Annotated in this window: 99 protein-coding genes, 7 tRNA genes, 2 pseudogenes and 1 riboswitch (2 of these 109 cut by a window edge); of the genes and pseudogenes, 49 read left to right on the top strand and 59 right to left on the bottom strand. The window is 67.7% G+C overall.

Annotated elements, in window-relative coordinates; all coding sequences use genetic code 11:
* A protein-coding gene (locus ACIA12_RS06035; RefSeq protein ID WP_396365681.1) for a hypothetical protein crosses the window boundary here: on the bottom strand, nt 1-1,727 show its 5' portion. 610 nt of this gene lie to the left of the window's left edge; only the first 1,727 of its 2,337 coding nucleotides appear in the window; it begins with the start codon at nt 1,725-1,727; its stop codon lies off the left edge, out of view.
* A gap of 1,186 nt (nt 1,728-2,913) precedes the next feature.
* Nucleotides 2,914-4,236 (bottom strand): acyl-CoA dehydrogenase family protein, encoded by a 1,323-nt coding sequence (locus tag ACIA12_RS06030; RefSeq protein WP_396365680.1) that lies wholly within the window; start codon nt 4,234-4,236, stop codon nt 2,914-2,916.
* 111 nt (nt 4,237-4,347) lie between these two features.
* On the opposite strand from ACIA12_RS06030, the gene ACIA12_RS06025 reads away from it, so the two are divergent.
* The 4 genes from ACIA12_RS06025 to ACIA12_RS06010 are packed head-to-tail and all read left to right on the top strand — an operon-like array spanning nt 4,348 to nt 8,707.
* Complete coding sequence (locus tag ACIA12_RS06025; protein WP_396365679.1) at nt 4,348-5,217, top strand: TetR/AcrR family transcriptional regulator; 870 nt, start codon at nt 4,348-4,350, stop codon at nt 5,215-5,217.
* Nucleotides 5,214-6,491 (top strand): acetyl-CoA C-acetyltransferase, encoded by a 1,278-nt coding sequence (locus ACIA12_RS06020; RefSeq protein ID WP_396365678.1) that lies wholly within the window; start codon nt 5,214-5,216, stop codon nt 6,489-6,491. The genes ACIA12_RS06025 and ACIA12_RS06020 overlap by 4 nt, the downstream gene beginning before the upstream one ends.
* 13 nt (nt 6,492-6,504) lie before the next feature.
* Nucleotides 6,505-7,848, top strand: coding sequence for a 3-oxoacyl-ACP reductase (locus ACIA12_RS06015; RefSeq protein ID WP_396365677.1), 1,344 nt, complete (start codon nt 6,505-6,507; stop codon nt 7,846-7,848).
* A 1-nt stretch (nt 7,849) separates the two neighbouring features.
* Nucleotides 7,850-8,707 (top strand): MaoC family dehydratase, encoded by an 858-nt coding sequence (locus tag ACIA12_RS06010; RefSeq protein ID WP_396365676.1) that lies wholly within the window; start codon nt 7,850-7,852, stop codon nt 8,705-8,707.
* Here the strand turns inward: ACIA12_RS06010 and thrS (ACIA12_RS06005) are convergent.
* Together thrS (ACIA12_RS06005) and ACIA12_RS06000 are read right to left on the bottom strand one after the other, a co-directional pair.
* Nucleotides 8,673-9,944, bottom strand: coding sequence for a threonine--tRNA ligase (thrS, locus tag ACIA12_RS06005; RefSeq protein ID WP_396365675.1), 1,272 nt, complete (start codon nt 9,942-9,944; stop codon nt 8,673-8,675). The genes ACIA12_RS06010 and thrS (ACIA12_RS06005) overlap by 35 nt on opposite strands.
* Nucleotides 9,945-10,110: 166 nt before the next feature.
* Nucleotides 10,111-10,959: an acyl-CoA thioesterase gene (locus tag ACIA12_RS06000; RefSeq protein ID WP_396365674.1), complete on the bottom strand. Its 849-nt coding sequence runs from the start codon at nt 10,957-10,959 to the stop codon at nt 10,111-10,113.
* Between the two features lie 155 nt (nt 10,960-11,114).
* Between ACIA12_RS06000 and ACIA12_RS05995 the strand changes: the two genes are divergently transcribed.
* The gene (locus tag ACIA12_RS05995) at nt 11,115-11,564 is read left to right on the top strand and encodes a DoxX family protein (protein WP_396365673.1); all 450 of its coding nucleotides are present in this window, start codon (nt 11,115-11,117) and stop codon (nt 11,562-11,564) included.
* Between the two features lie 41 nt (nt 11,565-11,605).
* On the opposite strand, the gene ACIA12_RS05990 is transcribed toward ACIA12_RS05995, so the two are convergent.
* Entirely contained in the window at nt 11,606-12,520 is a 915-nt protein-coding gene (locus ACIA12_RS05990) for a proteasome assembly chaperone family protein (protein ID WP_396365672.1), read from the bottom strand.
* A gap of 215 nt (nt 12,521-12,735) precedes the next feature.
* Between ACIA12_RS05990 and ACIA12_RS05985 the strand changes: the two genes are divergently transcribed.
* From ACIA12_RS05985 to ACIA12_RS05970, 4 genes are all read left to right on the top strand, one after another.
* Nucleotides 12,736-13,821, top strand: coding sequence for a hydroxyacid dehydrogenase (locus ACIA12_RS05985; protein WP_396365671.1), 1,086 nt, complete (start codon nt 12,736-12,738; stop codon nt 13,819-13,821).
* Nucleotides 13,818-15,728: a DUF2264 domain-containing protein gene (locus tag ACIA12_RS05980; protein WP_396365670.1), complete on the top strand. Its 1,911-nt coding sequence runs from the start codon at nt 13,818-13,820 to the stop codon at nt 15,726-15,728. Before ACIA12_RS05985 ends, ACIA12_RS05980 begins: the two co-directional genes overlap by 4 nt.
* Nucleotides 15,729-15,746: 18 nt before the next feature.
* On the top strand, nt 15,747-16,169 hold the full coding sequence (locus ACIA12_RS05975) for a hypothetical protein (protein WP_396365669.1): 423 nt from the start codon (nt 15,747-15,749) through the stop codon (nt 16,167-16,169).
* Between the two features lie 63 nt (nt 16,170-16,232).
* On the top strand, nt 16,233-16,760 hold the full coding sequence (locus ACIA12_RS05970; protein ID WP_396365668.1) for a ferritin: 528 nt from the start codon (nt 16,233-16,235) through the stop codon (nt 16,758-16,760).
* 88 nt (nt 16,761-16,848) lie between these two features.
* On the opposite strand, the gene ACIA12_RS05965 is transcribed toward ACIA12_RS05970, so the two are convergent.
* Together ACIA12_RS05965 and ACIA12_RS05960 are read right to left on the bottom strand one after the other, a co-directional pair.
* Nucleotides 16,849-18,744 carry a DUF2207 domain-containing protein gene (locus tag ACIA12_RS05965; protein WP_396365667.1) on the bottom strand — a complete coding sequence of 632 codons (1,896 nt, stop codon included), beginning with the start codon at nt 18,742-18,744 and terminating at the stop codon, nt 16,849-16,851.
* A gap of 130 nt (nt 18,745-18,874) precedes the next feature.
* On the bottom strand, nt 18,875-20,125 hold the full coding sequence (locus ACIA12_RS05960) for a tyrosine-type recombinase/integrase (protein WP_396365666.1): 1,251 nt from the start codon (nt 20,123-20,125) through the stop codon (nt 18,875-18,877).
* 149 nt (nt 20,126-20,274) lie between these two features.
* Between ACIA12_RS05960 and ACIA12_RS05955 the strand changes: the two genes are divergently transcribed.
* Both ACIA12_RS05955 and ACIA12_RS05950 read left to right on the top strand, forming a co-directional pair.
* Entirely contained in the window at nt 20,275-21,351 is a 1,077-nt protein-coding gene (locus ACIA12_RS05955) for a hypothetical protein (RefSeq protein ID WP_396365665.1), read from the top strand.
* A gap of 490 nt (nt 21,352-21,841) precedes the next feature.
* On the top strand, nt 21,842-23,983 hold the full coding sequence (locus tag ACIA12_RS05950) for an elongation factor G-like protein EF-G2 (RefSeq protein WP_396365664.1): 2,142 nt from the start codon (nt 21,842-21,844) through the stop codon (nt 23,981-23,983).
* On the opposite strand, the gene ACIA12_RS05945 is transcribed toward ACIA12_RS05950, so the two are convergent.
* The 3 genes from ACIA12_RS05945 to ACIA12_RS05935 are packed head-to-tail and all read right to left on the bottom strand — an operon-like array spanning nt 23,976 to nt 26,538.
* On the bottom strand, nt 23,976-25,220 hold the full coding sequence (locus ACIA12_RS05945; RefSeq protein WP_396365663.1) for an AAA family ATPase: 1,245 nt from the start codon (nt 25,218-25,220) through the stop codon (nt 23,976-23,978). The genes ACIA12_RS05950 and ACIA12_RS05945 overlap by 8 nt on opposite strands.
* A complete protein-coding gene (locus ACIA12_RS05940) occupies nt 25,217-26,092 on the bottom strand; it encodes a tetratricopeptide repeat protein (protein WP_396365662.1) in 876 nt (291 codons plus the stop codon). The genes ACIA12_RS05945 and ACIA12_RS05940 overlap by 4 nt, the downstream gene beginning before the upstream one ends.
* Nucleotides 26,089-26,538, bottom strand: coding sequence for a hypothetical protein (locus ACIA12_RS05935; RefSeq protein WP_396365661.1), 450 nt, complete (start codon nt 26,536-26,538; stop codon nt 26,089-26,091). Before ACIA12_RS05935 ends, ACIA12_RS05940 begins: the two co-directional genes overlap by 4 nt.
* A 48-nt stretch (nt 26,539-26,586) precedes the next feature.
* On the opposite strand from ACIA12_RS05935, the gene ACIA12_RS05930 reads away from it, so the two are divergent.
* Nucleotides 26,587-26,991 (top strand): HIT family protein, encoded by a 405-nt coding sequence (locus tag ACIA12_RS05930; protein WP_396365660.1) that lies wholly within the window; start codon nt 26,587-26,589, stop codon nt 26,989-26,991.
* On the opposite strand, the gene ACIA12_RS05925 is transcribed toward ACIA12_RS05930, so the two are convergent.
* From ACIA12_RS05925 to pgsA, 3 genes are read right to left on the bottom strand one after another with little or no spacing between them, the layout of a single operon-like run.
* On the bottom strand, nt 26,988-28,085 hold the full coding sequence (locus ACIA12_RS05925; protein ID WP_396365659.1) for a glycosyltransferase family 4 protein: 1,098 nt from the start codon (nt 28,083-28,085) through the stop codon (nt 26,988-26,990). The two genes, ACIA12_RS05930 and ACIA12_RS05925, sit on opposite strands and share 4 nt — an antisense overlap.
* 1 nt (nt 28,086) lies before the next feature.
* Nucleotides 28,087-28,953 carry a phosphatidylinositol mannoside acyltransferase gene (locus ACIA12_RS05920; RefSeq protein ID WP_396365658.1) on the bottom strand — a complete coding sequence of 289 codons (867 nt, stop codon included), beginning with the start codon at nt 28,951-28,953 and terminating at the stop codon, nt 28,087-28,089.
* Between the two features lie 3 nt (nt 28,954-28,956).
* Nucleotides 28,957-29,973 (bottom strand): phosphatidylinositol phosphate synthase, encoded by a 1,017-nt coding sequence (pgsA, locus tag ACIA12_RS05915; RefSeq protein ID WP_396365657.1) that lies wholly within the window; start codon nt 29,971-29,973, stop codon nt 28,957-28,959.
* Between the two features lie 234 nt (nt 29,974-30,207).
* Here pgsA and ACIA12_RS05910 point away from each other — a divergent pair, with 234 nt between their 5' ends.
* Nucleotides 30,208-31,248: a hypothetical protein gene (locus tag ACIA12_RS05910; RefSeq protein ID WP_396365656.1), complete on the top strand. Its 1,041-nt coding sequence runs from the start codon at nt 30,208-30,210 to the stop codon at nt 31,246-31,248.
* Nucleotides 31,249-31,256: 8 nt separating this feature from the next.
* On the opposite strand, the gene ACIA12_RS05905 is transcribed toward ACIA12_RS05910, so the two are convergent.
* Nucleotides 31,257-31,835 (bottom strand): HIT family protein, encoded by a 579-nt coding sequence (locus ACIA12_RS05905; protein WP_396365655.1) that lies wholly within the window; start codon nt 31,833-31,835, stop codon nt 31,257-31,259.
* A complete protein-coding gene (thrS, locus tag ACIA12_RS05900; RefSeq protein WP_396365654.1) occupies nt 31,832-33,856 on the bottom strand; it encodes a threonine--tRNA ligase in 2,025 nt (674 codons plus the stop codon). Before thrS (ACIA12_RS05900) ends, ACIA12_RS05905 begins: the two co-directional genes overlap by 4 nt.
* A 217-nt stretch (nt 33,857-34,073) precedes the next feature.
* On the opposite strand from thrS (ACIA12_RS05900), the gene ACIA12_RS05895 reads away from it, so the two are divergent.
* From ACIA12_RS05895 to ACIA12_RS05885, 3 genes are read left to right on the top strand one after another with little or no spacing between them, the layout of a single operon-like run.
* The gene (locus ACIA12_RS05895; protein ID WP_396366031.1) at nt 34,074-34,988 is read left to right on the top strand and encodes an ATP-binding cassette domain-containing protein; all 915 of its coding nucleotides are present in this window, start codon (nt 34,074-34,076) and stop codon (nt 34,986-34,988) included.
* Nucleotides 34,985-35,638, top strand: coding sequence for a DedA family protein (locus ACIA12_RS05890; RefSeq protein ID WP_396365653.1), 654 nt, complete (start codon nt 34,985-34,987; stop codon nt 35,636-35,638). The genes ACIA12_RS05895 and ACIA12_RS05890 overlap by 4 nt, the downstream gene beginning before the upstream one ends.
* Nucleotides 35,635-36,444, top strand: coding sequence for an ABC transporter permease (locus ACIA12_RS05885; protein ID WP_396365652.1), 810 nt, complete (start codon nt 35,635-35,637; stop codon nt 36,442-36,444). Before ACIA12_RS05890 ends, ACIA12_RS05885 begins: the two co-directional genes overlap by 4 nt.
* A gap of 64 nt (nt 36,445-36,508) precedes the next feature.
* Here the strand turns inward: ACIA12_RS05885 and ACIA12_RS05880 are convergent, their stop codons facing one another.
* From ACIA12_RS05880 to ACIA12_RS05865, 4 genes are all read right to left on the bottom strand, one after another.
* The gene (locus ACIA12_RS05880) at nt 36,509-38,029 is read right to left on the bottom strand and encodes a chromosome partitioning protein (protein ID WP_396365651.1); all 1,521 of its coding nucleotides are present in this window, start codon (nt 38,027-38,029) and stop codon (nt 36,509-36,511) included.
* Nucleotides 38,030-38,234: 205 nt separating this feature from the next.
* Complete coding sequence (locus ACIA12_RS05875) at nt 38,235-38,903, bottom strand: response regulator (protein WP_396365650.1); 669 nt, start codon at nt 38,901-38,903, stop codon at nt 38,235-38,237.
* A complete protein-coding gene (locus ACIA12_RS05870; protein ID WP_396365649.1) occupies nt 38,900-40,489 on the bottom strand; it encodes a sensor histidine kinase in 1,590 nt (529 codons plus the stop codon). The genes ACIA12_RS05875 and ACIA12_RS05870 overlap by 4 nt, the downstream gene beginning before the upstream one ends.
* Before the next feature lie 46 nt (nt 40,490-40,535).
* Entirely contained in the window at nt 40,536-41,648 is a 1,113-nt protein-coding gene (locus tag ACIA12_RS05865) for a substrate-binding domain-containing protein (protein WP_396365648.1), read from the bottom strand.
* 171 nt (nt 41,649-41,819) lie between these two features.
* Here ACIA12_RS05865 and ACIA12_RS05860 point away from each other — a divergent pair, with 171 nt between their 5' ends.
* Both ACIA12_RS05860 and ACIA12_RS05855 read left to right on the top strand, forming a co-directional pair.
* Complete coding sequence (locus ACIA12_RS05860) at nt 41,820-42,536, top strand: SDR family NAD(P)-dependent oxidoreductase (RefSeq protein WP_396365647.1); 717 nt, start codon at nt 41,820-41,822, stop codon at nt 42,534-42,536.
* A 39-nt stretch (nt 42,537-42,575) separates the two neighbouring features.
* Complete coding sequence (locus ACIA12_RS05855; protein WP_396365646.1) at nt 42,576-44,063, top strand: ArnT family glycosyltransferase; 1,488 nt, start codon at nt 42,576-42,578, stop codon at nt 44,061-44,063.
* Here the strand turns inward: ACIA12_RS05855 and ACIA12_RS05850 are convergent.
* The 4 genes and pseudogenes from ACIA12_RS05850 to ACIA12_RS05835 all read right to left on the bottom strand — a co-directional run bounded on the left by ACIA12_RS05850 (nt 44,057) and on the right by ACIA12_RS05835 (nt 48,133).
* Nucleotides 44,057-44,350 carry a hypothetical protein gene (locus ACIA12_RS05850; protein ID WP_396365645.1) on the bottom strand — a complete coding sequence of 98 codons (294 nt, stop codon included), beginning with the start codon at nt 44,348-44,350 and terminating at the stop codon, nt 44,057-44,059. The two genes, ACIA12_RS05855 and ACIA12_RS05850, sit on opposite strands and share 7 nt — an antisense overlap.
* A gap of 779 nt (nt 44,351-45,129) precedes the next feature.
* Nucleotides 45,130-46,956 (bottom strand): DUF6119 family protein, encoded by a 1,827-nt coding sequence (locus ACIA12_RS05845; RefSeq protein ID WP_396365644.1) that lies wholly within the window; start codon nt 46,954-46,956, stop codon nt 45,130-45,132.
* A gap of 71 nt (nt 46,957-47,027) precedes the next feature.
* Nucleotides 47,028-47,354: pseudogene (locus ACIA12_RS05840) on the bottom strand (hypothetical protein); the annotation flags it as partial.
* A 707-nt stretch (nt 47,355-48,061) separates the two neighbouring features.
* Nucleotides 48,062-48,133: transfer RNA gene (locus ACIA12_RS05835), tRNA-Val, on the bottom strand.
* Between the two features lie 114 nt (nt 48,134-48,247).
* Here ACIA12_RS05835 and ACIA12_RS05830 point away from each other — a divergent pair.
* Entirely contained in the window at nt 48,248-48,814 is a 567-nt protein-coding gene (locus ACIA12_RS05830) for a CGNR zinc finger domain-containing protein (protein ID WP_396365643.1), read from the top strand.
* 77 nt (nt 48,815-48,891) lie between these two features.
* Here ACIA12_RS05830 and ACIA12_RS05825 read toward each other — a convergent pair whose 3' ends face one another.
* Complete coding sequence (locus ACIA12_RS05825; RefSeq protein ID WP_396365642.1) at nt 48,892-49,722, bottom strand: aminotransferase class IV; 831 nt, start codon at nt 49,720-49,722, stop codon at nt 48,892-48,894.
* Between the two features lie 181 nt (nt 49,723-49,903).
* Between ACIA12_RS05825 and ACIA12_RS05820 the strand changes: the two genes are divergently transcribed.
* The 3 genes from ACIA12_RS05820 to ACIA12_RS05810 all read left to right on the top strand — a co-directional run bounded on the left by ACIA12_RS05820 (nt 49,904) and on the right by ACIA12_RS05810 (nt 50,202).
* Nucleotides 49,904-49,976: transfer RNA gene (locus ACIA12_RS05820), tRNA-Gly, on the top strand.
* Between the two features lie 51 nt (nt 49,977-50,027).
* Nucleotides 50,028-50,098: transfer RNA gene (locus tag ACIA12_RS05815), tRNA-Cys, on the top strand.
* A gap of 32 nt (nt 50,099-50,130) precedes the next feature.
* Nucleotides 50,131-50,202, top strand: a tRNA-Val gene (locus ACIA12_RS05810).
* 165 nt (nt 50,203-50,367) lie between these two features.
* Here ACIA12_RS05810 and ACIA12_RS05805 read toward each other — a convergent pair.
* Nucleotides 50,368-50,811, bottom strand: coding sequence for a pyridoxamine 5'-phosphate oxidase family protein (locus ACIA12_RS05805; protein WP_396365641.1), 444 nt, complete (start codon nt 50,809-50,811; stop codon nt 50,368-50,370).
* A 194-nt stretch (nt 50,812-51,005) separates the two neighbouring features.
* Here ACIA12_RS05805 and ACIA12_RS05800 point away from each other — a divergent pair.
* The 3 genes from ACIA12_RS05800 to ACIA12_RS05790 all read left to right on the top strand — a co-directional run bounded on the left by ACIA12_RS05800 (nt 51,006) and on the right by ACIA12_RS05790 (nt 51,282).
* Nucleotides 51,006-51,078, top strand: a tRNA-Gly gene (locus tag ACIA12_RS05800).
* Between the two features lie 29 nt (nt 51,079-51,107).
* A tRNA-Cys gene (locus tag ACIA12_RS05795) sits at nt 51,108-51,178 on the top strand.
* Nucleotides 51,179-51,210: 32 nt separating this feature from the next.
* Nucleotides 51,211-51,282 (top strand) — tRNA-Val (locus tag ACIA12_RS05790).
* Between the two features lie 134 nt (nt 51,283-51,416).
* Here ACIA12_RS05790 and ACIA12_RS05785 read toward each other — a convergent pair.
* The 7 genes and pseudogenes from ACIA12_RS05785 to ACIA12_RS05755 form a co-directional block, all read right to left on the bottom strand.
* A complete protein-coding gene (locus ACIA12_RS05785) occupies nt 51,417-51,863 on the bottom strand; it encodes a pyridoxamine 5'-phosphate oxidase family protein (RefSeq protein ID WP_396365640.1) in 447 nt (148 codons plus the stop codon).
* Nucleotides 51,864-51,880: 17 nt separating this feature from the next.
* On the bottom strand, nt 51,881-52,162 hold the full coding sequence (locus tag ACIA12_RS05780; protein ID WP_396365639.1) for a hypothetical protein: 282 nt from the start codon (nt 52,160-52,162) through the stop codon (nt 51,881-51,883).
* An 85-nt stretch (nt 52,163-52,247) separates the two neighbouring features.
* Nucleotides 52,248-52,505 (bottom strand): response regulator transcription factor, encoded by a 258-nt coding sequence (locus ACIA12_RS05775; protein WP_396365638.1) that lies wholly within the window; start codon nt 52,503-52,505, stop codon nt 52,248-52,250.
* 2,143 nt (nt 52,506-54,648) lie between these two features.
* Nucleotides 54,649-55,149 (bottom strand): annotated as a pseudogene (locus tag ACIA12_RS05770) (ATP-binding protein); the annotation flags it as partial.
* A 68-nt stretch (nt 55,150-55,217) separates the two neighbouring features.
* Entirely contained in the window at nt 55,218-55,961 is a 744-nt protein-coding gene (locus ACIA12_RS05765) for an SDR family NAD(P)-dependent oxidoreductase (RefSeq protein WP_396365637.1), read from the bottom strand.
* Between the two features lie 16 nt (nt 55,962-55,977).
* Nucleotides 55,978-57,045, bottom strand: coding sequence for a ribosome small subunit-dependent GTPase A (gene rsgA, locus ACIA12_RS05760; protein WP_396365636.1), 1,068 nt, complete (start codon nt 57,043-57,045; stop codon nt 55,978-55,980).
* A gap of 162 nt (nt 57,046-57,207) precedes the next feature.
* Nucleotides 57,208-58,443, bottom strand: coding sequence for a YhjD/YihY/BrkB family envelope integrity protein (locus ACIA12_RS05755; protein WP_396365635.1), 1,236 nt, complete (start codon nt 58,441-58,443; stop codon nt 57,208-57,210).
* A gap of 18 nt (nt 58,444-58,461) precedes the next feature.
* Here ACIA12_RS05755 and ACIA12_RS05750 point away from each other — a divergent pair, with 18 nt between their 5' ends.
* The 3 genes from ACIA12_RS05750 (at nt 58,462) to ACIA12_RS05740 (ending at nt 62,243) form a co-directional block, all read left to right on the top strand.
* Nucleotides 58,462-60,087 carry an acyl-CoA dehydrogenase family protein gene (locus tag ACIA12_RS05750; RefSeq protein WP_396365634.1) on the top strand — a complete coding sequence of 542 codons (1,626 nt, stop codon included), beginning with the start codon at nt 58,462-58,464 and terminating at the stop codon, nt 60,085-60,087.
* 22 nt (nt 60,088-60,109) lie between these two features.
* Nucleotides 60,110-60,193: riboswitch (ZMP/ZTP riboswitch) on the top strand.
* A gap of 45 nt (nt 60,194-60,238) precedes the next feature.
* Complete coding sequence (locus ACIA12_RS05745) at nt 60,239-61,687, top strand: glycine hydroxymethyltransferase (RefSeq protein ID WP_396365633.1); 1,449 nt, start codon at nt 60,239-60,241, stop codon at nt 61,685-61,687.
* 82 nt (nt 61,688-61,769) lie between these two features.
* Nucleotides 61,770-62,243 carry a GbsR/MarR family transcriptional regulator gene (locus ACIA12_RS05740; protein ID WP_396365632.1) on the top strand — a complete coding sequence of 158 codons (474 nt, stop codon included), beginning with the start codon at nt 61,770-61,772 and terminating at the stop codon, nt 62,241-62,243.
* A gap of 187 nt (nt 62,244-62,430) precedes the next feature.
* On the opposite strand, the gene ACIA12_RS05735 is transcribed toward ACIA12_RS05740, so the two are convergent.
* Genes ACIA12_RS05735 through ACIA12_RS05725 form a run of 3 tightly spaced genes read right to left on the bottom strand, consistent with a single transcriptional unit; the run spans nt 62,431 to nt 66,219 of the window.
* Nucleotides 62,431-64,281: a glycoside hydrolase family 9 protein gene (locus ACIA12_RS05735; protein ID WP_396365631.1), complete on the bottom strand. Its 1,851-nt coding sequence runs from the start codon at nt 64,279-64,281 to the stop codon at nt 62,431-62,433.
* 52 nt (nt 64,282-64,333) lie between these two features.
* A complete protein-coding gene (locus ACIA12_RS05730; protein ID WP_396365630.1) occupies nt 64,334-65,656 on the bottom strand; it encodes an MFS transporter in 1,323 nt (440 codons plus the stop codon).
* Nucleotides 65,653-66,219, bottom strand: a complete 567-nt coding sequence (locus ACIA12_RS05725; protein ID WP_396365629.1) for an ArsR/SmtB family transcription factor — start codon at nt 66,217-66,219, stop codon at nt 65,653-65,655. The genes ACIA12_RS05730 and ACIA12_RS05725 overlap by 4 nt, the downstream gene beginning before the upstream one ends.
* Before the next feature lie 385 nt (nt 66,220-66,604).
* Between ACIA12_RS05725 and ACIA12_RS05720 the strand changes: the two genes are divergently transcribed.
* From ACIA12_RS05720 to ACIA12_RS05695, 6 genes are all read left to right on the top strand, one after another.
* On the top strand, nt 66,605-68,308 hold the full coding sequence (locus tag ACIA12_RS05720; protein ID WP_396365628.1) for a nitrite/sulfite reductase: 1,704 nt from the start codon (nt 66,605-66,607) through the stop codon (nt 68,306-68,308).
* Nucleotides 68,305-68,454, top strand: a complete 150-nt coding sequence (locus ACIA12_RS05715; protein WP_166678852.1) for a hypothetical protein — start codon at nt 68,305-68,307, stop codon at nt 68,452-68,454. The genes ACIA12_RS05720 and ACIA12_RS05715 overlap by 4 nt, the downstream gene beginning before the upstream one ends.
* The gene (locus ACIA12_RS05710; protein ID WP_396365627.1) at nt 68,451-69,134 is read left to right on the top strand and encodes a phosphoadenylyl-sulfate reductase; all 684 of its coding nucleotides are present in this window, start codon (nt 68,451-68,453) and stop codon (nt 69,132-69,134) included. Before ACIA12_RS05715 ends, ACIA12_RS05710 begins: the two co-directional genes overlap by 4 nt.
* A 115-nt stretch (nt 69,135-69,249) precedes the next feature.
* Nucleotides 69,250-70,167 (top strand): sulfate adenylyltransferase subunit CysD, encoded by a 918-nt coding sequence (gene cysD, locus ACIA12_RS05705; RefSeq protein ID WP_396365626.1) that lies wholly within the window; start codon nt 69,250-69,252, stop codon nt 70,165-70,167.
* On the top strand, nt 70,167-71,456 hold the full coding sequence (locus ACIA12_RS05700; protein ID WP_396365625.1) for a sulfate adenylyltransferase subunit 1: 1,290 nt from the start codon (nt 70,167-70,169) through the stop codon (nt 71,454-71,456). The genes cysD and ACIA12_RS05700 overlap by 1 nt, the downstream gene beginning before the upstream one ends.
* Nucleotides 71,453-72,247, top strand: a complete 795-nt coding sequence (locus ACIA12_RS05695; RefSeq protein ID WP_396365624.1) for a sirohydrochlorin chelatase — start codon at nt 71,453-71,455, stop codon at nt 72,245-72,247. Before ACIA12_RS05700 ends, ACIA12_RS05695 begins: the two co-directional genes overlap by 4 nt.
* 54 nt (nt 72,248-72,301) lie before the next feature.
* Here ACIA12_RS05695 and ACIA12_RS05690 read toward each other — a convergent pair whose 3' ends face one another.
* The 3 genes from ACIA12_RS05690 to zapE are packed head-to-tail and all read right to left on the bottom strand — an operon-like array spanning nt 72,302 to nt 74,946.
* The gene (locus ACIA12_RS05690; RefSeq protein WP_396365623.1) at nt 72,302-73,177 is read right to left on the bottom strand and encodes a PPK2 family polyphosphate kinase; all 876 of its coding nucleotides are present in this window, start codon (nt 73,175-73,177) and stop codon (nt 72,302-72,304) included.
* A gap of 35 nt (nt 73,178-73,212) precedes the next feature.
* Complete coding sequence (locus ACIA12_RS05685) at nt 73,213-73,869, bottom strand: hypothetical protein (RefSeq protein ID WP_396365622.1); 657 nt, start codon at nt 73,867-73,869, stop codon at nt 73,213-73,215.
* Between the two features lie 48 nt (nt 73,870-73,917).
* Nucleotides 73,918-74,946 (bottom strand): cell division protein ZapE, encoded by a 1,029-nt coding sequence (zapE, locus tag ACIA12_RS05680; protein ID WP_396365621.1) that lies wholly within the window; start codon nt 74,944-74,946, stop codon nt 73,918-73,920.
* A gap of 148 nt (nt 74,947-75,094) precedes the next feature.
* Here zapE and ACIA12_RS05675 point away from each other — a divergent pair, with 148 nt between their 5' ends.
* From ACIA12_RS05675 to ACIA12_RS05650, 6 genes are read left to right on the top strand one after another with little or no spacing between them, the layout of a single operon-like run.
* Nucleotides 75,095-76,429 carry an ABC transporter substrate-binding protein gene (locus ACIA12_RS05675; protein ID WP_396365620.1) on the top strand — a complete coding sequence of 445 codons (1,335 nt, stop codon included), beginning with the start codon at nt 75,095-75,097 and terminating at the stop codon, nt 76,427-76,429.
* Complete coding sequence (locus ACIA12_RS05670; protein ID WP_396365619.1) at nt 76,430-77,413, top strand: carbohydrate ABC transporter permease; 984 nt, start codon at nt 76,430-76,432, stop codon at nt 77,411-77,413.
* Complete coding sequence (locus ACIA12_RS05665; RefSeq protein WP_396365618.1) at nt 77,410-78,231, top strand: carbohydrate ABC transporter permease; 822 nt, start codon at nt 77,410-77,412, stop codon at nt 78,229-78,231. The genes ACIA12_RS05670 and ACIA12_RS05665 overlap by 4 nt, the downstream gene beginning before the upstream one ends.
* A 21-nt stretch (nt 78,232-78,252) precedes the next feature.
* Nucleotides 78,253-79,032: a VOC family protein gene (locus tag ACIA12_RS05660; RefSeq protein WP_396365617.1), complete on the top strand. Its 780-nt coding sequence runs from the start codon at nt 78,253-78,255 to the stop codon at nt 79,030-79,032.
* Nucleotides 79,029-79,982, top strand: a complete 954-nt coding sequence (locus ACIA12_RS05655) for an aldo/keto reductase (protein WP_396365616.1) — start codon at nt 79,029-79,031, stop codon at nt 79,980-79,982. The genes ACIA12_RS05660 and ACIA12_RS05655 overlap by 4 nt, the downstream gene beginning before the upstream one ends.
* Nucleotides 79,979-81,328 (top strand): GH1 family beta-glucosidase, encoded by a 1,350-nt coding sequence (locus tag ACIA12_RS05650; RefSeq protein ID WP_396365615.1) that lies wholly within the window; start codon nt 79,979-79,981, stop codon nt 81,326-81,328. The genes ACIA12_RS05655 and ACIA12_RS05650 overlap by 4 nt, the downstream gene beginning before the upstream one ends.
* Here ACIA12_RS05650 and ACIA12_RS05645 read toward each other — a convergent pair.
* On the bottom strand, nt 81,318-82,541 hold the full coding sequence (locus ACIA12_RS05645; RefSeq protein ID WP_396365614.1) for an ROK family protein: 1,224 nt from the start codon (nt 82,539-82,541) through the stop codon (nt 81,318-81,320). The genes ACIA12_RS05650 and ACIA12_RS05645 overlap by 11 nt on opposite strands.
* Nucleotides 82,542-82,655: 114 nt before the next feature.
* On the opposite strand from ACIA12_RS05645, the gene ACIA12_RS05640 reads away from it, so the two are divergent.
* Both ACIA12_RS05640 and ACIA12_RS05635 read left to right on the top strand, forming a co-directional pair.
* A complete protein-coding gene (locus ACIA12_RS05640; protein WP_396365613.1) occupies nt 82,656-83,633 on the top strand; it encodes a zinc-binding dehydrogenase in 978 nt (325 codons plus the stop codon).
* A gap of 33 nt (nt 83,634-83,666) precedes the next feature.
* Nucleotides 83,667-84,488 (top strand): MerR family transcriptional regulator, encoded by an 822-nt coding sequence (locus ACIA12_RS05635; protein WP_396365612.1) that lies wholly within the window; start codon nt 83,667-83,669, stop codon nt 84,486-84,488.
* Nucleotides 84,489-84,551: 63 nt separating this feature from the next.
* Here the strand turns inward: ACIA12_RS05635 and ACIA12_RS05630 are convergent, their stop codons facing one another.
* Nucleotides 84,552-87,869, bottom strand: a complete 3,318-nt coding sequence (locus ACIA12_RS05630; protein ID WP_396365611.1) for a M28 family peptidase — start codon at nt 87,867-87,869, stop codon at nt 84,552-84,554.
* Between the two features lie 219 nt (nt 87,870-88,088).
* Here ACIA12_RS05630 and ACIA12_RS05625 point away from each other — a divergent pair, with 219 nt between their 5' ends.
* Genes ACIA12_RS05625 through ACIA12_RS05615 form a run of 3 tightly spaced genes read left to right on the top strand, consistent with a single transcriptional unit; the run spans nt 88,089 to nt 90,223 of the window.
* Complete coding sequence (locus ACIA12_RS05625) at nt 88,089-89,063, top strand: LysR family transcriptional regulator (protein ID WP_396365610.1); 975 nt, start codon at nt 88,089-88,091, stop codon at nt 89,061-89,063.
* A gap of 18 nt (nt 89,064-89,081) precedes the next feature.
* Nucleotides 89,082-89,504, top strand: coding sequence for a hypothetical protein (locus tag ACIA12_RS05620; RefSeq protein ID WP_396365609.1), 423 nt, complete (start codon nt 89,082-89,084; stop codon nt 89,502-89,504).
* The gene (locus tag ACIA12_RS05615) at nt 89,501-90,223 is read left to right on the top strand and encodes a PIN domain-containing protein (protein ID WP_396365608.1); all 723 of its coding nucleotides are present in this window, start codon (nt 89,501-89,503) and stop codon (nt 90,221-90,223) included. Before ACIA12_RS05620 ends, ACIA12_RS05615 begins: the two co-directional genes overlap by 4 nt.
* A 167-nt stretch (nt 90,224-90,390) precedes the next feature.
* On the opposite strand, the gene ACIA12_RS05610 is transcribed toward ACIA12_RS05615, so the two are convergent.
* Both ACIA12_RS05610 and ACIA12_RS05605 read right to left on the bottom strand, forming a co-directional pair.
* Nucleotides 90,391-90,942 (bottom strand): FHA domain-containing protein, encoded by a 552-nt coding sequence (locus ACIA12_RS05610; protein ID WP_396365607.1) that lies wholly within the window; start codon nt 90,940-90,942, stop codon nt 90,391-90,393.
* Nucleotides 90,943-90,991: 49 nt separating this feature from the next.
* Nucleotides 90,992-92,065: an ATP-dependent DNA ligase gene (locus tag ACIA12_RS05605; RefSeq protein ID WP_396365606.1), complete on the bottom strand. Its 1,074-nt coding sequence runs from the start codon at nt 92,063-92,065 to the stop codon at nt 90,992-90,994.
* Nucleotides 92,066-92,146: 81 nt separating this feature from the next.
* Here ACIA12_RS05605 and ACIA12_RS05600 point away from each other — a divergent pair, with 81 nt between their 5' ends.
* Together ACIA12_RS05600 and ACIA12_RS05595 are read left to right on the top strand one after the other, a co-directional pair.
* Nucleotides 92,147-92,635: a hypothetical protein gene (locus ACIA12_RS05600; RefSeq protein ID WP_396365605.1), complete on the top strand. Its 489-nt coding sequence runs from the start codon at nt 92,147-92,149 to the stop codon at nt 92,633-92,635.
* 19 nt (nt 92,636-92,654) lie between these two features.
* Nucleotides 92,655-92,882 (top strand): helix-turn-helix domain-containing protein, encoded by a 228-nt coding sequence (locus ACIA12_RS05595; protein ID WP_396365604.1) that lies wholly within the window; start codon nt 92,655-92,657, stop codon nt 92,880-92,882.
* Here ACIA12_RS05595 and ACIA12_RS05590 read toward each other — a convergent pair.
* The 4 genes from ACIA12_RS05590 to ACIA12_RS05575 all read right to left on the bottom strand — a co-directional run bounded on the left by ACIA12_RS05590 (nt 92,872) and on the right by ACIA12_RS05575 (nt 98,061).
* Complete coding sequence (locus tag ACIA12_RS05590) at nt 92,872-93,048, bottom strand: hypothetical protein (RefSeq protein ID WP_363823895.1); 177 nt, start codon at nt 93,046-93,048, stop codon at nt 92,872-92,874. The genes ACIA12_RS05595 and ACIA12_RS05590 overlap by 11 nt on opposite strands.
* A 54-nt stretch (nt 93,049-93,102) precedes the next feature.
* On the bottom strand, nt 93,103-94,995 hold the full coding sequence (locus tag ACIA12_RS05585; RefSeq protein WP_396365603.1) for an ABC transporter ATP-binding protein: 1,893 nt from the start codon (nt 94,993-94,995) through the stop codon (nt 93,103-93,105).
* A gap of 68 nt (nt 94,996-95,063) precedes the next feature.
* A complete protein-coding gene (locus ACIA12_RS05580; RefSeq protein ID WP_396365602.1) occupies nt 95,064-95,834 on the bottom strand; it encodes an enoyl-CoA hydratase/isomerase family protein in 771 nt (256 codons plus the stop codon).
* A gap of 577 nt (nt 95,835-96,411) precedes the next feature.
* Nucleotides 96,412-98,061: a glutamate--tRNA ligase gene (locus tag ACIA12_RS05575; protein WP_396365601.1), complete on the bottom strand. Its 1,650-nt coding sequence runs from the start codon at nt 98,059-98,061 to the stop codon at nt 96,412-96,414.
* Nucleotides 98,062-98,085: 24 nt separating this feature from the next.
* Here ACIA12_RS05575 and ACIA12_RS05570 point away from each other — a divergent pair, with 24 nt between their 5' ends.
* Nucleotides 98,086-99,009: a phosphotransferase family protein gene (locus ACIA12_RS05570; RefSeq protein ID WP_396365600.1), complete on the top strand. Its 924-nt coding sequence runs from the start codon at nt 98,086-98,088 to the stop codon at nt 99,007-99,009.
* Between the two features lie 293 nt (nt 99,010-99,302).
* Here ACIA12_RS05570 and ACIA12_RS05565 read toward each other — a convergent pair whose 3' ends face one another.
* Nucleotides 99,303-100,901: an ABC-F family ATP-binding cassette domain-containing protein gene (locus ACIA12_RS05565; protein WP_396365599.1), complete on the bottom strand. Its 1,599-nt coding sequence runs from the start codon at nt 100,899-100,901 to the stop codon at nt 99,303-99,305.
* 296 nt (nt 100,902-101,197) lie between these two features.
* On the opposite strand from ACIA12_RS05565, the gene ACIA12_RS05560 reads away from it, so the two are divergent.
* Entirely contained in the window at nt 101,198-102,103 is a 906-nt protein-coding gene (locus ACIA12_RS05560) for a neutral zinc metallopeptidase (protein ID WP_396365598.1), read from the top strand.
* An 84-nt stretch (nt 102,104-102,187) separates the two neighbouring features.
* Here ACIA12_RS05560 and ACIA12_RS05555 read toward each other — a convergent pair whose 3' ends face one another.
* From ACIA12_RS05555 to ACIA12_RS05500, 12 genes are all read right to left on the bottom strand, one after another.
* On the bottom strand, nt 102,188-105,169 hold the full coding sequence (locus ACIA12_RS05555) for a hypothetical protein (RefSeq protein ID WP_396365597.1): 2,982 nt from the start codon (nt 105,167-105,169) through the stop codon (nt 102,188-102,190).
* Nucleotides 105,170-105,182: 13 nt separating this feature from the next.
* The gene (locus tag ACIA12_RS05550; protein WP_396365596.1) at nt 105,183-106,121 is read right to left on the bottom strand and encodes a hypothetical protein; all 939 of its coding nucleotides are present in this window, start codon (nt 106,119-106,121) and stop codon (nt 105,183-105,185) included.
* 110 nt (nt 106,122-106,231) lie between these two features.
* Nucleotides 106,232-106,918 (bottom strand): hypothetical protein, encoded by a 687-nt coding sequence (locus ACIA12_RS05545; RefSeq protein ID WP_396365595.1) that lies wholly within the window; start codon nt 106,916-106,918, stop codon nt 106,232-106,234.
* Entirely contained in the window at nt 106,918-107,838 is a 921-nt protein-coding gene (locus ACIA12_RS05540) for a TadE/TadG family type IV pilus assembly protein (protein WP_396365594.1), read from the bottom strand. The genes ACIA12_RS05545 and ACIA12_RS05540 overlap by 1 nt, the downstream gene beginning before the upstream one ends.
* Entirely contained in the window at nt 107,822-108,223 is a 402-nt protein-coding gene (locus ACIA12_RS05535; RefSeq protein WP_396365593.1) for a TadE/TadG family type IV pilus assembly protein, read from the bottom strand. Before ACIA12_RS05535 ends, ACIA12_RS05540 begins: the two co-directional genes overlap by 17 nt.
* A 70-nt stretch (nt 108,224-108,293) precedes the next feature.
* Entirely contained in the window at nt 108,294-108,734 is a 441-nt protein-coding gene (locus tag ACIA12_RS05530; RefSeq protein ID WP_396365592.1) for a TadE family protein, read from the bottom strand.
* A 4-nt stretch (nt 108,735-108,738) separates the two neighbouring features.
* Nucleotides 108,739-108,978: a hypothetical protein gene (locus tag ACIA12_RS05525; RefSeq protein WP_396365591.1), complete on the bottom strand. Its 240-nt coding sequence runs from the start codon at nt 108,976-108,978 to the stop codon at nt 108,739-108,741.
* 116 nt (nt 108,979-109,094) lie between these two features.
* Complete coding sequence (locus tag ACIA12_RS05520) at nt 109,095-110,015, bottom strand: type II secretion system F family protein (protein ID WP_396365590.1); 921 nt, start codon at nt 110,013-110,015, stop codon at nt 109,095-109,097.
* Complete coding sequence (locus ACIA12_RS05515; RefSeq protein WP_396365589.1) at nt 110,012-110,917, bottom strand: type II secretion system F family protein; 906 nt, start codon at nt 110,915-110,917, stop codon at nt 110,012-110,014. Before ACIA12_RS05515 ends, ACIA12_RS05520 begins: the two co-directional genes overlap by 4 nt.
* The gene (locus ACIA12_RS05510; RefSeq protein WP_396365588.1) at nt 110,917-112,227 is read right to left on the bottom strand and encodes a CpaF family protein; all 1,311 of its coding nucleotides are present in this window, start codon (nt 112,225-112,227) and stop codon (nt 110,917-110,919) included. Before ACIA12_RS05510 ends, ACIA12_RS05515 begins: the two co-directional genes overlap by 1 nt.
* Nucleotides 112,224-113,033 (bottom strand): hypothetical protein, encoded by an 810-nt coding sequence (locus ACIA12_RS05505; protein ID WP_396365587.1) that lies wholly within the window; start codon nt 113,031-113,033, stop codon nt 112,224-112,226. The genes ACIA12_RS05510 and ACIA12_RS05505 overlap by 4 nt, the downstream gene beginning before the upstream one ends.
* On the bottom strand, nt 113,033-113,378 hold the 3' end of the coding sequence (locus ACIA12_RS05500) for a hypothetical protein (protein ID WP_396365586.1). It continues 386 nt past the right edge of the window; the window shows 346 of its 732 coding nt (coding positions 387-732); its start codon lies beyond the right edge, outside the window; its stop codon occupies nt 113,033-113,035. The genes ACIA12_RS05505 and ACIA12_RS05500 overlap by 1 nt, the downstream gene beginning before the upstream one ends.

Below are 113,378 nucleotides of genomic sequence, written 5' to 3'. Positions count from 1 at the left end.
TCAGGCCGGAGGTATTGCCCTTGATCCGCAAGCAAGGTGCCTAACCAATGCGAGAGTATGCCAAATCCGCGACACAGCGCATACAGCTCATTTTCCCCACCGAAGGTGATGTGTTCTTCCCGTGAAGCGCGTGCTTTCTCGGCCTCATTCAATGCCATCAGGGCAGTCGGGCCGTCATCATCTGGGCGATATATAAATGGTCTCTGGGCCGCAAGGTGATTCTCCGTCAAAGCCCAGGTGCTATATGAAAGGCTATCATTTAAGATACCTTCCAGTGCGACAAAGTAGTTCGACGCAAGGCTGCGAACAACCGTCTGATCGACAACCGCCGAGACGTCCGCAGTCTGGGTTAGAGTCTTCATCTCGCGGTGATGACGCCAAAACTGGCGATTGGCATCCGTTCCACGATTGATCCCAAACCCCAACTTCCAGAGTATAGAATCAATGAGATCAGAATCCTCGGCATGCAGGGCAGTATCCACCGCGAGATCCTCAGATGCGGCAATTACGTTCGCATGTCGAGCAAGGACAAGGCGCGTCAGAACCTGCTCTGGAGTCGCCGATCTAATGAATTCTTCTAACTGTGACTCGACACTTACGCTGTCGATATCCCGAAGCTGAAATTCAAGCTCGGCGCGATCACTGGGTACATCGAGCCTATAAGCCTTATCTATCAAGCGACGCAGCCTCAACTGACTTACATGCCGAGTTGCCGGCACAAAACGAACACCATTCGCGCCCAACTCGGCGCGCACGCCATAAGCCCCAGCGGCATATCCTACATTCACGACTGGACGACGTACCTCAGCAGCGGGAACGTGAATCTCATCGGATGCGACCAGTCGATCAATTTGATCAATTATCTCGTCATTCCCGCAAAGCAATGCGATCTGCATCAACTCGGCACGACTGAGACTCTCGACAGCGCGGGCTGCATTACCAACGATATTCAACGGCGCAATGCGCTGACGCAGCTCACCTTTAGTAGTATCCATCAAGACTGAAACGAGAAGGCGCAATTCGCGATCAGACAGACCGTCGCCGAGAATGAATGGCAGTGGTTCATGCGTTCGATCATCGTATCGAACACGGTCAATATTCGCCACGTCTGCAATGAAGGCCTGCCAAGAAGACGTTTCTTCGGAGATCTTGTTCAAGACCTGCACGATCCTTGGGCCCGCCACATTGATCGGCGCATTACTGTCGCTCGACAAGTGGCAATGGTGCACGTCATCACATGTTATATCCGCGCAATGAAAGAGGGGGATGTTCTTGGTGGGCATTAGCCAGCGCGTTTCGGCTGACTCAAGAATCCCATACGGGCCTGCCGCTAACGTCTGAATCTGGAATACCCCTCTCGAAGTCCCCTCCAAAAGGCGCATGGTATCTTCATAGGCTAGGCTCTGTGTTTCATGCGCGAACAGGGTTGCTGCTTTGTCATACAGCTCCCTGCCGAAGGTGAAAGGGAATATTATGTCCCGATCAAGAATCTGACGGCTGATCGACTCTCGAAGAGCCTCAAGATTGATGTTCTCTACATCGACAAGGAGATCTACATGATCATACTCGAGCAGACATAATATTCGCGCATCTTTCGGATTCACCTTATGCGCTTTAGCTAGAGCTAGCTGCACTTCCTTGCCTGTATCGCTGAGGACGACTGAATCATTCAAATCGTCCGGAACCTTGTAGTCTCTCCGCAGGATGCAGCTGCGAAGCATGTCCACATAGTTGCTCAGCTCTAGCAAGCGCCTCCGCCATTGGACGTCTGGATAGAGCGCCGCGAGTCTCTCTTTCGGAAGTGGTCCGTTATTGGCCACCAAAGACCCCCTCAGTTCTGCTTGGAAGCGACAGTAACAGCCGATTGGCGGGAGATACAGGGCCGCGCGGCATCGTTGCCATCACGCGCAGTAGCTCGGCGTCAAAAGCTGGATAGCCACTGGCCAGACCACGGATGCGGTTGCCGAACCGGGTCGGTTCGGCAGCCAGGGTCGTCGACGAACCGGCCAGTATTGCGAGCTCGGCCAGGGCCTCGTCGCGGGCGCCGAGACGGCGCAAGCATGGGGCATAGTTCGGGCTGCATCGGCGCTGATGGCGCATCTCGGGCTTCGGTTCTTAGCTGTACCGGGGTACAGATCAGCGCAGCGCCAGCCCGGCAGAACCGGTGGCGCACCGAACCAGACGCACTGATCGACCAAGACCAAGCATCCGCCCACGCATGGCGAGCTGGTCGAACATTGCCCGCAGTCGAGGCTCCGTACTCGGCAACGGCACATCATGCATTCGCGCCCCCGCCGGATCTGGCACCAAGGCGTGATGCTCGCTCTTGCCGACCTGGTACTCGTTCATGCGCCCTGTCTTCGAGGTCGTCATCACCTGGCCAGCCAGTCAGGCCTCGACAATGGCAACCACGTTGTGACCAGGACTATCCCAGCCGGGACAGCCATGTCTTTGTTGGCGTCCGCCGACGCCACCAAGCCCGGCGACAAACTCCCTCAATCATGACCTCCGACTAGGCGGAAAGTCGTACCGGACCCGGCGACCAGGTCTCCTCACTCAACGAGCTACCACGACGTGGCCGGCAGGAGCAGGCTAGTTCGTTCCGAGCCTGACTAGGGTCAGCCCTCGAGTTCCGGTCAGCCTCGCCGACACCACCTCCTGGTCTGGCCCTTCTCGTACGGTCGCGACAGCACCAGGGTGGATTGACCAGGCCTCCGGCGAGGTAAATCAGCAATCTCAACCACAAATATCAAATATGTATTTTATGTTTCTATTATTTCAGCAGCCAGCGCGAGCTGCTCCCGGCACTTCGCCGGGCAGCCTACTATATAAAAATCTTTGTTCTTATTCGTATTCTCGTTCTTGTTCTTGTTCTTGTTCTTGTTGCGCTGGGCCGCCAGGTATTTCCTATTCTTACCTGATTCGCATGCCTGAGATTGCTCGGGAGATTACGAGGCGCTGGATTTCGGAGGTGCCTTCGAAGATGGTGTAGATCTTTGAGTCTCGGTGCATGCGTTCTACGGGGTATTCGCGGGTGTAGCCGTTGCCGCCGAGGATTTGGATGGCTTCCTCGGTGGCCTTGACGGCTACTTCGCTGGCCTTGAGTTTGGCCATGGAGCCTTCGCCGTGGCGGTAGTCGGGGGTTTGGCCTCGCATCAACGCGGCTGACATGAAGGCGGCGCGCCAGACCAGGAGGCGGGCGGCGTCGATTTCCATGGCCATGTCGGCGAGTTTGAAGGCGATGCCCTGGTTGTCGATGATGGGGCGGCCGAATTGTTCGCGGCCCTTGGCATAGTCGAGGGCGAACTCGTAGGCGGCTCGGGCGATGCCGATGGCTTGCGAGCCGACGATGTGGCGGGTCATTTCGAAGGTGGCCATCGAGGCGTTGGCGCGGTTGGCCGAGCCGTTGTTTTCGCGGGCCTTGGCTAGGCGGGCGTCCAGCTTTTCCTTGCCGCCTAGGACGTTGGCGGCGGGGATTCGTACGTTGTCGAAGAAGACATCCGCCGTGTGGGAGGCGCGGAGGCCGTGCTTCTTGAGCTTGGTGCCTTGCTCCAGGCCTTTGACCTCGGACTTCGGCACGACAAAGGCTGCCTGGCCGCGGCTGCCGAGCGACGGGTCCACCGTTGCCACGACGACGTGGATGTCGGCGATGCCACCGTTGGTCGCCCAGGCCTTCTGGCCGTTGATGACCCACTCGTCGGTCTTCTCGTCGTACGTCGCCTTGGTACGGATCGCCGACACGTCAGACCCAGCACCCGGCTCAGACGAGCAGAAGGCAGCCACCTGTACGTCGTCAGGCGTGCCGTAGCAGCGCGGGAGCCATTGGCTCCACTGCTCGGGAGTGCCGTTGGAGAAGACGGCGGAGCTGGCCAGGCCAGTACCGACCAGCGACATCCCGATGCCGGCGTCGCCCCAGAAGAGTTCCTCCTGGACGAGCGGCATCAGCAGACCGGACGGGTCGATGAACAGGTTGATGCTGCCGTCCATCGAGTACAGCCCGATCTTGGCGGCCTCCTGGATCACCGGCCACGGGGTCTCTTCGCGCTCGTCCCACTCGGAGGCGGCCGGGCGGATCACGTCGGCGGCGAAGGTGTGCGCCCAGTCGCGGATCTCGACCTGCTCGTCGTTCAGGTTCAGGTTGAACGTCTGCCACTCCGGCTTCGACCGCTCGGCCGCGAGCTCGCCGGCCAGCGTCATCACATCGGCCGACAAGGGCGGCGGGGTGGACTCGGTCATGGTCATCGATTCCTCCGGAGCGAGCTGCAGGGTGATCGTACGGGAGTGATGTTACCCACGAGTGTAACTATCGTTTGCACCCAGGGGTACCAGTATGACTAAGATCGGTGCATGAGCTCCGCGCTGCTCGCGATCGGACGCCGCCGGACCACGGCGGAGCGTCGTCGCGACCGCGAGCGGGACATCATCCGGGCCACTCGCGAGCTGTTCGACGAGCGCGGCACGATCGACGCCCAGATCGACGACATCGCCAAGCGGGTCGGCATCAACAAGGCGCTCATCTACCGGCACTTCGCGGGCAAGGAAGAGCTGTTCGCGCTCACCCTGGTCGACTACCTCGGCGAGCTCGACGAGCGCCTCGAAGCTGTGGACGGACCGCGCAAGGCGCCGATGAACAGGCTGCGGAGCCTCAGCGAGGTCTTCGTCGACTTCTGCCTGGAGTATCCGGCCTTCGCCGACTGCGCGATGAGCCTGCTGAGGCGGACCGGCGAGGAGTTGTTCGGCGAGATCACCGAGCCGGTGATGATCAAGCTCGGCAACGCGATGGCCACCGCGCTCGACCGGATCTCGACCATCCTCAAGGCCGGGCAGAAGACCGGCGTTTTCGACGAGGTCGACACCGACTACCTGGCCAACCACCTCTACACGCAGACCCTCGGCGCGATGCACATGGCCCGGATGGGCCTGATCGTCTCGCGCCAAACAGGTGACAAAGCACCCGGCCACCCAGTGGTCCACCACGCCGACATCAGCACAGTACGAGCGACCGCCATCACCGCAACCCTCGCCACCGCAGTAGGCCGCAAAGCACTAGCCGGTACTACGCCCGCCAAGGCGGGCGCCAAAGCCGGTGCCGAGGCGAAGAGGGCCGGCGGCAGCCCGAACGGCAGCACCACGGATACGACCCGCGCTGCGACCCGTAGTACCAAGAAGGCCACCGCCCGGCGCTCACCCTCAAGTACCGCAGGAGAGAACCAGTGACCGAGACCCGCAAGGTGGCCGTCGTCGCCGGCAACCGCATCCCGTTCGCCCGGCAGGACAAGACCTACCGGCACGCGTCGAACTCCGACATGCTCACCGCCGCCCTCAACGGTCTCGTCGACCGCACCGGACTGGGCGGCCAGGAGGTCGGCGAGGTCGTCGCCGGCGCGGTCCTCAAGCACGCCCGCGACTGGAACATGGTCCGTGAGGTCGTCCTCGGCTCGAAGCTCGCGGCCACGACGCCGGCGTACGACATCCAGCAGGCCTGCGGCACCGGACTCGAGGCCGCGATCCTGGTCGGCAACAAGATCGCCCTCGGCCAGATCGACGCCGGCATCGCGGGCGGCGTCGACACCGCATCCGATGCCCCGATCGCCGTCAGCAACGAGCTGCGCAACGTGCTCCTCGATCTCAACCGAGCCAGGTCGATCCAAGAACGCCTCAAGGTCCTGACAAAACTAAGGCCGAAGGACATCGTTCCGGAGATTCCGCGCAATGCGGAGCCAAGGACGGGCAAGTCGATGGGTGATCACGCCGCCCTGACAGCGCTCGAGTGGGGTATCACCCGCGAGGCGCAGGACGAGCTCGCGTACAACTCGCACATCAACCTCGCCAAGTCGTACGACCGCGGCTTCCAGGACAGCCTGATCACGCCGTACCTCGGCCTCGAGAAGGACCAGAACCTCCGCGCCGACACGACGCTGGAGAAGCTGGCCACGCTGAAGACCGTCTACGGCAAGGGCGAGACGGCGACGATGACCGCCGGCAACTCCACTCCCCTCACCGACGGCGCCTCCACGGTCTTGCTCTCGACCGACGAGTGGGCGGCTGACCACGGCCTCAGGCCCCTCGCCTACCTCACCCATTCGCAGACAGCCGCGGTCGACTACGTGAAGGGCGCCGAAGGGCTGCTGATGGCGCCCGCGTACGCCGTACCGCGCATGCTGCAACGGGCCGGCCTCACCCTCCAGGACTTCGACTACTACGAGATCCACGAGGCCTTCGCATCGCAGGTGCTGTCCACCCTCAAGGCCTGGGAGGACCCGATCTTCTGCAAGGAACGCCTCGGCCTCGACGCCCCGCTGGGCGAGATCGACCGGGCCAAACTCAACGTCAACGGCAGTTCGCTGGCGGCCGGTCACCCGTTCGCCGCGACCGGCGGCCGGATCGTCGCCGCACTGGCCAAGCAGGTCGACGAGAACGGCGGCGGCCGCGGCCTGATCTCGATCTGCGCCGCCGGTGGCCAGGGCGTCGTCGCCATCCTCGAGAAGTAGGAGCAGACCGAAGATGACGGATCGCTACCAAACCTTCACCCGTACGCCGCTGGGCCGCACGCTGGTCAAAAACCTGGGACTCCCAGACCCGACTCCGCTGCCGCGCTGGACCGATGGATCCCCCGTGATCGACGGCCAGGTCGTCTTCGGCGCGATCACCGAGACCGATACAGGCAAGGCGATCCAGGCCCTGTTGCGCGACATCGGCGCCTCCTTCAGTACTGCGGCCGAAGGCGTCGCCTCGAGCACCCTCCGCCCCAAGGCACTCGTCTTCGACGCGACGGGGGCGACGTCCACCGCGGACCTCACCTCGCTCCAGCGCTTCTTCTCCCCCGTCATCCGCCAGCTCGCCCCGGCTGGCCGCGTGATCGTCGTCGGCCGCACCCCGGAGCTGTCCGCGACCCCCGAACAGCAGATCGCGCAACGCGCCCTCGAAGGCTTCACCAGGTCGCTCGGCAAGGAGGTCAAGCGCGGCGCCACGGTCAACCTCGTGTACGTCGCACCCGACGCGCACGACCAGCTCGACTCGACCCTGCGCTTCTTCCTCTCCCCCAAGTCGGCGTACGTCGACGGCCAGGTCGCCCGGATCGGCACCGGCCCCGTCGTCGGCAACGACCCGACCGCGCCCCTGGCCGGCAAGGTCGCCCTCGTCACCGGAGCGGCCCGCGGCATCGGCGCCGCCATCGCGCAGACGCTGGCCAGGGACGGCGCGACGGTCCTCGGCGTCGACGTACCGCAGAACGCCAACGACCTGCGCAAGGTGATCACCAAGATCGGCGGCCACGAACTGCTGCTCGACGTCACCGCCATCGACGCGCCGCAACGGATCGCGGCGGCCGGCGCGGAGCTCGGCGGCCTCGACATCGTGGTCCACAACGCCGGCATCACCCGCGACAAACGGCTGGCGAACATGCGTACCGACGCGTGGGACGCCGTCCTCGACGTCAACCTGCGCGCACCCGAGCGGATCACCGCCCACCTGCTGGAAGCCAACGGCCTCAACGACGGCGCCTCGGTGATCGGCGTCGCGTCCATCGCCGGTATCGCGGGCAACAACGGCCAGACCAACTACGCCACCTCCAAGGCCGGTGTGATCGGCCTCGTCCAGGCGCTCGCGCCCCGGCTGGCCGAGCGCAACCTCCGGATCAACGCGGTCGCGCCCGGCTTCATCGAGACCGAGATGACCGCGAAGGTGCCGTTCGCGATCCGCGAGGTCGGTCGCCGGATCAACTCGCTGCAGCAGGGTGGGCAGCCGATCGACGTCGCCGAGACGATCGCCTGGTTCGCCGATCCGGCCTCCGCGGGAGTCACCGGCAACGTGGTCCGCGTCTGCGGCCAGAGCATGCTCGGCGCCTGAGATGCCCACCCGCCGGTACGACGATTCGCCGGGCTTCGGCTCGCTCTACGCCCGCACGGTCAAGGCGACGCTGCGCAAAGCGGAGTACGAGCCGGATCTCGACGGGCTGACGCTGGAGTTGCCGCGGGCAACAGTCGACCAGGACCACCTGACGGCGTACCGGGAGGTCACCGGATTCGCAGCCGGGCCGGCGCTGCCGGTGACGTACCCGCACATCCTGGCGTTTCCGCTGCATCTGGATCTGATGTCGGATCCGTCGTTCCCGTACAAGCCGATGGGCATCGTGCACCTCGGCAACACGATCACCCAGCTCAAGCCGCTGCCGATGCATGCCGAGTTCGCGATCACCGTGCACAGCGGGCCTGAGCGTCCGCATCCGAAGGGCACGGTGTTCGACGTGCTGAGCTCGGTCAGCGTGGACGACGAGGTCGTCTGGACCGACACCACCACACTGCTCAGCCGATCCTCCGGCACCGCGTCGGCCCACGCCGATCTGCTTCCTGAGCCGGGACTGGAGCCGACCGCCGTCTGGGATCTGAAGGCCAATCTCGGTCGCCGGTACGCCGCCGCATCCGGCGACCGCAACCCGATCCACCTGTTCAAGCTGACTGCACAGGCCTTCGGGTTCCCCCGCCAGATCGCGCACGGGATGTGGGCCAAGGCTGCTTCCCTGGCCTCCATCCAACGATCCGGCGGGCTCCCCGACGCCTATATGGTCCGCGTCGACTTTCGCAAACCGCTCCTGCTCCCCTCCCGCGTCACCTTCGCCCAGCAGCGCCAAGGCGGCGCGGTCGACTTCGCCATCTACAACCAGGACCAGTCAGTCACTCACCTGATCGGTCAGCTTCAACCTCGCTGATCCGTCGAAGCGGGTCGCAGGCGAGTGCGAGTTCATCCAGCGACTGCCCGATCGGGGCCGCAGGCAACTTCTCGCCGTCGCGCAGGCGGACGGCGATCGCACCCGCCGCCGCCTCGCGCGCGCCGATCACCGCCTGGTACGGCGCCAGCCGGTTCTCCCGGATCCGCGCACCCAGCGACCCCTCGTCGGCATGCGCGATCTCCACCCGGAGCCCACGATCCCGCGCCCGGCGCGCGACCTGCTCGGCCGCCTGCTCCTCGTCATCCGAGATCGGCAGTACTACGAGTTGCACCGGCGCGAGCCACCCGGGGAACGCGCCGCCGTGCACCTCGATCAGCTGCGCGACTGCCCGCTCGATGCTGCCCACGATCGCCCGATGCACCATCACCGGCCGATGCTTGTTGCCGTCAGCACCGATGTACTCCAGCCCGAACGCCGCCGGCTGGTGGAAATCGACCTGGATGGTGGACAGGCTCGACTCACGGCCGGCCGAGTCGAGGATCTGGATGTCGATCTTCGGCCCGTAGAAAGCAGCCTCGCCCGGCTCCTCGGAGTACTCCACACCCGACTTCTCCAACACGTCCCGCAGCAAGTCGGCCGCCATCGCCCAGCTCTCGGCGTCACCGACGTACTTGCTCGACGGGTCGCCGAAGTTCGCGTCCTCGGCGGGTAGCGAGAGGACATAGCCCGATGCGCTGATGCCGAGATCGTGGTGCGCCTGCTTGATGAGCTCGAGTGCTGCCAGGGCCTCGTCGGCGACCTGCTCCAGCATGCAGAAGATGTGGCCGTCGTTGAGTTGCATCGCGCGGACTCTGGTCAGACCGCCGAGTGCGCCGGACATCTCCGACCGGTACTGGCCACCGAGTTCCGACATCCGCAGGGGCAGCTCGCGATAGCTGTGCGAGCGGGATCTGAACATCAGCGCGTGATGCGGGCAGAGGCTCGGCCGGAGTACGAACTCCTCGTCGCCGATGGACATCGGTGGGTACATGTCCTCGCTGTACTTCGACCAGTGGCCGCTGATCTCGTAGAGCTCGCGCTTGCCCAGGACAGGCGAGTAGACCTGCTGGTAGCCGGCTCTTCGCTCGACGTCGGCGATGTAGCGCTCCAGGGCCTGGCGGATCGCGGCGCCGGCGGGCAGCCAGTACGGCAGGCCGGCGCCGATCAGCGGGTCCGAGTCGAACAGGCCGAGCTCACGGCCGAGCTTGCGGTGGTCATACTTCGCTTGGTTGTTCATGGTGGGTCTCCTCAACAGGTGTGAGGCGAGTGTCCACATGGCGAAGCCCCGGGGCACTCGCCCCGGGGCTTCGATTTCGACAGTCAGCTGTCAGCGCGCCGGGACATACCTCGGCGTCGTCGTCACCACTGCGCGCTGGTTCATACCGGCAACGCTAGCAGATCGCTCAAGCTTCTTCATCGTCCAATTCGAGACCGATCGGCCGGATCAGCCCCTCCTGCGCGACCGATGCGACCAGCCGCCCGTCCTGGCTGAACAGCCGCCCGGTGGCGAATCCACGAGCCCCCGACGCCGACGGCGACGCCTGGTCGTAGAGCAGCCACTCGTCCGCGCGGAACGGCCGATGGAACCACAACGCATGGTCGATCGAGGCCGGCTGGATCCGCCGGTCGCCGATGATGATGCCGTGCGGCAGCAAGCTTGCCCCGAGCAACGTCAGGTCACTCGCATAGGCCAGAACGCAAGCATGCAAGGCCTGATCGTCGGCAAGCTTGCCTGCAGCCCTGATCCAGAACTGCCGCCCGGTCAGGCCGGCCAGCCGGACGTCGAGCGCGGCCCACTCCTTGTTCCAGTCCTCGGCCTTGCGTCCGCTCGCCGCCTCGAAGACCGAGGCCAGCGTCGGCGCCTCCTCCGGTGCTACCAGGTCGTCGGGCATCCGGTCGGCGTGATCCAACCCTGGCTCGGGCACCTGGAACGACGCGGACATGTAGAAGATCGTCTTGCCCCGCTGGGTCGCGACCACGCGCCGGCTGCTGAACGAGCGCCCGTCACGGATCAGCTCGGGGTGGTACTCGATCGGTACCGACGTGTCGCCCGGGCGCAGGAAGTACCCGTGCAGGGAGTGCACGATGCGGTCCTCGGCAACGGTCCGGCCGGCGGCGGCGAGCGCCTGGCCGAGCACCTGCCCACCGAACACCCGCTGGGCTGTCGTCTGCGGCTGCCGGCCCCGGAACAGGTCGGCGTCGATCTTCTCCAGGTCGAGCAGCTCGACCAGATCCTGAAGGGACTCGGGCATGCCTCATCCTGACAGCTTCCGCCGACGGTACCGGCCGCCGACCGGGGTCGGCCTCGTGTGTCGCCCCTCACTCGAACGTTTTCGGTGAGCTTTCGGTCGCTGCTTGTAAGTTGATGAGCACTCAACCATCAAACGCACGACTGACAGGAGTAGCTGTGAGCCCCCTCCGCACGCTGACCCGGCCCGTCCACGCATCCCGCGACCTCGTCCTGCTCATCACCCGCGTCGGCCTCGGCGTCGTCTTCATCGCCCACGGCTGGCAGAAGTTCCGCACCAACGGCCTCGACGGTACTGCCGCCGGCTTCGACCAGATGGGTGTGCCCGCCCCGACGCTTTCCGCGTACTACGCGGCGGCGGTCGAGCTCGTCGGGGGCGCGGCCCTGGTGCTCGGCGTGCTGACCACCGTCGCCGGGGTGCTGCTGGCGCTCGACATGGCGGGCGCGTTCCTGTTCGTGCACATGTCGAACGGCGTCTTCGTGGCCGACGGTGGCTGGGAGCTGGTCGTAGTACTGGGCCTCTTCTCGCTCGCCCTGGCGGCCGTCGGGGCCGGCCGCTTCAGCGTCGACAACACCCTCACGCCCGGGCGTGCGACCGTCTCCGCCTGAACGTAATGAAGCGCCCACCGCTTTGGTGGGCGCTTCTCTACTTAGTTGTCTTCCTCGCGGTTGAGTTCGGCGAGGAACTGTTCGACCTCGGCGCCCAGCTCGTCGGCTGAGGGGGTGGAGCCGGCCAGGAGGCTGCCGCGGCTTATCGAGCCGGCGGCTGCGTCGTACTGGGTTTCCAGGGCGTTGACTACCGAGGCGGCGTCTTCGGAGGCTTCCACCTGCTCGTCGACCAGGCGGCCGGTGACGGCAGCCTCGTCGAGGAGGGCCTTGCTAGGGAGTAGCAGGCCGGTGGCGGCTGAGATGGCGTGGACCAGGGCCAGTGCCGCGCCCGGGAAGCGGTTCTCGGCCAGGTAGTGCGGCACGTGGACCGCGAAGCCCATGGCGTCCTTGCCGGCCTCGCCGAGGCGGACCTGCAGCATGGTGGCCGCGCTGGCGGGGAGGCGCATCTCGCCGTCCCAGATGTTCGAGCGGGTGACCAGTTCCGGCCGAGTCGCGTGGGACGTCAGGCCGAGCGGGCGGGTGTGTGGCACGCCCATCGGGATGCCGTGGACGCCGATGGTCAGCGTCACGTTGTACATCTCGATCAGTTGGCGGACCGCGCCGGCGAAGCGGTTCCAGTGGTTGTCGGGCTCGACGCCCTCCAGCAGCAGGAACTCGACGCCCGCGTCGTCCTTCATCAGGTGCAGCGACAGCTGCGGCGGGCTGTAGTCGATGAACCGGTCCTCGGCGAACGTCACCTCGGGACGGCGGGCCCGGTAGTCGTGCAGAAGGTCGACGTCGAACCGCGCGAGCAGCCGGTTGTCGAGCACCTCGAGCAGGTGGTCGGCCGTCACCCGGCCGGCCTGGCCGGCGTCCATGAATCCGTCGAGCGAATGCACCAGCACCTTGGGCGTCGCCGCCGGGCCGGTCGCCACCGACTCGTCGACGATCTCGTAGAGGTCGTCCGGTCGCAGCATCGTCGTCTCCTTCTTAGTGGCCTTCAGGGCGGTCGGCCCCTCTATCCTGCCTTCTCCTTCAACAACGCCCGCGCGCCGGGCGGTAATTCCGCCTGCTGGGATCTTTCTCACTCCGTACTCCGGTACGCGCTCACCCCCGTGCGTCGTCGTGTCCAGAACCAGCCAGACATGCCCGCCGACGAGCATTCCGGGAAAGCGCTTGCTAGCGTGCTCCTGTGCGCATCGATTCCGAGCTCTCCACCTCTGTCCCCTCGCCACCGGCTGCTGACCGGCCGACGGTCATGCTCGCCATGAACGAATCGAGCCGGGAGCGCGTGCTCGTGCCCGCGGTTCGTCAGCGTCTGGAGCGGGTGGCCGAAGTCCTCCCGCTTGGCCCCGGTAACAGCAGCGCTCGCGCGGGCGAGAAGGCGCCGGGCAATCCGTTTCTCGAGGACCCGGCCATCCGTGCGGCGCTCGGCGAGGTCGATGTCCTGCTCACTGGCTGGGGTTGCCCGGCGATCACGCCTGAGGTGCTTGCGGCGGCGCCGAGGCTGAAGGCGATCATCCACGCGGCCGGCTCGGTCAAGGGATTCGTTGACCCTGCCGCTTTCGAGCGCGGTGTCCAGGTCTCGTCGGCAGTCGTGGCCAACGCGCTGCCGGTAGCGGAGTTCACCGTCGCGACGATCGTGCTGAGCGGCAAACGGGCGTTCCGGCTCGGAGCGGAGTACAGGATCAACAAGCATCGGCCGGACCCGAGCGCGGTACCGGGCAACTACGGGAGCACCGTCGGGCTGCTCGGCGCCTCCCGGATCGGCCGGATGGTGGCGGAGCGGCTGCGCGCGTTCGATCTCGAAGTACTGATCAGCGACCCGTACCTGAGCGCAGCTGACGCCGCCGAGCTCGGAGCGGAGCTGGTCGAGCTGGACGACCTCTTCAGCCGTAGCGACATCCTGAGTGTGCACGCCCCACTGCTGCCTGAGACGGTCGGCCTGGTCGACGCCCGGCTGCTCGGGCTCCTGAAGGACGGCTCGGTCTTGATCAACACCGCTCGCGGCCGGATCGTCGACGCCGCCGCACTGGAGCGGGAGTGCGTGGCGGGCCGCCTCGACGCGGTCCTCGACGTCACCGATCCGGAGCCGCTGCCGCCTGACTCGCCGCTGCTGGACCTGCCCAACGTCTTCCTCACCCCGCACCTCGCAGGCGCGGTCGGCAACGAGGTCGCGAGGCTCGGCGAATTGGCCGTCAGTGAATTGGAACGTTTTGCCGCCGGCGCTCCTCTTCATCACGTCATCAGTTCCACCGAACTCGGGAGGATCGCATGAGCCGTCTCGTGCTCCCTGACACCGATCGTGTGCTCTCGCGCCAGACCGGCTGGGTCCGCGCCCACTGGGAGGCGCTCGCCGACCACCTGCTCGACTCGCTGGTCCCGTACTTCTCCCCCGGCAGCGCCCGTGTCGTCCTCCCCGGCCGGCCGAGCCGCTCCGGTACTTCATCCGACGAGCTGGAAGGGTTCGCCCGGTCGTTCATGCTGGCCGCGTTCCGGATCGCCGGCGTCGGCGGCAAGGGCTGCGAGAAGCTGATCGAGCGGTACGCGCGCGGCGTCGCCAACGGCGCCAACCCCGATCACCCCGAGGCGTGGCTCCGGCTCACCCCTCGCTCACAACAGATGGTCGAGGCGGCCGCGATCGCCGTCGCGCTGCACGAGACCCGCGAGTGGATCTGGGATCGACTCGACCCCCGCGCCCAGGAACACGTCGCGGACTGGCTCGGCGGCTTCATCGGATCGACCACGCACGACAACAACTGGCGGCTGTTCCAGGTGGTCAGCGAGCAATTCCTCGCGTCGGTCGGCGCTCCGTACTCGCAGGAGGACATCGACGGCGGGCTGGACCGGATCGAGGACTGGTACGTCGGCGATGGCTGGTACTCCGACGGCGACGGGCAGAACTTCGACAACTACATCGGCTGGGCGATGCACCTCTACCCGGGCATCTGGACCCGGATGGCGGCGGCGACGCCGGGAGCGCAGTACGAGGACCGGCTGAAGGTCTACCGCGAGCGGCTGGCGCTGTTCCTGGAGGACGCGGTCCATCTGGTCGGCAACGACGGCGCGCCCGTCTACCAGGGACGGTCGCTGACGTATCGGATGGCGGCCGCTACGCCGTACTGGATGGGGCAGATTCTTGACGCGACGCCGCTGACGCCGGGGCAGACGCGGCGGCTGTGCTCCGGGATCGCCCGGCACTTTGTGCAGCACGGCGTACCGGATGAGCGGGGGCTGCTGACGCTGGGTTGGTACGACACGTTCCTGCCGACCACCCAGCCGTACTCCGGGCCGGGCTCGCCGTACTGGGCCTCCAAGGGGTTCATCGGGCTGCTGCTGCCGCCGGAGCACCCGGTGTGGTCGGATCCCGAGGAGACAGTACCGCTGGACGAGGCCGATCAGGTACGGGCGATGCCTGCGCCTGGATGGCTGGTGCATGCGAGTCGGCACGACCAAGTGGTCAAGCTGATCAACCACGGCGCGGACCACGCTCCCCCGACTGAACCCGTTGGCGTCGAGCCTGCCGCCGACCCGCACTACGACCGGCTGGCGTACGCGAACCACGCCGGCCCGGAGATCTCCGACGCCGCCTCGTTGCAACGGGTGGACAACCTCACGTCCCTCGTCGACCAACATGGCAAGTCGAGCTATCGCGGGCGGATCCGGCGGCTGGGCGTTGCGGCGCGATCGGCGGCATCCTGGCACAACGCGTGGCTGGGCAGCGACGGACCGTGGGCGATCGAGCCCGCGTCGGTGGTGCATGGCGGTTGGGAGATCCGGTGCTCACTGGTTGACGGGCCTGCCGGAGTACTGGTCCGGAGCGGTGGGTATGCGGTAGCCGGGCAGTCGTTGCCGACGGCAACTGTCGGCGAGGGGCCGGCGTGGGCGTCGGCGCGGAACTCGGACGGTCTGATGGCGGCGGTGGTCAACCTGCACGGGTACGACGAGGCGGGGGTGCACCGCGACCTGGGGGCGAACCCGTTCGGGCCGCACTCGGCCACGCCGTATCTGACCGCGGCTCACGGTGGCGAGCCGCTGGTGCTCGTGTACGCGGTGTTGCTGACCCGTGACGCGATCCGACCCGAAGCGCTTGCCGAGGGCATCGCCGTCACCGTCGACGGGCACGAGATCACTCTCACACTGCCCGGTGACGACACGGAACTGGTGCGACTCGGGAACCGCTGACCTCGTAACGTTGGGGTTATGACGGAAACGATCGAACCCGCTGCCACCGACGCGTTGTCGGACGCCGTCGCGGCCGACCCCAGCACGGCCAACCAGGAGAAGTTGTGGGCGGCAACCTTCGGGCTGGAGCGCTGGTGGTTCGTCCAGCGCGGCGAGCCGGAGAACCCGCAGCCGTTCGTCGGGGTCCATCAGGACCAGCCGTTCCTGATGGCGTTCACCTCGGCGCAGCGCGCCCGGGGGTTCGCGATCGAGAACGGGCTGAGCCCGGCGGACGCCGAAGTGCTGGTGCTTGCCCTGACGCCTGATGACGCGGTGGCGCAGGCGCCGATCTGGTTGCAGCAAGGGATCGCGGCGATCACCTTCGACCACGGAATCGCAGGTTATTTCGCGCCCCTGGGCAATCTCCCTGCGATTCGTTCGCATGTGGCGAATCTTCTCTGACACGCCGTTAGGCCAGCCTCGCCAACAGTGAGAAAACTGTTGGCGAGCACTACATTGGCCTGCATGAGCACGTACGAGAAACTTCTTCAAGACCAGATCAGGAACGAGTTCACGGCGTCCCACCAGTACACCGCGGTGGCCGTCTGGTTCGACGACCAGGATCTTCCGCAGCTCGCGTCGCATTTCTACAAGCAGTCGCTGGAAGAGCGCAACCACGCGATGATGATGGTGCAGTACCTGCTGGACAAGGACATCCGGCCGCAGATCCCCGGCGTCGGCGAGGTCGTCAACGACTTCAAGTCCGCGCTGGACCCGCTCGAGCTCGCGCTGCAGCAGGAGATCACCGTCACCAAGCAGATCGAGACCCTGGCCCGGACCGCCCGCGACGACGGCGACTACGTCGGCGAGCAGTTCATGCAGTGGTTCCTCAAGGAGCAGGTCGAAGAAGTCTCCGCGATGACCACCCTGGTCAACGTCGCGAAGCGGGCCGGCGACAACCTCTTCCACCTCGAGGACTTCCTCGCCCGCGAACTAGTCGGCAACGAAGGCTCCGACCCCACCGCCCCCAAGGCCGCCGGCGGCGCCGTCTAGCCTCCCCGCGCGCCATGGCCCTCCACGCCTGATCCGCCCCCAAACCCGTGCTCAGGGCCGCCGCCATGCGCGCGGCGGCCTGGCCGCACTACCAGGAGCTGGTGCCGCCTCCGCCGCCTCCGCCGCCGGATGAGCCGCCGCTGAAGCCTGAGGAGCTGCCGCCTCCGCCGCCGCTGCCGGCTGGAGCCGGGGGTGGGTCGAAGGTGTTCGCTACGGTCTGGCTGATGCTGCCGGCCGCGAAACCTGAGCTGTAGTAGGACGGGCCCGTGTACCAGTAGGGATCCGGGGTGATCCGGCCGGCTGCGACCAGTTGGGCGCAGACGCGTTGCCAGCGGTCGGCCAGTTCGAAGGCGATGGCCCAGGGCAGGTACTTGCTGAAGATGTCCTCGCCCTCCTCGAACTTCAGCTGATCCGCCTCGGCGGTCGCCAGATAGGTCCGGAAGCCGATCAGTTGGTCGGTCACCGCCCGGCCGGCGGCATTTCGTTGCCCACGGCCCCGTACTCCGAACCAGATGCCGATGGCGATCACCACCGCCAGCGCCGGGATCCCGAAGAGCAGAGCCCGGCCGAGACCGCCAGTGGCCGCGCCAATCGCCGTACCGCCGACGAGTCCGCCGAAGATCCAGGTGCCGAGGATGCCCAGGCAGGCGACTCTCGCGCCGCCCGAGACGGCCGACCCGCCGCCTGCTCGTGGCATCCGGACGTACCAGTCGCGTTGTCTGATCTGCTCGCGAAGCTGGGCGATCATCGCGTCGTGCGCCTGCCGCATCGAGGTGTCGCCGGTCGGCCGGCGCTCCAGGACGATCTCCGAGTTGGGCTGCAGGCCGGGGAACAGGCCCTGCATCAGGACCTGCTCATGCGGTGCCGTCGCGACCGCCGGATTCACCAGCACGGCCTTCTGCTCTTCGCCGGTGTTGTCGATCCGGATCCCGCCGCGGACGGCGAGGTCGATCAGGGTCGCGGCGGTCTCGGTGGTGTTCGCCTTCGCGTCGATCAGCAGGCCGCCCTCGGCGACCGGGATCCGCGGCGGCGAGAAGGCGACCGGGAGCTGGCTCTCCTTCAAGTCGTCCTTGACCGGCGCCGCGACCATCCCGTCCGGCGGAAAGCTGCCCGGCGGCATCCCGGCGAAGCGTTGGTCCTTGTTGCCGTTCTTGCTGTAGAGCACGGCAGCGAGGATCGCGGCGAAGCTGACCGCGCCGGAGCCGATCAGGCCGGGGACGGTGAGGCCGTTTCGTTGCAGGAAGTTGGGCGCGTCGACGACTATCGGGGTGTCGTTCTTCACGGCACCGGCGGGGATTGCGGCGACGACGGTCAAACCGCTGTGGGATGCCAGCTCTTCCTGGCTGTAGACGCCGGTGCCGGCCACTACTGTCGCCTGGTCGCAGGGAGTCGAGCTGCCTTGCGGTCCGGCGAAGCACGTCGCGCGCTGCACGCCGTCCGGCACGGTGACCTTGACCGATACGTTCCTGGTCACGGCATCGGTCAGGGTTCCGGTGGTATCCCAGTAGAGCTCGCTGTGGTCGGCGAAATGCCGGAGCGCGCCGCGTACGTCGTACTGGAGCACGTAGGTCGCGGTCGGGCCCTTCACGGTCTGGTCCGCGGAACCGATCTTGATCCGGAGGCTCTGGTCGCGATCGTGGTTCGACTTGTTCACCGTCTGGGTGAAGGTGGCGCTGTCCCCGGACGGGCTGGAGACCCGCACGTTCGAGATCTGGTACTCCTGATCCTTCGACTTGTCGTCGACGTAGACCTCGCGGGTGATCAGGTCCCGGATGATGCCGTGCCGGTCGGCGGCCGGCAGGAAGCGGTAGACAATCTGCTCGCGGACCTTCAGCACTCCGTCGGGGGTGACCTCGTACGTGAACTGCATCGAGTCGATGACGTCCGAGCTACCCGTGGTCGCCGCCTGCGCCGGCACAGCCGAACAGGCCAGCACCAGCCCGGCGAACACAGCGGCGACGGCCGTGAAGAATCCCCTACGCATGTCGCGACAGTACCGACGCCGGGGTCCGTCATCACTCCCGACTGGCCGGAACTGCGCTTGAGCGTGCATTGCGCACCGGTCGCCGTTGGGGCGGTCGGTGGGGTGCCGACGGTTTGGATGGTGGTCGCTGTCAGGTGGGTGGCTGTGGGGTAGGGGGTTCGGCGGCTTGGATGGCGGCGGCTACTAGGTCGGCGGCTGTGGTGTCTCGGGTTCGGCGGCCGCGGTCGTAGTACTGGGTGGTGGCGATGGTGGCGTGGCCTACGTCTGCTTGGACGTGCTGGATGCGGGCGTCTTGTTCCAGGGCGATGGTGACGTAGGCGTGCCGGAGTGCGTGGGGGTGGATTCGGTCGGCGACCTCAGCGAGGGCGGGACCAGCCTGTACTGCGATCCGCCGCAGCAGGGCGTTGACGTCGAAGCGGGAGCAGCGGGTGCCGTCCTTGGTGGCGATCATCGGGGCGCGGTTGGCGCTGGTCCTGCCGCGGAGGGCTGGCGTGGCGGCGGCGCTGGTGCGGTCCCGCTCGGCCAGGTAGTCGGTGAGCGCTGTTGCGGCGAGGTCAGTCAGGTAGACCTCGCGGTGGAGGCCGCCTTTGCCCAGGACGCGCAGCATGGGCTCTCCCCCGGACAGGACGAGGCTGTCGCGGTCCAGGCCGACCAGCTCGGAGACGCGGAGCCCGAGAGTCAGTAGGCCGACTACTGCTACTGCTCGGCGGGCGTAGAGGTCTCGGTGCCGGGTGCGGTTGGGTAGCTGGGCCGCTGCGTCGAGGAGAGCTCTCAGCTGACCCGCTGTCAGCCTGATCGTCGGTGACGCGTCGCGGGCGGTACTGCCGAGCCCGAGTCGCGCCCGGTTGAGTGCCGCAGGATTGGCCGGTACTACGCCCGCTTCGGTCAGGTGCCCGTAGAACGCCGACAGCGTAGACAGCATCCGCTGCCGAGTCCGCTTCTCCGCCCCGGCCGCATCCAACTGATGCAGCCAAGCCTTCACATCTCCACCGGTAGCCGCCCGCGGATCCATCCCCCGCCCAGCACACCACCGAAACCAAGCCAACTGATGCAACACCCCCAACCTCCCCACCGGCGGCCGCCCCGCGCTCGCACCCGCCACCCCAGCAGCCGACGCCCCACTCGCAGTCGCCGCCGCGGCAGTCCCGCCAGTCACCTCCGCTGAAGTTGCCAGGGCGTCGACCCAAGGGGTGGGCAGGCCAAGGGCGTAGGCGTAGGTCTTGCGGGTGCCTGCGTTGGCGTACTGGGTGAGCCAGTCGGCTATCTGAGCTTGCAGCTCTGCTGGGTCTTCGACGCCTGGCCAGTCTTCGAGCGGTTCAGCTGTGGCGGGGACTTGTCTGAGCGTCTCCAGGACGACCAGGGCGTCCAAATCGGCGGGCATTCGGCCATCTTCGTCTGCGGTCCCAGTCCAGCTCGGTCGGCTCGCCGGACGCACCAACAAAACACTGGTTTCGTTGGTTATCGGTTTGGTTTAGGAAACGCCGAACCAGTTACGCAGTTTTGTATCTGCAAACATCTACGCTCACAGGCATGAGTGAGGAGACTGGACGCTGCGGTTACAGCAAGTGCCGGGCGGAGTTGCCGGCGCCGGGGATGCAGGGTGGAAGGCCGCGGAGTTTCTGCCGGGACACCCGCTGGGAAGGCGGCCGGACCTGCGCGCAGATGGCAAGGGCCGAGAAGGAGGCTCTGGGAGCGCTCGGCCTGGATGCGGGCAGCAGCACCTTCCGGCTGGACGCTGAGCGGCTGCGAGACCACCTGGAGACGATCCGCGAGCCAGTAGACGCTCTGACGACGGCACTGGCAGCAGTGAGCACCCGCCTGGACGAGGTGGAGGCTGCTGCGATCGCCTCAGTAGAAACCGCCCACGCGCAGGTCGCCGAAGCAGAACGAGCTCGACTGGCCGCCGAGGAGGCCCGCGAGAGCGCCGAGCAACGGACGCGACAGGCGATCGCTGCTGCTGAGCGAGCGGCCAAGGAGCGTTCGGAGGCAGTCGACCGCGCGGCTGCGGCAGCACGCCAGGCGCTGGAGTCGACGGAAGCTCTTGGCGCTGCCCGTCAGCAGACGCAAGACGCTCTCAGCGCGCGCGACACCGCAGTACAGAAGTCGGAGGCGGCGACCGCCGTACTGGCAGCTGCAGAACAACAGCTGCAGGCCGGTGAGCGGGACCGCCTGGAACTCGCGGCACTAGTCGAACGGACATCACTGGAGCGAGACACGGCGCTCCGGGGCGAGCAGGAGCGCAGAGCGGAGGTCGAGGCACTTCACACCGAGCTCGACGCTGAGCGCCGGCGCAGCACCGAGGTCGATACGGCCCGGTTGCTCGCTGAGGGCGCGGCCGTTCGCCTCGAGGCCGCCTTCGAGGAGGCCACCCGCGAAGCGGCAGCCCATCAGGAAACAGTTACCGAGCTCCGAGCCGCCATTGCCCGAGCCGAAGCTGCCCTCAGCCACGAACAACAGACGTCCGCGCAAACCGCCACTGAGCTGGCCGGCCTCCGTGCCGAACTGGCCATCAAACCACCTACCCGCCTACACCCAGAAGACCTCCAAGCAATGCTCACCGCCCTAACACCCCCAACCCCAGCCCCCACCGCCAGCCTCCCCACCTAACTCCCCACCCCACCCACACCACCTTGAGCACCACCCAGCCACCCAACCCCACCAAGCGCGACTGGCCCGTGCTCAAAGTCGCGCAGCTCGCCAACCGCCCCACCACCTTGAGCACCGGTTAGCCACTCAACCCCACCAAGCACAACTGGCCCATGCCCAAAGTCGCGCAGCTCGCCAACCGCCCCACCACCTTGAGCACCGGTTAGCCACTCAACACCACCAAGCACAACTGGCCCGCGCCCAAAGTCGCGCAGCTCGCCAACCGCCCCACCACCTTGAGCACCGGTTAGCCACTCAACACCACCAAGCACGACCGGCCCGTGCTCAAAGTCGCGCAGCTTGCCAGCCAGCCACCACTTTGAGCACCGGTTGGTCGCTTGGGACGCCTTGTGGTGGCTGGGTGGTGCTCAAGGTGGGTGGGAGGTGGGGGGATGGGGGGTTGTGCTGGGTGGGCGGTTGGGGGAATGGTTGGTGGCCAGGAGGAAACGTCATGGCAGACAAGGCGAATGCTTCTCAGGGTGGTGGTGCTGCTCCGGTCGCGGACAGCCCGGCCGCTATCCGTAACGTGGTGCTCGTCGGGCCCTCGGGTGCCGGCAAGACCACTCTGGTGGAGGCCTTGCTGGTCGCCTCCGGAGTGCTGAACAGACCGGGGTCCGTCGTCGACGGTACGACCGTGTGCGACTGCGACGACGCCGAGATCCGCCAGCAGCGTTCGGTCGGGCTCGCGCTGGCCCCGCTCCCCCACGACGGCGTGAAGGTCAACCTGATCGACACCCCTGGGTACGCCGACTTCGTGGGCGAGCTCCGGGCCGGTCTCCGGGCAGCGGACTGCGCCCTCTTCGTGCTCCCGGCCAACGAGGGCATTGACGAGCCCACCAAGGCGCTCTGGCAGGAGTGCGACCAGGTCGGCATGCCGCGCGCCGTGGTGATCACCAAGCTCGACCACGCCCGGGCCAACTACGAGAACGCGCTCTCCGCGGCCCAGACCGCCTTCGGGGACAAGGTTCTGCCGCTCTACCTCCCGGCCGGCAACGGGCTGATCGGGCTGTTGTCACAGACGCAGTACGACTACGACGCCGGCAAGCGCACGACGCACGATCCTGACCCGCGGTACGCCGATCAGGTCGAGGAGCTCCGCGGCACGCTGATCGAGGGCATCATCGAGGAGTCCGAGGACGAGTCGCTGATGGAGCGCTATCTCGAGGGCGAGCAGATCGGCCAGGACGTGCTGATCGAGGACCTCGAGCGAGCGGTCGCCCGCGGCTCGTTCTTCCCCGTGATCCCGGTCTGCAGCGGTACGGGCGTCGGCACGATGGAGCTGCTCGAGATCGCGACCAGCGGGTTCCCGTCGCCGCTCGAGCACCCGCTGCCCGAGGTGTTCACCCCTCACGGCGTACCGCGCAAGCCGCTCGCCTGCGACCCGGACGGGCCGTTGCTGGCCGAGGTGGTGAAGACGACGTCGGATCCGTACGTCGGCAGGGTCAGCCTGGTGCGGGTGTTCTCCGGCACCATCAGGCCCGACACGACGGTTCACGTGTCGGGCCATTTCACGTCCTTCTTCGGTGACGCGAACAGCCACGCCGACCATGACGAGGACGAGCGGATCGGCACGCTCTCGTTCCCGCTCGGCCGTCAGCAGCGCCCGGCCAGCGCGGTGATCGCGGGTGATCTGTGCGCGATCGGCCGGCTCACCCGGGCGGAGACCGGGGACACGCTCTCCGACAAGACCGACCCGCTGCTGCTCAAGCCGTGGACGATGCCCGAGCCACTGCTGCCGATCGCAGTACAGGCGCATGCCAAGACCGATGAGGACAAGCTCGGTGTCGGGCTGCAACGGCTGGCCGCCGAGGACCCAACGCTGCGGATCGAACAGAACCCGGAGACCCATCAGATCGTCTTGTGGTGCATGGGCGAGGCGCACTCGGACGTCGTACTGGACGCGCTCGCCAACCGGTACGGCGTGACCGTGGACACCGTCGAGTTGCGGGTGCCGTTGCGGGAGACGTTCGGCGGCAAGGCCAAGGGACACGGGCGGCACGTCAAGCAGTCGGGCGGGCACGGGCAGTACGCCGTCTGCGACATCGAGGTGGAGCCGCTGCCGGAGGGGAACGAGTTCGAGTTCGTCGACAAGGTGGTCGGCGGGGCGGTACCGCGGCAGTTCATCCCGAGTGTGGAGAAGGGCATCCGGGCGCAGATGGAGAGGGGTGTCGGCGCTGGATATCCGATGGTCAACATCCGGGTGACGTTGCTCGACGGGAAGGCGCACAGCGTCGACTCGTCGGACATGGCGTTCCAAATGGCCGGCGGTCTGGCGCTGCGTGAGGCCGCGACAGCGACGAAGGTCAACTTGCTGGAGCCGGTCGATCTGGTCTCGGTACTGACGCCCGACGATCTGGTCGGCGCGGTGATGAGCGACTTGTCCGGCCGTCGCGGCAGGCTCCTCGGGACGGAACGCGTCGGCGACAACCGCACGCTGGTCAAGGCCGAGGTCCCCCAGGTCGAGATCACCCGCTACGCCATCGACCTGCGCTCGCTCTCCCACGGCGCAGCGTCCTTCACCCGCACCTTCGCCCGCTACGAGGCCATGCCCGACTCAGCCGCAGCCCGGGTCAAGTCAACCGCAGTCAGCTGAGGCGGCGGCGGATGTCCTTGCCGCGAAGGTACTCGGCGACGTCGTCATAGCGCTCGGACTGGTTGGCGAACTCGATGTACGAGCGGACCCGATGCAGCCAATCGAGCGTCGACGGCTTCACCGTCGCAAGCGCGGCGGACAGATGCTTCATCGACAGCGGGGGCTCGCCGCCACTGGCCAGCGCCTCGTCGATCACCCGGTCCACCCCGCGTTCGACCAGCGCCCGGAGGTCGGCACCGCTGAACATCGGCGTCTGGCCGGCCAGCGACTTCAGATCAACCCCGGTCGTCGGCACGTCCTTCAGCACCACTGAGAGGATGTCCGCGCGAGCCGGCTCGTCCGGCGGTGGTACGAAGATCACCCGATCGAACCGGCCCGGCCGCAGCATCGCCTCGTCCACATCCCACGGCGCATTCGTCGCCGCGAGGACCAGCAGCCCTTCGTTCTCCGAGCCGATCGCGTCCAGCTCCTGCAGCAGTACGTCGACCAGCCGCCGCGACTCCGACCCGCCGTGCTTGTGCCGAGCAAAGGCCAGCGCGTCCAGCTCGTCGAGGAACAACACGCACGGCGCATTCGCCCGCGCCCGCTCGAAGGCGGCATGCAGATTGCGCTCGGACACCCCGAGGTACGGATCCATCACGTCCTCGATCCGGACGTTGACGAACGGCAGCCCGCACTCCCCTGCCGTCGCCCGCGCGAGCAGCGTCTTGCCGCAACCGGGCGGCCCGTAGAGCATCACACCACCGCCCGACCGACGCCCGTACTTCGAGTACAGCTCGGGCCGGCTCAGCGGCAGGATCACCATCCGGTGGATGACCCGCTTGATCTCGTCCATCCCACCGACCTGGTCGAAGGTCGTGGTCTCCTTCGCGGTGCCGGTCTCGAACTCCGGCTCGTCCTCCGGACCGACCTTCACCCGTACGCCGCTGCGCTCGGAGATCATCTCGTCGGCCAGTTGCTGCAGGCGTCCCGTCCCTTCGACGACACCGGCCTGCCGGGCGGCCTCGAGGCAACTCCGCAGCAACGCCAGCCGGCCGTTGGCCGCGGCCAACTCGCCGACCGGTACGAACTGGTCCGCCGGCAAGCCGTGCTGGTCGAGCAGCACGACGTACTCGTCGAGCGCCGAGTCGGTCTCGTCCGCGGCGACCAGCGTCTCGGCGAGGATGAGACGCAGCAGCACGTCGTCCGGGCTGGCCTCGACCGCCTTGCGCAGCGCGGAGATCCGGTCGTTCGTCATGAACCCCACTTCCGGTTGATCAGGCGGCGTACCAGTGGCGGCGCGACCCATGAGTAGATGCAGAACGCGAACCAGCCGATGGCCGCGACGTTCGCGAGCACCACGAACCCGGCGTACCGAAGGCCGTAGATGATGGCGATCGCGCAGATCCAGACCACCAGCGGGTTGAACCGCTGGAACGGTAGCAGCGGTCGCAGCAATGGATGGGTGATCAGCTTGGCTTCCCGGGCCGCTCCACGCAGCTCGCCGTCGGCCGGGTTGTTCGCGGCGGCCGACGCGAGAGAGCGGTATCCCGATCTCGCGTCGCCGGTGAGCATCGAGGCCGTACCGTGCAGTGCCTGCGCGCCCGGGTCGTCGGGATCGGCAGAGAGCGCTTCCTGGCTGTGCCGACGCATGTCCTTGTGCCGGCCTTGCGCGAAGGCGACCTGTGCGCGGGCCGACGACACGGCCGCGCTCTCGGGCGCGAAGGAGGCAGCTCGCTCGACGAGAGCAGCCGCCTTCTCCGTCTGGCCGGCTGCCAGGCAGACGATCGCGTAGCCGAGCAGCAAGTCGGGCTCGTTGGGATTGAGGCTGAGGCCTTGCAGGTAGACCGCTTCGGCCTCCTGCAATTGGCCGGCCGCCCGTAGCGCGGAGCCGAGCAGTTGGAGCAGCGGGACGGACAATCCGTAGTGCGACAGGCCGTCACGTAGTACCGCGATGGCCTCGTCGTTGCGGTCGAGCGTGTGCAGCGCGGCCCCGCGGAAGAGGAACGCCCGGTAGTCGAGCGCAGCGTCACCCCACAGCCCATGGAGCTCGTCGAGGGTCCGCTCGGGGTGGCCGATCTGCAGCCAGTGACCGGCCATCTGCAGCCTGGCCTCGGTCGGCTCGTTCATATCGCCCATTCCCACAGCATCAGCACGACGACCTCGAGCACACCGCCGACGATCACCGCGGTCAGCCCCGGCCACCACAGCGACTTGTACTTCGTACCGCGCAACTGGAACGCGCGGTCCATCGGCCGCTGGATCCGCAGCTGGACCAAGCAGGTCAGCACCGCGATCACCCGGACCACCAGCCGCGTCCCCGCCGCGATCGTCACCTCGCCGGTCAGCGCCTCGAGCACGAAAGCGACGAGCAGGAACCCGCCGAGGCCGGTGGCCAGGATCAGCCGCCGCCCAGGGGCCGGTACGCCGAGCCGGCGCGCGTTCAACCAGGCGATCGCGGTGACCGAGAGGACCCCGCCGAAGAACGCCACATAGGCCTGCGACATCAACCGCCACGGGCGCACGGTCACGTCCACGTCCGCGCCGATGGTGGGGCGCAGCAACTCGTCGGACATGGGACTCCCTCAGGGATGGAGCGGGTTGGCGCAGTTTAGCCTGGGGCGATGACCGAGAACTGTCTTTTCTGCGGGATCGTGGCCGGCACCATCCCGTCCCAGCAGGTCGCCGAGAACGAGCGGGCGATCGCTTTCATGGACATCAACCCCGCGACCCGTGGGCACCTGCTCGTCATCCCGCGCGAACACTCGGCCGATCTGCGGGAGAGCGCTCCCGAAGACCTCATCGCCGCGACCCTGCTCGCGCAGTCCCTGGTCAGTCGCGTGATCGACCGGCTGGACGCCGACGGCGCCAACCTGCTGAGCTGCATCGGCGCCGACGCGTGGCAGTCCGTGTTCCACACCCATCTGCACGTCATCCCGCGGTACAAGAACGACCCGCTGCAACTCCCCTGGCACCCGACCCCTGGCGACTTCGACGCCATCGCGGCAACCGCCGCCGAGCTGCGCTAACGCCTGGCGACCAGCTCGTAGACGGCGACCAGGTCGTCCACCAGAACGCCCCAGTCATACGCCCGTACTGCGGCCCGACCGGCCGCCCGCAGCTTTTCGCGTTCCTCCGGCGACGCCAGCAGCCGGGCGGCCTGGGTAGCGAGCGCCTCCGGGTTGCCCGGCTCGAACAGCTCGCCCAACCGGCCACCGTCCAGGACCTGCCGGAACGCGGCGAGATCGCTCGCCAGTACAGGAGCGCCGGCGGCCATCGCCTCCAGCAGTACGATCCCGAAGCTCTCGCCGCCGAGATGCGGCGCGACGTACACGTCCGACCCGGCCAGCATGTCCGCCCGGGCGACATCGTCGATCGCGCCGAGGAAGAGAACGTTCTCCCGGCAGTACTCCGGCAGCGACCGACGCGCCTCATCGGCCTGCCCGGTGCCCGCCACCAGTACCTTCACCTGCGGCCGCTTGGCGACCAGCCGCGGTACGGCTGCCATCAGGACGCCGAGCCCCTTGCGTGGTTCGTCCATCCGGCCGAGGAAGCTGATCGTCCCGTCCGCGCCCTGCCACTCGGGCCGGATCCGGCCGGCGAAATGGCTCGTGTAGAGGCCGTTCGGGATCACCACTGCTTCGCCGCCGATGTGTTGCACCATCATCGAGCGCGCGTTCTCCGAGACCGCGATCCGCGCATCCAGCTTCTCCAGCGCGGGACGCAACAGTCCGGCCGCCGCACTCATCGCGCGCGAACGGACTTGCCAGGTATGGAAGGTCGCCACGAACGGACCGTCGCCGGCCCAGAGCGCGATGATCGAGGCGCTCGGCGTCGTTGGCTCGTGCACGTGGACGACGTCGAACCCGCCCTCCGTCAGCCAGTTCCTGACCCGCGCGGCCGTCCGGGGTCCGAAGGTGACCCGGGCGATCGAGCCGTTGTAGGGCACTCCGACCGCGTGGCCGGCCGATACGACGTACGGCGGGCCGGAGGCGTCGTCGACCGGCGCGAGTACCGAGACTTCGTGGCCTAGGGCAAGCAACGCCTCGGCCAGGTCGCGAACATGGTTCTGCACCCCACCCGGCGTACCGAGCGAGTACGGGCAGACCAGGCCGATCTTCATCTCAGTCCAGGAAGATTCGCTGCAGCATGTGCCAGTCCTGCGGGTGCTCGGCGATGCCGAGGGCGAAGGCGTCGGCGCAGCGCTGGGTCATCCGCGCCGGGCCGCCGGTGCGGTCGATCGGGTCGTGGAAGGTGATGACGAGATCGGGGCCGTCGTAGTGCAGGGTCGCCGGGATCAGCGGGGCGCCGGTGCGGATGCTGAGGGCGGCGGGGCCGGCCGGCATCCGTGATCGGCGGTCGAAGAACGTCACCGGGACGCCTCGCTCGGACAGATCCCGGTCGGCGACGAGGCAGACGAAACCGCCTGATCGCAGTCGTTCCGCCAGTACTCCGAACACGTGCTCGTCGCTTCCGGTCAGCGGAAGCACCTCCATGCCCAGCTTGGCACGGTAGGCGACGAAACGGTCGAACAACGACTCGGGGCGCAGGCGCTCGGCGACGGTCGAGACGGGCATACCGGTACGACCGGCCCAGGCGCCCGCGTGGTCGTAGTTGGCCAGATGCGGGAGCGCGCAGATGACGCCCTTGCCCGCGTCGTGGGCGTCGCGGAGGACCTTCTCGTTGACCGTGCGGACCCGGCCGACGATCCGCTCGTCGTCCCACTCGGGAAGCCGGAACGCCTCCTGCCAGTACCTGAGATAGGACCGCATCCCAGCCTTGGTCAGCGCGTCGAGCTCCGCCGGAGTCGCGCCGGGCCGGACGACGGCGAGGTTGGACCGCAGCCGCTGAACCCCTCGCCCGTCCCGCCACACCACAAAGTCCGCCACCCGCCGGAAGACCGCCGAGACAACTCCTTCCGGCAACCACCGCACCAACGCCCACGCGACCGCAAACGCCAGATCAACGACCCGCTGCCGCAATGCCTCCACTAGTCAGGAGGAGATCGGCGGCGTGCCAGGGGCCCGGTCGCTGCCAGTGTCACCAGCCGCAGTGCCAGCGTCGGCTTCGCCGTGGCCGGTCCTGCCCGCCGTGCCAGTGCCAGCGTCGGCTTCGCCGGAGCCGGTCCTGCCCGCCGTGTCGGTGGCAGCAGGGTTGCCAGCCGTGTCGCCGTCCGGTCCTGCCAGGCCGAGGTCGCTTGGTGCCACGCCTTCGGTTCCCGCGGAGCTTGTCGCCGAGCCGCCGGGCAAGTTGCCCTGGGCGGGAGCGGCGGCGCTCCCCGCTCCAGCGGAGCTTCCGGGTGCGGTACCGGCGGTACTACCCCCGGCCGGCGTAGTACCGGCTGCTGCGCTTCCGGACGTGGCCGGTGCGCTACCAGCGGGGGTGCCGAGGGCGGCGTTGGCGGGGTCTGCGAGGACTTGTTTGCGGACTGAGAGGGTGCGCTGGACGACCGTGATGGTGCTGGCGACGGCCAGGGCGCAGAGGACGATCTTGAGCAGGATCGGGAGGTTCAGGACGTCGGAGAAGAAGCCGATGACGAGGACCGAGACCAGGCGGTCGGAGCGTTCGGCCAGGCCGCCGCTGGCGTGCAGGCCTAGGCTTTCGGCCTTCGCCCGCGCGTACGACGTGGTCGCGCCCATGACCAGCGCCCAGAGCGTGACGCCCGCCATCCACGGGGTGTGCCCGTGGCTGCCCGCGTAGTACAGCACCAGCCCACCGAAGATGGCGCCGTCGCCCAGCCGGTCCAGCGTGGAGTCCAGGTAGGAGCCCCACTTCGACGACGTACCCGAGGTACGGGCCATGTAGCCGTCGATCAGGTCGGAGAAGACGAAACAGGTGATCACGACCGTGCCCAGCCAGATGTGGCCGCGCGGGTAGAAGATCAGCGCACCGGCGCAGACGCCGATGGTGCCGACCAGCGTGACGGCATCGGCGCTCACACCGAGCCTGAGCAGGAGGTTGGCGATCGGCGAGATCACCTTGGTCCAGAACTGCCGGAATCTGTTAAGCATGGCGACGCGATCGTAGACCAGTCCGGGTACCAGCGAGTGAAGCGCCACCCCGGGACGACTTTCCGTGAGCCCGCCGGAGGCGCACCATGGGCACACGTCCACCGCCGACGGGAGGTCCGGATGACCAAGCCCCGGCTCGCCCCCACGCGCCGTCGCGCCGGCAGGCGGACGTCCACCGCCCACCACCCCAATGCAAACCCCCGCCACAGCCCTCGCTCAAGCAACCGCCGCCCCGTGCCCACCCGATTGCTGGGTGGCTGGGATCCGCGGTTGGGTGGGTGGGGTCTGCGGCTGGGTGGCTGGGGTCTGCGGCTGGGTGAGTGGGGGGTGGTGGTTCGGCGGGTGGTTCTGGGGTGGGTGGTGGTTGGGCTGGTGGTGGGCTGTTCGGTGGCGCGGCGGGCTGATGAAGGAGTGCCTGCGACTCCGGCGCTGCCGGCGGTGGTGCCGACTGTCATCTCGCCGCCGCAGGCGGAAGGGCTGGACGGGACCTCGGGTGAGGCGGGCGTGAACATCTGTACCGCGGTTGCCTGGCCGTTGGGCAAGGAGCTCGGGGTGACGGTCACCGCCAAGCCGTTCTCGTGGAACGACGGTGGCTTGCCGGCGCTGGACCTGTGCACGTTGCTGCTGGACGGCCGGGCCGTCACCGTCGGAGTCACCGCATTGCCGAAGCAGCCCGACTCGATCGATCGACTCGCGGCCGGGTCCGGGACGCTCGAGTTGCTCCCCGAGCTGGGACCGGACGCGCGGATCAGCCCGTCGCGAGTCGTGTTCCCGGTTGATGACCGGGCTGTCAGAGTGCTTTCGACCGGCGGGATCGATCGGTATCCGACTGGGATCGATCGGGTGAAGGCCGTCGCGATCAGTCGGGCGGTGCGGGACGTAGTACCTCGACTGCTTCGTACTGCCCGGCAGACGGACTCCGCCTGCCAGTTGTCGACGCCGGAGGCCGAGAAGTTCATCGGCACGCTGGTGCAGCTCCGGCGCGACTACCGGATCAACGGTGCGCTGACCTGTATCTGGGGCAGCTTCGACGCGACCGTGTCGATCGTCGAGTCCTTCCACGCCGACACGATCCCGGAAGCGGTCCGCACCCCACCGCCCCGCTTCGCACCGATCGGCAAACCCGGCTACTACCTCCCCGACCAGGGCGAACTCGTCTTCCGCCAAGGCCGCCGAGTCGTCCGCGTCAGCGGCCTGACCAACCCGTCCCGAGAAGTCCCACTCGAAACCCTCCTGGGCGTAGTCGGCCCCCTGCTACCCCTCTTCATCAAGTAGCAGCTCAGTCAGCTGGTCGGCCACGACTTCGCGAGCAGGGCGCGGGTGTCTGACAGCAACTGCGGGAGGACCTTCGTCTGGGCGATCACCGGCATGAAATTCGCGTCGCCGCCCCAGCGCGGTACGACGTGCTGATGCAGATGCGCGGCGATCCCGGCCCCGGCGATCTCGCCTTGATTCATCCCGATGTTGAAGCCATCCGCCGCCGACACGATCCGTACCGCCTGCATCGCCTGCTGGGTCAGCGTCGCCACATCCGACACCTCGTCCGGCGTCAGCTCGGTGTAGTCGGCGACATGCCGATACGGCACCACCATCAGATGCCCCGGGTTGTACGGATACAGATTCAGTACCGCGTACGCCGCGTCCGACCGCCGGACGATCAACCCGTCCGCATCCGCCAACGCCGGGATCCGGCAGAACGGGCACCCCTGCCCCGCCTCAGCCGACGTCGGCTTGTTCTCCCCGGCGATGTACGCCATCCGGTGCGGAGTCCACAACCGCAGAAACGGATCCGGCACACCGACCCCGCCCTGCTCCTCCACACCCTGCAGCTCGTACGGCGTACCGCCGGGGAGATCACTCATACTTGGACGCGCTTCTTGACGGCCTCGACGATCTCGGCGACGGCGTCGGCGATCGGGATGCCGTTCTTCTGGGTGCCGTCGCGGTAGCGGAAGGAGACCGAGCCGGCTGCCATGTCCTCGTCGCCGGCGATCAGCATGTACGGGACCTTGGCCTTCTGGGCGTTGCGGATCTTCTTCTGCATCCGGTCGTCGGAGTGGTCGACCTCGATCCGGATCCCCTCGGCCTTGAGCTGCTTGGCGATCTCGTACAGGTAGTCGACGTGGCCGTCGGTGATCGGGATGCCGATCACCTGGACCGGCGCGAGCCACGGCGGGAAGACGCCGGCGTAGTGCTCGGTGAGGACCGCGACGAACCGCTCGATCGAGCCGAACAGCGCGCGGTGGATCATCACCGGCCGCTGCCGCGAGCCGTCCGGCGCCGTGTACTCCAGCTCGAACCGCTCCGGCAGGTTGAAGTCCAGCTGGATCGTCGACATCTGCCAGGTCCGGCCGATCGCGTCCCGCGCCTGGACGGAGATCTTCGGTCCGTAGAAGGCCGCGCCGCCCGGATCCGGCACCAGCTCCAGCCCGGAACCCTCGGCAACCTCGCGCAGCGTGTTGGTGGCTTCTTCCCAGACCTCGTCCGACCCGACGAACTTCTCCGGGTTCTTGGTCGAGAGCTCCAGGTAGAAGTCGTCCAGCCCGTAGTCGGCGAGCAGGCCGAGCACGAAGGTCAGCAGGCCGCGAAGCTCGTCGCGCATCTGCTCACGGGTGCAGTAGATGTGCGCGTCGTCCTGGGTGAAGCCGCGGGCCCGGGTCATGCCGTGGATGACGCCCGACTTCTCCAGCCGGTACACGGTGCCGAACTCGAACAGCCGCAGCGGCAGCTCCCGGTACGACCGGCCGCGCGAGTCGAAGATCAGGTTGTGCATCGGGCAGTTCATCGGCTTCAGGTAGTAGTCCTGACCCTGCTTGCGGATCTCGCCGTCCGGCCCGCGCTCCTCGTCGAGGTGCATGGGTGGGTACATGCCGTCCGCGTACCAGTCCAGGTGGCCCGAGGTCTGGAACAGCTGCGCCTTGGTGATGTGCGGCGTGTAGACGAACTCGTAGCCGTCCTCCACGTGCCGCTGCCGCGAGTAGTCCTCCATCACCTTGCGGAGCACGCCGCCCTTGGGGTGGAAGACCGCCAGACCGGACCCGATCTCGTCGGGGAAGCTGAACAGGTCCAGCTCGGTTCCCAGCTTGCGGTGGTCGCGCTTGGCGGCTTCCTCAAGGTGATTCAGGTAGGCCTTCAATGCGTCGCGGGTGTCCCACGCGGTGCCGTAGATGCGCTGCAGTTGCGGGTTCTTCTCGCTCCCCCGCCAGTACGCCGCAGCGACCCGCATCAGCTTGAAGTTGCCCAAGTACCCAGTCGCGGGGACGTGCGGACCGCGGCACAGGTCTTTCCACGCGACCGAGTCGTCACGCCGAATGTTGTCGTAGATCGTCAGCTCGCCGGCGCCGACCTCGACCGAAGCGCCCTCGGCCGCATCGGCGGAGGCCGAGCCCTTGATCCCGATCAGCTCCAGCTTGTACGGCTCGCCCGCCAGCTCCGTGCGGGCGTCGTCGTCCGAGACCACCCGGCGGCTGAACCGCTGCCGCTCCTTGATGATCTGCTGCATCTTCTTCTCGAGCTTGCCCAGGTCCTCCGGGGTGAACGGAGTCGCCACATCGAAGTCGTAGTAGAAGCCGTTCTCGACCGGCGGGCCGATGCCCAGCTTGGCGTCCGGGAACAGGTCCTGCACCGCCTGCGCGAGCACGTGCGCAGTCGAGTGCCGGATGATCGCCAGCCCGTCAGCGGACGACGCCAGCACCGGCTCGATCTCGTCGCCGTCGGCGACCACCCGCGCCAGGTCGCGCAGCCCGCCGTTGACCTTGGCGGCGATGGCGGAGCGATCCTGGCCGAAGATCTCGGCGAACAGCTCTCCGACGGTCGTCGTCTCGGTCACACTCCGCTCAGCCTCGCCCTCGACGCCGATCAGATGGACCTTGACTTCCGACACGTTCACTCCTCGAGTACGCCGGTCCGCCGTGCGCGGCCCGTCACATCGCAGATGGTATCGAGTCGGGCCGGCGAGCGTTGCGGCCCATCCACAGGGGGACCCGGAACCGCCCGGACCTGACGAAAGTCAGGGGTCACTGCCTCCCATGGTCCGATGTGCTGCCCCCTCCCGGATTCCTAGGTTCGTGATGACACCGACGAACCGGGAAAGGCTCCGCGTGATCACCCTCGAAGCAGTCAGCAAGCGCTACGGCGAGACCACCGCCGTAGACGCGCTGGACCTGACCATCTCCCCCGGCCGGGTCACCGGCTTCCTCGGCCCCAACGGCGCCGGCAAGTCGACGACGATGCGGATGATCCTCGGCCTCGACACCGCCACCGCGGGCCGCGCGCTGGTCGACGGACGCCCGTACGCCGATTGGCCCGTCCCGCTCACCAAGGTCGGAGCCCTGCTCGACGCCAAGGCGCTGCATCCTCGTCGGACCGCCCGCAACCACCTCATCGCGATGGCCCGCAGCAACGGCATCCCGGTCAGCCGGGTCGACGAGGTGCTGACGATCGTCGGCCTGGAGCAGGTCGGCCGCAAGCACTCCGGACAGTTCTCCCTCGGCATGGGCCAGCGACTGGGGATCGCCGGCGCATTGCTGGGAGACCCGGAGGTACTCATGTTCGACGAGCCCGTGAACGGTCTCGATCCGGACGGCGTGCGCTGGGTACGGCGGTTGATGCGCAGCCTCGCCGCCGAAGGGCGGACCGTCTTCGTGTCCAGCCACCTGATGAGCGAGATGCAGCTGACGGCCGACCAGCTCGTCGTGATCGGTCGCGGCCGCTTGATCGCCGACGCCCCGATCGCCGAGGTCATCGCGGGATCATCCCGTACGACCGTACGCATCCGGATCCCGTCGCAGGCCGACCTCGCAGTACTCCGAGATCGACTGACCGCCGAGGCGGAGCAGGTCGAATCGCTTCCCGGCCAGCTGATCGTCACCGGAGTACTAGCTGAGCGGGTCGGTGATCTCGCCCACGAGCTCGGAGTACGGCTGCATGAGCTGCATACCGAGCGTGCCTCGCTCGAGGAGGCGTACATGGAGCTCACCGCGGACAGCGTCCAGTACGGGGTGGTGACGGGATGAGCGACTCGATCCTGCACTTCACCCAGGAACTGATGTCCTCGTGGTGGATCTACCTCGCCCTCTTCGGCTTCGCCGCGCTGGACGGGTTCTTCCCCGCGATCCCGAGCGAGACCCTCGTCGTCACGGCCGGCGTCTTCGCCGCGACTGGCGGCCCCAACCTGTACGTCGTGATCGCGATGGCCGCGGCCGGCGCCTTCCTCGGCGACCACGTCTCGTACGCACTGGGCCGGGGTGCGGGCGGACGGCTGCTCGACCGCTTCGAACCGGGGACGAAGCGGCACAAGCTGACTCTCTGGGCCCGTACTGCGCTCGAGGAACGTGGCGGCCTGGTACTCGTCGTGGCCCGCTACGTGCCCGGCGGTCGCACCGCGGTGACGCTGACGATGGGCGCGGTCCGGTACCCGCTGCGGAACTTCTCGCTCTTCGCTGCGCTGGCCGCGGCGAGCTGGGGTCTGTACTGCTCGCTGGTCGGCTACATCGGCGGCAAGGCGTTCGAGGACAACCCACTCAAGGGGGTCGTGCTCGGGATCGGGCTCGCCCTCGGGGTGACATTGGTCGTCGAGGTCGTCCGGCACCAGCGGCGCAAGCGGCGTACCCCTGAACCTCAGGTCGAGGGTCAGGCCGAACTGGTCGAGGTGGGAGAACGATGACAACAGCAACCATCACCGTCCAGCACAGGTCGAGTGGGCTGCGAGGCGCGATCGCGTCGGAATGGACCAAACTCTGGACGGTCCGGTCGAGCTGGTTGAACCTCGTCGCCGCGGTGCTGCTGACCGGCTTGCTGGCCTTGCAGTTCGGCTTCTCGATCGCCTACGACCACGAGAACCTCGCGCCGGAAGAGGTCCCCGCGCGGCTGCCCGAGCTCAGCGCGGTCGGCGGGGTGGCTGTCTCGGCGATGACGATCGTGCAGGTCGTGGTCGCCGCGCTGGCGATGCTGCTGGTGACGTCGGAGTACGCGACCGGCAGCATCCGCTCGACACTGCAGTGGACCCCGGTACGGCGCAACGTAGTACTGGCGAAAGCCGTCGTCCTGGCGCCGGTGCTCTTCCTGTACGGCCTGCTGCTCGGCGTCGTCGCGTCGATCGTCGGCGGCCTGGCGATGGGGCAATGGGCCGACTGGGACCTGGCCACCCTCGTGGTCGACCTGCTCGCAGTGGCGGCCTACACGACCCTCGCCGGCGTCTTCACCGCCGGTATCGCCTTCATCATCCGAAGCACCGCCGGCACCCTCACGGCCGCGTTCCTGCTGCTGATCGTCGTCCCGATGATGCTCAGCCAGAGCAGCATCCGGGCCCTGGTCTGGCTGGCCGCTCTCCTCCCCGGCGGAGCAGGCCAGAACTTCCTCGCCGGCTCCACCGACACGCTGTCCCCCACGCTCAGCTTCCTGGTCCTGATCGCCTGGGCAGCAGCCGGCCTCCTAGCAGGCACCACAATCCTCAACCGCCGCGACGCCTGACCCCACCTGCAAACAGGCCGCGGCGGTGACGGCTAATCAGCCGTCGCCGCCGCGGTTTGTTTGTTCAGCGAGGGACGTTGAGTGCGATGGTGATCTGTTCGGCGACCTTGGCGGCCAACTCGAGGGCTGCTCGGCGGGTGGCCGGTTGCAGGGCCGAGTGGTCGAGCGGGCCTTCGGCGGCGATGTGCGGGTCGGTGGGGATGTCGACGACAGCGGCCGCGCGCGATTCGAAGTACGGGCGGAGCTGCTTCTCGACCTCCTTGTTGACGTCGCCGGGGCCGTTGCTGACCGCAATGACCGCGCGCCGGATCAACCGCTGCGCGTCCGGACCCTGGTGGTCAAGCTCCTCCAGCATCTGCACGGCGGCAGCGCAGGACAGGCTCTTCCACTTGATCGGGATGACCAGGACGTCGGAGGCCTTCATCGCCTCGCGCCAGTTGCTGGAGCCCTCGTTGTTGCCGGTGTCGATCACCAGCACCTTGTAGAAGCGGCTCAGCAGCCGGTGGATCTGGTCGAAGTCCTTGGCCTCGATCTGCGCGTACGTCGTGGTGGCGGACGTCAGTACGTCGTACTGCCCCGACACCTGATGACGCAGGTACGCACCGACGTCGCCGAGCCGCGCATCCGGCTGGGTGAGCATCTGCATCGCCTGCAGCAGATCGGTCACGGTCGAGCGGCTGTTGGTGTCGTGTGTGCGCAGGTGCATGTTGCCGCGCAACTCGTTGTTGTCCCAGGCCACTACGCCGCCGCCACGTGCCTGCCCGAGCGCGCCGGCCAGCAGCAAGGTGGTCGGCGTCTTGCCCGACCCTCCCTTCGGGTTGGCGATCGTCACGGTGACGGGCCGCCGGAAGGCAGTGGCCGCGGTGGCGCGCGCAATGCGCTCCAGCCGCTCAGAGGTGCCCGGGCGCAGGCGCAGTACGCTGCGAACGCCCTTCTCGGCAGGAGCCTCCCGTGGCAACGGCAGAGCCTGCAGCAACTCGTCAGCGCGGTAGGAGACCTGCCGATCCGGCTGCGGCGCACCCTGGCCGGGAATGCCCTGCGGGAAGAAGTGCTGCGCGGCTGGGGAGAGCTGCGGCTGAGGCCCGGCTGGCTGGGCGGACTCTTGGGCGGGCTGCGTCCACGGGTCGCCGGCAGGCTCGCTGGACCGTGTCCAGGCTTCGCCGGTCGGCTCATACCCAGCGGACTTGGCCCACGGGTCAGCGGCGGGTTCCTTGCTCCGTGCGGCCGACTCTGCGCCCTGGTTGGTCCACGACTCGGCAGCGGGCTCGGCCGCCGGCTGCTGGGTCCACGGGTCCGGGGTGGCCTTGGGAGTCTCGGCGGGCTGCGACCACGAGTCGCCAGGGAACTCCTGGGACAGCGCGTCCGGCTGCTCTTCCTCCACTGCCTCCTCCTCGACCTCTTCCGGGTCGGGAGTCGCCTGGCTGCTCACCGGCGGCTTCTGCGCGGGAGGCGGGGGCGGCGGCGTGGTGGGAGCTGGGTTCGGATCCGGCTGGGTCCAGGACGGGGTCGGCTGCCACATCCTCCGGACCTCGGCCGCTGCCGCTTCCCGGTCCTTGTGCTGTCCGGAGTTGTGCGAGTCGGTCACGACCTAGATCCCCCGATTCTGTGAGAGGGGGCGGGGCTGCCGCTCCCCTGGGGCTGTTGAAGGGTGTATCCCAGGCACCAATCCACCCGGGAGGTCCACTATCCCATGACCGGGTGTCCAGGCGATGTCACCCGCCGGAGCGTCGGCCCGCCACCCGGATACTGCCCGGCGAAGGCCGTCGTCGGCAGGTGCTGGCCGGTAGCGGTCAATCCGCCACCAGACCGGCTTCGTGCGCGACGATCGCGGCCTGGACCCGGTTCTTCACCGCGAGCCGGGTGAGCACGGCGCTGACATAGGCCTTCACCGTCCCCTCGACCAGGAACAGCCGGCCGGCGATCTCGGCGTTCGACAGTCCCGCGCCGACCAGTGCGAGGACTTCGCGTTCGCGCGGGGTCAGTACGGCGATCTGCTCTTTCGCGGCCGCTGCGCGAGCCATCCGGCCACCGCCGGTACCGGCGCTGAGCTCGGCGATCACCCGCTGGGCGACCTTCGGTGACAGGTACGCCGCGCCTTCGGCGACCGCCTTCAGCCCCGCGATCAGCTCATGAGGGTCGCCGGACTTCAGCAGGAAGCCACTCGCGCCGTCGCCGAGGGCCTTCGCGATGTACGCGTCCTCGGAGAAGGTGGTCAGCATGACAACAGCCGTCTCCGGGACGGTCCGCTTGATCTCGGCACCGGCCGCGAGCCCGTCCATCCTGGGCATCCGGATGTCGAGGACGGCGACGTCGGGCCGATGGCGCTGAGTGAGCGCGACGGCCTCTTGCCCGTCGGCTGCCTCGGCGACGACCTCGATCGCCGCGTCCGAGCCGAGGATCGCCCGTACCCCGGCCCGAACCATCGCCTCGTCGTCAGCCAGCAGCACCCTGATCGTCACGGCGTCCCTTCCTCGGCCGGTTCGGGCTCAGGTCGCACCGAACCGGTGGCGACGATGTCCTTGGCCACCAAGACTCCGTTCTGGAAGCACAAGCGGTAGGCATAGGTGATCGAGAAGGGTACGTCCGGCCGGTAGAACCGGCAGCTCCATTCCTTCGGCTGCTGCAGCCGGTCACTCGGCGGGTCGACCATCTGCATCGCCGGCAGCCGGCTCTCGACCTGGTCGATCGGCTGGCCGAGCTGGAGCGCGTCGTACTCGGCCGGCCGCAGGATCGAGCTGTAGCCGGCGATCAGGTAGTAGCCGAAGGCAACCAGTCCGACGATCGCGCCGATCGCGACCGGCACGGTGACAGCGGTGATCAGACCGCGCCGGGCATTCCGGCGTACGGTCGCCCGCTCATCCGCCGCCCCGGACTCAGCCGGCACCTCAACCCGCCCACCGGCTCGCGGAATCCGAGCCAGCACTTCGAATCCGCCAGTACTCCGAGGCTCCGCCCGCAACGACCCACCCACCAACCGCACCCGCTCCCCCAGACCAGCCAGCCCCCGCCCACCAGACCCACGAACCTCATCCGAGTTTCTCGGGTCCGGTGTGGGTTCATTGAGGACTTGGACGTTGATGTGGTCGTCGACTTGCGAGACGGTCACCGTCACCTCGGCGCCTGGCGCGTGTTTGCTGGCGTTGGTGAGGGACTCCTGGACGACTCGGTGGACGGCTCGGTCGACCATCGGGGACAGCTCGGCATTGCCTTCCTGGATCAGCCTCACGGCCAATCCGCTGGCAGCCGCGCGATCGACCAGCTCCGCCACGCTTTCCTGTGCCGGCACGACGGACGCCTCTCCGTCACGGAGTACGCCGATGATCTCGCCGAGCCGTTCCGTCGCAGTGGCGGCCGCTTCGCGGAGCTCCGTAGCAGCCTGGCGATGACGCTCGGACAGTTCCGCGTCGACCTCGAGCGCGGCCGCTCGCAACGCGATCAGGCTGAGCTCGTGGCCGACCGAGTCGTGCATGTCCTCGGCGATCCGGGAGCGCTCTCTGAGCCGTTCCTGCGCGATCTCCATCCGGTGCTCGCGCTCGATCCGCTCGGCGCGATCCCAGCCGGCCGTGGCGAGCAACGCCTGCTGTGCGCGGTACCGGCCGATCAGCCACGGCAGCACGACGATGACCAGTGAGAGAAGCAAGATCAGCAGCCAGGTCAGGACGGCCTCGGTGACCGGTACGTCGCGATGCACGGCCAGGCTGAGGATCAGCAACGCCGCCAGCTCGCCGCAGCACATGATCACGAACTGCCGTAGCCGCGTCTCCCGCCGGCCGGAAACGTAGCTCAGCAACGAGATCGCCGGGATCAGCGCGATCGGAACGCCCATCGTCGTCCCGAGACTGGTCGCCAAGATCACCACTTCGGTGGCGATCACCAGACTCAGCCCGATCACTGGACGCCGACGACGGAGAAGAACGGCGGCCGCCAGAACGGCGAGGCAGCCGGCCCGCATCCAGAGCGGATCGTTCCGGGCACCGCTCTCGGTGAGCACCAGCAGCGAGAGTCCGGCCCACAAGCCGAGATCCCCCGCGCGCGTCCACTTCACACCCCGACGCTACACAGGAGGGCGCTCGCTGCAGTACTGCCAAAAGTCAGTTCCGCTCAGCGTCGACCACCTGGAACGGGACCAGGGACAGCTTCGGAACGGACTCGCCGCGAAGCTGGGCCAGCAGCAGGTCGACCGCCTGCTTGCCCATCTCGCGCTGATCCTGGCGGACGTGCAGGAACGGTGGCCCGGCGATCGGATCGCCCGGCGAATCGAAGCAGGCGATCACCAGCTCGCTCGGGCTCAGCGCGCGATCCAGCATCCTGGCCAGGTTGTACTCGCAAGCGACGAACGCCGTCACCTCGGGGAAGCGGTTCCGGTACGCGCGGATCAGCTCGAGATCGGAGCGCACGCTCTCCGGCGTGAACGATCCCGGCAACGTGCTGCGCAACTCGGTCAGCTGATGCGGCTGGTACTCGCCGGGCGGCCGCCGGGCGAACGCTGCCCGGAATCCCTCCAGCCGGTCCTCGATACTCGACGTGTTCAACGGTGGCGGCGAGACGAACGCGATCTGCCGATGCCCCCGATCGAGCAGCCGCTCGGTCAACGCTCGCGATGCGGCGACGTTGTCGGTATGGACGGCCGACACCGGTATGCCCGACAGATGCCGGTCGACGAGCACCAGCGGGAACCCGTCGAGGACCTGCCGCAACAGGCTCGCGTTGTAGAAGTCGCCATGCACCGGGAAGACGATCAGCCCGTCCACCTCACCGGACGCGACCAGGGAGTCCACCGCTTGCTCCTCGTCCGCCTGACGCCCGCGCGTCCGCCGTACGATCAAATTCGCTTTGGCCTCGGCGCAGCGCTCCTCGATCGACTGCAGCAACTCCAGCCCGTACGCCTCGGACACATCCGGTATGACGAGCGCGATCGACCCCGGAAGGTTGTTGCGCCGGGCCGGACGGAGCGGGCCTTTGAGCGGTGCGGTCACGCCGTCCAGATCGGGCAGGTGCTTGACGACGAACGACCCTTTGCCGCGGATCCGCTCGATCAGACCGGCTTCCCGGAGTACCTCGAGAGCGCGCTTGGAAGTGATCCGGCTGACCTCGAACTGCGCCGCGAGCTCCATCTCGGACGCCACCCGGTCCCCCGGCCCGAGCACCCCACTGCGGATCTCCTCGAGCACATGCATGCTGATCCGCTCGTACAGCAGAACCACAGCGATCGCCTTCCCGCTTAACCGGTTGATATACCAAACCAGCCCGACTCCCGGGAGGCAAGCCGCCTGGTTGACCTATACCAACCTGTTGCTGTCGGTGGGACCGGGCAAGGTGGTGGATGGAGGTGCTGTCGGTGGCACCGGGCAGGGTGGTGGACGGAGGTGAACGGCGTGCAGATTGCAGGTCAGATAGCGGTTGTGACGGGGGCGGCGGTCGGCATTGGCCGGGCTGTTGCTCAGCGGCTGGCGGCTGAGGGTGCGTCGGTTGTGGTGGCGGATATCGACGCAGGCGGCGGGCGCGAGGCGTGCTCGTTGATCGGAGCCGGCGCGCGGTTTGTGCAAGTGGATATGCGCGATGACGAGGCGGTGGTTGAGTTGATGGCTTGCCGGCCGCTGATTCTGGTCAACAACGCGGGTGGTGGGGCGGTACTGCGACCGTGTTTCCCCGAGGCCAGTGTCGAGCGGTGGACCGCTTCGCTGGACCTCAACCTGCGGGCACCGATGCTCGCGACTCAGCTCGCGCTCGGTCCGATGCGGGACGCCGGTGGTGGTGCTGTCGTCAACATGAGTTCCACAGCGGGGCTGGGGTTCGAGCCGCATGTCTCTCCCGAGTACAGCGCCGCCAAGGCCGCGTTGATTCGGTTCACCGCGACGCTTGCGCCGCTGCGGGAGTCGCATGGCGTCCGGGTCAACTGCGTGGTACCCGATTGGGTGGCGACGGAGCGTGGCATCTCGGAGTACGAGGAACTGCCGGAGGCCGAGCGCGGACCTGCCCAGGTCCCGCTGGCGACGCTGACGGATGCGGTCGTCAAGCTCGTCACCGACGAGTCGCTGGCGGGCCGGGCGGTCCATCTGCCACGCGGTGCGGCGCCGTACTTCCTCGACTGACGGCTTCACGACGCCCCCACCGGCTGACAACATGCGGCCATGAACCGTCCTGGGGTGGGGTTCGCGACGCGGCCGGTGGCCGGGATCGCGGTGGCGCTGGCCGTAGTACTGACTGCTCTGTCCGGCCGCTACGGCTTCCATCGCGATGAGCTGTACTTCCTCGTCGCGGGCGACCACCTCGCCTGGGGGTACGTCGACCAGCCGCCGCTCACGCCGCTGCTGGTCCACCTCTCCAGCAGCATCTTCGGCGAGACCCCGATGGGCATCCGGGTGATCTCGACGCTCAGCAGCGCCCTCACCGTCGTGGTGGTCGCCCTGATCGCCCGCGAGTTCAACGCCACCCGCCGAGCCCAGATCCTCGCCGGCCTCTGCACTGCCGTCTCGGGGTTCGTGATGGGCGTCGGCCACCTGGCCTCGACCGCGACCTACGACCTGCTCGCCTGGGTGACCATCGCCCTCCTGGCCATCAAGCTCCTCCGCACCAACAACCCCCGCTGGTGGGTAGCCCTCGGCCTCGCAGCCGGCATCGCCCTGGAGAACAAGTACCTGGTCGTACTTCCCTTGGGCGCACTCCTGATCGCCGTACTGATCACAGGCCCCCGCTCCGTTCTCCGCACCTGGTGGCTCCCCGCCGGTCTGGCCGTAGCCGCCCTGATCGCCGCCCCCAACCTGATCTGGCAAGCAACCCACGACTGGCCCCAACTCACAGTCGCCGGCGGCATCAGCGAAGACGACGGCACCGAGAACCGGATCATGTTCATCCCCCTCCAGATCCTCCAGCTCTCCCCGTTCCTGGTCCCGATCTGGATAGCCGGCTTCCTGAACCTCTGGCGCTCTCCCACCCTGCGCTGGGCCCGCCCGATCGCCCTCGCCTACCCCATTCTCTGCGTCGTAGTACTAGCGCTAGGCGGCAAGCCCTACTACGCCCTCCCGCTGCTCCTGGTACTGATCGCAGCCGGCTGCCAACCCACCATCAACTGGCTGACCACCGCCCGCACATCAGCCCGCCGCACCGTTCTGGCCATCGGCCTGACCCTGACCGCTCTGACCTCAGCCCTCTTCACCCTGCCCGTCCTCCCCGCCTCAGCAGTCAACTTCGTCATCCCCGTCAACGCCGAACAAGGCGAACAGATCGGCTGGCCCGAACTGACCACCGCGGTAGCGAAGGCCTGGCACGAGATCCCCGAAGACCAACGCGCCCGAGCAGTCCTCTTCGCCGGCAACTACGGCGAGGCCGGCGCGCTCGCGAAGTACGGGCCTGCTCTTGGCCTCCCCCACCCCTACTCCGGCCACATGAGCTTCGCCGACTGGTCCCGACCTTCAGACATGCAAGACGGCCCCGTACTTCTGGTCGAGCAGGAACGGAACCCGGCTTACGAACGCAACTTCACCAACTGCGCCCAAGTGGGAGAAGTCGATAACGGAGTAGGCGCGGACAACGAGGAACAAGGCACGGCCGTAGTCCTCTGCGCCGCAACCAACGCCCCCTGGTCCCAACTCTGGCCCTCGCTACGCCGCTACTACTGACGCTCCGAGATCTCCCCCGGAAGCCCCGTCCTGGCCGCCGCCGTCAGCGCATGCATCTTCCGCCAAGCGAACTGCGCATGCTCCAGCAGACCGTACCGATAGTGCGCATGACTGACCCAGACACTGACCGCAGTACCACTCGGCTGCGGCTCAAGATCCACCCCGATGGTCGGCCCCCGCACCTTCAACCGATTCCGCGCCCGAAACTCCAGCCCATCACTGCGAAGCTCCCAAGTCCGCCCCGAAAACACCCGCTGAACCATCTCCACCGCCTCAGCAGTAGTCATCGTGGTCAGTAGATGCGTCTGCTGCCGAACCACAACCTGCAAATAAGCGTTCCACCCCACAAACACCAAAACCCCAAACCCCACCAACACACCAGTCATCCCAGCCCCACATCCCCTCCACGGCCCACCCCAGGTCTCACCACCCACCTGACGGACAACCACCACAGCCCGCAGGAAGCAACCAACAAACCCGGCGCCTCGTCCTGGGAGTCAGATGGCCTGCGGTTACGAGGGCACCCAACAGAGGGGCCGGGGGTGGCGGAGCCCCACCAGCCGGCCAGCCGCCCCACAAACCCGACCCAAAACCAGGGGGGTGTGGGTGGCGAAGCCCCCACAACGCGGCGAGCGAAGCCGCACAAATAACGAGAGCGACCCGGTCCGCCGATGCTGGCGGACATCGGCCGCTCGTCGATCTCGTGGGCGATACTGAGTTCGATCCAGTGATCTCTTCGACCTGAGGGCGGACCTTCCGTACCAACGGCTGCGAAACCGTTCGCTGACGCCTGCACCAGCTCGCGCCAGGGTTTCGGTAGGACCCCGATAATCCCCCGCCTTGCTGCTTTCTCGCTGCCTAAGCGACCTCTTCCATGCCACTCAAACCGTGCGCCCTTGCAACGAGACGTGGCCTGAGAGCACGTCCGCCGCAGTTCATTATCGTCCGCGTCAGTACGGATGATTGTCACTCAGTTCGACACTCGCTCCAGGGCTCCGACAGGCCGCAGACAGTCGAACGGGACTTGTCCGTGCGAAGCAAGCGGAGTTCGGGCCTTATCGGCAAGCTATGTGGGGTCACCCATCGGCAGGGCGAACCCTGTTTCTGCAATCTTCACCCATGTGATCTGCAGCTTTGCTCGCGAATCTCCACTACCAATTTGGCGAAATTGATTATCCAGCGAGACGACTTCCATCCGAGCTACGCTAGACTTGAAGTGATTGAGAGTCGCTTCGCCAACTTTGATCTTCGACCCGTAAGCAACGACGTATGTTCGAGGTTGCTCAAATAAAGCTAGGAATTCATCCTCGGATAGACTTAGTCGACCCCTTCCAAGGAGGTGCCCGTAGTGTTCGCGCAACTCGACACGGGTTCCAATTCTCAGGTCATTCTCGATTATCTGAGCAGAATTGATGACCTGAGACCGAACATCCCTGACCTTCACGTCAAAATTGCGCTTAACGTGGATGATGTAGGTATTCTCACCATCTGAGGCGAGTCCGTCGAAGAGTTCGACATTGTCCGTCAGTACTTTGTCGCCATTAATGAAGGTCCGGCCTACCACCGCTGTCTCATTGTAAAGACCTTCCCCGTCGGCTTCATTCCACTCCTGGAGCCCCAGGGAGACAGAATCTACATCGCGGTCTTTCATAACCGCCAAGAAATCCTTCGTGACCTGCTCAATGTAAGCCGCATCAACCTCGTACCACTTGCCAGACAGCAAGAAGTAAGTTTTACCCTCATGACGCAACTCACCATGCAGATGGCTCAATAGTGGTCCATTCGTGTTGTTCAGCAATCCGTAGTCACTATTTTCCGTGCGGATTGAAACTGAATTGAAGTTCTTAATCAGATCAGATCCGTCGATTTTCATACTGTCTACGATATCTTCCAAGCTCGGCGGATTCTCATCTTCATAGATGATATCCCTACCTTGACTCGCTATATATTCAGTGGCATTACCGTACATCGAGGCATCGACGTGTGAGATCGCCAAATTGACATAGTCATGATCGACAAATAGTCTCTGGGCAAGGACCAACCGGAGCTCCGCGATCAGATCCTTTTTCTTGCGCGGATTGAGGATCTTAATAGCGTCTAGAGCACCCCAACCGTCGTCACTCGGCAACGGGGACACCGCTTTTGCCGCGAGCCATCTGATCAGTTCGAGGATCTTCTCCGGGCTTTCGATTCGTGGACCAAGCTTTACCGAGGCTCCTACATCCAACCGAATCTTGGTTTTCTTGCCAAAGACGGAAAGCAGTTCATCATCACTCAAGACCTCGTCCCGGATTTGCCCACTTAGCGCCGTCCAGACATTGACAAGCGACTCCGTGTAGGTGATTCGGCGAGGATCTCGGAAATGTACGTTACTGGCTAACGCATCGCCCGTGATTTGGCTAGACCGAGCACCCTTCACCTCCGGCTTAGCCACACGGCGACCAACCTCGATTGGAAATGAGATATCTATGAAGCGCTCGAAGACAACTAGGGCCTGACCCGATGTATATGCGTAGAGATCATCATCAATAGTTACGAAACAGACCAGATGCTGCATCGAATTGTAGATATCATCGAGCTCGATTCCCGATCCGTCAAAAAACTTGACCCACGCGCTGAGATTCGGGCGCGCGGCGGCATTTAGATACAGATCGAATTTAGCTCCACCGAGCACTGCCGACCCTTGAGACTTATAGCCTTCGGGGCTATCTTTGATCTTATTGTAGTGAGCAACAATCGCCTCAGGAAGGTCGACTTCCTTGCCCACTTCCCCCAGGATCTCCAATGCCGAGTCCACGTCGATCTTGTAGATCGGCGCAAGGATTCCAGTTTTAGCGGCCACGCTTTCCATCTCCCCCAAAGGCGCATCAACCGAAACCGGTGAACGAGCCATAACCGTCTGGATTCACTCCCCGCAGACGACTATGCATCGATTACGCTCCGTTGCCAAGACCTAAGCCACGTTCACTTACTAGGTTGGCCGCGTCGCAGCAGTTTGGCGATTGAGCACACGAGCAACGTTCGGCGGCCGGTACAGTTCACTTTTCTGCACCTCGCCATCTCGCTCATGGGTCGGCCATCGGCCCCGAGCTTGGTTATGTTGGCCCTGTGGATCTCGGCAATCACCGCGTCAACGCCGTAGCTGATCGCCTTACCGTAGACGACGTCAGCCAGCTCTTGCGCGGTCTCGACCGAGTTGCCACCTTGTGCGGCTTCTGCGACCTCGCGCACTTCCTCATCGAGGATCCGCTGTCGCGCCTCGGCCAGCTCGGCCGTCAACGGCGTAGGACGGCCAGGGTGCGCAAGCTCGAAACGTCATGAAACTCGCGCACCTGACGCCACGGAGACTCGCTCACTAACGGAGTCGTTCCTCTCGCCCGGAACAGTCTCAGCCGTCCTGGCTCCGATTGCCGGCACTTTGGGTGGAACGCGTTGCGGTTGAAGTCGGCGGGTACGTGATGCCGAAGCCCCACCCGAAATCGCGTGCCGGGCGGCGCGTGTTCCGCTGCGGTCAAAGGTCGCCGACCTGTTGGAGCATCACAAGGATCTCTACGGCACCGGCCCGGCCGATTAGCTCTTCACGAACGAGGCGGGGGCGCCGCTACGCCGGACGTTGTTCCGGGCTCGTGTCTGGCGGCCTGCGATTGTCCGAGCTGGGTTGCTGGGTGCCGTCACTCAGGAAGGCAGTAGATTCGGGCGGGATGACGTCGACCGGCGAGTCGCCGCTTGTCTCGACCTTTGTTCGGGCGGCAACGGTGGGATGCGGGAGTCGGCGATGGTCGTCGGCGTGGGTAGGCGCGTCGTCCGGGGACAGATGGGGTGCGGGCGAAGGCAGGGCGGGTCGGGGGTAGTCACCGCGACGGAGGAGCGGCAAAACAGGGTGGGTGGGAGCGGCCAGAGCGGGGAGCGAGGTACGAGCGAGCGGCGGCGGGCGCGTGGGGAATCGTCGTACCAACGGAAAAGCCGGTCGCCTGGAGGCTGACCGGCTTGATCTCGGGTGGGCGATACTGGGTTCGAACCAGTGACCTCTTCGGTGTGAACGAAGCGCGCTACCACTGCGCCAATCGCCCGGATCTGCTTCGTCGTACTGTGTTGCGGGTGAAACCATAGCGCATTGGTCCGCGACGTACGAATCGGGCCGGGCTACTCTTGCTGCAAGACGGAGACCCCGTCGCGTTGGAGACGTGATTGTGACTTTCTCGCACGACACCGAGCACGCGCTCGGCACGCTGGTCCGGCTGGTGAACACGCTGCCCGGGCCGAGTAGCCAGGTCGACACGATGGAAACGCTCGAGGACCTGGAGAAGTTCGTCCACGAGCGCGAGTTCAGCGCGGTGGGCAATCTGACCGAGACCGATCTGCACGACGTCCGGGAGCTGCGGCCGCTGTTCGCGCCGGTGTTCACGACGGCGTCGGACGCGGAAGCGGCGGCGATGATCAACGCGATCGTCGCCAGCGGTACGACGACGCCCCGGCTGACCAACCACGACGGTCACCCGTGGCACATCCACTACTCACGCGACGGCGCCTCGCTCACCTGCCGGATCACGGTCGAGTGCGGGATCGCGCTCGCCCAGGTGATCTCGGCCGGTGAGCGCGAGCGGCTGCGGCGCTGCGAGGCGCCGGACTGCGACGACGCGCTGATCGACCTGTCGCGCAACCGCTCCAAGCGGTACTGCGACGCCCGTACCTGCGGCAACCGGCTGCATGTCGCGGCCTATCGCGAGCGCCGCAAGGTCGCGGGCGAGTAACTGACGCGCAGCGTCCGGAGTACCAGTTGGTACTCCGGACGCTTTCTTTCAAGCCTGTACTACGTACGCGCCTGCCCTTACGGGTCGAGGTCGTCGGCGGAGCGTTCGGCGAAGACCTTCGCGACCGCGGTCGTCACCTCACCCGGTACCGGGAGGTCGCGGTCGTCGGCGCGGTGGATCGCCTGGACGTCGCGCGTGGTCGACGTGAGGAAGATCTCATCGGCCTCGGCCAGCTTCGCCAGCGGCACGTCCCGCTCGACTCCACCGAACCACGCCAGCACCAGATTGCGGGTGACGCCGGACAGCGCGCCCGATTCCAGGGTCGGCGTGACGAGCTCGCCGTCGAAGACGCAGAAGATGTTCGAGCCGGTGCCCTCGCACAGGTCGCCGACGGTGTTCGCGAAGATCGCCTCACTGCCGCCACGCTCCTTGGCGTAGGCGAGCGCCCGGACGTTCTCGGCGTACGACGTGGTCTTCAGTCCGGCGACGGCGCTGCGCTCGTTGCGCACCCAGGGCACCGTGACGAGCGCCGAACTCGGCGCGGGCTTCTCGATCGCCTGGGCCGCGACGATGAGCGTCGGGCCGTCGGTACCGCGATCGGACGACAGCGGCGAGACCCCGCCGGTGTACGTGATCCGCAGCCGGCCGAACGCGATGTCGGGGTCGGCCTTCACGACGGTCGCGATCGCGTCCCGGACCAGCGCCAGGTCGGGCGCCGGCAGGCCGAGCCCGGTCGCGGAGACGACCAGCCGGTCCAGATGCCGGGTGACCGCGAACGGCTGCCCGTCGACGATCTTCACGGTCTCGAAGACGCCGTCACCCGTGGTGAGGCCGTGGTCGAGCGGCGAGACGGCGGCGCCCGCGATGGCAGAGGCGTCCTGAAGAGCGCCGTTCAGCCAGATGTTCATACCTGCTCCTTCCAACCCCGGACACCCTATGCCGCAAGGCTTCCCGGGCCCGCCACGGCGTCCGCGAGTGACGAGGCGATGACACGCGGTTGGCCGGAAGGTGACCCCCGTTTTTGAACTGTCCCGCAGGGTGCGCTAGTGTTCTTCTCGCACCGAGGGGAACGAAAAACCCGGTTGCAACGCGAACGTAGCTCAGTTGGTAGAGCGCAACCTTGCCAAGGTTGAGGTCGCCGGTTCGAACCCGGTCGTTCGCTCGGAGAGGGCCATCCTCTGGTCGAGAAGTCGGCAGGCCAGCTTTCTCACCTGGTGGAGTGGCCGAGAGGCGAGGCAACGGCCTGCAAAGCCGTGTACACGGGTTCGAATCCCGTCTCCACCTCGAAACATTCTTACGCGGTATGCCGTTAACTTGGACGATTGGCGCAGCGGTAGCGCGCTTCCCTGACACGGAAGAGGTCACTGGTTCGATCCCAGTATCGTCCACGATATCGATGGGCGACTCGTGCCTGCCAGGTTCGGCAGGCCGGGTCGCTCTCGTCATTTGTGCGGCTGCGCTTCGCTTGCCGCGTTGTGGGGGCTTCGCCACCCACACCCCCTTGCCTGGGTCGGGTTTGTATGTCAGCTCGCCATTGTGGCTGCTGCCTTGACTTAGATCAGCCAACTGCCTTCGAGCATGAGGTCTCTGTCGGGGATCTCGTTCACTTCTCGCCAGGCCTGGATTCTGGTGGGGGTTACTCGGAAGAACGGGTAGTTGGACTGGCGGGGGTCGAAGCCGGCCTTTTCGGCGAAAGCGGCTGCTTCGGGGGCTGGGAGGTGGTCCAGCAGGTCTGCGGTGCCCCAGATCAGGATCACGTCGCGGGTCTCCCCCAGTGCCAGGTGGACTTGGCCTGTTGCTTGGAGGTTGAGGCTGGTGGGGTTCTTGCGGGCGGTGGACAGGAGGAGGGTGCTGTCCTGCCAGAGGAACGAGAGGGGCATGAGGTACGGCGTACCGTCCGCTGAGGCCGTTGCTACCCAGGCGTCCACGTCGGTTGCTAGGCGGCGGAGGGTGTCGGATTTGCGGGTTTCCGGGGTGCGGGCGGGGGCGTTTGGCATGGGGGTGTCCTCCTGTCGTGGGCTTCATCATGCGTCAGGAATGGGTGCAACCAGTGGGACTGGAGTGGCGAGATTCACGCCTGGGAAGGTGTGTCGGGATTGCCTCGATACCGATTTCCACCCGCACCGAAAGTGCGCTACTGTTCTGCTCTCGCACCGAGCAGGTCGAAGAAGTTCGGACAGCTCAGCGCGATGCGAACGTAGCTCAGTTGGTAGAGCGCAACCTTGCCAAGGTTGAGGTCGCCGGTTCGAACCCGGTCGTTCGCTCGGTACAGGTCAGTAGGCTGAGACTCTGTGGTGGAGTGGCCGAGAGGCGAGGCAACGGCCTGCAAAGCCGTGTACACGGGTTCGAATCCCGTCTCCACCTCGAAACATTCTTACGCAGTATGCCGTTAACTTGGACGATTGGCGCAGCGGTAGCGCGCTTCCCTGACACGGAAGAGGTCACTGGTTCGATCCCAGTATCGTCCACGAGATCGATGGGCGGCCTGTGTTCGCGGAAAGCGCGAACCAGGTCGCTCTCGTTATTTGTGCGGCTGCGCTTCGCTTGCCGCCTTGTGGGGGCTTCGCCACCCACACCCCCTGGCGGGGGCTGGCGGTGGTTGTCAGCCTGGGATTTTTGCGAAGTCCCAGGTGATGGTTCTGCTGGGGTGGAAGCGGATGAATGCCCGGTCACCGATTCCCAGTCCCACCAGGAACTTGTAGGACTCGACCGCCTGGTCGTAGTCACCGATGTAGCGCTGGAACCAATCGCCGTACTGCTCGGCCGTTATGTCGTCGTCGAGTACGCGCGCATTCCCGTTGTAGTGCACGCCGGCGTACGGCTGGTCGGCCTTGTCGATGAGAACCGAGGCGGTGCCGTCATGGCGCGTGTTGCGGACGGCAGCGCTGTTCTTCCAGGTACTGAAGATGATGTCGCCGTCGTCCACGGCGTAGGTCATGGGCGTGATCCTGATGGTGCCGTCCTCGTTCCTGGTCGCCAGCTTCGCCACCCACAGACCCTCCGCCAGGAAGGGCTTCAGCTCCTGATCGGTCAGCGGCGGGAGTTTCATCGCGTTCCTCGTCTCCTCTACCGGCCGTTGATCCGGTTGTGGACCGGTGAGATCTCAAGGTCCGGTGCGGCGCCACCGACCGCCTCGATCAACGGAACCAGGACCTGCGCGAACCGCTCGAGATCCTCGGCGGACTCCCAGACGTCTACGACGAAGTAGCTGCCGTTGTCCTTGAGTGCGGCTGTGTGCGACAGCCGCCCCCGCGGGTTCCCGTATCCCGCCTCGTCGAGCTGCTTGATGACCTGGTCGTACTGCTCGACGGTGTCCGTACCTGCGTCCGAAACCATCACGATAGCCATGACCGAACTCCCCTTTCCCGGGTCCTGCGGCATTTCTCGGATGCTGCGACAGTAGGAAGCCCGCGGTGCGAAAACGTCCGCCGAACTACTCAGTCGGGCTACTCATCTCCTGGTCAGCCACCCACGACACGATCTGGCTGCGGTTCGACAGACCAAGCTTGGTGAGGACGTGCTGGACATGGTTCTGCGCGGTTCGCTCGGACAGGTACAGCTCCTCGGCGATCTCCCGATTCGTCTTTCCGGCAGCGACGAGTTCTGCCACCTGCCATTCGCGGCGGGTCAGCGGACCAGCCGCCGAGAGCTCTTCGACGAGTGCCTCCACTTTGGCCGCGATCACGCCCATGCCGAGGGCCGAGGTGTTGCGCCGGCTGGTCGCCAACAGATGCCGGGCCCGCACGATGTCGCCGGGCCGACGTCGCCGTGCCAGCACGGACGCCAGCTCGTACTGCGCTTCGGCCAGATACCCCACCGCTCCACTGGCGGCACAGCTGGCTGTCGCCGCCTCGAGATCCACAACGGCTTCGTCGAACCGGCCCAGGTGGCCCAGACCGCGACCGGTCCAGAGTTCGACGGGGCCGAAGTAGGCCACCTGCCCAGCCCCGCTGCACACGTGGTGACCGCGGTACATCGCCGAGCCTGGTGACGAGCGTGGCCACATCCTTGTCCGCGCCCAGCTCGACCGCGACGTTGGCGCCGAACGCCAGGGCGGGAAGCATGGCGTGAGGTGACGGTTGCCATTCGGCCGGCGGGCCGAGCGAGCGATACACCGCGGCGGCCTCGTCGAGACGTCCTGCCGACGCGAGCAGCTGCGCGTTGGCGACTGCGATGATGATCCCGGCCGTGGGGAGCGGTCGCTCGAACACGGTGACGCGGGCGTAGCCGCTGGCCTCCACCGCCCCGGTTGCTTCGGGTCCGATCTGAAGACACATCTGGTTCAGCAGCCCGGCGCGCTCGTGGAAGCCGATGTCGTCACCGGTTGCCGCCAGCTGCGAGAAGGCCTGATCGGCCAGCACCATGGCATCGGCGAAGCGAGCTTCCGCCTGGGCCAGCACGGCCTGGCACTTGAGCAGCTCGTACCGCGCGTGCGGCCCACGGACCTGCTCGACGCACGACGACAGCGCTTCGATCTCGCGAGCGACGCGGAGCAGCTCGCCGCGTTCGAACGCGGCGTCGACCTGCCACAGATGTGCCCACATCCGGGTGTGCGAGTCGGCGGCCTCGCGGCCGAGCTCAAGCATGCGGTCAGCGAGCACAGCGCGCTCCTCCAGGCCTTCAGGTCCCGAGCGGGCCAGACGCCTCGCTCGCAGCGCCGCCTCCAGTGCCACCCGGTCGCCTGCCTCTTCAGCCAGCGTGAGGGCCTCTTCACTCGCACGCCCCGCGACCTTGTACTCCTCGTAGTCGTGGGACGTGCTCCACGCGGCGTAGATCGATGCTTCTGCCAGCCGCGCCAGGAGCCGGGCCCGCAGGGCCTTGTCGGCGAGGTCGACCACGGCCAGAGCTTGCTCGCACAACCGTCGCGTCGTCGCCTCCAACCGCGTTGGTGCGTTGGCCTCGCGGACCAAAGCGGCCTCGGCGAGGAGGCTCGGCCGGGCCAGAGCGCCCGCAGCCGACGCCGCTCGTACGCTCGCGTCGACGCTTCCCGCGATGTCGGTCGAGGCATTCAGTGCGCTTGACAGGCCGAGATACAACCGGCAACGCAGCTCCTCGTCCAACTCATCGGCCCCGAGGTTGAGCGCAAGACGGTACAGCCGAGCGCCCTCCTCGTAGGCCAGCGCCTTCATGGACGCGTCGGCGGCAAGCGTGATCCAGTGCACTGCGCGACCGAGGTCGGCGTCAACCGCCGCGACCGCCCAGTGACGAGCCAGGTCCGACAGGTGTCGCTCGATCCTTCCGGCGTAGACCGACTCGACCGTCTCAGCGGCTGCGCGGTGCAGCTGCACACGCTCAGCCGTCGACAGGCCCGCTTCGACTGCGTCCCGCACCAGCGCGTGGGTGAACCTGTGACTGGCGGGGATCGTTCCCGCCTCGACCAAACCTGCGGCCGTGGCCTCGTCGAGGGACGAGAGGCAGCTCATCGCAGTGGCGCCGACCATTGGCGCGACGACCGTGGCCGAGAATTCGCGACCCACGATCGATGCGGCGTGGATCACGGTCACGGCATCCGGCGACAGCCGGCTCAAGCGGCTGCGGATGGCTTCGCGCACGTTGGCGGAGACCGGGGCGAGACCTCCGGCCACCTTGCCTGCCGGCAGCACGCGCCCCACCTCGCCCACGAAGAACGGGTTGCCGCCGGTGAGAACCTGCACCTGCCGCGCGTCGCCGGGAGCGACATCGTGTCCGAGCACCGACGCGAGCTGCAGCGCCACGGCCTGCTCCGTCAAGCCGGTGAGGTCGATCTGCCGGGTGATCGGTTCCCGGACCAGGTCGGCGAAGTACGCGGCGTGCTCGTGCTCGGTGTCGCGGTGGTTCACCATGATGAGCAGCCGTTCGTCGCGGACCGTTCGCGCCAGGTGCCGCAGCAACAGGACCGAGGGACGGTCGGCCCAGTGGGCATCGTCGAGAACCAGGACGAGTGGGCTGCCGGCGGTGATCTCGTGGAAGAGCCGCCCGACGGCTTCGAACTGGCGAAAGCGGTCTTCGGCCGGCGCGAGAGGGTCCGGTGCCGACGCCGGACCGCCGAACAACTCGGGGGCCAGGCGCGCGAGGTCCGTGTCGACTTCCGCGATGCCGGCGAGCTCGACCGCGCCGCGGACGAGCTGACGCCACGGCCAGTACGGCGGCGCCCCCTCGGACTCGACTGCGACACCCCACAGGGTGGGCACGCCACGGTCGCCGGCCAGACCTGCCAGCTCCTCGGCAAGCCTCGTCTTCCCGATGCCCGGCTCGCCGCGGCACAGCACGATCCTCGGACGCCCCCGCTGCGCGTCATCCAGGTAGCCGGCGAGCGCAACCAGCTCCCGGTCTCGTCCGACCAGGACACCCCGCATTCCCCCACCATACGACCGGTCTTACCCGGGGATTCGCCGGTCAGGTCCCCTTGACCGTGGCTGAGTTGTCACATGCGGAGGTGGGAGCCGCCGTTGAAGTCGAGAATCGTGCCGGTGGCGAACTCGGCGAGGGGGGATGCGAGGTAGAGGATTGCTGCTGCTACCTCGGAAGGGTCGGCGACTCTTTCCAGGGGGCTTTCCAAGCGCCGGCGGTCGTATCCGTCGCCTGAAAGGGCTTCGGCGGCCATGGCTGTGGTGGTCCAGCCGGGGGCTATGGCGGTTACTGCTATGCCTTCTGGGCCTAGAGAACGGGCCAGGGATTGGGTGAAGGAGACTATGGCGGCTTTGCTGGCGCCGTAGGCCGGCTGGTTGGGTTCGCCTCGGAAAGCGCCTCTTGAGGAGACGTTGATGATTCGGGCGCCTCGGGTCATGTGTCGGGCTGCGCACCAGGTGACGTTGGCCGTGCCGGTGAGGTTGACGTTGAGGGTGTTGGACCAGGCGGTCTGCCATGCCTCGTACGTTGTCTCGCGGAGCGGGTGGGGTTCGTAGATGGCGGCGTTGTTGACCAGGACGTCGATGCTGCCCAGGGCCGCGGCGGCGGTGTCGACCATTTGCAGGATTGCGGTCGGGTCGGCCAGGTCGGCTTGGGCCAGGACGTGGCCGTCTCCCGGCAACGCCTTCAGGACAGCTTCGGCGGAGTCGCGGGAGGAGCCGTAGTGGACTGCTACCCGGTCTCCTTCGGCGGCGAAGGCGTGGGCGGTGGCGGCGCCGATGCCGCGGGAGGCGCCGGTTACCAAGACAGAGCGATCCATGCGGTCGAGTCTTGCATCAGGGGCGCGGCTTGATGTCTCGGCGGTAGTCCTTGGTCTGGCGGACCCAGGCCTTGCGGGCTTCGGCTTGCAGGCGGCTGTCGGCTCGGCGGGCCATGTAGGCGGCCTCGCGTTGCAGCTTCACCCAGCTCTCGTAGCGGCGGACGGAGAGCGCTCCCTCGTCCAGGGCTTCCCGTACTGCGCAGCCTGGTTCTGTCAGGTGAACACAGTCCTTGAAGTGGCATTGCTCGGCCAGAGCTGTTACGTCTGGGAAGGCGGCTGCCAGGCCCTCGCCTGCCTCTTGCAGGCCGATCCCCCGCAGGCCAGGGGTGTCGATGACTACTCCACCGGCGGGCAACAGGATCAGCTCGCGGCGTACGGACGTGTGCCGGCCCTTGCCGTCCTCGCGGATCGCCTGCACGTCCAGGAGTTCCACACCCGCCAGTGCGTTCACCAGGGACGATTTGCCCGCGCCACTCGTGCCCAGCAGGGCCATTGTGGCGTTGCCGTCGAGGAGAGCTCTGACGGCGTCTAGGCCCTCGCCTGTTGTCGCACTGCAGACCAGTACGTCCGCACCGGGCGCAGCAGTCGCTACATCCTCGGCGACGGTGTCGGCGTCGCCTACCAGGTCGGCTTTGGTCAGTACTACGACCGGGCGCGCGCCGCTCTCCCAGGCGAGGGCGAGGAAGCGCTCTATCCGGCCGATGTTGGGCTCTGGGTGCAACCCGACCACGATGGCCACCACATCGACGTTGGCCGCGAGGACCTGGCCGCGTGAGCTGCCGCCGACCTCGGCCCGCACGATCGCGGTACGGCGGGGTGCAACCGCCTCGACGGTGATGCGGTCGTCGGGCCACTGGCGCAGGGCGACCCAGTCGCCGGTACACGGAGTTGCCTGCGGGTCGGTGGCGATGGCCGCGAGCACTGCGCCGGACCAGCTGGCGCGGACGGGGCCGTCTTCGGTGAGGACGGTCGAGAGGCCTTTGTCGACGCGGACCACGCGGCCTGGTACGAGCTCCTCCGAGTGTGTTGCGAGGTAGCCGGCCGTTTCGGGGTCAAGCCCGAGGGCCAGAAGTTTTGCTGACATCGTGCGACGAACCTTTCGGGAGGCCCGGCCGCGAGTTCAGCTCAGCGGACGGACGAAGCGGGAGACAACGGCCCGATGGGCCTGGTACGAGCTCATGACACCGTCAGCTCCCTTCCATGTCCTGGCGCTCCGCACACACGGACCGCTGCTGTCACGTCCCGATCAGCCTAGGTCGTCGGGTTCCTTGGGCGCACCGGGTTTTCCGACCGCCGCCGGCTCCCGCTCAGGTTCAGGCTCGACCACGGGCGCCCCCACAGGCTCGACCACGGGCTCCACAACAGGTTCGTCCACGGGGTCAGCGACTGCTTCGCGCACGGGTTCAGGTTCAGCAACCGGCTCGGTCACTTCTGCAGGTGACGCCGGTACGCGGGGTTCGCCCAGGGCTTCGATGGCCTTGGCCATCTTCACTTCGGGGCGTTCGTCGTCGGGGGCGATCGCCTCTTCGTGGTGGACCTTCGAGTCCGTCTTCATCACCGGCTCGGAGTGTTCGAGCGGGTGTTTGCGGGACTTGTGCGGCCACATGCGGTCGACTACCGCGTTCAGGGCAGCGCCGATCAGTACGGCGATGGCTGTCATGTAGAGCCACATCAGGACGGCGATCGGCGCCGCCAGAGGTCCGTAGATGGACGTGCCGCCGACGGTGGTTTGCAGGATCCAGCGGAGGACGAAGCTGCCGAGGATCCAGATCGAGAGGGCGAGGAACGACCCGGGAAGATCGGAGATCCACGGCGTCCGGACCGGCACCGACAGGTGGTACAGGGTGTTGAGGAAGCCTGCGGACAGGATCGTCACGACGGGCCAGTACAGCTGGTTCAGGAAGTCGAGGCGCTGGGGCAGCAGCTCGTCGACGGCGCCAGGGCCGGCCAGTACCAGCGGGAGGACGATCACGCCGATCACCAGCGCGCCGCAGTACAGGCTGAAGGACAGCGCCCGGGTGCGGATGATGCCGCGCCGGCCGCCCATCCCGTACATGATCGTGATGGTGTCGACGAAGACGTTCAGCGCCCGGCTGCCGGACCACAGCGCCAGCACGAAACCGACCGAGATCACGTCCGGCCGGCCGCCGTCGTCGAGCACCTTCTCCAGGGTCGGCACGATCACGTTGTTCACCGCGTCCGCGGTCAGCGCCCGGCCGGCCAGCTCGGCGATCTGCAGCTTGATGTCGTCGATCGTCTCGACCTGGAAGTACTTGCCGGCGATGAAACCGATGCTGCCGGCCAGCCCGAAGATCAGCGGCGGCAGCGACAGGATCGCGAAGAACGCCGCCTCCGCGGCCAGACCCGTGACCCGGTAGCGCAGACAGGTGCCGACCGTCTGGGTCAGCAACCGCCATGTGGTCCCGGGGAGTCGTCGGGCCCATGCAAGTGAGACGGAGGTCTCGGACCCAGAGCGTGCCATACCGCTTACCGTACTGACATGGCGGACCCAAACGCTGTAACGAATCAGGCTCCCCCACTGCATGGGGTGAACTTCTTCACGCGGGACACCGCTCTCGGTGACTCTCTGCGTCCGTACGCTGACCTGTTCGACGATCCCGGTCTGTCCGCGATCGGTGAACTGGCCGGCTCAGAGGAAGCGCTCTCCCACGCTCTCCCGGCCAACCAGAACTCCCCCGTGCTGAAGACACACGACCGCTACGGCCACCGCATCGACGAGGTCGAGTTCCACCCGTCCTGGCACTGGCTGATGAACAAGGCGGTCGGCTTCGGACTCCAGGCAGCGCCCTGGACCAGCGATCGCCCGTCGCCACATCTCACCCGCGCGGCCGGCTTCTACGTCTGGTCGCAGGTCGAGCCGGGCCACGGCTGCCCGATCTCGATGACGTACGCCGCCGTACCGGCCCTCCGCGCAGACAAGACGCTGGCCGACCAATGGGTCCCCCACCTGGCGGCCACCGAATACGACCCCCGCCGGCTCCCACCCGCCGAGAAGGCCGGCGCGCTGGCCGGGATGGGGATGACCGAGAAGCAAGGTGGATCCGACGTCCGGGCCAACCTCACGACCGCCACCCCGACCGGTACCGAGGGTGAGTACATCCTCAACGGGCACAAGTGGTTCTGCTCCGCACCGCAGGTCGACGTGTTCCTCGTGCTGGCCCAGGCGCCGGACGGCCTGACCTGTTTCGTCGTGCCCCGGGTCCTTGCCGACGGCAACCGGAACGCGTTTGCCCTGCAGCGTCTGAAGGACAAACTCGGCAACCGGTCGAACGCCTCCAGCGAGGTCGAGTTCCACTCCACCGTCGGCTACCGGCTCGGCGACGAGGGCGCCGGTGTCCGGACGATCATCGAGATGGTCGCGGCGACCCGGCTCGACTGCGTGCTCGGCTCGGCCGCGTTGATGCGCCGGGCGCTGGTCGAGGCGACCTGGCACGCCGCGCATCGGAGCGCGTTCGGCGACCTGTTGAAGAACAAGCCCGCGATGCAGAACGTGCTCGCCGACCTCGCGATCGAGAGCGAGGCAGCAACCGCTCTCTCGATGCGGCTGGCGGCCGCGGTGGACGCGTCACTGGCCGGTGACGACCAGGCGGCCGCGTTCCGCCGGATCGCCTTGCCGCTGGCCAAGTTCTGGGTCTGCAAGCGGACGTCGTTCACCGTCGCGGAGGCACTGGAGTGTCTCGGCGGCAACGGTTATGTCGAAGAGAGCGGTCTCCCGCTGCTGTTCCGCGAGTCGCCGCTCAACTCGATCTGGGAAGGCTCGGGAACGGTCAACGCTCTCGACGTACTGCGCGCCCTGCGCAGGCCCGAGTCGCTCGAGGCGTGGCTGCTCGAGGTCGGAGCAGCCCGAGGCGCCGACCAGCGGCTGGACGCGGCGGTGACCGACGTACTGGAGTCGCTGGCGGACCTGGCCGGTGCGGAGGCGGGCGCGCGACGGCTGGCCGCCCGGATGGCCGTTTGCCTGCAGGCATCCCTTCTGGTGCGGCACTCGACGCCCGAGGTGGCCGACGCCTTCGTCGGGTCGCGGCTGGCCGGCGACTGGGGTGGCGTCTTCGGCACCCTGCCGCGCACCACGGCGTACCGTCCGATCATCGACCGCATCCTCTAGCAGCAGCCGTCACACGCTAGGGTTACGGCGTCGCGACTGGCGCTGAGGTGGGATCGACCACCGGGGAGCGAAAAGACCGTCGGCACCGTGCGCCTGGGTGCCGCGACCTTGTCACAGGGAACCCCTGTGCGACCTCAGGAGAGAGACGAAGATGACTCAACCCTTCGACGCCGCGACGGCGTCGGCCGCGTACCGCAACGCGCTCGAGGTGATCGGCGCGGTGGAGCCCACCATCGCCGGCGCGATCAAGGCCGAGCTGGCCGACCAGCGGTCCTCGCTGAAGCTGATCGCCAGCGAGAACTACGCCTCCCCCGCGACCCTGCTGACGATGGGCAACTGGCTCTCGGACAAGTACGCCGAGGGCACCGTCGGGCACCGCTTCTACGCCGGCTGCCAGAACGTCGACACCGTCGAGCAGGCCGCCGCCGACCACGCCAAGGCGCTCTTCGACGCGCCGCACGCCTACGTCCAGCCGCACTCGGGCATCGACGCGAACCTGGTCGCCTTCTGGGCCATCCTCGCCAACCGGATCGAGTCCCCGGCCCTTGCCGAGGCGAGCGCCAAGCACGTGAACGACCTGTCCGACGAGGACTGGGCCAAGCTGCGCAAGGCGCTCGGCGACCAGAAGATGCTCGGCATGTCGCTCGACGCCGGCGGTCACCTGACGCACGGTTTCCGGCCGAACATCTCCGGCAAGATGTTCCACCAGAGCTCGTACGGCACCGACCCGGAGACGGGCCTGCTGGACTACGACAAGGTCGCCGCGACCGCCCGTGAGTTCAAGCCGCTGATCCTGATCGCCGGCTACTCGGCGTACCCGCGCAAGGTGAACTTCGCCAAGATGCGCGAGATCGCGGACGAGGTCGGCGCCACCTTCATGGTCGACATGGCGCACTTCGCCGGGTTCGTCGCCGGCAAGGTCTTCACCGGCGATTACGACCCGGTGCCGCACGCGCACGTCACCACGACCACGACGCACAAGTCGCTCCGCGGCCCGCGTGGCGGCATGGTGCTGTGCCAGCCGGAGTACGCCGACGCCGTCGACCGCGGCTGCCCGATGGTGCTCGGCGGCCCGCTCAGCCAGGTGATGGCTGCCAAGGCCGTCGCGCTGGCCGAGGCCCGCCGTCCCGAGTTCAAGACCTATGCGCAGAACGTCGCCGACAACGCGGTGACCCTGGCCGAGGGCCTGATGAAGCGTGGCGTGAAGCTGGTCACCGACGGCACCGAGAACCACCTCGTACTGCTGGACGTCTCGTCGTACGGGATCACCGGCCGCCAGGCCGAGTCGGCGCTGCTCGACGCGGGCATCGTGACGAACCGCAACGCGATTCCCCGCGACCCGAACGGCGCCTGGTACACGTCGGGCGTCCGGATCGGCACCCCGGCACTGACCACCCGCGGTTTCGGCGCCGACGAGTTCGACAAGGTCGCCGAGCTGATGGTCGACGTCCTGTCCAGCGTCACGCCGACCACCACCTCGGCCGGTGCTGCCTCCAAGGCGAAGTACGTCCTCGCCGACGGCGTGGCCGACAAGGTCCGGGCGGCGTCTGCCGAGCTGCTCGACAAGCACCCTCTGTACCCGGGTCTCGATCTCAACTGAGCACGGCGGCCCGCTCCCGGTACTCCGGGAGCGGGCCGTTTCAATTATCCGAATGTTGTAATAACCGAGGTAGGGTTCCGTCATGCCACCGGAACCCACCCCTGCCGAGATCAGCCAGTTCGTCGAGCGTTTCGCCGGCGTCCTCGCGAACAGCGGCGTACCGACGATGTCGGCCCGGGTGATGGCGTGCATGCTGGTGAGCCCGAACGGCACCATGACGGCCGCCGAGCTCGCCGAAGCACTCAAGATCAGCCAGCCCGCGGTGTCCGGGGCTGTCCGGCAGCTCATCCAGGTCTCCTTCATCACCCGCGAACGGCTCCCCGGCTCCCGCAAGGACCACTACCGGATCCGCGACGACGTCTTCTCCGCCATCATCGAACGCCGCAACAACGCCCTCGCCGAGTGGGAATCCTCGGTCCTGTCCGGCGTAGACCTCTTCGGCCAGGACAGCGTCGTCGGCCGGCGCCTCGCCGAGAACGCCGAGTTCTTCGCCTTCATCCGCGAAGACCTCAACCAAATGATCAAGAACTGGCGCTCCACCCACCCCAAGCGCTAGCCCACCCCAACTCCAACCTACCCCTAGCGCGACGTACCGTCGAACACTCCACTTTATGCACGGTGTAGTCACCGGCAATCGGTTGCCGATGACTACACCGTGCACAAAGTCGGCGATCTCAGCCGCCTACCGCTTGAACTGCCGCGCAGGAGTTGCGTTGGTGAGCGGGCGCCGCGGTGGAGGAGTTCTAGCGGGTGAGCGCGTAGACGGCGATGGCGGCGAAGTCGTCGGCGGGTTCTGAAGCCTGCCAGGAGCGGACGTCGTCGACGTAGCGGGAGCCTCGGCCGGTGAACTGGTTGTAGGTGTCGATGCCGTTGGCGGGGCAAGGCCTCATGTTGTCGAGGTTGTCGCCCAGGCCTTCCTCGAAGAGGTCGGCCGAGTTCGGGCCGTTGACCACGCCACCGACCAGGGGCCGGCCGACGATGTTGGCGATCTGGTGGTGGGGACAGCGTTGGGCGGATTCGCCGATACCGACCATGAACGAGACGCCCCATGGATTGGCGCCGAAGTTCCAGTTGAGCTGGTCGTTGCCGAAGGCGTCGTAGCGGCGGTCGCCGGTGGCGGTGCGGTAGAGGCGAGCGGTGGCGGCGAGGCCGAAGGCGTGCGGGACGGCGTCGAAGTTGTCGTACTGCGCGCCGGCGCCGAACGGGTCCTTCGCGGCCCGCTTCACCCCGATCTCCAGCTGCGCCCGGAGATCGTTCTTCAAGGCGGCAACCTCAACCGTGCGGTCGAAGCGAGCCGCCCGGATCAGGTCCGCATGCGCGAGCGCGCTCACGTCGTACAGGTTGAGCGTGTCCCCACCCGCCTCGTGCTTGAGGTACTCCCCCGCCCAGTACCGCGACGCCTTCAACCATCCGCGTGCTCGGGGATCGTGAAGCTTCTGGGCCGCCAGGGCGAGCTCGGCGGCTCCTAGCTCGAGGTCATCTCGCCAGGCGCTCTCCGGATAGAAGGCGAAAGGCAGCGAGGTGGTCAACTGCTTGACGCCGGAAGTCTGAGCCAGCGCGTAGATCTGCGCGGCAGTCGCAAGGTGCTGACGGGCGCGACGGGGCGACGTACGAGCTTCCACCTGTGCGGCAAGGGCAAACGCCGCGGCGGTACGACCAGCAAGGTTCGGGCTGAGGGGCTTGCCCGGAGCGGCGGCGCGGAACACCGGGCGGTTCTTGATGAACTGGTGGCCGGGCGCGTTGTCATGGTCGTCCGCCTCGGGCAGCCGCCAGATGTCGTGGTCGCCGATGAAGGTCTCCTCGACGTTTCCGGTCCCCGCGCCGACCTGGATGTAGAGCGTCTTCGTCTTCTCGTCCCACATCTTGTCCAGCCAGGCCAGCCCGTGCCGAGCTTCCTTCAGGACGGTCGGATCCGGCCACCGGCTGTCCCGGGCCGATGCCCAGAGCAACGATTCCGAGTACGCCGCGATGTGGGTGAACTTGAGGTAGTCACCGGCGTCGTACCAGCCGCCCTCGACATCGACCGGCCCACCGATCCTGCGCAGCTCCCCCACCGTCTGGTCGGTGTCGGGATCGACGAACGTCGGCCAGTCGTAGACAGCCGCGGCCCGGTCCGTGAGGTGCGCCGGCTTGCGACCGAGCGACCCCGTCACGACGTTCGCGCCGTCGCGCTGCTCGGTGAAGAACGTCACCGCCTTGTCCTTCGCCCCGCCGAGCAACCTCGCGTCCGAACCGACCTCGAAGGGAGGCGACGTGGGCACCCCAGCCACCTTCACCCGGTACGTCCCCGGCCGCCGCAGCCCGGACAGATCCAGCTTGTAGACATGCGTGTACGCCGCATTCCACGAGCCGGCGTCAGCCCCGGCACGCCCAGTCAGCACCCGACGTCCACGCCGATCAACCACCTCGAATCGCGCACCCGCCGCGACCTGCCCGGTCATCAGGTACGCCGCTTCGCCCGCCGCGCCCGTGTAGCCGAGCTGGTTGACCCGGATCAGTCCGGAGAACAGCGGCGAATGGGCGGCAGCCGCTACCGGAGTCACCGCCAGCCCGGCGGCCAGAGTGATCGAGATGACGCGGCGCAACGTTCCCATCGCGAGGCTCCTCTACAACCGTTAGGAAACCTTCCTATTGGTTGCCGACACGCTAGCGCAGCCGGGCCGCGGAGTACACCATCAGAGCACCGAAAATCCCGCCGATCAGCAGACAGGCCACGCCGATCCCGGACAGGCTGATCAACGCTCCGAAGGCGACCATCGCCAGCGGCATCAGCGCCTCGTCGGACAGGCTCACGATGCTGCTCGTCCGGCCCAGATACGCCGGCGCGATCGTCTGCTGGAAGGCGCCGGACAGTTGCGCCGAGGCCAGGCCCGCGGTGAACCCGATGACGCCCATGGCGACGAAGACACCGGCCCGCGGCATCAGTCCGATCGCACCGCACGCTGCTGCCTGCAGGATCAGCACGAGCATCCCGGCTCGCGCCGAGTTGGCCGGGCGCCAGCGCATCGCCAGGATCGCGCCGACGGCGGCGCAGATGCCTGAGCACGCCTGGAACAGGCCGAGCGCTCCTGCTCCCCAGCCGGCTTGCGAGGTCCGCTGGACCAGCCCGACCGCGAGGACGGGCCCGACGCAGAGGTTGAGTCCGAAGAACGCGATCACCAGCGTCCGCGCCTTCAGGTCTCGCCGCAGGTAGCCGAAGCCATCGCGCAGGTCGGCGCGGATCGAGGCACCACCGGAGGGCTGATGCGGTACTCGGGGCCGGACGACGAAGGCCAGCGCGAGCGCGATCAACGCGAAGGAGACGGCGTCGACGACCATCACGGAGGCGAGGCCGCCGTGGGCGACGAGGAAGCCGCCGAGTGGGGCGCCGGCGAAGACTGCGAGGCGGCTGGCGAGTTGCTTCGAGGCGGCGAGGCTGACCAGGTCGTCGGGGCGAACCATTCGGCGCGGCATGGTGCCGGCGGCGGGTGTGTAGATCGCGTCCGAGGCACCGAAGAGGATCGCGACCACGAGCAGCAGCGGGAGCGAGACGCCCTGGAGCGTCGCGATCACGGCCGCCGCGGCGAGCACGGCGATGCGGGCCAGGTTGGCGAGGATCATCGTCCGGCGGGCGTCGAGGCGGTCGGCGAGGGCGCCGCCGTACAGGAGCATGAGGGCTCGCGGAAGTGCGCCGACACCCATCACCAGGCCGGCGCCGGCGGGTGACGTGACCTGGGCGGCACTCCACGCCAGGCCGACGTACCAGGCGACGTCGCCGACCTCGGACAGCGCAGACGAGAAGATCCACCCCTGCACCCGCCGATCCCGCCGCAGCGGCGGGAAGACCGACTCACCCGCGACAGCGGTCGCAGGGCCGGCGGCATCCGCGACAGCGGTCGCAGGGCCGGCGGCATCCGCGACAGCGGTCGCAGGGGCGGTGGCGTCCGGGGCGGCGGTCGCAGGGGCGGTGGCGTCCGCGGGGGTGGTCATGGGCGGGCTGGGACGCCGTGAGCGAAGACGTAGACGGGCTCGGCGTCCTCACCCGAACTCGGGTCGTCGTGGTACTCGCGGACGAGATCCTGGATGCGGCGGGACAGCTCGTCGAGGCGTTCCGGTGTCAATGTGAGCCAACTCTCGGTCGAGAAGGCGGCCCGGACCCAGGCCTCGTCGTACTGCTGCCGATCCTCGAACCAGCCCCGTACTTTCGCCACGTGATGAGCCAGGTTGACCTCCTCCGCGGTGGTCGCGACCAGCTCCGCGGCCGGGTCGCCGCCGGCGTCCGCGACCGACCACGAGTACGACGCGTGCGCGCTGCGCCACCACCGCTCGCGCCGGTTCTTCGCCAGCTCCGGCGCCTCCTCGATCACCCCCGCGGCGGCCAGCACCTTGAGGTGATGACTGATGTTTCCGACCAGTTCGCCGGTCGCCTCGGCCAGCCGGGACGCCGTCGACGGGCCCTCGACGCCGACCAGGTCGATCAGCCGGCGGCGCAGCGGATGATTGATCGCGGCGATCACCGAGGTGTCGGCCGTACGGCGGTTGGCGGGGCTCATGGCGACCACGCTACCTTCGACAAGAACTCTTGCACAAGAGTTCTTGCTAGTTACCTTTCGCGCCTGAAACAATCAGCAGCAGACTGGTGCACATATCCACATCATGAGATCGCGTCTCATCATGCAGGAATGGGAGTTGATTTCCCGGCCGATTCCGCTGACTCTTATCAGCATGCTCGCTGCCCGCTCGACTCATCTCGTAGGTCGGATTCACGTCGACCTCGGTCGCATGCGCAGCGCCATCTGTCGTCCTTCGATGCTCTGACAGCCACCCCGCTCGAAACATCTGCTGGGTGCGCACCGCGCAGACCAGATCGAATCGACGACGCTTCGAGCTAGGCCTCCCGCGGACGCACCTGTCTCTAGGACAAGGACACCGTTCCGGATGACTGGCGTCTCCTCTCCCCAGCAAGGCACACAGCCGCGCAAAGCCCCCCGGCCCCGCAAGGGCAAGGGCGAAGGCCAATGGGCGCTCGGCTACCGCGAGCCGCTGAACAAGAACGAAGAGAACAAGAAGAACGACGACGGCCTGAACGTCCGGGCCCGGATCGAGAACATCTACGCCCACCGCGGGTTCGACTCGATCGACCCGGCCGACCTGCGCGGCCGGTTCCGCTGGTGGGGTCTCTACACCCAGCGCAAGCCCGGGATCGACGGCGGCAAGACCGCCACGCTCGAGCCGGAGGAGCTGGACGACAAGTACTTCATGCTCCGGGTCCGGATCGAGGGCGGCCAGCTGAGCGCCGAGCAGCTCCGGGTGATCGCCGAGGTGTCCAGCACCTACGCCCGCGACACCGCCGACATCACCGACCGGCAGAACATCCAGCTGCACTGGATCCGGGTCGAGGACATCCCGGCGATCTGGCAGAAGCTCGAAGCGGTCGGGCTGTACACGACCGAGGCGTGTGGTGACGTCCCCCGCGTCATCATCTCCAGCCCGGTCGCCGGCATCGCCGCGGACGAGATCATCGACCCGACGCCGGCCATCGACGACATCGTCGAGCGGTACATCGGCAGCACCGAGTTCTCCAACCTGCCGCGCAAGTTCAAGACCGCGATGACCGGCCACCCGTCGCACGACGTGGTACCGGAGGTCAACGACATCAGCTTCGTCGGCGTCGTCCACCCCGAGCACGGCCCCGGCTTCGACGTCTGGGTCGGCGGCGGGCTGTCCACCACGCCGATGCTCGCTCAGCGCGTCGGCGCGTGGGTTCCGCTCGACGAGGTGCACCTGGTCTGGAAGGGCGTCGTCGGCATCTTCCGCGACTACGGATACCGCCGGCTGCGCAACCGCGCCCGGCTCAAGTACCTGGTCGCCGACTGGGGCATGGAGAAGTTCCGCGAGATCCTCGAGAGCGACAAGTACCTCGGGTACAAGCTCATCGACGGACCGGCGCCGGAGATTCCCGCCGTACAGGGCGATCACGTCGGCGTGCACAAGCAGAAGGACGGCCGGTACTACGTGGGCGTCGCGCCCGTCGTCGGCCGGGTCTCTGGAAGCGCTCTCGCCAAGGTGGCCGACGTCGTCGCGGCGCACGGGTCGAACCGGATCCGGACCACCGCCCAGCAGAAGTTCATCGTGCTCGACGTCGAGGAGTCGAAGGTCGAGTCGCTGGTCGCCGCGCTGGACGACCTCGGCTTCAAAGCCCGGCCGTCGGCCTGGCGGCGGAACACGATGGCCTGTACCGGGATCGAGTTCTGCAAGCTGGCGATCGTCGAGACCAAGGCCCGCGCCGCCGAGCTGATCGACGAGCTCGAGGAGCGGATCCCCGACCTCGACGTACCGATCACGGTGAACGTGAACGGCTGCCCGAACTCCTGCGCCCGGATCCAGGTCGCCGACATCGGCCTCAAGGGCCAGCTGGTACTCGATGCCGACGGCAATCAAGTACCGGGCTACCAGGTGCACCTCGGCGGCGGGCTGGGGCTCGACGCCGGCTTCGGCCGCAAGCTGCGCGGCCACAAGGTCACCTCCGACGGACTCGCCGACTACGTCGAGCGGATCACCCAGAACTACCTGAAAGAACGGTCCGAGGGCGAGCGCTTCGCCCAGTGGGTCGTCCGTGCCGAGGAAGGAGCGTTGCAATGAGTGAGAGAGCCGCACCGTTGTACTGCCCGTACTGCGGTGACGAGGACTTGCGTCCTTCTGAGGAAGGGCACGGCGCCTGGGAGTGCCGGCCCTGTGCACGGGTGTTCCAGCTGAAGATGATCGGACTGCGGGTGAGCGTCGAATGAGCAACTTGAAGGAGATCGCCGAAGAGGCGAACGAGCGACTAGCCGACGCCTCGGCGCTGGAGGTGCTGGCGTGGGCGCGGGAGACGTTCGGTGACGAACTGGTGGTCACCGCGTCGATGGCCGACGGAGCCCTCCCCCACCTGGCGGCCGAGGCGGCGCCCGGCGTCGACGTGCTGTTCCTCGACACCGGCTATCACTTCGCTGAGACCATCGGCACCCGGGACGCGGTCGCCGCGACCCTGCCGATCAACCTGATCAACGCGACCCCGAAGCAGACCGTCGCCGAGCAGGACGCGGAGTACGGCAAGGATCTGTTCGCCCGCGAGCCCGACAAGTGCTGCGCGCTGCGCAAGGTCGAGCCGCTCAACCGGGTGCTCTCCGGCTACAAGGCCTGGGTCACCGGGGTACGCCGCGAAGAGGCGCCGACCCGGGCCAACACGCAGGTCGTCGAGTACGACGAGAAGCGCGACATGGTGAAGCTCAACCCGATCGCGCCGTGGACCCAGGAAGACCTCGACGGGTACATCAACGACAACGGCGTACTGGTGAATCTGCTGCAGTACGACGGCTACCCGTCGATCGGCTGCCAGCCGTGCACCAAGCAGGTCGCTCCGGGCGAGGACCCGCGCAGCGGCCGCTGGGCCGGCCAGGGCAAGATCGAATGCGGGCTCCACACATGACTCTGCTATTGGCCGCGCCTCCGGCACGGCGGGTCATCGGGCTGAACTCCCGGCCTTCCCTCGTCCCTCCGGTCGCTTCGCTCCCTCCACTCCTCAGTCCAGGCCGGGAGGCCCGATGACCGCGACAGCACTGCCTCAGCCGACCGTGACCAGCCTGGATGCGCTGGAGAGCGAGTCGATCTTCGTCTTCCGTGAGGTGGCGGCGGAGTTCGAGCGGCCGGTGATCCTCTTCTCCGGCGGCAAGGACTCGATCGTCATGCTGCACCTGGCGCGGAAGGCGTTCGCGCCGGCGCCGGTGCCGTTCACGTTGCTGCACGTCGACACCGGTCACAACTTCAGCGAGGTGCTCGACTACCGCGACGCGACCGTGGCCCAGCTGGGCTTGCGGCTCGAGGTGGCCAAGGTGGAGGACTACCTCGCGGACGGGCGGCTGCGCGAGCGCTCCGACGGCACCCGGAACCAGCTGCAGACCATTCCGTTGCTCGATGCAATCAACTCGCACCGGTTCGACGCCGTCTTCGGCGGCGGCCGCCGCGACGAGGAGCGGGCTCGCGCCAAGGAGCGGATCTACAGCCTGCGCGACGAATTCGGGCAGTGGGATCCGCGCAACCAGCGGCCCGAGCTGTGGTCGCTCTACAACGGCAAGCACAAGCCGGGCGAGCACGTCCGGGTGTTCCCGCTGTCGAACTGGACCGAGCTCGACATCTGGAACTACATCGAGCGCGAGCAGATCCCGCTGCCGAGCATCTACTACGCGCACGAGCGGGACGTGTTCGAGCGCGACGGCATGTTGCTTGCCGTCGGCCCCTACTCCCAGCCGCGCGACGGTGAGACCGTGTCGAGCCGGCTGGTCCGGTACCGGACCGTCGGCGACATGTCCTGCACCGGAGCGGTCGCGTCCACCGCGACCTCCCCGGCCGAGGTCGTGATCGAGGTCGCGGCCAGCGAGATCACCGAGCGCGGCGCGACCCGCGCCGACGACCGGGCCAGTGAGGCCGCGATGGAAGACCGCAAACGAGAGGGGTACTTCTGATGAGCACCCTCCTGCGGCTCGCCACGGCGGGCTCGGTGGACGACGGCAAGTCGACGCTGGTCGGGCGGCTGCTGCACGACTGCAAGGCGATCCTCGCCGACCAGATCGCGCACGTTCAGCACGTCTCGTCCAGCCGCGGCACCGGTGACTTCGACTTCGCGCTGCTGACCGACGGTCTGCGGGCCGAGCGTGAGCAGGGCATCACGATCGACGTCGCCTACCGGTACTTCGCGACCGACAAGCGCTCGTTCATCCTGGCCGACTGCCCCGGGCACGTGCAGTACACCCGGAACACGGTCACCGGCGCGTCGACGGCGGATGTCGTGATCATCCTGGTCGACGCGCGGCACGGAGTACTGGAGCAGACCCGGCGGCACCTCGCCGTGGCCGGCCTGCTCCGGGTGCCGCACGTCGTGCTGGCGGTCAACAAGATCGACCTGGTCGGGTACGACGAGGCGGTCTTCAAGGGCATCGCCAAGGACGTCTCGCAACTGGCCGACCAGCTGCACATCGGCGACGTCCAGGCGATCCCGGTCTCCGCGCTCGTCGGCGACAACGTCGTGGAGCGCTCTACGGCGACCACCTGGTACGACGGGCCGACGCTGCTCGAGTACCTGGAGAACGCGACCGGCCGCGACGACATCTCGGCCCGGCCGCTGCGGTTCCCGGTGCAGTACGTGATCCGGCCGCAGACCGACGACCAGTACCGCGACTACCGCGGCTACACGGGGACCGTTGCCTCGGGCACCGTGTCGGTCGGGGACGAGGTGATCGTGCTGCCGGCAGGCCGGCGTACCTCGGTCTCCGGTATCGACCGTGCGGTCATCAGCGCGACCGGTACCGCCGTCGCCGAGCGGCCGTCCGCGGTCGCGGGTGAAGCCGTCACCGTCCGGCTCGCGGACGACCTCGATGTCGCCCGCGGATCGGTCATCGTTTCGGCCGACTCGTCCCCCGGCACCCGCCGGGAACTGGCGGCCACCCTGTGCTGGCTCTCGGAACGCCCGCTGACCGTGGGCGCCCGGCTGCTGATCAAGCACACCACCACTACTGCCCAGGCGATCGTCACCAAGATCAACGGCGCGCTCGACCTGGACACGCTCGGAGTCATCGACGCCACCGGGCTCGAACTCAACGACATCGGCAAGGTGCAGCTCAAGATCGCCGCACCGCTGGCCGCTGACCCGTACTCCAGCAACAACATCACTGGATCGTTCCTGCTGATCGACGCCCACGACGGGTGGACGCTGGCGGCCGGGATGATCGACGACGAAGAAGGGGAACTGCTGTGACCGCACCAGCGCTCGTAGTCCTCGCCCACGGCAGCCGCGATCCGCGATCGGCCGCCACCGTCCACTCGCTCGTGGCCTGCCTGCGCGAGATGCGGGACGACCTGCGGATCGAAGCCTCCTTCCTCGACCACTGCCCGCCGACGCCGTACCAGGTGATCGGGAAGCTCGCCGCCGAGGGCGTCGAGGAGGTCGTGGTGCTGCCGTTGCTGCTGTCCACCGCCTTCCACGCGCGCACCGACATTCCGGCCGTCATCGACGAGGCGCGGAGCCGGTTCCCGGACCTGCGGATCATCGCCTCCGACGTGCTCGGGTACGACGACACGCTGCTGGACGTCCTCGACCGCCGGATGCGCGCCGAACTCAAGGACGGCCGGGTGCGTGAACTCGACGCGCTCGTACTGGCGTGCGCCGGCTCCAGTGACGCCCAGGCCAACGCAGCCGTCACCCGGCTGGCCAGGCTCTGGGGCCAACGCCACAAGCTCCCGGTCACGGCTGCCTTCACCACCGCCGCCACCCCGAGCCCGGCCGAAGCCGTCCTCCAGTGGCGCCTGGAAGGCCGCCGCCACGTAGCAGTCGGCTCCTTCTTCCTGGCCCCCGGCGTACTCCCCGACCGAGCCGAAGAAATGTCCCGCAAGGCCGGCGCGGTAGCCGTCTCCCGCCCCCTAGGCGTCAGCGCCGAGGTAGCCCGCCTAGTCCTCCTACGCTACGGCGTAGCCGGCCTAGACCTCCTAACCCTGGCCCCCTCCCCCCGCCCATCCCTACTCCGCCCAGAACTAGTCCGCACCGCCTGACCTCAACACAAGAGAACCCGCCCAGGTACTACCTGGGTGGGTTCTGTTTGTCGTCTATGTCGCAGCTAGGCGAGCCTTCTCCGCTTCGATGTCGAAGTCGGCCTTGGGCCATTCGGGGTTGATGTCTTTCAGCGTCTCCAGGAGGAGGGTGGTGACGGCCCAGTTGCGGTACCACTTGCGGTCGCTGGGGATGACGTACCAGGGGGTTTCGGGGGTGTTGCAGTTTTCGAGGGCTGCCTGGTAGGCCTCGGCGTAGGCGGGCCAGAGTTCGCGTTCGTCGACGTCGCCGGGGTTGTACTTCCAGTACTTCGTCGGGTTGTCGAGGCGCTCGGCGAGGCGGGCCTTCTGCTCGTCCTCGGAGATGTGCAGGAAGCACTTGACCACCGTGACGCCGCTGGCGGCCAGCTCGGCCTCGAACTCGTTGATCTCCTCGTAGCGACGGTTCCAGACCGGCGGCGCGACCAGGTTGCGGACGCGGGCGATCAGTACGTCCTCGTAGTGCGACCGGTCGAAGATGCCGATCATGCCGGGACCGGGCAGCGCCTGGCGGATCCGCCAGAGGAACCCGCGCCGCTTCTCCGCCGGTGTCGGCGCCTTGAAGGAGGTGATCCGCAAACCCTGCGGATCCATCAGCCCCGCGCCGTGCCGGATCACCCCGCCCTTGCCGGAGGTGTCCATCCCCTGCAGGACCAGCAGGATCCGGGTCTCGCCGCCCTTGCGTCCCTCGGCGAACAGCCGTTCCTGCCAGTCGGAGACCTCGGGCCCGATCGCGTCCAGCGCGAGCTTGCCCTCGTCCTTGCCACCGGAGAACCCGGTCGTCGCCCTCGTGTCCCAGGCGCTCAGATCGACCGGACCCTGCGGTACCCGCAACTGGTCCAGCAGCCTGCCACCCGCCACGTCGTCCGGCTTGGGAGCCTTCTTCTTCGCCATCCGCCCATCCTGCCTCATCCCGGGCCGGGAACGGCTCAAGCAGGCGTACCGACCTTGCGCTGTTGCCGCCGGACCACCTCGATGACGACGATGACCACCACTCCCATCGCCAGCGCGATCAGGCTGCCGGTCACTCCCCAGACCAGGCCGCTCAGATCGTCGGGATCACAGCCCTCGCCCACGCCGCAGTGCCTCGATTCGTACCAGCGCTCGCCGATGAAGAACCCGACGATCACCACGACCACGACGCCGGACAGATACAGCGCCAGCCGGGCCAACCAATGCGGACCACCGGCCGCCGGCTGTGGCAGCTGGATGGACAAAGCGAGCAGGATCAGCCCGATCAACCCGATCGCGACCTCCAGCAGGATGAGTTCACCCTCATCGGCCATCCAGATGAACCGGAAGCCGTCGTTGCTCGCGCTCTGCCAGACCAGTACGACGTCGAGCAACAGCAGCACGCCCCCGACCCACCGCCTCGACTGAGTACTGACGAAGGCGACACCGGCCCCGCCCGCCGCGAGCACCGCCGCCAGGAACCCGAGCGGCAGGATCCACCGATCGCTGCCGGACCCCGAAGTGTCATGGAACCGGACGAACCCGCCGGCGCCGAGCAGGACGATCCCCAGGCCCAGCAACCCGAGGGCGCCCACGACGGGCGAGGGAAGCGATCGCTGCTCGTCTGAAGTCATGCCCTCAGAAAATCACGGCAGCAGCCCACCCAGCGTGAGTAAGACCACTCAACTCGCCGGAGCCATCCCGACGTGGGCGAGAGCAATCAGCCGGGAGAGCGCTCGCAGGTACTTCTTCCGGTAGCCGCCCTTCAGCATCTCCGGCGTGAACATCCGATCGAGCGGCACTCCCCCGGCCAGCAGTGGGATGTCGCGGTCGTACATCCGATCCGCGAGCACCACGAGCCGCAGCGCGACGTTCTCGTCGGTCAGCTCACGGATGTCGGTGATGCCGACCGTCGTCACCCCGTCGAGCAGCGCGCCGTACTTGCTCGGATGCAGCTCGGCCAGCTGCCGATAGAGATCCACGAAGTGATCGCAGGACGCACCGGGAATCGAGGCCGCGGTCTCCTCGACACGCGCATCCGGCCAAGGCTCGGGAGCCACCGGCAGGCCACGATGGCGATAGTCCGGACCGTCGATCCGCCGGACGTCGAAATGCGCCGCCAGCCCCTGGATCTCGCGGAGGAAGTCCGTCGCCTGGAACCGTCCCTCGCCCAGCTTGTCCGGCAGCGTGTTCGACGTCGCCGCCAGCTCGACCCCAGCCTCGACCAGTTGCCCGAGCAACCGCGAGATCAGGACCGTGTCCCCCGGGTCGTCCAGCTCGAACTCGTCGATACAGATCAGCCGGTACGCCGACAGCGCCTCGACCGCCGACCGCATGCCCAACGCCCCGACCAGGTTCGTCAGCTCCACGAAGGTGCAGTACATCTTCGGACCGGCCGACTCGTGCCACAGCGAGGCGAGCAGATGGGTCTTGCCGACGCCGAATCCGCCGTCCAGGTAGAAGCCTGGTTTGCCCGCGGAGACCGCTCTCGCCCCGCGCAGGCGGCTCCACAGAGAGCGCTCCCTGCGCGGTTCCGCCAGAGCCAGCCCACGCTGCCGCAGTACCGCCAAGGCCTCCGACTGGCTCGGCTCGTCCGGGTTGGGCCGGTACGTGTCGAACCGGACGCCGGCGAAGCGCGGCGGCGGCACGCACTCGGACAGCAACCGGTCCGGACTCACCTCCGGCCGGCGCCCGCTGAGTCGGATCGGCATGCGCTCAGCCTACGAGGCCCGGCACGGCCGACGGAAACCAGTGGGAAACCACTGGGAAACCGGTGTCCCGGCCTTGACCGCTTTCTTACTTTCAGTTAGGAAGTTGATATCGGGGTCCGCAGCCGGCTGAACGACCGAGGAGTCAGCAATGGGTGATCGGCAGTTCCCAACCCTTCCCACCACACCGTTCCGACGGCGCAGCCTGCTCAAGGGAGCGCTCGGCGGAGCCGCCGCCCTGGGCCTCGGCTCAGCCCTGTCAGCCTGCGGCGGCAGTGACAGCGGTGGCGGCACCACCAGCGGCGGCAAGGCCGTCGTCCGGATGTGGTCCTGGTACAACGATCAGGAGGACCAGTTCCCGAAGCTGATCGAGAAGTTCGAGGCCGCGCACAGCAACATCAAGATCGAGAACCGGATCTTCGGCACCCCGGACCAGTACCTGCCGGCGCTGCAGGCCGCGGTGGCCGGTGGCGACGTGCCGGAGATCTTCGCCCCGCACACCCGGGCGCTCACCTACGGCACCGGCGGGATTTCGGCCGATCTGAAGAAGGATCTCGGCGACGACTTCCTGAAGGACTTCTTCGACTCCGCCAACCAGGAGTACACGCTGGACGGCAAGCAGTACGCGGTCGGCTGGATGGCGCAGACGTTCGGCCTGTTCTACAACCCCGACCTGCTGAAGAGGGCCGGGGTGGGAGAGGACGAGATCGAGACCTGGGACGACCTGATCGCGGCCGCCGCCAAGATCAAGGCGATCGGCAAGTTCCCGGTCGCGATCAGCTGCAACCCGACCACCAGCTCGCTGGACTTCTTCCTGCCACTCGTCACCCAGGTCGCCGACGACCCGACCTTCTACCTGAAGCTGGACCAGCTGCAGGACGGCCTCACGTACGAGGATCCGAAGATCGTCCAGGCACTCGAGCTGAACCAGAAGATCGTCAAGGGCGGCGTCTTCCAACCCGGGACGACCGGCACCAGCGGCGACCAGCTCTCGCAGATCTTCTACGGCGAGAAGTCAGCGATGCTGTTCAACGGTTCCTGGACGCCGCAGGGACTGTCCAAGGACGCTCCCCCGGCGTTCGCCAAGAAGTACAAGGTGATGAAGACGCCGGCGATCGCCCCGGGCAAGCGGCACTGGTGCGCGAACCAGGCCGGCGCCGGCTGGGCGGTCTCGGAGACGAGCAAGAACAAGGACGCCGCGCTGGAGTTCCTCAAGTTCCTGTACTCCGCCGACCAGTACTCCCCCACCATGAACGACTCCAACTCGATGCCCGCCACCAAGAGCGCCGCGAGCCGGATCGAGCTGCCGATCATGAAGCAGATGACGTCCTGGCTGCTCGACGGCGACGGCTGCCCGCACATCCCGTTCGGGCCGGGCTCGGTGGCCGCGGGTGACCCGTTGTCGAAGATCTTCGACGGCACCGGCCAGCCGGCCGCGGTCGCGAAGGAGATGCAGCAGGCCGTCCAGAACGCAAAGGGCGGCTAGATGGCAGCCACCATGACGGCCGATCCGACGAAGCGCGAGCCCGAGCCGGCAGCCCGCAGTACCGGCTCGGGACGGCAGTACCGGTTCGGGTCGCCGTTGCGGAAGTCGCAGCGAATCGCCGGCTACCTGTTCGTGCTGCCGACCTTCGTACTGTTCCTCGGGTTCGTGCTCTGGCCGATCCTCTACACGGCGTACCTGAGCCTGACCCGCTGGGGCGGCTTCGGCAGCCCGCGCTTCATTGCCTTCGACAACTACAGCCGGATGCTCGGCGACCCGGTGGCGCGCCGGGCGATGATCGTGACGCTGGTCTACACCGCCGTCACCACCGTGGTGCTGACGTTCCTCGGCCTCGTCATCGCGGTGCTCGTCAACACGGTCTGGAAGTACGTCGGGGTGGTGGTCCGGACCATCCTGTTCATACCGGGAATCGTCTCGTTCGTCGTCTCCGGCGTGCTCTGGAAACTGATCTACGACCCGAACATCGGCACCCTGAACCAGTTCCTCGGCGCGATCGGGCTGGACTCGCTGCAGCATCCCTGGCTGGCCGACCACAAGACGGTGCTGCCGGCGATCATCGTGGTGAGCATCTGGGGCGGCCTCGGCTTCAACATGCTGATCTTCTTCGCCGGCATCCAGGGCATCGACCCGAGCTTGTACGAGGCGGCTGAGGTGGACGGCGCGAGCAAGGCCCAGCAGTTCTGGAACATCACCGTGCCGAGTCTGCGCGTGGTCACCGGGCTGGTGGTGAGCCTCGGGCTGCTGAACGGGTTCAAGGCCTTCGACATCATCTTCGTGATGACCGGCGGCGGCCCGAACCACGGCAGCGAGGTACTCGGGACGTACCTGTACTCGCTGGCGTTCGGCTCGACGTCCGGGTCGATCCCCCAGCTTGGCTACGCGAGCGCGTTCAGTGTCGTGACGATGGTGCTCTGCACGCTGGCCGTGATTGCCCAGCTCTGGCTGACCAGAAGGGCGGACCGATGAGGTTCCCGCTCGGCAAGAGCTTCGCCACCTTCGTCCTGCTGCCGTTCTGCGTGTTTCTGGCCTTCCCGTTCGTCTGGATGCTGCTCACCTCGCTGCGGCAGGCCAACACGATCTTCGGCGGCTCGATCATCCCGGACCAGCTCACCTTCGCCGGGTACCGGACCGCGTGGACCTCGATCCAGTTCCCGCTGCACTTCTGGAACAGCGTCTGGATCACCTCGGTCACGGTGATCGGGGTGCTGGTCTTCGCGACTCTCAGCGGGTACGCGTTCGCGAAACTGGATTTCCCGTTCCGGAACACGCTCTTCGTGCTCCTGCTGCTGACCCTGATGATGCCGTCGACGGCGCTGATCATCCCGCTCTACCTGCAGCTCAAGGCGTTCGGGCTGCTGGACACCCAGGTCGGGCTGCTGATCCTCTACATCTCCGGATCGGCGCCGTTCGCGATGTTCCTGATGCGGGCGTTCTTCCAGACGCTGCCCGACGAGCTGATCGAGGCGGCCCGGGTGGACGGCGGCAGCGAGTTCACCATCTTCCGCCGGGTCATCCTGCCACTCACCCGGCCGGGGATCGCGACCGTGGTGATCTTCCAGTTCCTGCAGACCTGGAACGAGTTCCTGATCGCCAACACCGTGCTGCGCAGTACCGGATCACTGCCGTTGCAGCCGGTGCTGTTCAGCCTGATGGGCCAGTACTCCACCGACTGGCCGGCGCTCACCGCCGGCCTCACTCTGTCCGTCATCCCGGTCGTCGTGGTCTACGTCCGGATGCAGCGGCAGTTCGTCGCCGGGATGATGCTCGGCGCCGTCAAGAACTGACTCCTATCCGAAAGAGGTTCCATGCCGATCAAGAACGTGGTCGTCAACTGCACCGATGTCCAGCGCTCGGTCGAGTACTACAGCACCTTCCTGGAGCTGGAGGTGGTCGGCGAGGTCACGCGGGAGCGCGCTCTCCTGGACGCGGTCACGGCGACGATCGAGCTGCGCCGGGTCGACGCCGGCCGGGAGGAGAGCACCTGGGTCGGCGACGATCTGCAGAAGGGGTTCCGGCACCTCGGTTTCAAGGTCGACCGGCTGGACGAGCGGGCCGCCGTGCTGAAGGGCGCCGGGGTCGAGTTCACCCTCGATCCGCTCGATGCCGAGGGCAAGGTCCGGATCTGCTTCTTCCTCGATCCGGACGGCACCCACCTGGAGATGATCCAGGGCGATCTCGACTACGCCGCGGTGCTGGATGCCGACGGCGTCGCGCGGGAGCGCGCTCTCGGCGTACCGGCGCGGCCGCGGTTCGACCACGTCGCCGTGACCGTCGAGGATCGCCGCGCGACGCACGAGTACTACCGGCACAACTTCGGCTTCTCCTTGATCGGCACGATCGAGCAGCCGCACGACACGCGCGGTTTCAGCATCGGCTACCTCAAGTCCGGTGACACCGTCCTCGAGATCTTCACCTATGACGTCGCCAAGGCCGACCGTGCGCCGCAGTTCGACGTCGCCGGCTTCGCGTACGCCGAACTCGCCGGCGACCCACCATCCGGCCTCACGGAGGCGGCCGCACCCGACGGGACGACCGTCTACGTCGATCCGGACGGGTTCGCGTTCTCCGTCAGCCCGGCCGCATGACCACCCCAGGAAGCGACGACTGGCTCCGCCCCCTCGGCTCCACCGGCTTGACCGTCTCGGCGGTCTGCGCGGGCGGAGCCCTGCTCGCGGGGATGCCAGAGATCTTCGGGTACGACGTATCGCCGGCCGAAGCGATCTCGGTGGTGCGAGCCGTGCTGGACAGCCCGCTGCGGTGGATCGACACCTCCAACGGGTACGGCGACGGCGAGAGCGAGCGACGGATCGGCCAGGCCCTCGCCGACCACGGCGGACTCCCGCCGGACTTCCTCGTCGCCACCAAGGTCGATGCCGCTGGCAATGACTATTCAGGCGCCCGAGTGCGGGCGAGTGTCGCCGAGAGCAAGCAGCGGCTGGGGCTCGACCAGCTGCCGTTGGTTTACCTGCACGATCCCGAATTCCACGATTTCGACAGCATGCGGGACGCGGTCGACACCCTGATGCGGCTGCGGGACGAGGGCGAGATCGGGCATGTCGGTCTTGCCGGGGGCAACGTCCGGGAGCTGGAGCGGTACCTAGACCTTGGCGGCTTCGAGGTCGTTCTGGTCCACAACCGGTGGAGCCTGGTCGACCACAGCGCCGGACCACTGATCGAGAGAGCGCTCGCTGACGGCGTCGCGGTGGTGAACGCGGCGATCTACGGTGGCGGCATCCTGGCGAACCCCTCCGGCGGCTCCCGCAACTACGGCTACCGCGAGGCGCCGGAAGCCACGCTGCAGGCGGTCGCCGCGATGGACAAGGCGTGCCGCGATCACGGCGTCGATCTCGCGACCGCCGCCCTGCAGCACTCAGTGAACGACCCCCGGATCAGTGGCACGGTGATCGGGTTCAGCAAACCGGCGCGGCTGGACCAACTGGTCACAGCCCTGGAGACGGAGCTTCCCGCCGAGTTGCTGGACCGATTGGCTGATCTGTTGCCCGACAAGCGGTACTGGCTGGAGGAACCACGATGAAGGACTTTCCCGAGGGCTTCGTCTGGGGCGCGGCGACCGCGGCGTACCAGGTCGAAGGCGCGGTGGCCGAGGACGGGCGCGGGCCGAGCATCTGGGACACCTTCGCGCACACGCCCAGGCGGATCGCGGACGGCGAGACGGGCGATGTCGCGGACGACCACTACCACCGGTACGCCGAGGACATCCGGCTGCTCGCCGACCTCGGCCTGACTGCGTACCGGTTCTCGATCTCCTGGTCGCGCGTCCTCCCGTCCGGCGCCGGCAAGACCAACCCGGCCGGCCTCGACTTCTACCGTCGGGTGGCTGAGACCTGTCTGGAGAACGGAGTCACGCCGTACGCGACGCTCTATCACTGGGATCTTCCGCAGCCTCTCGAGGATGCGGGCGGTTGGCTGGTCCGCGACACGGCCGAGCGGTTCCGAGACTACGCGGCGATCACGCAGGGAGCGCTCTCCGACGTGGTCAAGCACTGGATGACGCTCAACGAGCCCTGGTGTTCGGCGTTCCTCGGCTACGGCAACGGCGAGCACGCGCCCGGGCGCACTGAGGGCGCCGACTCGCTCAAGGCCGTCCATCACTTGTTACTCGGGCACGGACTCGCGCTGCAGGCGATCCGGTCGCCGGAGAACTCGGTCGGGATCGCACTCAACCCAGCACCGGTGTACGCCGCCTCGGAGTCCGAGGCCGACCGGGATGCCGCCCGGCGTGCGGACGGTCTGCGGAACAGGATGTTCCTCGACCCGTTGCTGCTCGGGAAGTACCCGGGTGACGTCCTGGAGGACACTGGGATGGCGGACTGGTTCGCGCGGTACGACGTGGACCTGCCGGTGATCTCAGCGCCGATGGACTTCCTCGGCGTCAACTACTACTGCCCACAGACCATCGCGGCGCCGGACGGCCCGATCGCCGACCCGGGCAAGGCCAGTACTACGCCGGGCAGCGAGAATCTCGTTGCCGTGGACACCGGTCTCGACCGCACCCAGATGGGCTGGCCGATCGACCCGGACAGCCTCAAGACGTTGCTCCGGACAATCAACGAGCTGGCCCCCGAGCTGCCCTTGTATGTCACGGAGAACGGCGCCGCGTACCCGGACGAGGTCGGCCCCGACGGCCGGATCGAGGATGCCGAACGGCAGCGCTATCTCGAGCAGCACATCGAGGCAGGCCGGCAAGCCGCCGCCGAAGGTCTGCCCCTGAAGGGCTACTTCATCTGGACGCTGCTGGACAATTTCGAGTGGTCCTACGGTTTCAGCCGGCGGTTCGGAATCGTCCACGTCGACTATGCGACGCAGACGAGGACGGTGAAGGAGAGCGGACGCTGGCTGAAAGAATTCCTCAGCCGCTGAGCGCGCGACCCGAGGTCTGATGCGGCGTAAGCCTGCTGTGCAATACGAGTGAAGCGGCCCCCAGCGCGGCGGCGCTGGGGCCCAGCTTCGAGAGCTCGACCCGGGTCGGGTGCATCGCCCGGACGAAGGACAGCCGGTTGAGCTCCGCGGTGGCGACCCGGACGTAGATCTCGCCCGCCTCGCTGAAGCCCGGGCCGGCCAGGATGATCTGCTCAAGGTCGAGCAGATTGGTGATCGAGACCAGCGCCTTCGCCAGGTACGTCGCCGACTCCTCGATCAGGGCCAGGCAGCGGGGTTCACCGGCCGCCGCCTGCCGCGCGATCTTCGCGAAGTCCGACCGGATCGCCGATCGCTTGCCGCGCAGTTGCAGGTCGTTCACGAGATCCGGCCCGGCCAGGCTCACCACTCGCGCGGGCGCGGCGAGGCTCTCCAGGCACCCACGGCCACCGCACCAGCAGTCGGGACCGTTGACGTCGAGCACCATGTGGCCGATCTCGCCGACGTTCGACGACGAGCCACGGTAGACGTCGCCGTTGGTGACCAGGCCGAGGCCGAAGCCGGCCGCCATGTAGACGGTCGCGAAGTCGTTCACGGACGGGATCCGGCCGGCCCAGAACTCGCCGATCGCGGCGCAGGTCGAGTCGTTCTCGACCACGATCGGGTGGTCGATCGCGGCGCTGAGCGTGTCCCGGACGGCGAACGGCTCCCAGGCGTACTTCGAGGCGTTGGCGCGCAGCAGCCGGTCTCCCCCGCCCTGCCGGCCGGCCAGCGCGACGCCGACCCCGACGAGCGTGCTCGGCTCGATCCCGGTCTTGACGATCAGATCCTCGAGCTCGGCGGTCAGCCGCTTCACCACGGTCACCGGGGTGTCGCGCCCGATGCCCTTCGCGGACAGCTGCTCGACCACCCGCCCGTTCATGTCCGTCACCACGTACGTCGTGCTGGGGGTGTCGATGGAGATGCCGACGGCGTGCCGGGCGCGCGGGTTGAACTGCAGCAGGGTGGCGCGCTTGCCGCCGGTGGGATCGCCCAGCCCGGTCTCGACGATCAGCCCGTCGGCGAGCAACTGCTTCACCACCCGGGAGATGGACGCACCGGTCAGTCCCGACCGATCGGCCAGGTCGACCCGCGTCACGGTCCCGCTGGACCGGATCAGGTCCAGGATCGCGCTGTGCGTCTCCTGCGCTGTCGCACCCTTCAAGATCTTGGCCACGGTCACTCCTCCCGCCCCGCACTTTAGTACACAACGTAACAAAGTGGCGACAGTTGACCTCAACTCCTCTTGAGGTCATAGCTTCACGACCATCGACCCCGAAGAGGAGAGCTGATGCACGCGGTACGGCTGCACGAGTTCGGTCCCGCCGAGAATCTGAGCTATGAGGAGGTGCCCGACCCGGTGGCCGGGTCCGGACAGGTGCGGATCCAGGTCGAAGCGGCCGGTGTGCACCTGATGGACACCGTGCTACGAGCGGGCAACGCCGGTGGCGGGCCGATTGCCCCGCCGGAACTTCCGACGATCCCCGGACGCGAGGTCGCGGGCAGGGTCGACGCGGTCGGTCCGGGGGTGGCCAAGTCCTGGATCGGCAAACGCGTCGTCGTCCACCTCGGACCGAATCCCGGCGGGTACGCCGACCTGGCGGTAGCCAAGGTGCAGTCGCTGCACGAGATCCCGGACCACCTGGACGGTCCGACGGCGGTCGCCACAATCGGTACCGGACGCACGGCAGCAGGCATCCTCGAGCAGGCAGCGCTGGAGGCAACCGACGTCGTCCTCATCACCGCGGCGGCGGGCGGCATGGGCAGCCTGTTCGTCCAGGCGGCTCGCAACGCCGGCGCTCTGACCGTCGGCCTCGCCGGTGGTCCGGAGAAGGTCAAGCAGGTGCACGACCTCGGCGCCCAGGTAGCGATCGACTACACGGCAGCCGACTGGCCGGACCAGGTCACCAAGCAACTCGACGGCCGGGAGCTCACCGTAGTACTGGATGGCGTGGCCGGCGAGAACGGGCAGCGGGCCTTCGAGTTGCTCGGTATCGGCGGGCGGCTGCTCATGTTCGGCTGGTCCGGTGGCGGCCCGATCCAGCTCACGACCAACGACCTGATGGCCCGCGGCCTCTCCGCCACCTGGGCGATCGGCCCCAAGCTCATGCGCAGGCTCCGCGCACTGGAGGCCAAAGCGCTCCACGAGTCGATCGAGGGCAACTGGACTCCCCTGCTCACGACGTACCCACTCGCCAAGGCCGCCGACGCCCACCGTGCACTGGAGAACCGCGAGACCGTCGGGAAAGTCGTGCTGATCCCCGCTTGACCTTCACACCGTGTCAAGCCTCACCGTTGAGTCATGTTCACCATCGGAGACTTCGCCGCCTTCGGGCGGGTGTCGGCGCGGATGCTGCGGCACTACGACGCGATCGGCTTGCTGCGCCCGGCCGGCGTCGACACCGCGACCGGCTACCGGTACTACACCGCCGACCAGTTGCGCAGGCTGAACCGGATCGTCGCGCTCAAGGAGCTCGGCTTCACCCTTCAGCAGGTCGGCGACATCGTCGACGCGAAGGTCGGGCCCGAGGAGCTGCGCGGCATGCTCCGGCTCCGCCGCGCGCAACTGGCCGAGCGGCTGGCCGAGGACGCGATCCGGCTCGACGCGGTCGAGGCGAGGCTCCGGATCATCGAGAAGGAGGGGCACATGTCCACTGACGACGTCGTACTGAAGACGATCCCGTCCGTCCGCGTCGCCGAGCTGTCGGCCGTGGCGGCGAGCTACGAGGGACCCGACATCACGCCGGTCATCCAGCCGCTGTACGGGCAGATCTGGGAGCGCCTGGGCGCGGCGAGCGTCCAGCCGGACGGCCCGCCGGTCGCGTACTACGAGAAGACCGACACCGAGGCTGTCGTCGTCCACGCCGCGGTGACCGTCAAGCCGGACCAGGCGGCGGGCAGCGACTTCCAGGTGGTCGACCTGCCGGAACTCACGACCGCCGCGACGATCGTCCACCAGGGTTCGATGGACGATGCGGACCAGAGCATGCAGATCCTGGCCCGCTGGATCGACGACGGCGGCTACCGCAGCGTCGGCTACGCCCGCGAGGTGTGCCTGGCCTTCGACCCGGACGACGAGTCCAAGTGGGTGCACGAGTTCCAGATCGAGGTCACCAAGCCCTGACCACAACGCAGAGCGCCCCGGGGCCGCCTGGTGGACGGTCCGGGGCGCTCTGCGCGTGGCTGCTTACCAGATCGTGTAGCCGAAGGTGGCGCTACCGCTCGCCCCGCCACTGTCGGTTGCAGTCACTGTCGCCGTGTAAGAGCCGCGCGTCGTCGGCGTACCTGACACCACTCCGGCCGCGCTGATGGACAGGCCGGCAGGAAGGCCTGTCGCCCGGAAGGTGATCGGCAGGCCGGCGCTCGAGGTGGCCCGGATCTGCAGTGGGAAGGACGACCAGCCGACGAACCCGTACTGGCTGCCCGGGTTCTGCACGGTCACGGTGCCCGTCGACGAGCCCGTCACCGTCAGGCTGTACGTCGCCGAGTGGCTGACCGCGCCGGTGCCTTTCACGACCACCTGGTACGTCCCGGCCGGCGTTGTGGCCGACGTCGCCAGAGTGAGCGTGGAGGAGCTGCCCGACGTCACCGTTGACGGCGAGAAGGATGCGGTCGCACCCGATGGCAGCCCGCTGGCCGACAGTTGCACCGACTGCGGGTCACCGCTGCTGGTCGTAGTACCGACCGTCGTCTGCGCCGAGCTGCCCGGGGCAACCGACCCCGAGGTGGGGCTCAGCGAGATCGAGAAGTCGCTGCCGGTCGGCGGGGCATCGCCGACTGCCAGCTTCCACAGCCCGTACGCCGCGGCGTCCGCGCTCCGGTCCAGCACCGTCGAGGACACGTTCGACGGGTACTTGTCGCAGGCCGAGTGGTAGCAGGAGTCGTAGGCCTGGTTGGCCGTGCCGCCCCACTTGGTCGCCTGTGCGGTGGTCTTGCGGGCACTGGCACCGGCGGCCACACCGCTGGTCGGGATACCCGCGTTCTTGAAGGAGGCGTCGTCGGACCGGCCGACTCCCTCGGTGTTCTCTTCCGGCTGCAGGTTCAGGCCGTCGTAGAAGGCCTTCAGCACCTTGCCGGTCTCGGTGGTGATGTTGTTGACGAAGTAGCCGGCGTTGGTCGAGGCGACCATGTCGAAGTTGAAGTACGCCTTGATCTTCGCCTGGTCGGCCGAGGACAGCTGGCCGACGTAGAACTCGGAGCCGTTCAGGCCCTGCTCCTCGTCGGTCCACCAGCCGAACCGGACGTGCTTGGCCAGCGTCGGCTTGTCCTGGGCGAGCCGCAGCGCGACCTCCAGGATGGTGGCCGAGCCCGAACCGTTGTCGTTGCTGCCGGGGCCCGCGCTGACGCTGTCGAGGTGCGCGCCGAGCATGACGACCTGGTTGGCGTCACCGCCCGGGAAGTCCGCGATCAGATTGTCCGACGGGTACTGGCAGCTCGTGCAGCGTTGCTTGACGACCGTGTAGCCGGCGTCGCGCAGCTTCTGCTCGATGTACGTGACCGACGCGGTGTGGCCCGCGCTCCCGGCCCGCCGGTTGCCGCCGTTGTTGTCAGCCGCCTGCTGCAGCGCGGCCAGGTGCGCCTTGACCTTCTCGACGTCGATGTCCGGTACGCCGGCGGGCGGGGTGGAACCGCCGACGGTGAGCCGGTACGTCGCGGTCTTGTCCACGTCCGTGCCGTCACCGGTGATCGTCACGGTGTACGCGCCTTCCGGCGTGCTCGACGTGGTAGCGATCTTCAGGGTCGAGGAGTTGCCCGACTGGACCGAGCTCGGGTCGAAGGTCGCGGTCGCGCCGCTCGGCAACCCGGTCGCGGTGAACCGGACGGTCTGGGCCGAGCCACTGCCGATCACGGTGTTCACCGTGGCGGTCGCGCTCTCCCCCGGCTTGACCGACCCGCTGGCCGGTGAGACGGAGAGGGTGAAGTCGTTGCCGCTCGGAGTACAGGTCGCTTCCCCGGACTGGGCGCCGACCGAGACGGCATCCCAAGCGGCCTTCACCTTGGCGTGCAACGCGCAAGTGCTGTCCAGGTTCTTGGCAGCGGTGAGCGTGGTCGAACGCCACTTGCCGTAGGACATGTTCGATGTCTTGGTCAGCATCGCGTTGTAGAACAGCTTGCCGGCTTCCTGGTGGCCGATGCCGGTCAGCGTGGTGTTGTTGCAGGTCGGGCTGGTCGGCTGGCCGTTGGTCGGATTGGTGCCCTCGGCAAGCAGATAGAACCAGTGGTTCATCGGGCCGGCCGAGGCGTGGATCTCGTTCGGCAGGCTGGACGAGTTGCAGTCCGGGTGACCGGAGACCTTCGACGGCTGGTACATGTACCGGATCGGGCCCGAGCCGGTCAGGTTGATCGTCTCGCCGATCTCGTAGTCCGGCTTGTCGTTGGCGTTGTTCAGGTAGAACTCGCTCAGCGTGCCCCAGATGTCGGCGACAGCTTCCTGGGACGGGTAGCCGGAGATGCCGCCGGGCGTCATCGCGTCCAGGCCGTGCCCGTACTCGTGGGCGACCACGTCCGTCGCGGTGATCCAGTTGCGCGCGTTGTTGTAGCCGAAGACGACGCCGTCGGAGTTGTACTGCGAACCCCAGTACGCGTTGACGTCGCCGAGCCCGACCAGCGCGTCGGCCCACTTGCCGTTGCCGTCGAGCCCGTTGCGGCCGTACCAGTTCTTCAGCATGTCCCACTCGCCGGCCGCGACGTACATGACGTCGGTGCAGCCGGCTTCCTTGTCGGTCTTCGACGTGCTGCCCCACACGTCGTCCGCGCCGGAGTAGGTGCTGCCGGTCGACTGGTCACCGCAGCGCAGGTTGGGGCGGGCCGGGTCGGTCATCGAGTACGTGGTACCCGACTTGGTGGTGCCGATCGTCAGGTTCGAGCCGTTCCAGATCCCGGTACCGGTGCCGGCCGCGGTCTGCTCGATCGCCTGCAGGAACTTGCCGGTACGCGCGTCGACGTACACCTTCTGCCGGCTCAGCTCGCCGTGGTTGCGGCCCTGGACGATCGCTTCCCAGGCCAGTACCGGCTTCTTCGTGCCGGCGTAGACGACGAGCGCCGGCTCACCAGGAGCCGCCTTGCCGTCGGTGATGGCCTTGAGCGCGACCTTCTTGGCGGCGGCCTTGGTGACCACCGGGCGCCGGTCGACGGTGATGACATCCTGCTGGGCCACGGTCAGGCTCTTGGCGTTGCCCTGGGCATCGGTCGCGACCACGAAGTCGCCACCGATCACGGGCAGGTCCTGGTACGTGCGCTGGTAGCTCACGTACTGCAGGCCCCAAGGCGTGCTGATGTCTTGCTGGCGGACGAACTGGTCACTCGGGCTCGCCTTGAGTTCGGCGACCCGGCCTTGGACCAGGCGGTCCGCCGTCTTGAGCGCGGCGGCTCGCGGATTCACCGGTGGTGCTGCGTCTTGCTGAGCAGATGCCGACGGCATCCTCATGGCGATCACCGCTGTGGCGGCTGCTGCCAGGCTCAGCACGCAACCGGCTGCGACGACGCGCAGGGCTGTGCTCTTCACGGGACACTTCCTCACTGAGGGGGCGGAGCCCCCGCCATCGGCCGGGGGCTGCAAACCAGCCGGCGGATGGCGGGGGCGAGGATGCCTGGTGCGCGCTTGGGCGGTGCGCGCCGAAGAGTTCCGTGGGCAGGTGGATGAACTCCCGGCTTCCTCTGTTGGAAGAGATTGGCACCTGCGAGTTATGGCTGTCTTATCCCAGCAGGGCATAACCTCACCGCTATGGAGCTGGAACTACGTCATCTGCGGGTCGTCTGCCGCCTGGCGGACACGGGCAGCGTCTCCAAGGCCGCGGCGGCCCTGGGGGTCTCCCAGCCGTCTTTGACCGCCCAGTTGCACAGAATCGAGGACGCGATCGGCGGTGTTCTGTTCGAACGCGGCCCGTACGGCGTGGTCGCGACGCCACTCGGCAAGCACGTACTGGGCCGGGCACGAGCGATGCTGGCCGACATGGACGAGCTGGTCGGCAGCAGCCGGCGTTATACGACCAGCTCGTCGGTACTACGCCTCGGCGCGGTCCGGACCGTCATGTTCGGGGCCTGGCTGTCGCGGCTCGAACAGCTGCTGCCAGGTCGCCAGATCGCCGCGCAGGTGGACCCGTCGTGCGCAGTACTGACTGATCTGCTGGCTGCCGATGTGGTCGACGTGGTGATGCTCGGACGGTGTGACGACGCGTATGCGCCACCGTGTCCGCCGGGAATCCGCGAACAGACGATGGTCTGGCCCGAGCCCTTCGCGGTCGCGCTGCCTGCCGACCACCGGCTCGCTGGCAAGGACACCATCGCGTTGGAGGATCTGGCCGAGGAGATCTGGATCTGCCCGCCGGCGGGCAAGGAGGACGGCGATCTCGCCTACCTGCGCAGCATCTGCGAGTCGGCCGGGTTCACGCCGGAGTTCCGCTACGCCAACCTCGACACGTCCGAGATCGAGCAACTGATCGGTGCCGGCCGGGGCATCAGCCTGTGTGCTCCGACGGTGCGGGAGATCCCGAACACGATCGTCCTGCCGATCACCGGGGCGCCGCTGCTCTGGCGCCGCGCCCTCCGCTGGCGCGCCGACAGCACCCCGCAGACTGACGTCGACCTGATCCACCGCGCCTTCACCGACGTCTACCGCCAGACCATCGCCACCCACGCCGCCGCCCGGCCCTGGTGGTCCGCCAACCCCGGGGCACATCCCACCGTACTCAACCCATGAGCACCTAGAATCCGGTGCATGGACGTCACGCCGACCCGCCCCAAGGTCTTCCTGCTGGCCGAGCAGGACCGCAATTTGGTGGCCAACGGCCCCGCGCTGGTCGACCCGTCCGGCGCGCGGCACGACATCCCGCCGAAGGTCCACGAGGCGATGGCGTACGTCGAGGCCGCTCTCCGTGAGGGGTATGCCGTCCAGATCACCCCGCTGCGCCAGGAGCTCCCGATCGACGAGGCCGCCGACGCGGCCCTGATGCCGCGCAAGGAGCTCCGGCTGCTGGTCAGCCAGGGCGAGATCCCGTTCCGGTCGTCCGACTACGTCGACTGGGTCCAGCTGTCCGACGTACTGGCCCTCAGCGCCCGGCTCGACGCCGCGCGCGACGAGATGCTCCAGTCGTTCGCCGAGGAGGAGTCGTGGGACGACCCTCAGGACGGTGACCGATGACGAATCCCCGGAGCGCGTTCCTCGACGCGAACGTACTGCGCGGCCAGCTCACCACCGACATCATGATGACGCTCGCCGCCAAGCGCCTGTACCAGCCGCAGTGGTCGCAGGACGTGCTGAACGAGGCCGGGCGCAACCGGCCGCCGGGGGTCAGCGAGGAAGCGGTCAACAAGCGGTTCGCGCAGATGAACAAGGTGTTTCCGGCGGCGATGACGACCGGGTACGAGGGACTCGCGCCGCAGATGCAGGCGGACGAGAAGGACAAGCACGTGCTGGCCGCGGCCGTCCAGGGTGAGTCGGATGTCCTGGTCACCGAGAACACCAAGGACTTCGACCCGCCGGCCACCGGCCCGCACGCGATGAAGGTCGAGCGGACGTCGGAGTTCCTGAACCAGCTCGCCGACGATCATCCGCGGGAGGTGGTCGGCGCGATGCAGGAGATGGTCGACCGCAACCGCCGGTCGCCGCAGACGATGCCGGAGCTGATCGACAAGATGGCGACCCAGCAGGACCTGAAGGGCTTCGCCCACAAGCTCAACTCGATGGTCCCGCCTGAGCAGCAGGGCTCACACCCCAACCTGCAGGTGACGAAGGCATCCCAAGCGGCCCTCCAAGGCACCGCCCCGGCCAGCCAGGCGGTGAGCGCGCCGTCAACAGCCCCCGAGGCGCGCAAGGCCGGCACCGACGGCCCCGAGAAGTCCACCAGCCAGGAGCGCTAACTCCGGACCAGCCGCAGGCTCCGGCAAGAGCGGCGGCTCCGGCCGGCTCCGGCGAGAGCGCTGGCTCCGACGAGAGCGGCGGCTCGGGCCGGCTCCGGCGGGGAGCGCTGGCTCCGGCAGGAGGGGCGGCTCCGGCGGCTCGGGCCGGCAGCCACGAGCGGCTCGGGCTAGCTCTGGTCGGTCCAGGTTAGGCGGTAGGTTACTGCGCCGAAGCGGATGTGGTCGCCTGGGCGGACTCGGACCGGGGTGGTGATGCGGAGGCCGTTGAGGTGGGTGCCGTTCATCGAGCCGAGGTCGCGGAGCAGCCAGCCGTCGTCGACATGGCGGAGCTCGGCGTGGAAGCGGGAGACCGAGAGGTCGGTCTCCCGGAGCGTGGCACCGGGGCCGCGGCCGATGCGGACCGTGGGCGAGTCCGGTGACGGCAGGGCAAGGCCTTGCGGGCGGATGTACGGCGCTGCTGTCCGCGGGGTGATCGTCAGGCGCGGGATGCGGGCGAGCAGGCGGTTGAGCAGCTGGACGACGCGTGGTTCGGTGCCGGGGAGGTCGTGCGTCGCGTTGGCCAGCTCACGGCGGCTCTGCGCCCGCAGTACGAAGTTCATCCGGCGGATGAAGGTGTCGTGCGAGAGACGTCCCGAACCGGCTCCGTCGCGCAGGATCGCCAGCGCCCGATCACGCTCGGCGTCCGAGGGACGCGCCAGCTCGATCCGATCCGCCGTCATGCCTGGATTGTCCGTGCCTCCGGGTTCACCTGTCCAGCACAGGCCCGCCTCAAGGCCGGGCGGTCAGCACGTCGGCCAGGTCGAACTTGATCGGCTCCTCCAACTGCTCGTAGGTGCACGACTCCGGCGTCCGGTCCTCGCGCCAGCGCACGAACTGGGCGGTGTGCCGGAAGCGAACCCCCTCCATGTGGTCGTACTTCACCTCGACCACCCGCTCAGGGCGCAGCGGCACGAAGCTGAGGTCCTTCCCCGCCTGCCACCGGCTGCCCTCCGCATTGCGGGGAGTCCGGTTGCCCTCCTCCTGCTTCGCCCAGGCCCACGGATGGTCGTCGAAGTCGGTGACGAGCTCCTGCAGCTCCACGAACAGTTCCTCGCGACGGGCCATCGGGAACGCGCCGATCACGCCGACGCTGGCGAGCACGCCCTCGGCGTTGTAGAGGCCGAGCAGCAGCGACCCGATCCGGTTCTCGCCGCTCTTGTGCACCCGGTAGCCCGCGACCACGCAGTCCGCGGTCCGCTCGTGCTTGATCTTGAACATGGTCCGCTTGTCCGGCAGGTACAGGCCGTCGAGCGGCTTCGCGATCACGCCGTCCAGCCCAGCACCCTCGAACTGGTTGAACCACTCGGTCGCGGTCGCCTTGTCGGTCGTCGTCCGGGTCAGGTGGATCGGCGCCGCGGCCTTGGCCAGCGCCTGCTCCAGCGCCTCCCGCCGCTCGGCGAACGGCCGCTCGGTGTAGTCCGTGTCGCCCAGCGCGAGCAGGTCGAACGCGACGAACCGGGCCGGCGTCGTCTCGGACAGCATCTTGACCCGGGAGGCGGCCGGATGGATCCGCTGCTGCAGTACTTCGAAGTCGAGCCGGTCCCCCGACGCGCCGACCACGACGATCTCGCCGTCGATCACGCAGCGTTCCGGCAGGTTCGCCTTGATCGCCTCGACCAGCTCCGGGAAGTACCGGGTCATCGGCTTCTCGTTCCGGCTGCCGATCTCCACCTCGTCGCCGTCGCGGAAGATGATCGAGCGGAATCCGTCCCACTTCGGCTCGAAGCTGACGTTCCCGTCCGGGATCTGCTTGATCGGCTTCGCCAGCATCGGCGGGACCGGCGGCATCACGGGTAGCTTCATGGCGGCCATTCTGCCCCCATCCAGGCCGAACCGGGGGCATGATGGAGCCAATACCGACTGGTATGAACCGGAGGTACCGAGATGTACGACGTCGTACTGCTGGTCGAGCAGGAACTGACCGAGACCGACGCGAAGCGCGTGGTCGAGCTGCACCAGGACATGCCCGAGCCGGTGAAGTACCACGTGCTCGTGCCGTGCCACAACGCCGAGGCGGGCGTCGAGGCGTCGATCAGCGCGCTCGGGACCGCGGATCTCTACGGACCAGGACTGGCCAACCAGCGCGAGGACCTCGCCGAGGCGCAGAAGGCGATCGACAGCGAGGCGAGCGACTGCACCGGGCGCAGCATCCAGCGGCTGCGGGATCTCGGTCAGCAGGCCGAGGGCGGGATCTCCCACGACCGGCCGATCGACGCGCTGACCGCGACGGTGGACAAGGTCGGCGGGCGAGAGGTCATCATCCTCACCCGGCCGCACATCGTGGCGGAGTTCTTCCACCTCGACTGGACCAATTCGGCCCGCCGGCATCTCGGCGTACCGGTTCTTCATCTGCTCGAACAAGACGAAAAGTAGTCAGCGTCGTTAGACAGGCGTGAGTCCAACCCTTTACACGACCGACGAGGTCGCCGAGTTGCTGCGGATCTCGGTGTTCGCCGTCTACAAGCACGTCGCGGCCGGGACCGTGAGCCCGCTGCGCACGCCAGGTCCGCTGCCGTCGGAGCTGCGCTTCACGAGTGACGACGTGGTGCGCATGTTGCTGGCGATGAGGCCGACCGTCGCGGCGCCGGTGCGGCGCCATCTCGCGCTGGTCAGTGGATGAGCAGGGCGGCGTAGGTGCAGCCGGCCGCCAGGGCGGCGAAGACCAGGGAGAGCGTGGCCCGCAGGCCCTGCTCGCCGACCTTGCCGTAGTGACGGCCGTCCTCGGAGTGGTACGCGAGCTTGTAGCCTGTGTAGCCGGCACCCAGCACGAGCGCGAACTTGATCACCCGACGGCCTCCCTCACGACCTCACGTCAGGACAAACGCTACCCCGTCAACTAGTTACACGCCCGCGGCTGAGCCGGATTCGGCGAACTGGGTGTGGTAGAGGTCCGCGTACTCGCCGTCAAGGGCGAGCAACTCCTCGTGCGTCCCGCGTTCGACGATGTTGCCGTGGTCAACCACCAGGATCTGGTCCGCGTTCCGCACGGTCGACAGGCGGTGGGCGATGACGAGCGAGGTGCGACCCTCGAGCGCTGTGTCCAGAGCCTTCTGGACGGCCACCTCCGACTCGGAGTCCAGGTGCGCGGTCGCTTCGTCCAGTACGACGATGCGCGGCGCCTTCAGCAACAGCCGGGCGATCGCGAGGCGCTGCCGCTCGCCCCCGGACAGCCGGTGACCACGGTCGCCGACGACTGTGTCGAGGCCGTCGGGGAGGGTTTTCACCAGGTCCCACACTTGCGCCGAGCGCAACGCGCTGGCCATCTCCTCGTCGGTGGCGTCGGGTTTGGCGTAGGCGAGGTTGGCGCGGATGGTGTCGTGGAACATGTGGGCGTCCTGCGTCACGTACCCGATCGCGTCGTGCAGCGACTCCAGGGTGACCGCGCGGACGTCCTCGCCACCGATCCGGACCGCGCCGCCCGTCACGTCGTACAGGCGGGCGACCAGGTTGGTGATGGTCGTCTTGCCCGCGCCGGACGGACCGACCAGGGCGATCATCTGGCCTGGCTCGACGGTGAAGCTGATGTCTTCGAGGACCTGCGCGTTCACCCGCTTGTCGAGGACAGCCACCGACTCGAGACTGGCCAGCGAGACCTCCTCGGCGGTCGGGTACCCGAAGGCGACCTTGTCGAAGGTCACCGATGCCGCGTTGGGCGGCAGGGGCTTGGCGTCCGGGGCGTCCTTGATCATCGGTTCGAGGTCGAGGACCTCGAAGACTCGCTCGAAGGAGACCAGCGCGGTCATCACGTCGACGCGGACGTTGGAGAGCGCGGTCAGCGGACCGTAGAGCCGGCCGAGCAGCGCGACGAGTGCGAGCAGGGTGCCGACGGTCAGGGTCTGGCGTACTGCGAGGTTGCCGCCGACGCCGTACACGAGTGCTGTCGCCAGCGCGGCGACCAGGGTCAGCGCGGTGAAGAAGACGCGGCCGAGCATCGCGATGCGGATGCCCAGGTCACGGACTCGACCGGACTTCTCGCCGAACTGCGCGTTCTCCAGCTCGGGCTTGCCGAACAAGGTCACGAGCAGCGCGCCGCCGACGGAGAAGCGCTCGGTCATCGCGGTCGACATCTCGGCGTTCAGGGTCATCTGCTCGCGGGTCATCGCGGCGAGCCGGCGACCCAGGTACCGGGCCGGCAAGAGGAAGACCGGCAGGATCAGGATCGCGACGGCCGTCAGCTGCCAGCTGAGCAGGAGCATCGCGCCGACCACGAGGATCAGACTGATCACGTTGGAGACGACGCCGGACAGCGTTGACGTGAACGCCTGCTGGGCGCCGATCACGTCGTTGTTCAGCCGGGATACCAGCGCTCCGGTCTGCGTCCGGGTGAAGAACGCGACCGGCATCTGCTGCACGTGCGCGAACACCTTCGTCCGCAGGTCGTAGATCAGGCCCTCTCCGATGCGTGCCGAGAACCAGCGCTGCATCAGGCCGAGTGCAGCCTCGACCACCGCGAGCAGCGCCACCACCAGAGCCAGCGCGGTCACCAATCTCGCGTTGCCCTTGGTGATGCCGTCGTCGACGATCTTCTTGAACAGCAACGGCGAGGCGATCACCAGGAACGCCGAGATGATCACCAGCGCCAGGAACGCGCTGATATGCCATTTGAACGGCTTGGCGAACCGCAGAATGCGCCGCAGCGTGCCCTTGGCCAGCTTCCGATCCACCACCGACGCGTCCTGCCGCCGCCAGCTCATCGCGCTGCCGCCGCCACCCATGCGCATCCCTGCAGACATCCGGTCCCTCCCCACACTCAACTCGTCAACGTTGACAACACCTGATGTCAGCCGAAGCTTCCCTGCGGTTAGCCGAAGGCCGCGATCAACTCGGCAAGCCGGCGTGCCTGCGCCTCGCGCTCCGCCTTCAACTGCTCCTCGTACGTACTGTCGAAGGCGCCCAGCAACAGCGCCTTCGTCTCCCGGACCGCACCGACCAATGGCGACAACACTGCCTCCGAGAGGTCCTTCACCGTCCCGGCCAGCTCCTCCGCCGGTACGACGATGTTCGCCAACCCGATCTGCTGCGCCTCAGCCGCCTCCACCCAGCGCGACGTCACGCAGATCTCCAGGGCTCGCGAGTACCCGACCAGCTGCACCAGCGGTTGCGTGCCGCCCAGGTCAGGTACCAGCCCTAGCGCCGGCTCCCGCATGCTGAACTTCGCGTCCGGCGTCACCACCCGCAGATCACAAGCCAAGGCGAGCTGGAAGCCGGCGCCCACCGCGTGTCCTTGCACCGCCGCGATACTTACGATCTCCGGCTTCCGCAGCCACGAGAACCCGCCTTGGAAATGCGAGATCAACTCCTGCAACTCATCAGCAGGCTTCTTCCCGAGGGTGAGCAACGGCTCCTGCCCATCAACCGGCTCACCCATCATCAGATTGCGATCCAGCCCCGCCGAGAACGACTGCCCCTCCCCCGACACCACGACAACCCGAACCTCATCAGGCAACGCCGCCCCGAACTCCGACAAGGCAGCCCACATCGCCGGAGTCTGCGCGTTCCGCACCTCCGGCCGATCCAGCACCACCCGGGCCACAGCCCCCTCCACCGACAACCGCAATCCAAGTTCACCCATGCCAGGAACATACGTCACCCCACCCCCACCACCCGTGAGGCGTTCGTCGCACTACACCCCACGCGCGACGCCTCCCACGCCCACGCGCGGCTCCTCCGTCGCCGTGCTCCCCACCCCCGGCGAGGCGCTCCTCCGTCGCACCTCGTCCCGCCGCGAAAGCAACCACTGCGCCGGACCCCACAGCCACCGGGCCACCTCGGAGCCAAGCGATCGTCGCCAAGGCCGCCGGCCGTTCGGGGCGGAACGACCCGCGGCTCGGCCCGACGCGGCTGCCCGGAGCCTGCCCGAGCGGTCCCACCCAACGCCGCCGGCGACATCGGCCCCAGCACCCACAACCCCGCGAGACCTCGATGCCACGCCTCTCCTGGGAGCCGGCCAGATGCCAGCCGGTAAGCCCGCGCAGCGGGCTGACGTGCGCCGGATGCCAGCCGGTAAGCGCCCCCAGCGAGCTGGCGTCCGCGGGATGGTCCGGTGCTGTCCTCTGCAGATTCCGGCGAAGCCAACCCATGGGGCCAGCCGGCCGAACCGCCTGCGCTTGCAAACTCGATCCAGCCGGCTTCGCGGGGTCGCTGGTGGACTAGGCGGTGGTTCCCGTCAGTGCCTGGAGGCGGCGGAGGGTTTCGGGGGCGCCGAGGGCCTTGGTGGTGGCGTGTAGGTCGGGGCTGCGGGTGGAGCCGGTGATGGCTACCCGGACCAGCTGGGAGGCCTCGCGGATCGAGCCTGGGTAGGCGTCCGGGTTCTTCTTGTACTCCTTGGCGTTCGGGGCGAAGCCCTGTTTCACCGCCAGGTCGCGGATCTGGGCGAACCAGGCTTGCGGGTCGTCCAGGTGCTCGTAGCCGGCGATCAGCTCCTCGGCGAATTCCTTGACGATGTCCGGCGCGACCTTCAGCGCGGCCAGGCGCTCGTCAGTGGGGCCGGTCAGCGGTTGGAAGAGTTCGGGGAAGAAGAAGCCGTACTCGGGGCGGAAGTTCGACCACTTCCGGAGGTCCTTGCGGGGGTTCTCGACGCCGTCACGCTCGACAGCCAGCGCTCGCAGGGCAAGCTCCGGTTCGTTGTCCAGGACGGTGACGAGCTCCGGGTCGTACTGGGTGGCCCACACCCGCACCGCGTCGAAGATCTGCGGGCCGGTCAGCGTCGCGATGTGGTCCGCGCTGATGTCTTCCAGCTTGACGAGGTCGACCAGCGGACCGGCGACACCGCACTGGTCGAGGTGGATCGGCGCCTGCAACGCCTCGGCCAGTGGGATCTCGGCCAGTCGCCCGTTCGCGAGTCCGCGGAGGTAGTACAGGACCGCCTCGGCCGGGAAGCCCTCGCCGATGTAGAAGTCGACGCCGGCCTCAGGGTCCTTGCGCTTGGACAGTTTCCGCTTGCCGCCGGGGATCTGCTTCATCAGCGGCGCGATGTGCGCGTACTCGATCGGCTCGAACTCCAGCGCCGCGAACAGCTGCTGGTGCAGCGGTACCGACGAGATCCACTCATCGCCGCGGATCACCAGGTTCACCCGCATCAGGTGATCGTCGACCGCATGGGCGAAGTGGTACGTCGGCAGCCGCAGCGACTGGTCCGACGACTTCAGGATCACCGCGTCGTTGCGGTTCGCCTCGTGCTCGAGCCGGCCGCGGATCGCGTCCACGAACGAGGCCCGCTGCCCGTCAGCGCCGTCCGGGGCGCGGAAGCGGACGACGTACGGCGCGCCTTCGGCGAGCTTGGCCTCGACGTCAGCCACCGGCGCGTCGCGCCAGATCGCCCACTTGCCGTAGTACCCGCTCGGAACCTTGGCCGCCTGCTGACGCTGAGTCGTCTCGGCGAGCTTGTCCTTCGTGGCGAAGCACAGGTACGCCTTGCCCTGCCGGAGCAGGTGACGTACGTAGCTCAGGTAGATCTGCTCCCGCTGCGACTGCAGGTACGGCCCGTAGGAACCGTGGCCCGCGTGCTCATCGGACTCGATGCCGAAGTACGCGAACCCGCGAGCGAACTGCTCCAGCGCGCCCTCGACCTCCCGCGACTGGTCGGTGTCCTCGACGCGGACCAGATACACCCCACCGGTGTTCGACGCGACATCCCGGTCGATCATCCCGACGTAGATGCCGCCGATGTGGATGAACCCGGTCGGCGACGGCCCGAGCCGCGTGACCTTCGCCCCCTCGGGCAGCTCGCGCGGTGGGAACTGCTCCTCCCAGTACGCCGGTTCCGGCAGGTCAGCAGGAAAAAGAGCATCGACATCCATGCCCGCAACCCTAGAGTGCATCAGGTGAATCTCTCCTATCTCGGTACGCCGACCGGGCCGATGACCCGGGTCCACGGCGGGTTCGCCAACCGGATGTACCGGCTCGACACCGACCAGGGATCGTTCGCGGTGAAGGAACTGAACCTCGCCGACCGTCGCTGGACGTACCGCGTCGAGGACGTCTTCAGGTTGGAGCGCGCTGCCTTCGCCGCCGGCATCCCGATGCCGGAACCGATCTCGGCCGACCAGCACACGCTCGTCCACCGGTGGGTCGACGGGGAGAAGATCCCCGAAGCGCCCGTACCGGAGGCGTACGCGTTCGAGATCGGTGAGATTCTCGCCCGCCTCCACGCGCTCGACGTCGAGTGGACCGAGGATTCAACTGAGGAACCCACGCCACAAGACTGGCCTGTACTCGCCCAGCGCGCGGCGCAAACCAACCAGCCGTGGGCCGAGGAGCTCGCCTCCCAGGTCGATACCTTCCTGGCAATCGCCCACTGCGTCGACACCTGCGAACGGCCAGGCCCCGTTGTCCTTACCCACAAGGACATCCAGCCCTGGAACCTGCTCGCCCGAAACGGCCGGCCTGTTGTACTCGACTGGGAGCTCTCCGGAATGCTCGACCTCTCCGGCGAACTCGGCTCGACCGCCCTGAGCATCGCGAAGGGCCCTGGCTTCGACACCGTCGACCCCGCCGTCTTCCACTCGGTCCTCGACGGCTATGCCGCAGCCGGCGGCACCCTTCCCCCACCAGGCCCAAGCTGGTTCGCCTACCTGATCGCCGGCTGGCTAGGCCACACCAGATGGAACATCCTCCGCTGCCTGACAGACGTCGAGGCAACCACCGGCCCAGACCTAGCCCTCTCCCAAGAGTCCGCCCTCAACGGCATCCAAGGCCTACCTGACCTGTATGCGCGCCTCCGAGACCTCGAGACGCTGCTCGCCTGACAGCCACCCCCCTCGACCACCCGGTGCCGGCACTAACTCCGGGGAGAAGGGCGTCGACGGGCTATGCCGCCCAGTACCGGGGACGAGGGCTGGTCGGATTCTGCTGGGCAGTACCACCGGGACGAAGGCTCCTGCGGGATCCGCCGTGCAGTACCCCGGGTCGGGAGTACCTTCCGGGGCTGTTCTCGCGGCGGGACGAGGTGCGACGGAGGAGCGCCTCGCCGGGGGTGGGGAGCACGGCGACGGAGGAGCCGCGCGTGGGCTTCAGACGACGGAGGAGCCGCCTGTGGGGGTCAGGCGAGGGAGACCAGGTCGGCGTAGTCGTTGGTCCAGAGGTCTTCTACGCCGTCGGGGAGGAGTAGGACTCGCTCGGGTTCGAGGGCTTCTACGGCGCCTTCGTCGTGGGTTACCAGGACGATGGCGCCTTGGTAGGCGCGGATTGCGTTGAGGACCTCGGTGCGGGAGGCGGGGTCGAGGTTGTTGGTGGGCTCGTCGAGGAGCAGGACGTTGGCGGCTGAGACGACGAGCGTGGCCAGCGCCAGCCGGGTTTTCTCGCCGCCGGACAGGACGCTGGCGGGCTTGTCGGCGTCGTCGCCACTGAAGAGGAAGGAGCCGAGGACCGAGCGGGCCTGGGTCTCGTTCAGGTCGGGGGCCGCGGACTTCATGTTCTCGATCACCGTGCGGTTCACGTCGAGCGTCTCGTGTTCCTGCGCGTAGTACCCGAGCTTGAGGCCGTGGCCGTCGATCACCTCGCCGGTGTCCATCTTCTCGATCCCGGACAGCACCCGGAGCAGGGTCGTCTTGCCCGCGCCGTTGAGGCCCAGTACGACGACGCGCGAGCCGCGGTCGATGGCCAGATCGACGTCGGTGAAGATCTCCAGCGAGCCGTACGACTTCGACAGCTCCTTGGCCATCAGCGGGGTCTTGCCGCACGGCGCCGGCGTCGGGAACGAGATCTTCGCGACGCGGTCCGACTGGCGCTCGTCCTCGAGCCCGGACATCAGCTTCTCGGCCCGCTTGAGCATCTGCTGCGCGGCGGTCGCCTTGGTCGCCTTGGCGCGCATCTTGTTCGCCTGGGCGATCAGCTGCGTGGCCTGCTTCTCGGCGTTGCCGCGCTCGCGCTTGCGGCGGCGCTCGTCGGTCTCGCGCTGCAGCAGGTACGCCTTCCAGCCGACGTTGTAGATGTCGATCTCGGCCCGGTTCGCGTCCAGGTGGAAGACCCGGGTGACGGTCTCCTCGAGCAGGTTCACGTCGTGGCTGATCATGATCACGCCACCGGGATAGTTCTTCAGGAAGTCACGCAGCCAGACGACGGAGTCGGCGTCCAGGTGGTTGGTGGGCTCGTCCAGCAACAGCGTCTCCGCCTGGGCGAACAGGATCCGGGCCAGCTCGACCCGGCGCCGCTGACCGCCCGACAGCGTTCCGAGTGGTTGCCCCAGCACCCGATCCGGCAGACCGAGGTTGGCCGCGATCCGGGCCGCTTCGGACTCCGCGGCGTACCCGCCGGCGGCGTGCAGGTCGGCCTCGGCGCGTTCGTACCGCCGCATGCCCTTCTCGCGGGTCTTGTCGTCGGCGCTGGCCATCGCCTTCTCCGCGTTGCGCATCCGCCGGACCACCTCGTCCAGCCCGCGCGCCGCCAGGATCCGGTCCCGGGCCAGCATCTCGAGGTCGCCGGTCCGCGGGTCCTGGGGCAGATAGCCGATCTCACCGGACGAGCTGACCGACCCGGACGCGGGCAGCCCCTCGCCGGCCAGGATCTTGGTCAGCGTGGTCTTACCGGCGCCGTTCCGCCCCACCAGCCCCACCTTGTCGCCTGGGCCGACGCGGAAAGAGGCAGGCGACAGCAGTTGCCTGGCCCCGACGCGTACCTCGAGGTTGGTGACAGTGATCATGGCGGCGCAGGTGTCCTCAGGTCGGGATGGAACGGGCTGGGTCGGCGGGCGGCAGCGGCAGGATGCGGGCAGGGCCGCAGCGACGCGTCACAAGGCAGCCTCTTGCAGCGACGAGGTCTTAGTGCCCTACGACCGAAGTTCTTCGGCGCTTCCGCCGCCCAGGCACGCACCTCGCGCCACTTGAGCACCATCCACGATGCTCCGCATCGAGGATGGTCCTCAAGCACCACGATGCACGCACCTGAACGTCGCAATCGATCGAACAACTTCGGTCGTAGGGCACTAGTGTATGTGCTGTGAAATTCAACCCTGACGCCGACTTGGACACCAGCGGCGTCGAAGACACCCGTGGCAGCGGTGGTGGAGGCGGCGGACTGCTTCCGGGCGGGATGGGAATCCCGGTCGGCGGCGGGATCGGCGGCGTCATCCTGCTGGTCGTCATCCTGCTCCTGAACGGCACCCTCGGCGGCGGAGGCGGCAGCGACCAGCCCGCGGCCAGGAACACGGCGGCCGGCAATCTCGGCTCGTGCAAGACCGGCAAGGACATCAGCCAGAACCCGGACTGCGCCTTCGTCGCGTACCAGAACTCGATCGAGGGGTTCTGGGCGGCCGAGCTCCCCCGCCGCGGCAAGAAGTACACCAAGGCGCCGATGCGGGTCTTCAGCAACTCGGTCAGCACCGGCTGTGGACCGGCGACGGCGGCCGTCGGGCCGTTCTACTGCCCGCCCGACAAGACCGTGTACCTGGAGCTGGGCTTCTTCAAGACGCTGGAGACCGATCTGGGCGCGAAGGGCGGCCCGTTCGCGGAGGCGTACGTGGTGGCTCACGAGTACGGCCACCACATCCAGGACCTGTACGGCATCCTCGACCGGATCAAGTCCCGCGAGGGCCCCGACTCCGACTCGGTCCGGTCCGAGCTCCAGGCGGACTGCCTGGCCGGTATCTGGACCAACCACGCGACGACCGTCCCGACCAAGAGCGGCAAGCCGTTGATCACCGAGCTGTCCCAGGACGACATCGAGCGTGGCCTCGACGCGGCCGCCTCGGTCGGCGACGACCGGATCCAGGAGAAGACGCAGGGCCAGGCCAACCCCGAGTCCTTCACCCACGGCACGGCGGCACAGCGGATGAAGTGGTTCCAGACCGGCCTCGACTCCGGCGACATGAACAGCTGCGACACCTGGTCGGCCAACCCGCTCTGACCCAGCGACAGCAAACCGCCCCCGGAAGGAGTTCCTCCCGGGGGCGGTTTCTTGCTTGCGGTTGCTTGTTCGAAGGCGCCGGTACTACGCGACTGCCGCGGGCCGGTGGTACCCCGGGAGCAGTTCGTCGACCAGAGCGTCCGTCTCGGCCTCAGGCCCACGCGGAGCGCCGTGCTTGGCCAGGGCGGCGTACATCTGGGCGGCGACGTTGCCGATATCTTCGGAGCTACCGAAGTGGGCGGCCAGTCGCAGCGTGGCTCGCCACAGGTCCTCCGAGGCCGGCGAGAAGCTCAGACCGGTCTGGAGGGCCGTACGGGCCAAGTTGCCGTCGTTGTGGCGGAGGCTGGCCTCTGCCAGACGCAGTGCCGCGTCGACGACCGACTCGGCCATCTTCCGCTCGACACCGGACGCCGCCAGCCACGAGTAGCGGCCCGCGGGCAGGTTCGACCACGACTGGCCGTGCACCAGGCTGAGGGCCGTCGACAGCGGACCACGCGGGTCCTCCATCATCGACGCCTGCTTGGCCAGCGTGCGGAAGACGTCCCAGTCGACCCGGACGACGCTGCGGTTCAGCAGCCAGCGGCCGGACTCGTCCGCGTACATGGCGTCCACACCGACCCAGTTGCGGGTGTGCTCAAGCGCCGCGTTGCGCAGCTCGTCGCTGATGCCCCGCGGCCAGATCGCACCGGCCAGCACGTTCGGGTGTACGCCGTAGTCCTGGCTGGCCAGGAACGCGACGATCTCCGTCGACAGCGCGATCCGGCCGGGGTCGATCGGGCCACGCGCGTCCACCTCGACCGGGCCGAGCAGGTCGATCTCGACCGGCGCGGGCTGGCTCAGATCGGTCGCGGCGAACTCGTACGCCGGCATGTCGAGATCCGCGCGCCGCTTGTCCAGCGCCTCGGCCTCGGCCACGCCGAACAGCGCGACCAGGTCCGCGAACTGCGACGGATTGATGCTGTGGGCATCGACCTCGAGCCCCAGCAGTCGGCAGACCGCCTGGTTCTTCTCGTCCACCACGAACCGCCACGGCGAGCTCATCACGTCACCGACGACGACCACAGCGACGCAGCGCTTCGGGTCCGAGGCCAGCTTCGCGAGCTTGGCCTCCTCCTCGGGCGACGGCGGCGCGGAGACGAAGATGATCTCCGCACCCCACAGCTGCGCGTCCGGGAAGGCCATCCGCGCGTCGGCGACCGAGTCGGCGTCCCGCCGGCCACAGGCCTGCACCTGAGCGTCGGTACGCCGGGTCACCTCGCGCAGCGCGTCGTCCAGGCTCACCCAGTAGCTCAACCGGCTCGGCGCCAGCGTCGACAGGTCGTCGCCGAAACCGACCATGCTGATGTGCGCGCCTTCGGACCACAGGTTCGTGGCCAGCTCGGCCGCCAGCGATCCGACGACGTCGCGAGAGGCGTTGGTGACGCCACCGAAGCTGACGATGCCGTCAGCGGTGTCGAGATCGACCAGGACGATCGCACCGTCGGCGTTGCTGCCGAGCGTCACGAGGGTCGGGTACGGGGCGGGCGCGTCTACGTCGCCCTGAGGTCCGTACGCACGGCGTAGTACCCAGCGAGTGCCGTCAGCAATGGCCTGCCACGGGCCAGGAGGCGCAGCCTGCGACTCCCCCGGCTCCAGTACCAGCGTCAGCGCCCGATCGGTCACCAGCGCGGCGACCACGGTCGGCATCACCCGGTTGTCGTTGGTCATCGCCGCGCCGAGCGCACGCAGCGCGTTGTCGACGAACCGAGCAGTCGGTACGTCGGACGCCAGCCGCAGCCCGATCTCGGTCTGCCGATGCCCGGCCGCCTTGGGACCAGGCCCCTGGGCCCAGCCGCGACGACGCTTCAGCGCGATGGCCAGACCAGCGGCGAGCAACGTCGCCCCGAGACCGTAGATCCCGGCCTGCTGGACGTCGAACCCGCCAGCCGCTTCGACCTTCGCGCCGTCCACGACCGGGTTGGCGGCCTCGGTGCCCGTCGTCTCGGTGCCCGTCGTCTCCGGCGTGGAGGCGTCAGGCTTGGTCGTCGTACCGGCGACGCCGATCGACGAACCGGCCTCCTCGTGCTCGAACCAGCGGCTGCCGACCGCGTTCCCGCCCTCTTCGGCGGTCCGCGTCTCGCTCGCCGGGTGCGCCTGGGTGGCCGGCCGCTCAGCGGGCTTGGCCACCGGCTTGGCGGCCGGCTTGCCAGCCGGAGTCGTGGTGGTGGTCTTGGCTGCCGGGTGGTGGTCCACGTTGACGAGCACGGTGTGCACGCCGGCGCCCTTGGCGTCAGCGGGCAGCCGCACCTGCCAGCCCGGCAGGATCAGATCCGGGTTGGTGAGGCGGCGGCCGTCCGGCTGCAGCTTGTTGTGGTTGAGGTCGTAGATCTCCTTGTACCGCCGGCCCTCACCCAGGTACCGCTCGGCGATGTCCCACAGGCAGTCGTAGTTGCGGCCCTGCGGCGGCCGGACCTCCGTGTACTTGACGACCTGACCGGTGTGGTCGCTGTTCGTCCGTACGCCGGTGTGCGTGTGCTTCACCGGCGCGACGCCGATCTGCACCGAGCTGCGTGGTTCGGTCTGCCGGAACGCCTCGACCGAGCTGTTGTCGTTGCTCTGGGCAACGCTCACCGAGGACGGGTTGCCGACCGACGTGGCCGTTACCGCGTTGGCGGCCGGCAGCGTGACGCTGGCGGCGCCCGCGATCAGCACCACACCCGCGATCAGCCGGCGGGCCAGCGTCTGCGAACCGCCGCCGAGCGGGACCCGCGGCGACAGGCCATGTCCGCGGATCTCTGCCACCGCCTCGGCGATCAGGCAGATCACGAAGTGCAGCCACGCCACCCAGATGAAGAAGGCGATGATGCCGATGATCGTCTTGGCGCTCAGCTCGTCGAACAGCACGTCGCGGCTGGGCATCCGGCTGGGCCACGGCTTGCCGAAGAAGGTCAGCAGCACATACGGAACACCGCCGACGATCGCGACGATCGCCAGCAGCGACGCCAGGCCCTTCAGCCGGTCGCCGGCCCCTCCGCCGGACCGCTGCGGCAGCCGTGCGTTGCGCACCGGCTCACTCGTCTTCACCATCGTCGCCCCTCCCTTACCCACCGATAGCCTGAACTTCCTGCACAGGCAGGCGCTGTACTGCGTGAATGTCGGCCGTGCCGATCGTGTGCCAGTCGGGTCCACCGGTCCAGTAGGCGACCGTCCAGGTGATCGTCAGCTTGACCGTGTACATCCCGTCGGGCTGGCTCGCGCTCGACTTCGTGTACTTGTGCGAGCAGGTGCTCATCTGGTGGAACGGGTCGGCGTGATCGTCGTACCCGTCGAAGCCGTCGTCCACCCGGCCGACGCCCATCGCGCAGGCGAACGGCTCGGTCCCGTCGCCGGGATCGACCACCATCGAGGTGACCAGACCCCGCATCGTCAGATTGTGCGTCCCGTCGTAGAACGCGCTGTCCAGCTCCGGGTCGTCCTGCTCGGTGTGGAAGATCATCGAGCTCTCGCGGGTCAGCGAGAAGTACGCCGGGATGTTCACCCTGGGCGTGTAGGTCGGCTTGACCTGCAGCGCCGGGTCCGGATAGGTGCTGTCGAAGGTCTCCCAGAACTGGTCCATGTAGTCCTCGTCGCGGCACTGGTCCCGGTCCTGCGGCGACACCGCGGTGATCGCCCGCTCCAGGTGCACCTTGGTGCCACCGTCGACGGTGTTGAGGTTGTAGTCCTCGATCGTCACCCGGAGCACCCAGCTCTTGCCCTCCGGCGGCTTGCCCGGGTCGATCCCCTTCGGGATCGGGAAGTCGCGGCACGGGATGAAGATGTGGTTGCCGAGCTTCTCCTTCCAGGTCGGCACCGAACCACCACCGAAGTACGCCTGGCCCGAGCTGCAGTAGGCGCCGAAGCCGATGGAGTTCACATACATCGCGCAGACCCGGTCACCCTGGGTGATGGTGTCGGCGGAGGCGGTCGAGGCCGGATAGACCAGCAGCAGTGCGAGCACTGTGGTCAGGGCGATCAGCCCTCGGCTCACTCGGTTGCGCATCCTCACTCCAGAGTCTCGGTCGGCTACCCGCAGGTTATCTACAGCCAGGGGCATCATGCCCGGTGAATTGTGTCTGGTCACGCCGTTCCGGGAAACGATTGTATTTCGGACTAGGCCGGAAAGCGTACTTTTGAACAATTACTCAGGTTCGCCGGACCCATCTGGTACGGCAGCCAGCCGAGCCCGGTTCGGATCATGTCGATCGATCGCGCGACGCCCTTCGGAGCGGCCACCACCCAGCGCTTCGTCTTCGGGTTCCAGAACTGGGTGGTCTGGGACTGGCAGAGCTTGACCCGGACCACGTCGAGCGGCTGCGACGCGGTGCCCATCACCACGACGCTGGCCGGCGGCTTCATCACCCAGCCGTTCCGTTTCGCCTCCGCGATGTCCTGCGAGGTGTCGACGTAGAAATACGCCGGGAAATTGTTCTTGATGATGTCGACGTCGCGGGCGACCAGAGCGCTGAAATAGAGCGGGTAGCTCTTCACGAGGCCTTGGACGGCGGGAAGGGCGGCGAAGTTCCCGGGGATCACAGTCACTTGGTTCGCGGCCGGGGGTGCGGTGACGGTGGACGGCGGGGCGGAAGTCTTGCCGGTGGGGGCCGACGTGGGGTCGGCGGACGGGGTACCACTCAGGGTGACCGTTGGGCGGGAATCGCCGCCGCCGTCGCCGATGGGTTCGGGCATGCCGCCGTCGTCTTTGCTGCCGCCGCAGGCGGACAGCAGCAGGGTTGCGGCCAGCAGGACGGCTGGGATGCCGGCACGTCGCACGACTCGGGCTCCTCGAGGGTCGGTCATCAGTTGGCTCCCGGGGGCAGGGAGTTCTGCGGTACTCCGGCAGGCGCGGGCACTTCGGCAGGCGCGGGGATTCCGGCGGGCGCGCCGCCGCCCGGCTTGGTCGTCTTCTTGGTCGGCGTGGGATTCGTCTTCTGGGTGTCGGTCGGATCCGGCCTGGTGGGCCCCGACGTCGGCGGGGTGCTGGTGCCGGGTGTCGACGGGGTGCCGCTCGGGGTGCAGCTGGCCGGCATCGGGAACGGGAGGGTCCAGATCGGGGTCGGCGAGCCTACGTACCAGGGGGACGGGCACGGGAGGTCGAGAGTGGGCGGGACGGCGGTCAGGGTGACCGGGATCTGGCCCGGGCCGTCGGTGCGGCCGCTGACGACGATCGGGGGGATCTTCGGGCTGTCGTCGGCCTTGTTGACACCTTGTTCGGCGTGCGCCTCGCCGGTGCCGGTGGCGTCGAGGTGGCTGATGCCGACCATGCCGAGGAACGTCGTCTGGTTGCCGATGACGACCTGGACCTTGAGGCCGTCGTCGGTCAGCTCGGTGGCGCCGCAGCTCTGGACGGCCTTGTCGTTCGACGAGACCTCGGAGCAGAACGCGGCGACGGCGGCGCCGGCCTTGGTGGTGTCGATCTTGGCTTCGATGGTGTTCAGCTGGATGGTGGCCGCGCCGACCCGGGCCGCCTCCTGGGCGTACCCGACCGCGCGCGACTTGGCGCCGAGCTGCCGGCCGCCGTCGATCACCAGGCCGGCCAGCGTGAAGATCATCACCGCGAGAATCGCGACAGCCGGACTGAGCGCACCCCGCTGGTTGCCGGGGGCATCTATCCGCACGAACGCGGCAAGACGAGCCCACGCGCCGGTACGCCGAGGTGCGGGGACGGCAGGCGACGGGGAGGACGCGTCGGGCGCCGCCGGGTCAGGGTGTGTTGCCATCGCGGACGCCTCGGTAGGGGTCGATGGAGGAACTGAACCGCTTGGTGATGGTGGTGTCGCCACCGATGCCGAGCAGGCCGAGGTCGCGGTAGTTGATCGTGCAGGTCACCTCGACCGACAAGGTCGCCCCGGCCGCGAACGCGCTGGTGATGGTCCCGCCGGCGCTGTCCTTGCAGGACTTCACCGCCTGATCCATGGTCCGCGTCACCGCGGAGTCCACCTGCGTCTGAGCATCCCCCAACGACCGGGTCTGACTGGCCGACCGGGCCCCGTCCCGCGCCGCGTTCTCCAGCAACGAAGAAGTCTGGAAGTACCTTCCACAAGCCAGCAAGAACATGAACAAAATCAGCAGCAACGGCGCCAGAATCACCATCTCCAACGCCATGGTCCCGCGCTCACCGCGGCGAACGCGGGAGGCGGGGGCACAGCAGGGGCGGGTGGGTGTCATGCCTCGCTCATTTGTCGGCTTGGAATTGTTCGATGGGGCCGGTGGCGGTGCGGGTGACCTTGAGTTTGAGGCCGGGGACCAGGGAGATGGTCTCGCCGGTGACGGTGAAGGAGACCATTCCTTCGGGGGTGTTGTAGGCGGGCGGCTCGACGACGGCGTCGCCGAGGGTGTTGCCGCCCAGCTGCTGGGCGTAGGCCTCGATGTCGCCGCGGACCTTCTCGCCGATCGCGCTGGTGTACAGCGGTGGCTGGACGAGCCTCAGGCGGGAGACGCCTTCCTGCGCCGCATTCAGCGCGACCGACCGGCCGTACAGCCACAGCGCGGTCTGGATCGAGATGAAGATCAGCGCCAGGATCGACGGCGCCAGGATGGCCAGCTCGAGCGAGGAAGCACCCCGCTCGGACCGCCTCCGCGCACTTCGTTCCCCACGACGAGGTGACCGCGACAACGCCTCAGCCGTTCTGGATCTCGCCCGTGCGCCTGTCGATCACGCCCCGGACCACTAGGCCGATGGCCAGCGCCGCGGCGACCAGGATCGCCGAGATGATCGCCCACTCCAGCGCCGAGGCGCCGAGCTCGTCGCGACGGCGGGTGCCACGGGCCTTGGCGGCCGCGCCGCGGGCTCGCTGGGTGTGGGCCCGCGCCAGCGCGTAGCCGACCATCGCGCGCACGAACTGCGTTTCCACGTTCATCTGGTTGACCCTCCGAAACTCGTTACTTCAGTCCTGAGCCCGATTGCGAGCCTCAGTATGCCCTGTAGGACGGACCCAAATGCCCGATGGATCCCTGTTCCCGGTGACCACCATCACTAACTGCCCAGGATCGCGGCACCGGCCGGGTAGCCGAGGAACAGCATGAACGCCGCGCACATCACCAACTGCGCGACGAGCATCGACTGCGACCGCTCGCCTGCCTTGCCTTCGACGTCCGCGAGCTCCTTGCGCCGCAGCGACGCCGCCCGGGCCAGCAGCGAGGCCCGGATCTTCGCGCCCTCGTCACCGGCCAGCGCCAGCGCGGATGCCAGGTCGCGCAACTCCTCGACCCCGAGGTCCTCGCCCAGCCGCGCCATCGCGTCCCACGGCGTGATGCCGATCAACCGCGCGTTGGCCAGCGCCTGCCGGATCCGGGCCATCGCCCAGTGGTCGCCGATCGTGGAGGCCGTCATCAGCGCCTCCGGCAGACCACGGCCGCCGGCCAGGTTCATCGCGACCAGGTCCAGGAAGCTGCCCACCACATGCCGGAAGTCGCGCCGCCGCGCCTCCGCCTCCTGCCGCAACGCCAAGTCGGGCAGGAAGAACGCGAACGTCATCGCCGCCAGCGTCACGATGGCCGGCGCAGCACCCGGCGCGCCGAACCCCAGCATCGCGAACAGGAACAGCACGAACGGGATGAAGATCAACGCGCCCAGCGCGAAGAACACCTTGGTCGCGAGCATCGCCGCGAACGGCTGGTTCATCACCGCTAGGTCGCGGCGCAACCGCCCGAAGGTCCAGCCCCGCGCATTCGCCTCGGCCTCGAGCCGCTGGCCGAGTGTCTCGCGGGCCCGGTCGACCCCACCGAGCACCCGCTCCCCCGCCGCGCTCGCGGTCGCCGCGCTGACGTACCCCGAGCGGCCGGCGTCGATCCGCGCGATCGTCGACAGCACGTTGGCCCGCGGCCGGATGAGCATCCGGATCAGCAGGTAGACACCGAGTCCGACCATCGCTCCCGTGATGAAGGCGCCGGTCATCCGCCCACCACCTCCATCCGCTCGTCGCCACTGCGGGCCGCCCGCCGGTCGTCACTGCGGATCAGGAACCGATCCGGTACTTCGATCTTCGCCAGCTTGCGCAGCCAGACCAGCCCCACGGCGTACAGGGCGATCACGATGAACAGCACGAACTGGCCGATGAAACTCGTGTACGGCGAGACGTACGTCGGGTTGAACAGGATCAGCGCGGCCGCCACCAGCAGCGTGATCGCCACGACGACCTGCACGCTCCGCCTGGTCGAACGCCGCTCGGCCGCGACCTTGCGGCGTACGTCGAGCTCCTCGCGGGCCGAGTCGGCCAAGGCGCTCAGCACCTCGCGCAGACCGGGTCCGCGCAGTCGCGCGTTCAGCACCAGCGCGGCCACGATCAGGTCCGCCGACGGGTCGTCCAGGTCGTCCGCGAACCGCATCAGTGCCGAGGGCAACGGTTCGCGGATGCGCAGCCGGTCGACCAGCAGGTTCAGCCCGGGCTTGATCGCGGGGGCCGCGTTGATCGCAGTGGCCGGGATCGCCTGCTCCAGGCCGACCGCACCGGCGATCGTGTCGCGCAGGGCCTCCGTCCAGGTGGCCAGCGCCTCCAGTCGCTCGATCGCGCGCCGCTCTTCCCCGGTACCGCCGAAGAAGCGGTCGGCAAGCGCTGCGAGTAGGCCGAGGGCGGCGGCCAGCACCAGCCAGCGAGTGACGACGAGGACGATCAGGCCGACTCCGAGGCCGGTACCGAGCCGGATCAGTTGCTTGCGGCCCTCAACGCTGCCGCCGCGCTTGAACAGCGACGGGGTCGACTCGCGCGGCGTCGTACCGCGGATCGCGACGATCAGCAGCAGGATCGCGCCACCGACGACGGCACCGCAGAGAAGGGACAGCAGAGTGTCTGTGCTCATCAGGCCCACCGACCGTGCACGAGCGGCTGGTAGCCGTAGTGCTCTAGCTCGTCCATACAAGCGATCGGCGCGTGCGCCGCGGCCCGGCCGTCGGGGCCTGGGGCGAACACCTCGCCGGACAGCACCCGGCCGTCCCAGCCGGTCACCTCGCGGATGCTCTCGATGTAGCGGCTCATCGTGCCGCCGTGCTGGTAGTCGTTGTGCTTGCGGACGAACACGACGAAGTCGAGCGCTCCCGAGATCAGCATCTGGGTCGCCTCCATCGGCAGCCGCTCGGTCGCCTGGATCGCGTAGGTGCTGATTCGGTTGAACACCTCCATCGAGCTGTTCGAGTGGATCGTCGACAGCGAGCCGTCGTTGCCCTGGCTCATCGCGTTCAGCATCGTCACGATCTCGTCGCCGAGCACCTCACCGACGATCACCCGGCTCGGGTTCATGCGGAGTGAGCGGCGGACCAGGTCGGCCATGCTGACCTCGCCGACACCCTCGGAGTTCGGCAGCCGCTCCTCGAACGCGACCACGTTCGGGTGCAGGTCCTTGAACTCCCCCAGCCCCAGTTCGAGCGAGCGCTCGACGGTGATGAGTCGCTCGTGCGGCTGGATCTCGTTGGCCAGCGCACGCAGCAGCGTCGTCTTGCCGGAGTTGGTGGCGCCCGCGATCATCACGTTCTTGCGCGCGGCCACCGCGGCCCGCAGGAACGAGGCGATGTCGGCGGACATGGTGCCGTTGGCCACCAGATCCTGCAGGAACACCTTGCCGAGCCGGGACCGCCGGATCGAGACCGACGGCCGCGCCGTCACGCCCATCACGGCCGACAACCGGGAACCGTCGGGCAGCCGCAGATCGAGCTGCGGGTTGGCCGAGTCGAACGGACGGCTCGTCAGGCCCGCGTGCGCTGCGAGCACCTGGATCAGCTCGACCAGCTCGTCATCGCTGTCGGCCACCGGTCCGGGCCGCTCCTCGCGTCCGTCGCCGTACTGGATGAAGACCTGGTCGCACCCGTTGATGTCGATGTTCTCGACCTCGGGGTCGTCGATCAGCGGCTGCAGCCGACCGACCCCGAACAGGGAGGCGTGGATGGCGCCGGCGATCTGCGCGTCGTCGTCCGGGGTGGGCGGCGTGCGGCCCTCAGCCAGCTCGTACCGGGCGTGGTCCTCGAGCACCTGCACGATCAGCGAACGGGCGTACTCCCGCTCGTCCTCGGCGCTCATCGGCGGTACGCCGTTCACCTGGTCGCGCCGGCGCTGCTCGTTCAGCCGCTCGGCGACCTGGACCCGGAGTTTGCGGACGAGCTCCTGATCCGTGCTCATCTACCCTCCCAGGCGCCGTCGGGTGGGAAGGCCGCCTGGGCCATGTCGAAGTCGTGCTGGGTCGGCCGGTTGACCACGGCCGCCATCTCGGCCGCGATCTCCGCGGCGGTCCGGATCAGCGGCGTACGGTCCAGCCGGCCGTGTCCGCGGCCCTCGAAGAACGCGGCGCCGACCGGGTCGTAGGCGAGGTGCCAGCGGTGCTCCAGCGGCACGGACATCGCGTCCAGCACCGACCAGACCTGCTTGACGCCGTCGCGCTTCTTCGGGTCGGCGACCACGATGACGCCCAGCTTCGCGTCCACGTGGTGCACGAGCGACGACAGCCGCTCCCGCAGGTGCGCGACGGACGAGCCGGTCGCGGTACAGACGAGAACGACCAGCCGAGCCGCCTGTACTACGGGAAGCTGCGGCGAAGCAGGCCCGATCCGCCCGCAGTCCGCGATCACGTCAGCGCTGAACATCTGGTTGAAGGTGATACCCAGCGGCTCCCACAGCCCGCCCATGCCACCGATCTGCTCGGGCGTGCGGACCCCGATCATCACGTCCAGCCCACCGTCGAGCTGCTGGCTGTGGGCCATGATGACGTCGTCGTCCAGCCCCTTGCGGCCGGCGGCGGCCAGGCTGACCAGCCCCCGGTCGGAGTTGAGCGGCTGGCCGCCGGGCGCCGTCATCCGGATCGCCACGTCGCTGCCGGCCGGGTCGCACTCGGCCAGCAGCACCGGCCGCGGCCACAGCGCGCCGAGCACCAGGCTGGTCGTGGTGACTCCGGGCGAGCCCTTCGCGCTCGCCAAGGCGACGAGTGCCATCAGTTGTCCCCGTCGTACGCTGCGACCTCGGGCTTGGTGTTGGACGGCAGCTTGACCAGCACCAGCGTCTTGGACGCGGCGGCTCCGGCGACGGCGGTGGACTGCGCGGCCGGTACCACGACGGTGACGTTCAGCGTGGTGTTCGCGTTGGTCTTGTCGTCGGTGATCTTGCCCGCGCTGCTCGTCACCTCGGCGGCCTTGACCAGGATCGAGGAGACGCCACCGGCCGCGTTGGCGGCGGGGATCTGGACCACCTGGACGATGTCGCCCTCCGCCAGACCCGACGACGGCGCCCGGCCGGCCTCGAGGCTGACGCCGACGGCGACGCCACCGGCGGCGATCTGC

It is taken from the genome of Kribbella sp. NPDC051620, from assembly GCF_044453825.1.
Lineage (GTDB): Bacteria > Actinomycetota > Actinomycetes > Propionibacteriales > Kribbellaceae > Kribbella.
This window is presented reverse-complemented; position numbering and strand designations above follow the sequence as displayed.

Coding starts and splice junctions, on each gene's coding strand:
- ACIA12_RS05935 (WP_396365661.1), bottom strand. CDS start 26,538: ATGTCCGACGAGTTGCTGCGCCCCACCATCGGCGCGGACGTGGACGTG.
- ACIA12_RS05675 (WP_396365620.1), top strand. CDS start 75,095: ATGGGTGATCGGCAGTTCCCAACCCTTCCCACCACACCGTTCCGACGG.
- ACIA12_RS05825 (WP_396365642.1), bottom strand. CDS start 49,722: ATGAACATCTGGCTGAACGGCGCTCTTCAGGACGCCTCTGCCATCGCG.
- ACIA12_RS05525 (WP_396365591.1), bottom strand. CDS start 108,978: ATGAACGTGGAAACGCAGTTCGTGCGCGCGATGGTCGGCTACGCGCTG.
- pgsA (WP_396365657.1), bottom strand. CDS start 29,973: ATGCTTAACAGATTCCGGCAGTTCTGGACCAAGGTGATCTCGCCGATC.
- ACIA12_RS05715 (WP_166678852.1), top strand. CDS start 68,305: ATGAGTGAGAGAGCCGCACCGTTGTACTGCCCGTACTGCGGTGACGAG.
- ACIA12_RS05635 (WP_396365612.1), top strand. CDS start 83,667: ATGTTCACCATCGGAGACTTCGCCGCCTTCGGGCGGGTGTCGGCGCGG.
- ACIA12_RS05925 (WP_396365659.1), bottom strand. CDS start 28,085: ATGAAGATCGGCCTGGTCTGCCCGTACTCGCTCGGTACGCCGGGTGGG.
- ACIA12_RS05960 (WP_396365666.1), bottom strand. CDS start 20,125: ATGCCCGCCGATTTGGACGCCCTGGTCGTCCTGGAGACGCTCAGACAA.
- ACIA12_RS05990 (WP_396365672.1), bottom strand. CDS start 12,520: ATGCTGCGACCGGACGACCTCTACGAGATCGTCGACGAGTCGGTGGCG.
- ACIA12_RS06030 (WP_396365680.1), bottom strand. CDS start 4,236: ATGACCGAGTCCACCCCGCCGCCCTTGTCGGCCGATGTGATGACGCTG.
- ACIA12_RS05735 (WP_396365631.1), bottom strand. CDS start 64,281: ATGGGAACGTTGCGCCGCGTCATCTCGATCACTCTGGCCGCCGGGCTG.
- ACIA12_RS05585 (WP_396365603.1), bottom strand. CDS start 94,995: ATGTCTGCAGGGATGCGCATGGGTGGCGGCGGCAGCGCGATGAGCTGG.
- ACIA12_RS05730 (WP_396365630.1), bottom strand. CDS start 65,656: ATGACCACCCCCGCGGACGCCACCGCCCCTGCGACCGCCGCCCCGGAC.
- ACIA12_RS05755 (WP_396365635.1), bottom strand. CDS start 58,443: ATGGCACGCTCTGGGTCCGAGACCTCCGTCTCACTTGCATGGGCCCGA.
- ACIA12_RS05855 (WP_396365646.1), top strand. CDS start 42,576: ATGAACCGTCCTGGGGTGGGGTTCGCGACGCGGCCGGTGGCCGGGATC.
- ACIA12_RS05580 (WP_396365602.1), bottom strand. CDS start 95,834: ATGGGTGAACTTGGATTGCGGTTGTCGGTGGAGGGGGCTGTGGCCCGG.
- ACIA12_RS05700 (WP_396365625.1), top strand. CDS start 70,167: ATGAGCACCCTCCTGCGGCTCGCCACGGCGGGCTCGGTGGACGACGGC.
- ACIA12_RS05690 (WP_396365623.1), bottom strand. CDS start 73,177: ATGGCGAAGAAGAAGGCTCCCAAGCCGGACGACGTGGCGGGTGGCAGG.
- rsgA (WP_396365636.1), bottom strand. CDS start 57,045: ATGTCAGCAAAACTTCTGGCCCTCGGGCTTGACCCCGAAACGGCCGGC.
- ACIA12_RS05555 (WP_396365597.1), bottom strand. CDS start 105,169: ATGGTGAAGACGAGTGAGCCGGTGCGCAACGCACGGCTGCCGCAGCGG.
- ACIA12_RS05515 (WP_396365589.1), bottom strand. CDS start 110,917: ATGAGCACAGACACTCTGCTGTCCCTTCTCTGCGGTGCCGTCGTCGGT.
- ACIA12_RS06010 (WP_396365676.1), top strand. CDS start 7,850: ATGCCCACCCGCCGGTACGACGATTCGCCGGGCTTCGGCTCGCTCTAC.
- ACIA12_RS05740 (WP_396365632.1), top strand. CDS start 61,770: ATGCCACCGGAACCCACCCCTGCCGAGATCAGCCAGTTCGTCGAGCGT.
- ACIA12_RS05650 (WP_396365615.1), top strand. CDS start 79,979: ATGAAGGACTTTCCCGAGGGCTTCGTCTGGGGCGCGGCGACCGCGGCG.
- ACIA12_RS05685 (WP_396365622.1), bottom strand. CDS start 73,869: ATGACTTCAGACGAGCAGCGATCGCTTCCCTCGCCCGTCGTGGGCGCC.
- ACIA12_RS05930 (WP_396365660.1), top strand. CDS start 26,587: ATGACCGAGAACTGTCTTTTCTGCGGGATCGTGGCCGGCACCATCCCG.
- ACIA12_RS05905 (WP_396365655.1), bottom strand. CDS start 31,835: ATGAGTGATCTCCCCGGCGGTACGCCGTACGAGCTGCAGGGTGTGGAG.
- ACIA12_RS05785 (WP_396365640.1), bottom strand. CDS start 51,863: ATGAAACTCCCGCCGCTGACCGATCAGGAGCTGAAGCCCTTCCTGGCG.
- ACIA12_RS05615 (WP_396365608.1), top strand. CDS start 89,501: ATGACGAATCCCCGGAGCGCGTTCCTCGACGCGAACGTACTGCGCGGC.
- ACIA12_RS05600 (WP_396365605.1), top strand. CDS start 92,147: ATGTACGACGTCGTACTGCTGGTCGAGCAGGAACTGACCGAGACCGAC.
- ACIA12_RS06025 (WP_396365679.1), top strand. CDS start 4,348: ATGAGCTCCGCGCTGCTCGCGATCGGACGCCGCCGGACCACGGCGGAG.
- ACIA12_RS05975 (WP_396365669.1), top strand. CDS start 15,747: ATGACGGAAACGATCGAACCCGCTGCCACCGACGCGTTGTCGGACGCC.
- ACIA12_RS05725 (WP_396365629.1), bottom strand. CDS start 66,219: ATGAGCCCCGCCAACCGCCGTACGGCCGACACCTCGGTGATCGCCGCG.
- ACIA12_RS05885 (WP_396365652.1), top strand. CDS start 35,635: ATGACAACAGCAACCATCACCGTCCAGCACAGGTCGAGTGGGCTGCGA.
- ACIA12_RS05745 (WP_396365633.1), top strand. CDS start 60,239: ATGACTCAACCCTTCGACGCCGCGACGGCGTCGGCCGCGTACCGCAAC.
- ACIA12_RS05765 (WP_396365637.1), bottom strand. CDS start 55,961: ATGGATCGCTCTGTCTTGGTAACCGGCGCCTCCCGCGGCATCGGCGCC.
- ACIA12_RS06000 (WP_396365674.1), bottom strand. CDS start 10,959: ATGCCCGAGTCCCTTCAGGATCTGGTCGAGCTGCTCGACCTGGAGAAG.
- ACIA12_RS05535 (WP_396365593.1), bottom strand. CDS start 108,223: ATGGCGTTGGAGATGGTGATTCTGGCGCCGTTGCTGCTGATTTTGTTC.
- thrS (WP_396365675.1), bottom strand. CDS start 9,944: ATGAACAACCAAGCGAAGTATGACCACCGCAAGCTCGGCCGTGAGCTC.
- ACIA12_RS05575 (WP_396365601.1), bottom strand. CDS start 98,061: ATGGATGTCGATGCTCTTTTTCCTGCTGACCTGCCGGAACCGGCGTAC.
- ACIA12_RS05955 (WP_396365665.1), top strand. CDS start 20,275: ATGAGTGAGGAGACTGGACGCTGCGGTTACAGCAAGTGCCGGGCGGAG.
- ACIA12_RS05605 (WP_396365606.1), bottom strand. CDS start 92,065: ATGAAGCTACCCGTGATGCCGCCGGTCCCGCCGATGCTGGCGAAGCCG.
- ACIA12_RS05625 (WP_396365610.1), top strand. CDS start 88,089: ATGGAGCTGGAACTACGTCATCTGCGGGTCGTCTGCCGCCTGGCGGAC.
- ACIA12_RS05940 (WP_396365662.1), bottom strand. CDS start 26,092: ATGAACGAGCCGACCGAGGCCAGGCTGCAGATGGCCGGTCACTGGCTG.
- ACIA12_RS05750 (WP_396365634.1), top strand. CDS start 58,462: ATGGCGGACCCAAACGCTGTAACGAATCAGGCTCCCCCACTGCATGGG.
- ACIA12_RS05660 (WP_396365617.1), top strand. CDS start 78,253: ATGCCGATCAAGAACGTGGTCGTCAACTGCACCGATGTCCAGCGCTCG.
- ACIA12_RS05545 (WP_396365595.1), bottom strand. CDS start 106,918: ATGACCGACCCTCGAGGAGCCCGAGTCGTGCGACGTGCCGGCATCCCA.
- ACIA12_RS05565 (WP_396365599.1), bottom strand. CDS start 100,901: ATGATCACTGTCACCAACCTCGAGGTACGCGTCGGGGCCAGGCAACTG.
- ACIA12_RS05965 (WP_396365667.1), bottom strand. CDS start 18,744: ATGCGTAGGGGATTCTTCACGGCCGTCGCCGCTGTGTTCGCCGGGCTG.
- ACIA12_RS05505 (WP_396365587.1), bottom strand. CDS start 113,033: ATGGCACTCGTCGCCTTGGCGAGCGCGAAGGGCTCGCCCGGAGTCACC.
- ACIA12_RS05540 (WP_396365594.1), bottom strand. CDS start 107,838: ATGGCAACACACCCTGACCCGGCGGCGCCCGACGCGTCCTCCCCGTCG.
- ACIA12_RS05850 (WP_396365645.1), bottom strand. CDS start 44,350: ATGACTACTGCTGAGGCGGTGGAGATGGTTCAGCGGGTGTTTTCGGGG.
- ACIA12_RS05655 (WP_396365616.1), top strand. CDS start 79,029: ATGACCACCCCAGGAAGCGACGACTGGCTCCGCCCCCTCGGCTCCACC.
- ACIA12_RS05720 (WP_396365628.1), top strand. CDS start 66,605: ATGACTGGCGTCTCCTCTCCCCAGCAAGGCACACAGCCGCGCAAAGCC.
- zapE (WP_396365621.1), bottom strand. CDS start 74,946: ATGCCGATCCGACTCAGCGGGCGCCGGCCGGAGGTGAGTCCGGACCGG.
- cysD (WP_396365626.1), top strand. CDS start 69,250: ATGACCGCGACAGCACTGCCTCAGCCGACCGTGACCAGCCTGGATGCG.
- ACIA12_RS06015 (WP_396365677.1), top strand. CDS start 6,505: ATGACGGATCGCTACCAAACCTTCACCCGTACGCCGCTGGGCCGCACG.
- ACIA12_RS05805 (WP_396365641.1), bottom strand. CDS start 50,811: ATGCCAAACGCCCCCGCCCGCACCCCGGAAACCCGCAAATCCGACACC.
- ACIA12_RS05775 (WP_396365638.1), bottom strand. CDS start 52,505: ATGGGCGTGATCGCGGCCAAAGTGGAGGCACTCGTCGAAGAGCTCTCG.
- ACIA12_RS05945 (WP_396365663.1), bottom strand. CDS start 25,220: ATGACGAACGACCGGATCTCCGCGCTGCGCAAGGCGGTCGAGGCCAGC.
- ACIA12_RS05510 (WP_396365588.1), bottom strand. CDS start 112,227: ATGAGCACGGATCAGGAGCTCGTCCGCAAACTCCGGGTCCAGGTCGCC.
- ACIA12_RS05665 (WP_396365618.1), top strand. CDS start 77,410: ATGAGGTTCCCGCTCGGCAAGAGCTTCGCCACCTTCGTCCTGCTGCCG.
- ACIA12_RS05670 (WP_396365619.1), top strand. CDS start 76,430: ATGGCAGCCACCATGACGGCCGATCCGACGAAGCGCGAGCCCGAGCCG.
- ACIA12_RS05950 (WP_396365664.1), top strand. CDS start 21,842: ATGGCAGACAAGGCGAATGCTTCTCAGGGTGGTGGTGCTGCTCCGGTC.
- ACIA12_RS05845 (WP_396365644.1), bottom strand. CDS start 46,956: ATGGCTCGTTCACCGGTTTCGGTTGATGCGCCTTTGGGGGAGATGGAA.
- ACIA12_RS05550 (WP_396365596.1), bottom strand. CDS start 106,121: ATGCGCAACCGAGTGAGCCGAGGGCTGATCGCCCTGACCACAGTGCTC.
- ACIA12_RS05710 (WP_396365627.1), top strand. CDS start 68,451: ATGAGCAACTTGAAGGAGATCGCCGAAGAGGCGAACGAGCGACTAGCC.
- ACIA12_RS05610 (WP_396365607.1), bottom strand. CDS start 90,942: ATGACGGCGGATCGGATCGAGCTGGCGCGTCCCTCGGACGCCGAGCGT.
- ACIA12_RS05620 (WP_396365609.1), top strand. CDS start 89,082: ATGGACGTCACGCCGACCCGCCCCAAGGTCTTCCTGCTGGCCGAGCAG.
- ACIA12_RS05520 (WP_396365590.1), bottom strand. CDS start 110,015: ATGACCGGCGCCTTCATCACGGGAGCGATGGTCGGACTCGGTGTCTAC.
- ACIA12_RS05970 (WP_396365668.1), top strand. CDS start 16,233: ATGAGCACGTACGAGAAACTTCTTCAAGACCAGATCAGGAACGAGTTC.
- ACIA12_RS05640 (WP_396365613.1), top strand. CDS start 82,656: ATGCACGCGGTACGGCTGCACGAGTTCGGTCCCGCCGAGAATCTGAGC.
- ACIA12_RS05780 (WP_396365639.1), bottom strand. CDS start 52,162: ATGGCTATCGTGATGGTTTCGGACGCAGGTACGGACACCGTCGAGCAG.
- ACIA12_RS05980 (WP_396365670.1), top strand. CDS start 13,818: ATGAGCCGTCTCGTGCTCCCTGACACCGATCGTGTGCTCTCGCGCCAG.
- ACIA12_RS05890 (WP_396365653.1), top strand. CDS start 34,985: ATGAGCGACTCGATCCTGCACTTCACCCAGGAACTGATGTCCTCGTGG.